Annotated in this window: 112 protein-coding genes (1 of these 112 cut by a window edge); 78 read left to right on the top strand and 34 right to left on the bottom strand. The window is 67.9% G+C overall.

The genetic code is table 11. The features are described 5' to 3' along the window. The 6 genes from WD026_RS08980 to nudB all read left to right on the top strand — a co-directional run. Nucleotides 1-259, top strand: partial view of a hypothetical protein gene (locus WD026_RS08980; RefSeq protein WP_425723330.1) — the end only. The gene continues 311 nt to the left of window position 1, outside the view; 259 of the gene's 570 nt are visible here — the last part of the coding sequence; its start codon lies off the left edge, out of view; it ends in the stop codon at nucleotides 257-259. Next, nucleotides 256-1,821: a ubiquinone biosynthesis regulatory protein kinase UbiB gene (ubiB, locus tag WD026_RS08975; RefSeq protein WP_425723329.1), complete on the top strand. Its 1,566-nt coding sequence runs from the start codon at nucleotides 256-258 to the stop codon at nucleotides 1,819-1,821. The genes WD026_RS08980 and ubiB overlap by 4 nt, the downstream gene beginning before the upstream one ends. Before the next feature lie 90 nt (nucleotides 1,822-1,911). Then, nucleotides 1,912-2,226, top strand: a complete 315-nt coding sequence (locus tag WD026_RS08970; protein WP_425723328.1) for an FmdB family zinc ribbon protein — start codon at nucleotides 1,912-1,914, stop codon at nucleotides 2,224-2,226. 9 nt (nucleotides 2,227-2,235) lie between these two features. Then, a complete protein-coding gene (locus WD026_RS08965) occupies nucleotides 2,236-2,910 on the top strand; it encodes a DUF502 domain-containing protein (protein WP_425723327.1) in 675 nt (224 codons plus the stop codon). A 47-nt stretch (nucleotides 2,911-2,957) separates the two neighbouring features. Continuing rightward, the gene (gene aspS, locus WD026_RS08960; protein ID WP_425723326.1) at nucleotides 2,958-4,760 is read left to right on the top strand and encodes an aspartate--tRNA ligase; all 1,803 of its coding nucleotides are present in this window, start codon (nucleotides 2,958-2,960) and stop codon (nucleotides 4,758-4,760) included. Nucleotides 4,761-4,775: 15 nt separating this feature from the next. After that, on the top strand, nucleotides 4,776-5,249 hold the full coding sequence (nudB, locus tag WD026_RS08955) for a dihydroneopterin triphosphate diphosphatase (RefSeq protein WP_425723325.1): 474 nt from the start codon (nucleotides 4,776-4,778) through the stop codon (nucleotides 5,247-5,249). Here nudB and WD026_RS08950 read toward each other — a convergent pair. Then, nucleotides 5,214-5,654, bottom strand: coding sequence for a hypothetical protein (locus tag WD026_RS08950; RefSeq protein WP_425723324.1), 441 nt, complete (start codon nucleotides 5,652-5,654; stop codon nucleotides 5,214-5,216). The two genes, nudB and WD026_RS08950, sit on opposite strands and share 36 nt — an antisense overlap. Nucleotides 5,655-5,747: 93 nt before the next feature. Between WD026_RS08950 and WD026_RS08945 the strand changes: the two genes are divergently transcribed. The 13 genes from WD026_RS08945 (at nucleotide 5,748) to WD026_RS08885 (ending at nucleotide 18,319) form a co-directional block, all read left to right on the top strand. Continuing rightward, nucleotides 5,748-6,476, top strand: a complete 729-nt coding sequence (locus WD026_RS08945) for an endonuclease/exonuclease/phosphatase family protein (RefSeq protein WP_425723323.1) — start codon at nucleotides 5,748-5,750, stop codon at nucleotides 6,474-6,476. After that, nucleotides 6,473-7,744: a cardiolipin synthase ClsB gene (gene clsB / locus WD026_RS08940; RefSeq protein ID WP_425723322.1), complete on the top strand. Its 1,272-nt coding sequence runs from the start codon at nucleotides 6,473-6,475 to the stop codon at nucleotides 7,742-7,744. The genes WD026_RS08945 and clsB overlap by 4 nt, the downstream gene beginning before the upstream one ends. Then, entirely contained in the window at nucleotides 7,744-8,811 is a 1,068-nt protein-coding gene (locus tag WD026_RS08935; RefSeq protein WP_425723321.1) for a ligase-associated DNA damage response exonuclease, read from the top strand. The genes clsB and WD026_RS08935 overlap by 1 nt, the downstream gene beginning before the upstream one ends. After that, nucleotides 8,808-10,559: an ATP-dependent DNA ligase gene (locus tag WD026_RS08930; RefSeq protein ID WP_425723320.1), complete on the top strand. Its 1,752-nt coding sequence runs from the start codon at nucleotides 8,808-8,810 to the stop codon at nucleotides 10,557-10,559. The genes WD026_RS08935 and WD026_RS08930 overlap by 4 nt, the downstream gene beginning before the upstream one ends. Before the next feature lie 53 nt (nucleotides 10,560-10,612). Then, entirely contained in the window at nucleotides 10,613-11,338 is a 726-nt protein-coding gene (folE, locus tag WD026_RS08925; RefSeq protein ID WP_425723319.1) for a GTP cyclohydrolase I, read from the top strand. 26 nt (nucleotides 11,339-11,364) lie between these two features. Beyond that, a complete protein-coding gene (locus tag WD026_RS08920; RefSeq protein WP_425723318.1) occupies nucleotides 11,365-11,790 on the top strand; it encodes a BLUF domain-containing protein in 426 nt (141 codons plus the stop codon). Next, nucleotides 11,787-12,668, top strand: coding sequence for an EamA family transporter (locus tag WD026_RS08915; RefSeq protein ID WP_425723317.1), 882 nt, complete (start codon nucleotides 11,787-11,789; stop codon nucleotides 12,666-12,668). Before WD026_RS08920 ends, WD026_RS08915 begins: the two co-directional genes overlap by 4 nt. A 7-nt stretch (nucleotides 12,669-12,675) precedes the next feature. Further along, a complete protein-coding gene (locus tag WD026_RS08910) occupies nucleotides 12,676-13,530 on the top strand; it encodes a DUF429 domain-containing protein (protein WP_425723316.1) in 855 nt (284 codons plus the stop codon). A 9-nt stretch (nucleotides 13,531-13,539) separates the two neighbouring features. After that, the gene (locus WD026_RS08905) at nucleotides 13,540-14,043 is read left to right on the top strand and encodes a 6,7-dimethyl-8-ribityllumazine synthase (protein ID WP_425723315.1); all 504 of its coding nucleotides are present in this window, start codon (nucleotides 13,540-13,542) and stop codon (nucleotides 14,041-14,043) included. Between the two features lie 52 nt (nucleotides 14,044-14,095). Continuing rightward, nucleotides 14,096-14,566 (top strand): DM13 domain-containing protein, encoded by a 471-nt coding sequence (locus WD026_RS08900; protein WP_425723314.1) that lies wholly within the window; start codon nucleotides 14,096-14,098, stop codon nucleotides 14,564-14,566. Further along, a complete protein-coding gene (locus WD026_RS08895; protein ID WP_425723313.1) occupies nucleotides 14,563-15,159 on the top strand; it encodes a uracil-DNA glycosylase family protein in 597 nt (198 codons plus the stop codon). The genes WD026_RS08900 and WD026_RS08895 overlap by 4 nt, the downstream gene beginning before the upstream one ends. Before the next feature lie 185 nt (nucleotides 15,160-15,344). Then, entirely contained in the window at nucleotides 15,345-17,822 is a 2,478-nt protein-coding gene (locus WD026_RS08890) for a ligase-associated DNA damage response DEXH box helicase (protein WP_425723312.1), read from the top strand. After that, nucleotides 17,819-18,319, top strand: a complete 501-nt coding sequence (locus WD026_RS08885; RefSeq protein ID WP_425723311.1) for a thermonuclease family protein — start codon at nucleotides 17,819-17,821, stop codon at nucleotides 18,317-18,319. Before WD026_RS08890 ends, WD026_RS08885 begins: the two co-directional genes overlap by 4 nt. A gap of 13 nt (nucleotides 18,320-18,332) precedes the next feature. Here the strand turns inward: WD026_RS08885 and WD026_RS08880 are convergent, their stop codons facing one another. From WD026_RS08880 to gpmA, 3 genes are all read right to left on the bottom strand, one after another. Beyond that, the gene (locus WD026_RS08880; protein WP_425723310.1) at nucleotides 18,333-19,085 is read right to left on the bottom strand and encodes a HesA/MoeB/ThiF family protein; all 753 of its coding nucleotides are present in this window, start codon (nucleotides 19,083-19,085) and stop codon (nucleotides 18,333-18,335) included. A gap of 15 nt (nucleotides 19,086-19,100) precedes the next feature. Then, nucleotides 19,101-20,579 (bottom strand): S41 family peptidase, encoded by a 1,479-nt coding sequence (locus tag WD026_RS08875; RefSeq protein WP_425723742.1) that lies wholly within the window; start codon nucleotides 20,577-20,579, stop codon nucleotides 19,101-19,103. A 150-nt stretch (nucleotides 20,580-20,729) separates the two neighbouring features. After that, nucleotides 20,730-21,473 carry a 2,3-diphosphoglycerate-dependent phosphoglycerate mutase gene (gene gpmA / locus WD026_RS08870; protein ID WP_425723309.1) on the bottom strand — a complete coding sequence of 248 codons (744 nt, stop codon included), beginning with the start codon at nucleotides 21,471-21,473 and terminating at the stop codon, nucleotides 20,730-20,732. 105 nt (nucleotides 21,474-21,578) lie between these two features. Here gpmA and WD026_RS08865 point away from each other — a divergent pair, with 105 nt between their 5' ends. From WD026_RS08865 to WD026_RS08850, 4 genes are all read left to right on the top strand, one after another. After that, the gene (locus WD026_RS08865; protein WP_425723308.1) at nucleotides 21,579-21,989 is read left to right on the top strand and encodes a rhodanese-like domain-containing protein; all 411 of its coding nucleotides are present in this window, start codon (nucleotides 21,579-21,581) and stop codon (nucleotides 21,987-21,989) included. A 10-nt stretch (nucleotides 21,990-21,999) separates the two neighbouring features. Beyond that, nucleotides 22,000-22,257 carry a glutaredoxin 3 gene (gene grxC, locus WD026_RS08860; RefSeq protein WP_425723307.1) on the top strand — a complete coding sequence of 86 codons (258 nt, stop codon included), beginning with the start codon at nucleotides 22,000-22,002 and terminating at the stop codon, nucleotides 22,255-22,257. Between the two features lie 109 nt (nucleotides 22,258-22,366). Beyond that, entirely contained in the window at nucleotides 22,367-22,828 is a 462-nt protein-coding gene (gene secB, locus WD026_RS08855; protein WP_425723306.1) for a protein-export chaperone SecB, read from the top strand. A gap of 10 nt (nucleotides 22,829-22,838) precedes the next feature. After that, complete coding sequence (locus tag WD026_RS08850; RefSeq protein WP_425723305.1) at nucleotides 22,839-23,831, top strand: NAD(P)H-dependent glycerol-3-phosphate dehydrogenase; 993 nt, start codon at nucleotides 22,839-22,841, stop codon at nucleotides 23,829-23,831. Between the two features lie 11 nt (nucleotides 23,832-23,842). Here WD026_RS08850 and panC read toward each other — a convergent pair whose 3' ends face one another. Beyond that, nucleotides 23,843-24,694 carry a pantoate--beta-alanine ligase gene (panC, locus tag WD026_RS08845; RefSeq protein ID WP_425723304.1) on the bottom strand — a complete coding sequence of 284 codons (852 nt, stop codon included), beginning with the start codon at nucleotides 24,692-24,694 and terminating at the stop codon, nucleotides 23,843-23,845. A 1-nt stretch (nucleotide 24,695) separates the two neighbouring features. After that, entirely contained in the window at nucleotides 24,696-25,583 is an 888-nt protein-coding gene (panB, locus tag WD026_RS08840; protein ID WP_425723303.1) for a 3-methyl-2-oxobutanoate hydroxymethyltransferase, read from the bottom strand. 125 nt (nucleotides 25,584-25,708) lie between these two features. On the opposite strand from panB, the gene nadC reads away from it, so the two are divergent. The 3 genes from nadC to WD026_RS08825 are packed head-to-tail and all read left to right on the top strand — an operon-like array spanning nucleotide 25,709 to nucleotide 29,501. Next, nucleotides 25,709-26,566, top strand: a complete 858-nt coding sequence (gene nadC / locus WD026_RS08835) for a carboxylating nicotinate-nucleotide diphosphorylase (RefSeq protein ID WP_425723302.1) — start codon at nucleotides 25,709-25,711, stop codon at nucleotides 26,564-26,566. Nucleotides 26,567-26,580: 14 nt separating this feature from the next. Beyond that, entirely contained in the window at nucleotides 26,581-27,684 is a 1,104-nt protein-coding gene (nadA, locus tag WD026_RS08830) for a quinolinate synthase NadA (protein WP_425723301.1), read from the top strand. Next, nucleotides 27,681-29,501, top strand: coding sequence for a chorismate-binding protein (locus tag WD026_RS08825; protein WP_425723300.1), 1,821 nt, complete (start codon nucleotides 27,681-27,683; stop codon nucleotides 29,499-29,501). Before nadA ends, WD026_RS08825 begins: the two co-directional genes overlap by 4 nt. Here the strand turns inward: WD026_RS08825 and nadB are convergent. Genes nadB through WD026_RS08810 form a run of 3 tightly spaced genes read right to left on the bottom strand, consistent with a single transcriptional unit; the run spans nucleotide 29,444 to nucleotide 32,140 of the window. Next, on the bottom strand, nucleotides 29,444-31,048 hold the full coding sequence (gene nadB, locus WD026_RS08820; protein ID WP_425723299.1) for an L-aspartate oxidase: 1,605 nt from the start codon (nucleotides 31,046-31,048) through the stop codon (nucleotides 29,444-29,446). The two genes, WD026_RS08825 and nadB, sit on opposite strands and share 58 nt — an antisense overlap. A 14-nt stretch (nucleotides 31,049-31,062) precedes the next feature. Continuing rightward, nucleotides 31,063-31,917, bottom strand: coding sequence for a segregation and condensation protein A (locus WD026_RS08815; protein WP_425723298.1), 855 nt, complete (start codon nucleotides 31,915-31,917; stop codon nucleotides 31,063-31,065). 10 nt (nucleotides 31,918-31,927) lie between these two features. Continuing rightward, the gene (locus tag WD026_RS08810) at nucleotides 31,928-32,140 is read right to left on the bottom strand and encodes a DUF3460 family protein (protein WP_425723741.1); all 213 of its coding nucleotides are present in this window, start codon (nucleotides 32,138-32,140) and stop codon (nucleotides 31,928-31,930) included. A gap of 119 nt (nucleotides 32,141-32,259) precedes the next feature. On the opposite strand from WD026_RS08810, the gene bamE reads away from it, so the two are divergent. After that, on the top strand, nucleotides 32,260-32,790 hold the full coding sequence (bamE, locus tag WD026_RS08805) for an outer membrane protein assembly factor BamE domain-containing protein (protein ID WP_425723297.1): 531 nt from the start codon (nucleotides 32,260-32,262) through the stop codon (nucleotides 32,788-32,790). Nucleotide 32,791: 1 nt separating this feature from the next. On the opposite strand, the gene metG is transcribed toward bamE, so the two are convergent. Further along, nucleotides 32,792-34,837, bottom strand: coding sequence for a methionine--tRNA ligase (gene metG / locus WD026_RS08800; RefSeq protein WP_425723296.1), 2,046 nt, complete (start codon nucleotides 34,835-34,837; stop codon nucleotides 32,792-32,794). A gap of 166 nt (nucleotides 34,838-35,003) precedes the next feature. Between metG and apbC the strand changes: the two genes are divergently transcribed. Beyond that, complete coding sequence (gene apbC / locus WD026_RS08795; RefSeq protein ID WP_425723295.1) at nucleotides 35,004-36,095, top strand: iron-sulfur cluster carrier protein ApbC; 1,092 nt, start codon at nucleotides 35,004-35,006, stop codon at nucleotides 36,093-36,095. Between the two features lie 33 nt (nucleotides 36,096-36,128). Here apbC and WD026_RS08790 read toward each other — a convergent pair whose 3' ends face one another. Both WD026_RS08790 and WD026_RS08785 read right to left on the bottom strand, forming a co-directional pair. Then, nucleotides 36,129-37,700, bottom strand: coding sequence for a benzoate-CoA ligase family protein (locus WD026_RS08790; RefSeq protein ID WP_425723294.1), 1,572 nt, complete (start codon nucleotides 37,698-37,700; stop codon nucleotides 36,129-36,131). 13 nt (nucleotides 37,701-37,713) lie between these two features. Next, a complete protein-coding gene (locus tag WD026_RS08785; RefSeq protein WP_425723293.1) occupies nucleotides 37,714-39,303 on the bottom strand; it encodes a 3,4-dehydroadipyl-CoA semialdehyde dehydrogenase in 1,590 nt (529 codons plus the stop codon). Between the two features lie 163 nt (nucleotides 39,304-39,466). Between WD026_RS08785 and WD026_RS08780 the strand changes: the two genes are divergently transcribed. From WD026_RS08780 to WD026_RS08745, 8 genes are all read left to right on the top strand, one after another. Further along, entirely contained in the window at nucleotides 39,467-40,384 is a 918-nt protein-coding gene (locus WD026_RS08780; protein ID WP_425723292.1) for a helix-turn-helix transcriptional regulator, read from the top strand. 133 nt (nucleotides 40,385-40,517) lie between these two features. Beyond that, nucleotides 40,518-42,185, top strand: coding sequence for a 2,3-epoxybenzoyl-CoA dihydrolase (boxC, locus tag WD026_RS08775; RefSeq protein ID WP_425723291.1), 1,668 nt, complete (start codon nucleotides 40,518-40,520; stop codon nucleotides 42,183-42,185). Nucleotides 42,186-42,284: 99 nt separating this feature from the next. Further along, the gene (gene boxB, locus WD026_RS08770; RefSeq protein ID WP_425723290.1) at nucleotides 42,285-43,712 is read left to right on the top strand and encodes a benzoyl-CoA 2,3-epoxidase subunit BoxB; all 1,428 of its coding nucleotides are present in this window, start codon (nucleotides 42,285-42,287) and stop codon (nucleotides 43,710-43,712) included. A gap of 5 nt (nucleotides 43,713-43,717) precedes the next feature. Next, nucleotides 43,718-45,010, top strand: coding sequence for a benzoyl-CoA 2,3-epoxidase subunit BoxA (gene boxA / locus WD026_RS08765; RefSeq protein ID WP_425723289.1), 1,293 nt, complete (start codon nucleotides 43,718-43,720; stop codon nucleotides 45,008-45,010). A 68-nt stretch (nucleotides 45,011-45,078) separates the two neighbouring features. Further along, a complete protein-coding gene (locus WD026_RS08760; RefSeq protein ID WP_425723288.1) occupies nucleotides 45,079-45,711 on the top strand; it encodes a DUF3305 domain-containing protein in 633 nt (210 codons plus the stop codon). Between the two features lies 1 nt (nucleotide 45,712). Next, nucleotides 45,713-46,363 (top strand): DUF3306 domain-containing protein, encoded by a 651-nt coding sequence (locus tag WD026_RS08755; RefSeq protein WP_425723287.1) that lies wholly within the window; start codon nucleotides 45,713-45,715, stop codon nucleotides 46,361-46,363. Then, nucleotides 46,290-48,392: a 4Fe-4S binding protein gene (locus tag WD026_RS08750; protein ID WP_425723286.1), complete on the top strand. Its 2,103-nt coding sequence runs from the start codon at nucleotides 46,290-46,292 to the stop codon at nucleotides 48,390-48,392. Before WD026_RS08755 ends, WD026_RS08750 begins: the two co-directional genes overlap by 74 nt. Nucleotides 48,393-48,402: 10 nt before the next feature. After that, nucleotides 48,403-49,020: a TorD/DmsD family molecular chaperone gene (locus WD026_RS08745; RefSeq protein WP_425723285.1), complete on the top strand. Its 618-nt coding sequence runs from the start codon at nucleotides 48,403-48,405 to the stop codon at nucleotides 49,018-49,020. 5 nt (nucleotides 49,021-49,025) lie between these two features. Here the strand turns inward: WD026_RS08745 and WD026_RS08740 are convergent, their stop codons facing one another. Further along, nucleotides 49,026-51,128, bottom strand: a complete 2,103-nt coding sequence (locus tag WD026_RS08740; protein WP_425723284.1) for a sensor histidine kinase — start codon at nucleotides 51,126-51,128, stop codon at nucleotides 49,026-49,028. 22 nt (nucleotides 51,129-51,150) lie between these two features. Beyond that, on the bottom strand, nucleotides 51,151-52,521 hold the full coding sequence (locus tag WD026_RS08735) for a sigma-54-dependent transcriptional regulator (RefSeq protein ID WP_425723283.1): 1,371 nt from the start codon (nucleotides 52,519-52,521) through the stop codon (nucleotides 51,151-51,153). 424 nt (nucleotides 52,522-52,945) lie between these two features. Between WD026_RS08735 and WD026_RS08730 the strand changes: the two genes are divergently transcribed. From WD026_RS08730 to WD026_RS08680, 11 genes are all read left to right on the top strand, one after another. Then, the gene (locus WD026_RS08730; RefSeq protein ID WP_425723282.1) at nucleotides 52,946-53,173 is read left to right on the top strand and encodes a formate dehydrogenase; all 228 of its coding nucleotides are present in this window, start codon (nucleotides 52,946-52,948) and stop codon (nucleotides 53,171-53,173) included. Between the two features lie 94 nt (nucleotides 53,174-53,267). Continuing rightward, nucleotides 53,268-56,237, top strand: coding sequence for a formate dehydrogenase subunit alpha (locus WD026_RS08725; protein WP_425723281.1), 2,970 nt, complete (start codon nucleotides 53,268-53,270; stop codon nucleotides 56,235-56,237). Nucleotides 56,238-56,267: 30 nt separating this feature from the next. Continuing rightward, nucleotides 56,268-56,870, top strand: a complete 603-nt coding sequence (gene fdh3B, locus WD026_RS08720) for a formate dehydrogenase FDH3 subunit beta (protein WP_086122147.1) — start codon at nucleotides 56,268-56,270, stop codon at nucleotides 56,868-56,870. Next, on the top strand, nucleotides 56,867-57,121 hold the full coding sequence (locus WD026_RS08715) for a hypothetical protein (protein ID WP_425723280.1): 255 nt from the start codon (nucleotides 56,867-56,869) through the stop codon (nucleotides 57,119-57,121). Before fdh3B ends, WD026_RS08715 begins: the two co-directional genes overlap by 4 nt. 9 nt (nucleotides 57,122-57,130) lie before the next feature. Then, a complete protein-coding gene (locus tag WD026_RS08710; RefSeq protein ID WP_425723279.1) occupies nucleotides 57,131-58,321 on the top strand; it encodes a formate dehydrogenase subunit gamma in 1,191 nt (396 codons plus the stop codon). Between the two features lie 17 nt (nucleotides 58,322-58,338). Then, on the top strand, nucleotides 58,339-58,686 hold the full coding sequence (locus WD026_RS08705) for a hypothetical protein (protein ID WP_425723278.1): 348 nt from the start codon (nucleotides 58,339-58,341) through the stop codon (nucleotides 58,684-58,686). A gap of 72 nt (nucleotides 58,687-58,758) precedes the next feature. Continuing rightward, a complete protein-coding gene (locus WD026_RS08700; protein WP_425723277.1) occupies nucleotides 58,759-59,667 on the top strand; it encodes a formate dehydrogenase accessory sulfurtransferase FdhD in 909 nt (302 codons plus the stop codon). Then, nucleotides 59,664-60,296 (top strand): uracil phosphoribosyltransferase, encoded by a 633-nt coding sequence (gene upp, locus WD026_RS08695; RefSeq protein ID WP_425723276.1) that lies wholly within the window; start codon nucleotides 59,664-59,666, stop codon nucleotides 60,294-60,296. Before WD026_RS08700 ends, upp begins: the two co-directional genes overlap by 4 nt. 31 nt (nucleotides 60,297-60,327) lie before the next feature. Beyond that, complete coding sequence (locus WD026_RS08690; RefSeq protein WP_425723275.1) at nucleotides 60,328-62,868, top strand: ABC transporter permease; 2,541 nt, start codon at nucleotides 60,328-60,330, stop codon at nucleotides 62,866-62,868. 1 nt (nucleotide 62,869) lies between these two features. Continuing rightward, complete coding sequence (locus WD026_RS08685) at nucleotides 62,870-63,283, top strand: group II truncated hemoglobin (RefSeq protein ID WP_425723274.1); 414 nt, start codon at nucleotides 62,870-62,872, stop codon at nucleotides 63,281-63,283. 14 nt (nucleotides 63,284-63,297) lie between these two features. Next, complete coding sequence (locus WD026_RS08680) at nucleotides 63,298-64,716, top strand: multicopper oxidase family protein (protein ID WP_425723273.1); 1,419 nt, start codon at nucleotides 63,298-63,300, stop codon at nucleotides 64,714-64,716. Here the strand turns inward: WD026_RS08680 and WD026_RS08675 are convergent. Continuing rightward, nucleotides 64,713-65,387, bottom strand: a complete 675-nt coding sequence (locus tag WD026_RS08675) for a Smr/MutS family protein (RefSeq protein ID WP_425723272.1) — start codon at nucleotides 65,385-65,387, stop codon at nucleotides 64,713-64,715. The two genes, WD026_RS08680 and WD026_RS08675, sit on opposite strands and share 4 nt — an antisense overlap. A 55-nt stretch (nucleotides 65,388-65,442) precedes the next feature. Then, complete coding sequence (gene radC, locus WD026_RS08670) at nucleotides 65,443-66,135, bottom strand: RadC family protein (protein ID WP_425723271.1); 693 nt, start codon at nucleotides 66,133-66,135, stop codon at nucleotides 65,443-65,445. A gap of 86 nt (nucleotides 66,136-66,221) precedes the next feature. Between radC and WD026_RS08665 the strand changes: the two genes are divergently transcribed. From WD026_RS08665 to serS, 3 genes are read left to right on the top strand one after another with little or no spacing between them, the layout of a single operon-like run. Then, a complete protein-coding gene (locus tag WD026_RS08665; protein ID WP_425723270.1) occupies nucleotides 66,222-66,668 on the top strand; it encodes an FKBP-type peptidyl-prolyl cis-trans isomerase in 447 nt (148 codons plus the stop codon). Continuing rightward, entirely contained in the window at nucleotides 66,668-67,618 is a 951-nt protein-coding gene (gene ispH, locus WD026_RS08660) for a 4-hydroxy-3-methylbut-2-enyl diphosphate reductase (RefSeq protein ID WP_425723269.1), read from the top strand. Before WD026_RS08665 ends, ispH begins: the two co-directional genes overlap by 1 nt. 26 nt (nucleotides 67,619-67,644) lie before the next feature. Continuing rightward, nucleotides 67,645-68,961, top strand: a complete 1,317-nt coding sequence (serS, locus tag WD026_RS08655; protein ID WP_425723268.1) for a serine--tRNA ligase — start codon at nucleotides 67,645-67,647, stop codon at nucleotides 68,959-68,961. Nucleotides 68,962-68,973: 12 nt separating this feature from the next. On the opposite strand, the gene WD026_RS08650 is transcribed toward serS, so the two are convergent. Next, nucleotides 68,974-69,261, bottom strand: coding sequence for an HNH endonuclease (locus WD026_RS08650; protein ID WP_425723267.1), 288 nt, complete (start codon nucleotides 69,259-69,261; stop codon nucleotides 68,974-68,976). Further along, the gene (locus WD026_RS08645; RefSeq protein ID WP_425723266.1) at nucleotides 69,258-70,394 is read right to left on the bottom strand and encodes a PQQ-dependent sugar dehydrogenase; all 1,137 of its coding nucleotides are present in this window, start codon (nucleotides 70,392-70,394) and stop codon (nucleotides 69,258-69,260) included. Before WD026_RS08645 ends, WD026_RS08650 begins: the two co-directional genes overlap by 4 nt. Before the next feature lie 35 nt (nucleotides 70,395-70,429). Between WD026_RS08645 and WD026_RS08640 the strand changes: the two genes are divergently transcribed. Continuing rightward, nucleotides 70,430-70,888 (top strand): hypothetical protein, encoded by a 459-nt coding sequence (locus tag WD026_RS08640; RefSeq protein ID WP_425723265.1) that lies wholly within the window; start codon nucleotides 70,430-70,432, stop codon nucleotides 70,886-70,888. A gap of 19 nt (nucleotides 70,889-70,907) precedes the next feature. Here the strand turns inward: WD026_RS08640 and WD026_RS08635 are convergent, their stop codons facing one another. Continuing rightward, nucleotides 70,908-71,873: a Bug family tripartite tricarboxylate transporter substrate binding protein gene (locus WD026_RS08635; protein WP_425723264.1), complete on the bottom strand. Its 966-nt coding sequence runs from the start codon at nucleotides 71,871-71,873 to the stop codon at nucleotides 70,908-70,910. A 53-nt stretch (nucleotides 71,874-71,926) separates the two neighbouring features. Then, on the bottom strand, nucleotides 71,927-72,451 hold the full coding sequence (locus tag WD026_RS08630; protein WP_425723263.1) for a carboxymuconolactone decarboxylase family protein: 525 nt from the start codon (nucleotides 72,449-72,451) through the stop codon (nucleotides 71,927-71,929). 97 nt (nucleotides 72,452-72,548) lie between these two features. On the opposite strand from WD026_RS08630, the gene WD026_RS08625 reads away from it, so the two are divergent. Then, on the top strand, nucleotides 72,549-73,490 hold the full coding sequence (locus WD026_RS08625) for a LysR family transcriptional regulator (protein WP_425723262.1): 942 nt from the start codon (nucleotides 72,549-72,551) through the stop codon (nucleotides 73,488-73,490). A gap of 18 nt (nucleotides 73,491-73,508) precedes the next feature. Here WD026_RS08625 and WD026_RS08620 read toward each other — a convergent pair whose 3' ends face one another. Beyond that, nucleotides 73,509-74,561 carry an alpha/beta fold hydrolase gene (locus WD026_RS08620; protein WP_425723261.1) on the bottom strand — a complete coding sequence of 351 codons (1,053 nt, stop codon included), beginning with the start codon at nucleotides 74,559-74,561 and terminating at the stop codon, nucleotides 73,509-73,511. Between the two features lie 91 nt (nucleotides 74,562-74,652). On the opposite strand from WD026_RS08620, the gene WD026_RS08615 reads away from it, so the two are divergent. Genes WD026_RS08615 through WD026_RS08605 form a run of 3 tightly spaced genes read left to right on the top strand, consistent with a single transcriptional unit; the run spans nucleotide 74,653 to nucleotide 76,432 of the window. Further along, nucleotides 74,653-75,153, top strand: coding sequence for a hypothetical protein (locus WD026_RS08615; protein WP_425723260.1), 501 nt, complete (start codon nucleotides 74,653-74,655; stop codon nucleotides 75,151-75,153). Further along, complete coding sequence (locus WD026_RS08610) at nucleotides 75,150-75,449, top strand: hypothetical protein (protein WP_425723259.1); 300 nt, start codon at nucleotides 75,150-75,152, stop codon at nucleotides 75,447-75,449. The genes WD026_RS08615 and WD026_RS08610 overlap by 4 nt, the downstream gene beginning before the upstream one ends. Continuing rightward, entirely contained in the window at nucleotides 75,425-76,432 is a 1,008-nt protein-coding gene (locus tag WD026_RS08605) for an esterase/lipase family protein (RefSeq protein ID WP_425723258.1), read from the top strand. The genes WD026_RS08610 and WD026_RS08605 overlap by 25 nt, the downstream gene beginning before the upstream one ends. Here the strand turns inward: WD026_RS08605 and WD026_RS08600 are convergent. After that, complete coding sequence (locus WD026_RS08600) at nucleotides 76,422-77,945, bottom strand: methyl-accepting chemotaxis protein (RefSeq protein WP_425723257.1); 1,524 nt, start codon at nucleotides 77,943-77,945, stop codon at nucleotides 76,422-76,424. The two genes, WD026_RS08605 and WD026_RS08600, sit on opposite strands and share 11 nt — an antisense overlap. Before the next feature lie 296 nt (nucleotides 77,946-78,241). Between WD026_RS08600 and WD026_RS08595 the strand changes: the two genes are divergently transcribed. From WD026_RS08595 to WD026_RS08540, 12 genes are all read left to right on the top strand, one after another. After that, the gene (locus tag WD026_RS08595; protein WP_425723256.1) at nucleotides 78,242-80,218 is read left to right on the top strand and encodes an AAA domain-containing protein; all 1,977 of its coding nucleotides are present in this window, start codon (nucleotides 78,242-78,244) and stop codon (nucleotides 80,216-80,218) included. A 315-nt stretch (nucleotides 80,219-80,533) separates the two neighbouring features. Further along, nucleotides 80,534-81,718: an urea ABC transporter substrate-binding protein gene (urtA, locus tag WD026_RS08590; RefSeq protein ID WP_425723255.1), complete on the top strand. Its 1,185-nt coding sequence runs from the start codon at nucleotides 80,534-80,536 to the stop codon at nucleotides 81,716-81,718. 67 nt (nucleotides 81,719-81,785) lie between these two features. Beyond that, nucleotides 81,786-82,688 (top strand): urea ABC transporter permease subunit UrtB, encoded by a 903-nt coding sequence (gene urtB, locus WD026_RS08585; RefSeq protein WP_425723254.1) that lies wholly within the window; start codon nucleotides 81,786-81,788, stop codon nucleotides 82,686-82,688. 2 nt (nucleotides 82,689-82,690) lie between these two features. After that, a complete protein-coding gene (urtC, locus tag WD026_RS08580; RefSeq protein WP_425723253.1) occupies nucleotides 82,691-83,734 on the top strand; it encodes an urea ABC transporter permease subunit UrtC in 1,044 nt (347 codons plus the stop codon). Nucleotides 83,735-83,778: 44 nt separating this feature from the next. Further along, complete coding sequence (urtD, locus tag WD026_RS08575) at nucleotides 83,779-84,531, top strand: urea ABC transporter ATP-binding protein UrtD (protein ID WP_425723740.1); 753 nt, start codon at nucleotides 83,779-83,781, stop codon at nucleotides 84,529-84,531. A gap of 11 nt (nucleotides 84,532-84,542) precedes the next feature. Then, on the top strand, nucleotides 84,543-85,232 hold the full coding sequence (gene urtE, locus WD026_RS08570) for an urea ABC transporter ATP-binding subunit UrtE (protein WP_425723252.1): 690 nt from the start codon (nucleotides 84,543-84,545) through the stop codon (nucleotides 85,230-85,232). 23 nt (nucleotides 85,233-85,255) lie between these two features. Further along, complete coding sequence (locus WD026_RS08565) at nucleotides 85,256-86,293, top strand: aliphatic amidase (protein WP_425723251.1); 1,038 nt, start codon at nucleotides 85,256-85,258, stop codon at nucleotides 86,291-86,293. 43 nt (nucleotides 86,294-86,336) lie between these two features. Beyond that, nucleotides 86,337-87,143 (top strand): CbbQ/NirQ/NorQ/GpvN family protein, encoded by an 807-nt coding sequence (locus WD026_RS08560; RefSeq protein ID WP_425723250.1) that lies wholly within the window; start codon nucleotides 86,337-86,339, stop codon nucleotides 87,141-87,143. Further along, the gene (locus tag WD026_RS08555) at nucleotides 87,140-88,822 is read left to right on the top strand and encodes a nitric oxide reductase activation protein NorD (RefSeq protein ID WP_425723249.1); all 1,683 of its coding nucleotides are present in this window, start codon (nucleotides 87,140-87,142) and stop codon (nucleotides 88,820-88,822) included. The genes WD026_RS08560 and WD026_RS08555 overlap by 4 nt, the downstream gene beginning before the upstream one ends. 117 nt (nucleotides 88,823-88,939) lie before the next feature. Next, entirely contained in the window at nucleotides 88,940-90,094 is a 1,155-nt protein-coding gene (locus WD026_RS08550; RefSeq protein ID WP_425723248.1) for a transporter substrate-binding domain-containing protein, read from the top strand. Beyond that, nucleotides 90,094-90,747, top strand: coding sequence for an ANTAR domain-containing response regulator (locus tag WD026_RS08545; RefSeq protein ID WP_425723247.1), 654 nt, complete (start codon nucleotides 90,094-90,096; stop codon nucleotides 90,745-90,747). The genes WD026_RS08550 and WD026_RS08545 overlap by 1 nt, the downstream gene beginning before the upstream one ends. A gap of 71 nt (nucleotides 90,748-90,818) precedes the next feature. Next, a complete protein-coding gene (locus WD026_RS08540; RefSeq protein ID WP_425723246.1) occupies nucleotides 90,819-91,340 on the top strand; it encodes a DUF962 domain-containing protein in 522 nt (173 codons plus the stop codon). A gap of 61 nt (nucleotides 91,341-91,401) precedes the next feature. Here the strand turns inward: WD026_RS08540 and WD026_RS08535 are convergent, their stop codons facing one another. Genes WD026_RS08535 through WD026_RS08520 form a run of 4 tightly spaced genes read right to left on the bottom strand, consistent with a single transcriptional unit; the run spans nucleotide 91,402 to nucleotide 94,905 of the window. Then, nucleotides 91,402-91,770, bottom strand: coding sequence for a DUF5329 family protein (locus WD026_RS08535; protein ID WP_425723245.1), 369 nt, complete (start codon nucleotides 91,768-91,770; stop codon nucleotides 91,402-91,404). Next, entirely contained in the window at nucleotides 91,767-92,861 is a 1,095-nt protein-coding gene (locus WD026_RS08530) for an MBL fold metallo-hydrolase (RefSeq protein ID WP_425723244.1), read from the bottom strand. Before WD026_RS08530 ends, WD026_RS08535 begins: the two co-directional genes overlap by 4 nt. After that, nucleotides 92,861-94,228: a heavy metal sensor histidine kinase gene (locus tag WD026_RS08525; protein WP_425723243.1), complete on the bottom strand. Its 1,368-nt coding sequence runs from the start codon at nucleotides 94,226-94,228 to the stop codon at nucleotides 92,861-92,863. Before WD026_RS08525 ends, WD026_RS08530 begins: the two co-directional genes overlap by 1 nt. Further along, nucleotides 94,225-94,905, bottom strand: a complete 681-nt coding sequence (locus tag WD026_RS08520) for a heavy metal response regulator transcription factor (protein WP_425723242.1) — start codon at nucleotides 94,903-94,905, stop codon at nucleotides 94,225-94,227. The genes WD026_RS08525 and WD026_RS08520 overlap by 4 nt, the downstream gene beginning before the upstream one ends. Before the next feature lie 172 nt (nucleotides 94,906-95,077). Between WD026_RS08520 and WD026_RS08515 the strand changes: the two genes are divergently transcribed. Next, a complete protein-coding gene (locus WD026_RS08515; RefSeq protein ID WP_425723241.1) occupies nucleotides 95,078-95,335 on the top strand; it encodes a DUF4148 domain-containing protein in 258 nt (85 codons plus the stop codon). Between the two features lie 195 nt (nucleotides 95,336-95,530). Beyond that, a complete protein-coding gene (locus WD026_RS08510) occupies nucleotides 95,531-95,926 on the top strand; it encodes a RidA family protein (RefSeq protein WP_425723240.1) in 396 nt (131 codons plus the stop codon). Here WD026_RS08510 and map read toward each other — a convergent pair whose 3' ends face one another. After that, nucleotides 95,927-96,703, bottom strand: coding sequence for a type I methionyl aminopeptidase (gene map / locus WD026_RS08505; RefSeq protein WP_425723239.1), 777 nt, complete (start codon nucleotides 96,701-96,703; stop codon nucleotides 95,927-95,929). After that, on the bottom strand, nucleotides 96,700-96,912 hold the full coding sequence (locus tag WD026_RS08500) for a ParD-like family protein (protein WP_425723739.1): 213 nt from the start codon (nucleotides 96,910-96,912) through the stop codon (nucleotides 96,700-96,702). The genes map and WD026_RS08500 overlap by 4 nt, the downstream gene beginning before the upstream one ends. A gap of 22 nt (nucleotides 96,913-96,934) precedes the next feature. Here WD026_RS08500 and WD026_RS08495 point away from each other — a divergent pair, with 22 nt between their 5' ends. The 3 genes from WD026_RS08495 (at nucleotide 96,935) to WD026_RS08485 (ending at nucleotide 99,636) form a co-directional block, all read left to right on the top strand. Further along, complete coding sequence (locus WD026_RS08495; protein WP_425723238.1) at nucleotides 96,935-97,702, top strand: CPBP family glutamic-type intramembrane protease; 768 nt, start codon at nucleotides 96,935-96,937, stop codon at nucleotides 97,700-97,702. A gap of 44 nt (nucleotides 97,703-97,746) precedes the next feature. Further along, on the top strand, nucleotides 97,747-98,676 hold the full coding sequence (locus WD026_RS08490) for an AraC family transcriptional regulator (RefSeq protein WP_425723237.1): 930 nt from the start codon (nucleotides 97,747-97,749) through the stop codon (nucleotides 98,674-98,676). A 120-nt stretch (nucleotides 98,677-98,796) separates the two neighbouring features. After that, entirely contained in the window at nucleotides 98,797-99,636 is an 840-nt protein-coding gene (locus tag WD026_RS08485; protein WP_425723236.1) for an SDR family NAD(P)-dependent oxidoreductase, read from the top strand. 28 nt (nucleotides 99,637-99,664) lie between these two features. On the opposite strand, the gene WD026_RS08480 is transcribed toward WD026_RS08485, so the two are convergent. Continuing rightward, a complete protein-coding gene (locus WD026_RS08480; RefSeq protein WP_425723235.1) occupies nucleotides 99,665-100,618 on the bottom strand; it encodes an alpha/beta fold hydrolase in 954 nt (317 codons plus the stop codon). Between the two features lie 39 nt (nucleotides 100,619-100,657). Further along, nucleotides 100,658-101,086, bottom strand: a complete 429-nt coding sequence (locus tag WD026_RS08475; protein WP_425723234.1) for an organic hydroperoxide resistance protein — start codon at nucleotides 101,084-101,086, stop codon at nucleotides 100,658-100,660. Nucleotides 101,087-101,209: 123 nt separating this feature from the next. Between WD026_RS08475 and WD026_RS08470 the strand changes: the two genes are divergently transcribed. Then, on the top strand, nucleotides 101,210-102,073 hold the full coding sequence (locus tag WD026_RS08470; RefSeq protein ID WP_425723233.1) for an AraC family transcriptional regulator: 864 nt from the start codon (nucleotides 101,210-101,212) through the stop codon (nucleotides 102,071-102,073). A gap of 3 nt (nucleotides 102,074-102,076) precedes the next feature. Here WD026_RS08470 and WD026_RS08465 read toward each other — a convergent pair whose 3' ends face one another. Next, on the bottom strand, nucleotides 102,077-102,988 hold the full coding sequence (locus tag WD026_RS08465) for a LysR family transcriptional regulator (RefSeq protein ID WP_425723232.1): 912 nt from the start codon (nucleotides 102,986-102,988) through the stop codon (nucleotides 102,077-102,079). Between the two features lie 86 nt (nucleotides 102,989-103,074). Here WD026_RS08465 and WD026_RS08460 point away from each other — a divergent pair, with 86 nt between their 5' ends. Both WD026_RS08460 and WD026_RS08455 read left to right on the top strand, forming a co-directional pair. Beyond that, complete coding sequence (locus WD026_RS08460; RefSeq protein ID WP_425723231.1) at nucleotides 103,075-103,500, top strand: VOC family protein; 426 nt, start codon at nucleotides 103,075-103,077, stop codon at nucleotides 103,498-103,500. A 7-nt stretch (nucleotides 103,501-103,507) separates the two neighbouring features. Continuing rightward, entirely contained in the window at nucleotides 103,508-104,104 is a 597-nt protein-coding gene (locus WD026_RS08455; protein WP_425723230.1) for a glutathione S-transferase family protein, read from the top strand. On the opposite strand, the gene WD026_RS08450 is transcribed toward WD026_RS08455, so the two are convergent. From WD026_RS08450 to WD026_RS08440, 3 genes are all read right to left on the bottom strand, one after another. After that, a complete protein-coding gene (locus tag WD026_RS08450; RefSeq protein ID WP_425723229.1) occupies nucleotides 104,085-105,029 on the bottom strand; it encodes a LysR substrate-binding domain-containing protein in 945 nt (314 codons plus the stop codon). The two genes, WD026_RS08455 and WD026_RS08450, sit on opposite strands and share 20 nt — an antisense overlap. Nucleotides 105,030-105,071: 42 nt before the next feature. Beyond that, nucleotides 105,072-105,515, bottom strand: a complete 444-nt coding sequence (locus WD026_RS08445) for a carboxymuconolactone decarboxylase family protein (protein ID WP_425723228.1) — start codon at nucleotides 105,513-105,515, stop codon at nucleotides 105,072-105,074. A gap of 551 nt (nucleotides 105,516-106,066) precedes the next feature. Then, on the bottom strand, nucleotides 106,067-107,083 hold the full coding sequence (locus WD026_RS08440) for a hypothetical protein (protein ID WP_425723227.1): 1,017 nt from the start codon (nucleotides 107,081-107,083) through the stop codon (nucleotides 106,067-106,069). 297 nt (nucleotides 107,084-107,380) lie between these two features. Here WD026_RS08440 and WD026_RS08435 point away from each other — a divergent pair, with 297 nt between their 5' ends. From WD026_RS08435 to WD026_RS08425, 3 genes are all read left to right on the top strand, one after another. After that, nucleotides 107,381-107,866, top strand: a complete 486-nt coding sequence (locus tag WD026_RS08435; protein ID WP_425723226.1) for a hypothetical protein — start codon at nucleotides 107,381-107,383, stop codon at nucleotides 107,864-107,866. Between the two features lie 99 nt (nucleotides 107,867-107,965). After that, complete coding sequence (locus WD026_RS08430) at nucleotides 107,966-109,519, top strand: recombinase family protein (protein WP_425723225.1); 1,554 nt, start codon at nucleotides 107,966-107,968, stop codon at nucleotides 109,517-109,519. Beyond that, nucleotides 109,516-110,424 (top strand): ParB/RepB/Spo0J family partition protein, encoded by a 909-nt coding sequence (locus tag WD026_RS08425; RefSeq protein WP_425723224.1) that lies wholly within the window; start codon nucleotides 109,516-109,518, stop codon nucleotides 110,422-110,424. The genes WD026_RS08430 and WD026_RS08425 overlap by 4 nt, the downstream gene beginning before the upstream one ends. The last annotated feature ends 85 nt before the right edge of the window (nucleotides 110,425-110,509 follow it).

Here is a 110,509-nt window from a genome sequence, read left to right as displayed (position 1 = left end):
GGCCTCGCCGCTGGCGGTGGCGCAGTCGCTCATGGCCGGCCAGAAGCCGGCGGTGGACATCCAGGGCGACGTGCAGCTGGCGGCCGAGGTGGCCTGGCTGGTGGACAACGTGCGCTGGGACGTGGAAGAAGACCTGGCCCGGCTGATCGGTGACGCCCCGGCCCACACCCTGGGCCGTTTTGCAGCCGGTGCGGTGACGGCCCTGCGGGCCTTCGTGGAGCGCCTGCCGCGCCCGCCCGGCGGCGGGACCGCCCCATGACGCGCTACCTGCGCGGCGCCTTCATTGTCTGGATCGTGCTGCGGCACGGGCTGGACGAGCTGGTGCTCTCCAGCTTCCGCCACCCCTGGATCCGGGTGCTCGCCCGGGTCGTCACCCTGGGCCGCAAGCTCGACGCCCCGCGCGGGCAGCGCCTGCGCGAGGCGCTGGAGCGGCTGGGGCCCATCTTCGTCAAGCTCGGGCAGGTGCTGTCCACCCGGCGAGACCTGCTGCCGCCCGACATCGCCGATGAACTGGCCCGGCTGCAGGATCGCGTGCCGCCGTTCCCCAGTGCGGTGGCGGTGGCCACCATCGAGCGCGCCTTCGGGCGCCCGCTGGACCAGGTGTTCAGCCATTTCGAGCAGGTGCCGGTGGCCAGCGCGTCCATCGCCCAGGTGCACTTCGGCACCCTGCGCGACGGTCGCCATGCCGGCCGCGAGGTGGCGGTGAAGGTGCTGCGCCCCAACATGCTGCCGGTGATCGAGAAGGACCTGAGCCTCATGCGGCTCATGGCCGGCTGGATCGAGCGCCTCTCGGCCGACGGCAAGCGCCTCAAGCCGCGCGAGGTGGTGGCCGAGTTCGACAAGTACCTGCACGACGAGCTCGACCTGCTGCGCGAGGCGTCGAATGCGGCCCAGCTGCGCCGCAACATGGCCGGCCTCGACCTGGTCATGATCCCCGAGATGCTCTGGGACTATTGCCACACCGAGGTGATGGTGATGGAGCGCATGCACGGCATCCCGATCAACCGGGTGGACGAGCTGCGCCAGCGCGGTGTCGACATCCCGAAGCTGGCGCGTGATGGCGTGACCATCTTCTTCACCCAGGTGTTCCGCGACGGCTTCTTCCATGCCGACATGCACCCCGGCAACATCCAGGTCAGCCTGAATCCGGCCACCTTCGGGCGCTACATCTCGCTCGATTTCGGCATCGTCGGCACGCTGACCGAGTACGACAAGGAATACCTGGCGCAGAACTTCACCGCCTTCTTCCGGCGCGACTACCGCCGGGTGGCCGAGCTGCACATCGAGTCGGGCTGGGTGCCGCCCCAGACCCGGGTGGACGAGCTGGAAGCCGCCATCCGCGGCGTCTGCGAGCCGTATTTCGACCGGCCACTGAAGGAAATCTCGCTGGGCATGGTGCTGATGCGGCTGTTCCAGACCTCGCGCCGCTTCCAGGTGGAGATCCAGCCCCAGCTGGTGCTGCTGCAGAAGACCCTGCTCAACATCGAGGGCCTGGGCCGCGACCTGGACCCCGAACTGGACCTCTGGAGCACCGCCAAGCCCTTCCTGGAGCAGTGGATGCTGGAGCAGGTCGGCCCGCAGCGCCTGCTGGCCCAGCTCAAGGCCGAGGCGCCGCAGTACGCCAAGCTGCTGCCGGCCATTCCCCGGCTGCTGCACGACTACCTCAAGCACCGGCCGGACGAGCTGCGGCGCGACATCGACGCGCTGGTGACCGAATCGCGCCGCACCCACCGCCTGCTGCAGACGCTGATCTATGGCGGGGTCGGTTTCGTGCTGGGACTCATCGTCACCCAGATCGTCCTGCGCATCCGCCTCTTCTGAGGGGCCTCGAATTTATAATGGCAGGTTTTGGTCCGCACGCACCCCTGCGCGGGTGCGTGAGGTTGTTCCACAGGTACTTTCTGTTCTGCCATGCCGATCTATGCCTACAAGTGCGAGTCCTGCGGCCATGCCAAGGACGTCCTGCAGAAAATCTCCGATCAGCCGCTCAACGACTGCCCGTCCTGCGGCCAGCCCACCTTCCGCAAGCAGCTCACGGCGGCCGGCTTCCAGCTCAAGGGCTCGGGCTGGTACGTGACCGATTTCCGGGGCGGCAACAACGGCGCCACCGGCGCGCCGGCACCGGCCTCGGCCTCCGATGGCGCGGCTGCTCCCGCCGCCTCGCCTGCGCCGGCGGCGGCACCCGCGGCCGCCAGCCCGGCTCCGGCCCCCACCCCGTCCACCTGAGCGAGCGGCATGCCCTCCCTGCGCAAGTGGCTGTTCTCGGGACTGCTGGTCCTGGTGCCCCTGATCATCACCCTGTGGGTGCTGGACTGGGTGGTCGGCACGCTCGACCAGACACTGCGCATCCTGCCCACCCACTGGCACCCCGACCAGGTGCTGGGCGTGCACATTCCCGGCCTGGGCGTGGTGTTCGCCCTGGCCGTGGTGCTGACCATCGGCGCGCTGGCGTCCAACATCATCGGCAACCGGCTGGTGAACTGGTGGCACGCCCTGCTGCACCGCATTCCGGTGGTCCGCTCCATCTATTCCGGCGTCAAGCAGGTATCGGACACGCTGTTTTCCGAAAAGGGCAATGCCTTCCGCAAGGCGGTGCTGGTGCGCTGGCCGCACGAAGGCATGTGGACCATTGCCTTCCTCACCGGCACGCCGGCGGGCCAGGTGCTGGCCACGCTGCGCGAGCAGCCCGGCGCGCGGGCCGACGACGAGGCCTTCATCAGCGTCTTCGTGCCCACCACACCCAACCCCACCGGCGGCTACTTCGTCATGGTGCGCCAGCGCGACTGCGTCGAGCTGGCCATGACGGTGGATGAAGCCCTGACCTACATCGTCTCCATGGGCGTCATCGTCCCGGGCAGCGGCCGCGACGGCGCGGCGCCCCCCGTGCTGCCCGCCATCCCGAAACCCTGAAAACACCGGGCGACCGTCGCCCGATCTCTCTGCGAAAGAAGCTCCTCATGGCCATGCGCTCCATCTACTGCGGTCTGGTGACCGAAGCCCAACTCGGCCAGACCGTCACGCTGGCGGGCTGGGTGAACCGCCGCCGCGACCACGGCGGTGTGATCTTCATCGACCTGCGCGACCGTGAAGGCACGGTGCAGGTGGTGTGCGACCCCGACCGCGCCGAGATGTTCAAGACCGCCGAGGACGTGCGCAACGAGTTCTGCGTGCAGGTGATCGGCCTGGTGCGCGCCCGCCCCGAGGGCACCACCAACGACAACATCAAGAGCGGCAGGATCGAGGTGCTGTGCCACGAGCTCAAGGTGCTCAACCCGTCGGTCACGCCCCCGTTCCAGCTCGACGACGACAACCTGTCCGAGACCACCCGCCTGACCCACCGCGTGCTCGACCTGCGCCGCCCCTACATGCAGCGCAACCTGATGCTGCGCTACAAGGTGGCCATGGAGGTGCGCAAGTTCCTGGATGCCAACGGCTTCGTCGACATCGAGACGCCCATGCTCACCAAGAGCACGCCCGAAGGTGCGCGCGACTACCTGGTGCCCAGCCGCGTGCACGACGGCCAGTTCTTCGCGCTGCCGCAGTCGCCCCAGCTGTTCAAGCAGCTGCTCATGGTGGCCGGCTTCGACCGCTATTACCAGATCACCAAGTGCTTCCGCGACGAGGACCTGCGCGCCGACCGCCAGCCCGAGTTCACCCAGATCGATATCGAGACGTCCTTCCTGACCGAGCAGGACATCCGCGACATGTTCCAGGGCATGATCAAGACGGTGTTCCAGAACACCCTGGGTGTGGACCTGGGCGAGTTCCCGGTCATGGCCTACAGCGAAGCCATGCACCGCTTCGGCTCCGACAAGCCCGACCTGCGCGTCAAGCTCGAGTTCACCGAGCTCACCGACGTGATGGCCGACGTGGACTTCAAGGTGTTCAGCGCCCCGGCCCAGATGAAGAACGGCCGCGTGGTGGCCCTGCGCGTGCCGGGCGGTGGCGAGATGAGCCGCAGCGAGATCGACGCCTACACCGAGTTCGTCAAGATCTACGGCGCCAAGGGCCTGGCCTGGATCAAGGTCAACGAGGTGGCCAAGGGCCGCGACGGCCTGCAGAGCCCGATCGTGAAGAACCTGCACGACCAGGCCGTGGCCCAGATCCTGTCGCGCACCGGCGCGCAGGACGGCGACATCATCTTCTTCGGTGCCGACAAGGCCAAGATCGTCAACGACGCCATCGGTGCCCTGCGCCTGAAGATCGGCCACAGCGAGCTGGGCAAGAAGAACGGCCTGTTCGAGGACCGCTGGGCCCCGATGTGGGTGGTCGATTTCCCGATGTTCGAACACGACGAGGAAGCCGACCGCTGGACGGCGGTGCACCACCCCTTCACCGCGCCGAAAGACGGCCACGAGGACTGGATGGTGACCGCGCCCGAGAAGTGCATTGCCAAGGGCTACGACATGGTGCTCAACGGCTGGGAGATCGGTGGCGGCTCGGTCCGCATCCACACCGCAGCCGTGCAGCAGAAGGTGTTCGACGCGCTCAAGATCACCCCGGAAGAAGCCCAGCTCAAGTTCGGCTTCCTGCTGGACGCGCTGCAGTACGGCGCCCCGCCGCACGGTGGCCTGGCCTTCGGCCTGGACCGCATCGTCACCCTCATGACCGGTGCCGAGTCGATCCGCGACGTGATCGCCTTCCCCAAGACCCAGCGCGCCCAGTGCCTGCTGACCCAGGCCCCCAGCCCGGTGGACGAGAAGCAGCTGCGCGAGCTGCACATCAAGCTGCGCAACCCGGACGCGGTGCGCCCGGCCTGATGCGGCGGCGGTGCCATGAACGAGCCTGACCGCCCGTTCAAGGTGCCGCAGTCCGTGCTGGTGGTGATCCACACCCCGGCACTCGAGGTGCTGCTGATCGAGCGGGCCGACGTGCCGGGTTTCTGGCAGTCGGTCACCGGCGCCAAGGACCACCCCGACGAGTCCTGGGCCGACACCGCCGCCCGCGAGGTGCTGGAAGAAACCGGCATCGACGTGGCGGCCCCCGGTCATGTCTTGACCGACTGGGCCCTGGAGAACATCTACGAGATCTACCCGCGCTGGCGCCACCGCTACGCGCCGGGCGTGACCCACAACACCGAACGGCTGTTCGGCCTGTGCGTGCCGCAGGCCAGTCCGGTGGTGCTCAGCCCGCGCGAGCACCGCGACCAGGTCTGGCTGCCCTGGACCGAGGCGGCCGACCGGTGCTTCTCGCCCTCCAATGCCGAGGCGGTGCTACAGCTGGCGCGACGCCGGGCGGCTGGTGGCTGAGCGCAGCCGGCGCTGCAGGTTGCGCAGCCGTTGCCACTGACGGCGGCGGGTGGATTCGGGCGCATCGGGCTGGTTGAGCACCATGTCCAGCAGGCGCTGGTAGAGGTTGACCATCCACCGCAGGCCGGAGATGTCGTCGCGCGGGGCGTCGGCCAGCCGGGCTTCGATGTCGTCGAGCATGAGGCTGGAACTGGGCGACGGGCTGTCCGGGTCCGGCTCGGCCGGGCGGGGCGGTGGCGCCAGCCCATGGCCGCGGGAGCGGGCATGGCCTGCCCGTGGCGCCTGCCGGCTCTCGTGGCAGAGCCCGGTGTCGGCTTGCGGGCGGTGCCGCTCCGCCGCCGGGGCAAAGACCAGCGGGCGGCGGCGGTCCGGATCGACCGGATGCAGGACGGGATCGAGGGGCATGGCGTGCTCCTGAAGCTGTGGTGCCATTGAGTGCACCGGCGAGCCGGCGCATGTCATGAGGTTTCTGTGACGTTTGGGTGGCATCATCCGCGCATGACCGTGCTGCGTGTGGCCACCTACAACATCCACAAGGGCGTCCAGGGCCTGGGGCCGGCACGCCGGCTGGAGATCCACAACCTGGCGCACGCGGTGGAGCAGTTCGATGCCGACATCGTCTGCCTGCAGGAGGTGCGCAGCCACCACCGCAAGCTGGAGAAACAGTTCACCCGCTGGCCCGATCTCGACCAGGCGGGCTACCTCTCTCCCGAAGGTTACGAGTCGGTCTACTGCACCAACGCCGTCACGCGCCACGGCGAGCATGGCAATGCGCTGCTCTCGCGCTGGCCGGTGGTGTCCAGCGGCCATGCCGACGTGTCCGACCACCGCTTCGAGCAGCGCGGCCTGCTGCACGTGAGCGTGCTGGTGGAACGTACCGAGGTGCATGTGGTGGTGGTGCACCTGGGGCTGATCCATGCCAGCCGCGAACGCCAGGTGGCCCGGCTGGGGGCCTTCATCGAACGTGAGGTGCCGGCCGACGTGCCGCTGGTGGTGGCCGGTGACTTCAATGACTGGGGCGCCCGGCTGCTGCGGCCCATGGATGCGCTGGGCCTCAAGACCTTCGAGGGCATACGCCTGCCCACCTTCCCGGCCCGGCTGCCGCTGCTGCACCTGGACCGCATCTACGCGCGGGGGCTGCGTCCCCTGTCGGCCCATGTGCCGCACGGCAAGGCCTGGGCCCGCATGTCCGATCACCTGCCGCTGATCGCCGAGCTGGCGCTGTGAGCCGACCGCCCGTTCCGCTGCGATCCGGTCACCAGTTGCTGCTGCTGCAGAACGGGGCCGAATTCTTCCCGGCGCTGGTCGAGGCCATGGATGCGGCCCGGCAGGTGGTGCACCTGGAAACCTACATCTTCGAGTTCGCCGGCGAGGCGCTGCGGGTGGCCGAGGCGCTGGAGCGCGCCGCCCGCCGGGGCGTGGCGGTGCGGCTGGTGATCGACGGCGTGGGCACGCCGCAGGTGCCTGCGGAATGGCAGCAACGCCTGGCCCAGGCCGGCGTGGTGCTGCGCATCTATGCCCCGCTGGGCCGGCTGGGGCTGCTCATTCCCAGCCGCTGGCGGCGGCTGCACCGCAAGCTGTGCGTGGTGGACGGCACGGTGGGGTTCTGTGGCGGCATCAACCTGATCGACGACCGCGACGACGTGGCCCTGGGCCGCCTGCAGGCGCCGCGTCTGGACTTCAGCCTGCGGGTGGCCGGCCCGCTGGTGGCCGACATGGTGGACACCATGGAGACGCTCTGGTGGCGCCTGCAGGCCGCCCGCAGCGCACGCCAGCGCGAGTTCAAGGCCGCCTGGGAGGCGCTGCGCGAATCGCGCCCGGTGGGCGACTTCACACGACTGCTGCAGAAGATCGAACGCCACGCCGACCCGGGCGAGCAGCTGTTCGACGACACCCAGACCCCGCCGGTGGCTGCGCACGGCGCCCGCGCCGCGCTGCTGCTGCGCGACAACGTGAGCCACCGGCACGACATCGAACGCGCCTACCTCAAGGCCATCGGCGAGGCGCGCCACGAGATCATCCTGGCCAATGCCTATTTCATCCCGGGGCGGCGTGTGCGCAAGGCACTGCTGATGGCCGCGCAACGGGGCGTGCGGGTGCGCCTGCTGCTGCAGGGCAAGTACGAACACTTCCTGCAGTACCGGGCCGCGCGGCCGGTGTACGCGCGGCTGGTGGCGGCCGGCATCGAGATCCACGAATACGCACCGAGCGCGTTGCATGCCAAGGTGGCGGTGGTGGACAGCCGCTGGGCCACGGTGGGGTCGACCAACCTCGATCCGCTGTCGCTGCTGCTGGCGCGCGAGGCCAACGTCATGACCACCGACCGGGTGTTTTCGGCCCGCCTGCGCGACTGCCTGCACACCATCCTCACCACCTCGGGTCAGGCCATCGATGCGGCCAGCCTGGCCCACCGCCCCTGGACCCAGCGGGTGCTGGACCGCATGGCCTTCGGCATCATGCGCGCCGTGCTCTTCATCACCGGGCACCGCTACTGATGGAGGGCGACCTGATCGTGCAGCGGCCCGAGGGCCTGTACTGCCCGCCCGGCGATTTCTACATCGACCCCTGGCGGCGGGTGGAGCGCGCCGTCATCACCCATGCCCATGCCGACCACGCCCGGCCCGGCCATGCGCATTACCTGGCCATGGCGGTGTCCGAAGGCCTGCTGCGGGCGCGGCTGGGGCAGGGCATCACGCTGCAGGGGCTGGGCTACGGCGAGGTGGTGGAGCACAACGGGGTGCGCATCTCGCTGCACCCGGCCGGCCATGTGCTGGGCTCGGCCCAGGTGCGCGTGGAGCACGGTGGCCAGGTGTGGGTGGCCAGCGGCGACTACCGCACCACGCCGGCCGGCGCCACGCCCGACCGCACCTGCACGCCCTTCGAGCCGGTGCGCTGCGACGTGTTCATCACCGAGTCCACCTTCGGCCTGCCCATCTACCGCTGGCGGCCGGACGCCGAGATCTTTGCCGGCATCAACCAGTGGTGGGCCGCCAATGCCGATGCCGGCCGGGCCAGCGTGCTGGTCTGCTACAGCCTGGGCAAGGCCCAGCGCCTGCTGGCGAACCTGGATGCCACCACCGGCCCCATCGTCTGCCACGGCGCGGTGGAGCCCATCAACCGGGGCTACCGTGCCGCCGGCATCGCATTGCCCGACACCCTGATGGTGAGCGAGGTGCCCGACAAGGCGATTCTGCGCCGCGCGCTGGTGCTGTGCCCGGGCAGCGCACTGGGCTCGCCCTGGATCCGCCGCTTCGGCGATTTCAGCGATGCCTTTGCCAGCGGCTGGATGCAGGTGCGCGGCCAGCGCCGCCGCGGTGGCCACGACCGCGGCTTCGTGCTCAGCGACCATGCCGACTGGCCCGGGCTGTTGCAGGCCATCGGTGGCACCGGGGCCGAGCGCGTCATCGTCACCCACGGCCAGGTGCCGGTGCTGGTGCGTTACCTGCAGGAGCAGGGCCTGCAGGCCGAGGCCTTCGAGACCGAGTACGGCGACGAGCACGAGACGCGTGCCGAGACCCGGGCAGAAACCGGCGCCGGGACCACGGCCGAGGGGGCGCCGTGAAGGACTTCGCCGATCTGTATGCCGAGCTCGATGGCACCACCTCCACCCAGGCCAAGGTGGCCGCGCTGGTGCGGCACTTCGGCCGCGTGGCGCCGGCCGATGCGGCCTGGGCAGCCTACTTCCTGTCGGGGGGCAAGCCGCGCCAGCTGATCCGCACCGCGCAGCTCAAGGCCCTGGCCACCGATGCCGCCGGCCTGCCGGAATGGCTGTTCGAGGCGTCCTACCAGGCGGTGGGCGATCTGGCCGAGACCATTGCGCTGGTGCTGCCGCCCTCCGCGAGCACCGAAGGTGAAACCCTGGGTCTGGCCGACTGGATGGCACAGCGCCTGCTGCCCTTGCGAGGGCAGGACGAGGCCGTGGTGGCCACGCAATTGCGCGCCTGGTGGCGCGAGCTGGGGCCGTTGTCGCGCTTTCTGCTCATCAAGCTGGTGGGTGGTGGTTTCCGGGTCGGCGTGAGCAAGCTGCTGGTGCAGCGGGCCGTGGCCGAACACGCCGGGCTGGACCCCAAGCGGGTGGCGGCCCGCATGATGGGCTACACCGACGGGCGCCGCCTGCCCCAGGCCGAGGACTGGCAGCGCATCACTGCACCCGCCGACGCCGAAGGCCCCGCCGGACAGGCCGACGCCGCGCCCAGCCAGCCCTATCCGTTCTTTCTGGCGCAGCCGCTGCAGGACGACCCGGCCACCGTGCTCGGCACCGCGGCCGACTGGCAGGCCGAATGGAAGTTCGACGGCATCCGTGGCCAGATCGTGCGGCGCGCCGGCCAGGTGTGGGTGTGGTCGCGCGGCGAAGAACTGATGACCGACCGTTTCCCCGAACTGCAGGCCCTGGCGGCCGGCTGGCCCGAGGGCACGGTGGTGGACGGCGAGATCGTGGTGTGGGACGAGACCCTGCCGCCGCTGCCCGGCATCGACCGGCCGGGTCGGCCCGCCGGCTTCGCCCCGCTGCAGCAACGCATCGGCCGGCAGAAGCTCACCGCAGCGGTGCTGGCCAAGGCCCCGGTGGGCTTCGTCGCCTACGACCTGCTGGAGCAGGGCGGTGTGGACCTGCGTGACCAGGCCCTGGCGCAGCGCCGCGCGGCCCTGGAGGCCTTGGCGGCCACGGCATCGCCCCGGCTGTGGCTGTCGCCGCTGCAGGACGCAGCCGACTGGACCACCCTGGCACGGCGCCGCGAACAATCGCGCGACCTGGGCGTGGAAGGGCTGATGCTCAAGCACCGCGACAGCACCTACGGCGTGGGCCGCCACAAGCAGGTCGATGGCGACCAGGCGCTGGGCTGGTGGAAATGGAAGATCGATCCCCTCACGGTGGACGGCGTGCTCATCTACGCGCAGGCCGGCCACGGGCGGCGCGCCTCGGTCTACACCGACTACACCTTCGCGGTATGGAACCGCCCGCCCCGCGATGCGGCCGAAGCGCAGGCGGTGGTGGAGGCCATCGCGGCGCGCCAGCCGCCCGACCCGCAGGGCCTGCAGCTGGTGGCCTTCACCAAGGCGTATTCGGGCCTGACCGACGAGGTCTTCAAGGCGGTCGATGCGGTGATCCGCAAGACCACGCTGGAGAAGTTCGGGCCGGTGCGCAGCGTGCGGCCCACGCTGGTGTTCGAGCTGGCCTTCGAGGGCATTGCGCGCAGCAGCCGCCACAAGAGCGGTGTGGCGCTGCGCTTTCCGCGCATGCTGCGCCTGCGCACCGACAAGCCGCTGCACGAGGCCGGCACGCTGCCCGAACTCGAATCCCTGTTGCGCTGAGGGCATGCGGACGCTGTCAAGGTCCGGTACAGGGGGCGGTGTTAGCATGGGCCATGCTCATGAAAACCGGTGAAGCCATGAACCCAGCTCCCCCCGAGGACGACCAGGGCGTGCCCGTGTCGGTCCGCATCCGCGAGCGCCTGAAGGCCGCCCGCCACCGTTTCCACTCCAACGACAACATCGCCGACTTCATCGAACCCGGCGAGCTCGAGAAGCTGCTCGACGAAGTCACCGTCAAGATGCAGGGCGTGCTGGAGTCGATGGTCATCGACACCGAGAACGACCACAACACCGGCGACACCGCCCGCCGCGTGGCCAAGATGTACCTCAAGGAGGTGTTCAACGGCCGCTACGTCAAGGGTCCCACCGTCACCGAGTTTCCGAATGCCGAGCACCTCAACGAGCTGATGATCGTCGGCCCGATCACGGTGCGCAGCGCCTGCAGCCACCACTTCTGCCCGGTGATCGGCCGCATCTGGATCGGCGTCATGCCCAACGAGCACACCAACGTGATCGGCCTGTCCAAGTACGCCCGCCTGGCCGAGTGGATCATGGGCCGGCCCCAGATCCAGGAAGAGGCCGTGGTGCAGCTGGCCGACCTGATCCAGGAAAAGACCCAGCCCGACGGCCTGGCCATCGTCATGGAGGCCAGCCACTACTGCATGGCCTGGCGCGGTGTGAAGGACATGGACAGCAAGATGATCAACTCGGTCATGCGCGGCGTGTTCCTCAAGGACCCCAACCTGCGCCGCGAATTCCTCTCGCTCATTCCGCGCTGAAGGCGCCTCTCTTCCGGAAGACACCCATGCTGGTCCGCCTGCTGTATGTGAGCCGCGCTGTCGAGAAGGACAGCACCAAGGCCATCGAATCCATCCTTGAATCGTCCCGCCAGCACAACCTGGGCAACGGCATCACCGGCGTGCTGTGCTACGGCGGCGGCGTGTTCCTGCAGGCCATCGAAGGCGGCCGTGCGGCCGTCAACGAGCTGTATAGCCACATCGTGGCCGACAAGCGCCACACCGACGTGGTGCTGCTGCACTACGAGGAAATCACCGAGCGCCGCTTCGGTGGCTGGACCATGGGCACGGTGAACCTGAGCAAGCTCAACACCTCCATCGTGCTGAAGTACTCCGAGAAGCCGGAGTTCGATCCTTATGCGGTCTCGGGCCGTGTCTCGCTGGCCCTGCTCGAAGAGCTGATGGCCACCGCCAGCATCATCGGCCGCGCGTGAGCACCACCGCCTTCCTGCTGATCATCCTGGCCGGCCTGATCCACGCCGGCTGGAACATAGTCGCCAAGAAAGCGGGCGGCGACTCACGCTTCGCCTTCTTCACCGCCGTCATCATGATGGTGATCTGGGCGCCCCTGGGCTGGTGGCTGGGCCGCGAGGAACTGCCGCGCTGGGGCCCCACCGAATGGGTCTTCGTGGCCATCAGCGGCGTGCTGCACGTGGTCTATTACGTCACCCTGCTGCGCGGCTACCGGCGTGCCGACCTCACCGTGGTCTACCCGGTGGCGCGGGGCAGCGGCCCGCTGCTGTCGTCGCTCGCGGCCATCGTGCTGCTGGGCGAGCAGATCTCGGCGCTGGGTGCCTTGGGCATCGCCGGTGTGGTGGGCGGCGTGTTCCTGATCGCGGGCGGCCCTGGCCTGATCCGTGCGGCGCACGACCCGGCGGCGCGTGCCCGCATCCACAAGGGCCTGTACTACGGCGCGCTCACCGGCGTGTTCATTGCGTCCTACACACTGGTGGACGGCTACGCGGTCAAGGTGCTGCTGATGTCGCCCATCCTGGTGGACTACATGGGCAACTTCTTCCGGGTGGCGCTGCTGGCGCCGGTGGTGCTGCGCGACCGCGCAGCGGCCTGGCGTTTGTGGACCACGCAATGGAAGGCCGCGCTGGCCGTGGCCGCCATCAGCCCGGTGGCCTATGTGCTGGTGCTCTATGCCATGCGGGACGCGCCCATCTCGCACGTGGCGCCGGCGCGCGAGGTGTCCATGCTGTTTGCCGCCCTCATCGGTGGCCACCTGCTGGGCGAGGGCGACCGCATCGCACGGCTGTGCGGGGCCATCTGCATTGCCGCCGGCGTGACCGCACTCGGGCTGGGATGATCGGGGCATGACCCCGATGGATTCGCCGCAGCTGCTGGGCTGCGATTTCACCAGCGCGCCCTCGCGCCGCAAACCCGTCACCCTGGCCACCGGCCGGCTCGACCGGGGCCGCCTGCGGCTGGACGGGCTGGAACGCTTTGAAACCCTGGATGCCTGGGCCGAACGCCTGCAACAGCCCGGCCCCTGGGTGGGCGGTTTCGATCTGCCCTTCGGCCTGCCGCGCGAGCTGGTGCAGACCCTGGGCTGGCCCACCACCTGGGGCGCCTGCATGGACCACTACGCCGCGCTCTCGCGCGAGGCCATCCGCGATGCCTTCGCCGGCTTCTGCAACGCCCGCCCGGTGGGCGGCAAGTTCGCCCACCGCGCCACCGACGGACCGGCCGGATCCAGCCCCAGCATGAAGTGGATCAACCCGCCGGTGGCCTTCATGCTGCACGCCGGCGTGCCGCGCCTGCGCCAGGCCGGCGTGACGCTGCTCGGGGTGGACGCCCCCGGCGACCCGGCCCGCCTGGCGCTGGAGGCCTACCCGGGCCTGCTGGCCCGCAGCGTGCTGGGCACCACCTCCTACAAGGCCGACGACCGCGCCCGTCAGACGCCCGAGCGCCTGATCGCCCGCCGCACCCTGGTGGATGCCCTGGAAAACGGCACGCCACCCCTGCTGCAGCAGGCCGGCCTGCGCCTCAAGCTCAGCCACGCGCAGCGCGATGCGCTGGCCGACGACGCCACCGGCGACACGCTGGACGCTGTGCTCTGCCTGCTGCAGGCGGCCTGGGCCTGGCAGCGCCGGCAGGCCGGCGACGCGCGCTGGGGCCTGCCCGACTGCGACCCGCTGGAAGGCTGGATCGTGACCGCCGCTGCCTAGAATGACCGCATGACTGCTGCAACCCCACCCGTATCCCTGCCCGACCTGCCCGGCGATCTCCGTTTTGCCTTCGTCGAGGCCAGCTGGCATGCCGACATCGTGCAGCGCTCGCGCGATGCCTTCTTCGCCGAGATGGCGAGGGGCGGCGTGGCGGCCGAGCGCATCGATGTGTTCGATGTGCCCGGCGCCTTCGAGATCCCGCTGCATGTGCAGCGCCTGGCCGCCTCCGGCCGTTATGCCGCCGTGGTGGGCAGTGCGCTGGTGGTCGATGGCGGCGTCTACCGCCACGACTTCGTGGCCGCCAGCGTGGTGCAGGCCCTGATGGACGTGCAGCTGCGCACCGGCGTGCCGGTGATCTCGGCCGTGCAGGCGCCGCACCACTTCCACGAGCATGTGGAGCACCGGCGTTTCCTGCAGCAGCACTTTGCGCTCAAGGGCCAGGAAGCCGCGCAGGCCTGCCTGCTGACCGTGGCCGGGCTGCGGGCGGTGGACGCGCGGCTGGCCGCGCTGTAAGAAGCGGCCTCGCGGCGCGACCCACGGACACCTCCCCACCGATGTGCCCGCCATGAAACGCCGACTGCTGCTGCTCTGCACCCACCTGTTCACCCTGATCGCCGGCTTTGCGCTGGGCGTGTACTGGCTGCCCATCCTCACCGCGCCGGACGCTCCGTCGGCCGACGTGTTGCAGCAGGCCGAACGCACGGCGGTGTTCCAGGGCGAGTTCCGCCGCGACCTGACCGACAGCGATGCCCTGCACTGGGGTGAAGGCCGCGTGCTGGTCGGTCCGGCGCAGGTGGTGCTGCAGGGGCGGCTGGCGCCCGGACCGGACTACAAGCTCTACCTCTCGCCCACCTTCGTCGAGACCGAGGCGGACTTCAAGCGCCTGAAGTCCGGCATGCGGCGCGTGGGCGACATCAAGACCTTCGAGAACTTCGCCGTGCCGCTGCCGGCCGGCACCGACGTGACTGCCTACAACACGGTGGTGGTGTGGTGCGAGACCTTCAACGAGTTCATCACCGCGGCCCGCTACCGATGAGCGAGAACCCGCTCGATGACCTGCTGCGCCAGGTGCGTGCCTGCACCCGGTGCACCGACCTGCCCGAAGGGCCGCGGCCGGTGCTGCAGGTCGATGCGCGTGCCCGCATCCTGATCGCGGGTCAGGCCCCGGGGCGCCGGGTGCATGCCAGCGGCATCCCCTTCGACGATCCCAGCGGCGAACGCCTGCGCGACTGGCTGGGGATGGGCCGCGAGACCTTCTACGACGCCACCCGCGTGGCCCTGCTGCCCATGGGCTTCTGCTACCCCGGCACCGGACCGCATGGCGACCTGCCGCCGCGTCCGCTGTGCGCCAGCAGCTGGCGCCAGCCCCTGCTCGACCAGCTCGGCGACATCCGGCTCACCCTGCTGCTGGGCCAGCATGCCCTGGCCTGGCACTGGCCCGATGCGCCCGGCTCGCTGGCCGACGCGGTGCGGGCCAGCCACCAGCGACTGCTCGCCGGCGGGCCGCCGCTGCTGGCCTTGCCGCACCCCAGCCCACGCAACAACCGCTGGCTGGCGCAGCATCCGTGGTTCGCGGCCGAGGTGCTGCCCACCTTGCGCCAGCGCGTGACTACGGCCCTGGGCGGCTGAACCCTTCGACATCGCGCGCCCCGCCGGGCTGTTGCATCATCGGCGGTTTCGTATCCGGGAGATCTTCGTGAATCTGGCCAAAGTCATCGGCATCGCGCCCATCTCGGCGGGCGCCATCGACCTGAACGTGCAGCTGCCCATGGGTGGCCGCAAGGGCTGACGCGCCGGCGCATCGGTCGATTCCCATGCCGCACGCCCTGGCCAGCCGTGCCACCGCCTGGATGCAGGCCCGTGGCTGGCAGCCGTTCGAGTTCCAGCAATCGGTCTGGTCGGCCCAGGCCCGGGGCTGCAGCGGCCTGCTGCACGCCACCACGGGTGCCGGCAAGACCTATGCGGTCTGGCTCGGCCTGCTCGACCGTCTGCTGAACGACCCGGACCCCGCGGGCGCCGCACGCACTCCGCCGCTCACCGTGCTGTGGATCACCCCCATGCGGGCGCTGGCGGCCGACAGCACCACCGCCTTGCGGGCCCCGCTGGCCGATCTGGCGCCGGCCTGGACGCTGGGCCTGCGCACCGGCGACACGCCCTCGGCCGAACGCGCCCGGCAGGACCGGCGCATGCCCACCGTGCTGGTGACCACACCGGAGTCGCTGTCGCTGCTGCTGGCGCGCGACAAGGCGCCGCAGGAGCTGGCCGGCGTGCGCGCCGTGGTGGTGGACGAATGGCACGAGCTGATCGGCAGCAAGCGGGGCGTGCAGGTGCAGCTGGCGCTGGCCCGGCTGCGCCGCTGGCAACCCGGCCTCATCACCTGGGGCATGAGCGCCACGCTGGGCAACCTCGACGAGGCACGACAGGTGCTGTGCGGCCCCGACGGTCTTCCCGACGCACAGCCCTCGGTGCTGGTGCAGGGCCGGGTCGACAAGACGCTGCGCATCGACACCCTGATCCCGCCCGATCCAGGCCGGTATTCGTGGTCGGGCCACCTGGGTTCGCGCATGCAGGAGCCGGTGGTGCGCGAGCTGGATGGCGCCGGCACGGCGCTGGTGTTCACCAACACCCGCAGCCAGGCCGAGATCTGGTACCAGCTGCTGCTGCAGCACCGCCCCGACTGGGCCGGCCAGGTGGCTCTGCACCACGGCAGCCTGGACAAGGCGGTGCGCGAGTGGGTGGAGGCCGGCCTGAAGGACGGGCAGCTCAAGGCGGTGGTGGCCACCTCGTCGCTGGACCTGGGCGTGGACTTCCTGCCGGTGGAGCGGGTGCTGCAGATCGGATCGGCCAAGGGCGTGGCCCGCTTGCTGCAGCGCGCCGGGCGCAGCGGGCATGCGCCCGGGCGACCCAGCCGCATCACCCTGGTGCCCACCAACACGCTCGAACTCATCGAAGCCGCCGCCGTGCGGGAGGCGGCGCAGGCCGGTCGCATCGAGCCGCGCCACAGCCCGCACCAGCCGCTGGACGTGCTGGTGCAGCACCTGGTCACGGTGGCACTGGGGGGCGGTTTCCAGGCCGATGCGCTGTTCGACGAGGTCCGCACTGCCTGGGCCTACCGCGATCTCTCGCGCGAGGCCTTCGACTGGGCGCTGGCCTTCTGCGAACGCGGCGGCGACAGCCTCACCGCCTACCCCGATTACCACCGCCTGGCCCGTGACGAGCAGGGCCTCTGGCGCGTGCCCGACACGCCGCAGGGCCGCGCCACCGCACGCCGCCACCGCTGGGGCGTGGGCACCATCGTGAGCGACGCCTCGCTGAGGGTGAAGTACCTCAACGGCGGGTCCATCGGCAGCATCGAGGAAGGCTTCATCTCGCGGCTGAACAAGGGCGACTGCTTCGTGTTTGCCGGGCGTCTGCTGGAGTTCGTGCGGGTGCACGACATGACCGCCTGGGTGAAGAAGGCCACCCGGAACAAGGGCGCGGTGCCCACCTGGCAGGGCGGCAAGATGCCCTTGTCCACCGAACTGGCCGATGCGGTGCTGGAGCAGATGGCCCTGGCCGAGGCCGGCCGCTTCGATTCGCCCGAGCTGCAGGCCGCGCGGCCCATGCTGCAGACGCAGGCACAACGCTCGCGCCTGCCCCGGCCCGGTGTGCTGCTGGCCGAACGCTTCCGCTCGAAGGAGGGCCACCACCTGTGCCTGTTCCCGTTTGCCGGCCGGCATGTGCACCTGGGTCTGGCCAGCCTGCTGGCCTGGCGGCTGGCCCGGGAGCAGCCCAACACCTTCAGCCTGTCGGTCAACGACTACGGCTTCGAGCTGCTGGCGGCCGACGAGCCTGATCTGACCCGGCTGCTCGATGGCTCGGTGCTGTCCACCGACGATCTGCTGGACCATGTGCTGGCTTCGCTCAACGCGGGTGAACTGGCGCAGCGGCGCTTCCGCGAGATCGCCCGCGTCTCCGGGCTGGTGTTCAGCGGCCAGCCCGGTGCGCCGCGCAGCCTGCGCCAGCTGCAGGCCAGCAGCGGCCTGTTCTTCGAGGTGTTCCGCAAGTACGACCCGGGCAACCTGCTGCTGCGCCAGGCCGAGAGCGAGGTGCTGTCGCAGGAACTGGAGATCGGCCGGCTGCAGCAGTGCCTGCAGCGCATGGCCGGCCAGCGGCTGGAGCTGGTGGACCTCACCCAGCCCAGCCCCATGAGCCTGCCGCTGATGGTGGAGCGCCTGCGCGAACGCCTGAGCACCGAGCAGCTCTCGGCCCGGCTGGAGCGCATGCTGCGCGACCTGGAGGCGGCGCCATGAGGGTCTGGGCGTGGCTGCTGGGTGCCGTGCTGGCGGTGCCGTCGATGCAGGCGGCTGCCGCTGGCGTGGAGCGCTACACCGCCCGCGTGACCCGGGTGTCCGATGGCGACACCGTGTGGGTGCAGCCGGTGAGCGGCGGTCCGTACCGCAAGCTGCGGCTGGTGGGCATCGACGCGCCCGAGATCTGCCAGTCGGGTGGACAGGCCGCCCGCGCTGCCCTGGCCGAGCGCGTGCTGCAGCAGCGGGTGCGTGTGGAAGAGCGGGGCAGCGACACCTACGGCCGTGGCCTGGCGCGCATCGAGCAGGACGGCGAAGACCTCAACGCCTGGCTGGTGCGCAGCGGGCTGGCCTGGGCCTCGGGCGGCGGCCGCCACGGGTACAAAGACCAGCAACAGCAGGCCCGGCGCGAGCGCCGCGGGGTGTTTGCCGAAGCGCGCCCGGAGCCACCGCGCGATTTCCGGCGGCGGCACGGGCCATGTCCTCTGCCGGCCCGCTGAGCCGAGCGCTGTTTCAGTGCCGGTGGCCGCACACCGGGCAGGCCGGGTTGGCCGGGATGCCGATGCGGGTGAAGGCCAGATCGCGGCCGTCGATCATGAGCAGCTGGCCCGCCATGCGCGAGCCCAGGCCGGCCAGCAGCTTGAGCGCCTCGGCCGCCTGCAGCGTGCCCACGATGCCCACCAGCGGCGCGAACACGCCCATGGTGGCGCAGCGCGTTTCCTCCACGCCGCTGTCTTCCGGGAACACGCAGGCGTAGCAGGGATTGGCCGCCTCGCGCGTGTCGTACACGCTGAGCTGGCCGTCCATGCGGATGGCCGCACCCGACACCAGCGGCTTGCCGTGCTGCACGCAGGCGCGGTTGATGGCGTGGCGGGTGGCGAAGTTGTCGGTGCAGTCCAGCACCACATCGGCCTGGGCCACCAGGGTGTCGAGCAGGGCGGCATCGGCCCGCTCGGTGACGGGGGTGACCACCGGGTCGGGGTTGATGGCGGCAATCGCCTCGCGCACCGATTCGGCCTTGGGCTGGCCCACGCGGGCCAGGTTGTGGGCGATCTGCCGCTGCAGGTTGGTCTCGTCCACCTCGTCGTGGTCGACCACGGTGATGCGGCCCACGCCGGCGCTGCCCAGGTACAGCGCGGCCGGAGAGCCCAGGCCCCCCGCACCCACGATCAGGGCATGCGAGGCCAGCAGCCGTTCCTGGCCCTCGACCCCGAGTTCATTGAGCAGGATGTGCCGCGAATACCGCAGCAGCTGAGCGTCGTCCAACCCCGGGCCTGTGCGTCAGTTGGCCTTCTTGTCGTCGGTGCTGCGCACCTGCAGCGTCTTGCTCACCAGCACCGGCTTGCCCTTGAGCTGGTTGAGCGCCTGCTGCAGCTGGAAGTCCTTGTCGCTGCCGAACTCCGGCACCAGGCGCTGGCTCGGGTTCTTCCTGGCTTCTTCTTCCAGGCGCTTGCGGGCGGCTTCGCGTTCCTGATCGCGCTGCTGTTCGGCGGCACGCTGGGCATCGGTCATGGGCGCCGGCTTGGCCTCGGTGCCGTTCATGAGGTGCTTCTGCAGGTCGGCCTCGCGGGTGCGCAGGGCGGCGAACACATTGCCTTCGGGCGTTTCGTCCACCATCACGTCGGGCACGATGCCCTTGGCCTGGATGGTGCTGCCCGACGGCGTGTAGTAGCGGGCGGTGGTGAGCTTCAGGCCGGTGTCGGGGCCGAGCGGGCGCACCGTCTGCACCGAGCCCTTGCCGAAGGTCTGGCTGCCCATGATGGTGGCGCGCTTGTGGTCCTGAAGGGCGCCGGCCACGATCTCGCTGGCCGAGGCCGAGCCTTCGTTGACCAGCACCACCAGCGGCACCTTCTTGTAGAAGTTGCGGGTGGCCTGGGCCAGACGGGCCACGTGGTCCGGGCCGCCCCGGGTGAGGTAGTGCTGCGGCACGGCCTTGTAGACCATCTTGCTGTCGGCGGTCTGGCCGTTGGTGGACACCACGGTGACGTCTTCGGGCAGGAAGATGGCCGAGATGGCCACCGCCGCCGGCAGCAGGCCGCCCGGGTCGTTGCGCAGATCGAGCACCAGGCCCTTCATGTTGGGGTCGGCCTTGTACAGCTCCTCGAGCTTGCGGGCCACGTCCTCGGTGGTGCGCTCCTGGAACTGCGATACGCGGATCCAGCCGAAGCCCGGCTCCACGTTGCGCGCCTTCACGCTCTGGGTCTTGATCTCCTCGCGGACGATGGTCACCGGGAAGGTGCGGTCCTCGTCCTTGCGGAAGATGGTCAGCAGCACCTTGGTGCGGGGCTCGCCACGCATCATCTTGACCGCGTCGTTGATGGTCAGGCCCTTGACCGGGGTGTCGTCGATCTTGGTGATCAGGTCGCCGCTTTTCAGGCCGGCGCGGAAAGCGGGCGAATCCTCGATGGGGGACACCACCTTGACCAGGCCGTCCTCCATGCCGATCTCGATGCCCACGCCCACGAAGCGGCCGCTGGTGCCTTCGCGGAATTCCTTGAAGGACTTCTTGTCGAAGTACTGCGAGTGCGGATCGAGGCTGCTGACCATGCCCGAGATGGCCTCGGAGATCAGCTTCTTCTCGTCCACCGGCTCCACGTAGTCGCTCTTGACCATGCCGAACACGGCGGCGAGCTGCTGCAGCTCTTCCAGCGGCAGCGGCGCCAGGCTGCTGCGCGCCGTGGCCTGGAGTTGAACCGTGGTCAGGGCGCCGGCCACCGCACCGACGGCCACCCAACCTGCAATCTTGAGCTTCTGGCCCACCTGTTTCGACATGTCTCGTGTCCTCTGTGACGCTTCAGCGCGGCCGCATGGCCCGCTGGTCGGGCCAATATACACCTACGACCCCCGTGGGACCGCCCGGTTCCCGGGTGTTTCCGGCGGGTTTGTCGCAGGGCGTGCCGGGTGGCCGGTTCAGGCCTTGCCCTGGGCCGCCACGGCGGCCGCAGCACGGGCGGCGGCTTCGGCGTCACCCAGGTAGTAGTGGCGCAGGGGGCGCAGGTTGGCGTCGAGCTCGTACACCAGCGGGATGCCGTTGGGGATGTTGAGGTTGACGATGTCGCTGTCCGAAATGCCGTCCAGGTACTTCACCAGGGCACGGATGCTGTTGCCGTGCGCCGCCACCACCACCCGGCGGCCGGACTGGATGGCTGGCGCCAGCGACTCGTTCCAGAACGGGATGACCCGGGCCACGGTGTCCTTGAGGCATTCGGTCAGCGGCACTTCGTCGGCCTTGAGCAGGGCGTAGCGGCGGTCGCTGCGTTCGCAGCGGGGGTCGGTGGCCTCGAGCGCCGGCGGCGGGGTGTCGTAGCTGCGGCGCCAGATCAGCACCTGCTCGTCGCCGTACTTCGCAGCCATGTCGGCCTTGTTCAGGCCCTGCAGCGCGCCGTAGTGGCGCTCGTTCAGGCGCCAGCTCTTCACCACCGGCAGCCAGGTGCGGTCCATGGCGTCCAGCGTGTACCACAGGGTGTGGATGGCCCGCTTGAGCACGCTGGTGTAGGCGATGTCGAAATCGAAGCCCTCGGCCTTGAGCAGCTGGCCGGCCGACATGGCCTGGGACACGCCGGTGGGGGTGAGGTCCACGTCGGTCCAGCCGGTGAAGCGGTTTTCGAGGTTCCAGGTGGATTCGCCGTGGCGGATCAGGACGAGCTTGTACATGGCAGGCAGGGCAGGTTGGGGCGGAGGAAGGGAAAGCAGGCCGGGGTGCCGCAGGGGCACAGCCCGCCATTCTAAAATCCCGCGCTTGACTACAAAGGTGACCACGTGAGCTTCTTCATCGAGAACTGGGTACTGATCGCAGCCGCATTCGTGTCCGGCGCATTTCTGGTGTGGCCGGCGGTGCGTTCCGGCCAGCGCGCCGGCACCCTGGCCCCCAACGACGCCGTGATGCTGATGAACCGCGAGAAGGCGGTGGTGGTGGACGTGTCGACCGAGGCCGAATTCGCCGCCGGCCACATCATCGGCTCGCGCCATGTGCCGGTGGACGAGGTGGCCGCCAAGCTGGCCGGCACCGTCAAGAACAAGAACCTGCCGGTGATCTTCGTCTGCCCCACCGGCGCCCGCGCCAACCGCGCCGTGGCCGAGGCCCGCAAGCTGGGCTACGAGAAGGCGCATTCCCTCTCGGGCGGCATGGGTGCCTGGCGCGGCGCCGGCCTGCCGGTGGAAAAGGCCTGATCATTCCGCCATGGCCAAAGTCACCATCTACTCCAGCGATTTCTGTCCCTACTGCGCCCGCGCCAAGGCGCTGCTGCAGGCCCGAGGCGTCACCGACTACGAGGAAATCGTGGTCGACGGCAAGCCCGACGTGCGCGCCCGCATGACCGAGATCACCGGCCGCACCAGCGTGCCGCAGATCTTCATCGGCCAGACCCATGTGGGCGGCTGCGACGACCTCCATGCCCTGGACGGCAAAGGGGGCCTGGTGCCCCTGCTGCAGGGCTGACACCCGTGGCCGGACGCCCGGCTGCCGGCTGACATAATCCACGCCGTGCCCGCTGCGGGAACACCTCCCCGGCGGGCCTTTCCTTTTTCTGAACCAGCGAGACACCACCATGGCCGAGAACCTCGACCCCGTTTTCCAGATCCAGCGCGTCTACCTCAAGGAAGCGTCTCTGGAACAGCCCAATTCCCCGGCCATCCTGCTGGAACAGGAGCAGCCCTCGGTCGACATCCAGCTGGGCGTGGAAGCCACCCCGCTGGCCGAAGGCGTGTACGAAGTGGCCGTGACCGCCACCGTGCAGACCAAGATCAAGGACAAGACCGTGTTCCTGGTGGAAGCCAAGCAGGCCGGCATCTTCGAGGTGCGCAACCTGCCCGAGGAACAGATGGGCCCCATCATGGGCATTGCCTGCCCGCAGATCGTCTACCCCTACCTGCGCAGCAACGTGGCCGACATCGTGCAGCGCGCCGGCTTCCCGCCGGTGCACCTGGCCGAGATCAACTTCCAGGCCATGTACGAGCAGCAGCAGGCGCAGCAGGCCCAGCAGGAAGGCTCGCGCATCATCACCAACTGAGCGAACGGCGATGGACATCGCCGTCGTGGGCGCCGGTGCCTGGGGCACCGCACTGGCCATCAGCGCAGCGCGCCATGGCAGGGCGGTCACGCTCTGGGCGCGCGACGCGGCCCAGGCCCAGGCGCTGAGCGCCGACCGCCAGAACCGCCGCTACCTGCCCGGCATCGAGTTGCCGCCCGGCCTGCGCGTGGCCAGCGGTGATCTGCCGCCAGCCGACCTGTACGTGGTGGCTTCGCCCATGGCCGGCCTGCGCGGCTGGCTGACCCGGCTGGCCGACCAGCAGGCCCCGGTGGCCTGGCTGTGCAAGGGTTTCGAGCAGCCCCGCTCCGGCAGCGCTGCGCATGGCCTGCTGGGTCACGAGATCGCTGCCGAGGTGGCCCCTGGCCTGGCCTGCGGCGTGCTCAGCGGCCCCAGCTTTGCCCAGGAAGTGGCGCGCGGCCAGCCCACGGCCGTGGTGGCGGCCAGCGAACACGCTGCCGTGCGCGACGCCCTGGTGGCGGCTTTTCATGGCAGCACCCTGCGGGTGTATGCCAACGACGATGTGGCCGGTGTCGAGGTGGGCGGTGCGGTCAAGAACGTGCTGGCCATTGCCACCGGTCTGTGCGACGGCCTGGGTCTGGGCCTGAACGCGCGGGCCGCCCTCATCACCCGCGGTCTGGCCGAGATGACCCGCCTGGGCATGGCGCTGGGTGCCCGCACCGACACCTTCATGGGCCTCTCCGGCCTGGGCGATCTGGTGCTCACCGCCACCGGCGATCTTTCCCGCAACCGCCAGGTGGGTCGGCTGCTGGCCGAAGGTCGCACGCTGGACCAGGCGGTGGAGTCGCTGGGCCATGTGGCCGAGGGTGTCTACAGTGCCCGCACCGTGGTGCAGCGGGCTGCTGCGCTGGATGTGGACATGCCCATCAGCGCGGCGGTGGTGGCCCTGCTGGAAGGCCGCCTGCAGCCCGCTCAGGCCGTTGCCGAGCTGATGGGCCGCGACCCGAAGCCGGAATCGGCCTGACCCGGGCCGGGTCAGATCTCCAGGTTGTCGATCAGCCGCGTGCGGCCCAGCCGGGCGGCGCCCAGCACCACGAGCGCATCGCCGGGTTGGGGCGGCTGCAGGTCGACCCGCCGGCGCACCGTCAGGTAATCGGGCTGCCAGCCGCGTGCGGCCAGGCCTTCCATGGCGCGGGCTTCCAGCGCGGGCAGGTGTCGCACCAGGCCGTCGGCGGCCGCCAGCGCATCGCGGCCCAGGGCGCGCAGCGCCAGCGACAGCTGCACCGCCTCCAGCCGCTCGGCCTCGCTCAGGTAGCCGTTGCGCGAACTCAGTGCCAGTCCGTCGGCCGCGCGCCGGGTGGGCGCCACCACGATGTCGATGGGCAGCGCGAGCTGCTGCACCATGCGGCGGATGACCATCTGTTGCTGGTAGTCCTTCTGACCGAACACGGCCGTGCGCCGGCCCTTGGCCTCGGCAAAGGCGCACTGGAACAGCTTCATGACCACGGTGCACACGCCGGTGAAGAAACCGGGGCGGAAGTGACCTTCGAGGATGTCGGCCAGCTCGGGTGGCGGCACCACCTTGAAGCCTTGCGGCTCGGGGTAGAGGTCTTTTTCGGACGGGGCAAACACCACGTCGCAGCCGGCCTCGGCCAGACGTGTGCAGTCGGCTTCCAGGGTGCGGGGGTAGGTGTCGAAGTCTTCGTGCGGCGCGAACTGCAGCCGGTTCACGAAGATGCTGGCCACGGTCACGTCGCCCAGGGGCCGGGCGGTGCGCACCAGGTCGATGTGGCCGTCGTGCAGATTGCCCATGGTGGGCACCAGGGCCGGAGCGTCGAAGGGACGCAGCGCCGCCCGCAGGTCGGCGATGGTGTGGACGACTTTCATGTCACCAGGCGTGCAGGGCGTCGTCGGGGAAGCTGCCGTCCTTGACCGCCTTCACATAGGCGGCCATGGCATCGCGCACCGAGGCCGCGCCTTCCATGAAGTTGCGCACGAACTTGGGGTTCTTGCCCAGGTTGATGCCCAGCATGTCGTGCATCACCAGCACCTGGCCGGCGGTGGCCTTGCCGGCCCCGATGCCGATGGTGTGGCAGGTGCGCAGCTGCTGCGTGATCTCGGCGGACAGCGCGGCGGGCACCATCTCCAGCACCAGCATGGTGGCACCGGCGTCCTGCAGTTCCAGGGCATGGCGCTTGAGCTGCAGGGCGGCCGCATCGTCACGGCCCTGCACCCGGTAGCCGCCCAGGGCATGCACCGTCTGGGGCGTGAGGCCCAGGTGGGCGCAGACCGGAATGCCGCGTTCGACCAGGAAGCGCACCGTGTCGGCGGTCCAGCCGCCGCCTTCGAGCTTGATCATGTGGGCACCGGCGCGCACCAGTTCGGCCGCGCTGCGCAGGGCCTGTTCCTTCGATTCGTGGTAGCTGCCGAAGGGCAGGTCGCCGATGACCCAGGCGGTGCCCTGCACCCGGCGCAGGCCGCGCACCACGCTCTCGGTGTGGTAACGCATGGTCTCCAGCGTGACGCCGGCGGTGCTGGACAGACCCTGGCACACCATGCCCAGCGAATCGCCGATGAGGATGCATTCCACGCCGGCTGCGTCGGCCACGGCCGCGAAGGTGGCGTCGTAGGCGGTGAGCATGGTGATCTTCTCGCCGCGCTCGCGCATTTCGTTCAGGCGCGGCAGGCTGACCGGCTTGCGCTGCGGCAGCGGAGAGGCCGCAGGCAGCGTGCCGTACGGCGTGGCCGTGGGAGCGGAGGCTGTGGGGTTGCTCATGGGGTCGACCCTCTGGGGGGTGGGGGTGTCCGAGAATGCGGGACTATAGTCCATCCGCCCCGCAGCTTTCTGCCCGGCTTTTCACTCTGAATTCCCCCCTGTTTTCTTCCCCGTTCGCGGCCTTCATGAAACACCTCTCCGAATACACCCGCGAGGACCTCGACGCCCTGGCCCGCCAGGACGTGGCGCGCGCCCTCGCCGAAGACGTGGGCAGCGGCGACCTGACCGCCGCCCTGGTCGATCCGGCCCGCCGCGCCAGCGCCCGCATCCTGGCCCGCGAATCGGCCGTCATCTGCGGCGCACCCTGGGTCGAGGCGGCCCTGCGCGCGCTCGACCCCACCGCCACCTGGCAGTGGCAGGTGGGCGAGGGCCAGCGCTGCCAGCCCGACCAGGTGGTGCTGACCATCGAAGGCCAGGCCCGCGCCCTGCTGAGCGCCGAGCGCACCGCACTCAATTTCCTGCAGCTGCTCAGCGGCGTGGCCACCGAGACCGCCCGCTATGTGGACGCCGTGGCCGGCACCCGAGCGGCCATCGTCGACACCCGCAAGACCGTGCCCGGCCTGAGGCTGGCGCAGAAGTACGCCGTGACCTGCGGCGGCGGCGTGAACCACCGCATCGGCCTGTTCGACGCGGTGCTGATCAAGGAAAACCACATTGCGGCCGCCGGCGGCGTGGCCCCGGTGCTGCAGCGGGTGCGCGAGACCGCACCGGCCGCCCGCTTCGTGGAAATCGAGGTCGAGACGCTGGCGCAGCTGGACGAAGCCCTGGCCTGCGGCGCCACCATGGTGCTGCTGGACAACATGGACCTGCCCACCCTGATTGATGCGGTGCGCCGCAACGCGGGCCGCGCCATCCTCGAGATCTCGGGCGGCGTGAACTTCGCCACCGTGCGGGCCCTGGCCGAAACCGGCGTGGACCGCATCTCCATCGGGGCCCTCACCAAGGATGTGCGGGCCATCGACTTTTCCATGCGAATGCAATGAGCGAGGGCACACCCATGACCACCGCATCCATCATCGACGTCGAATACGAACAGCCGGCCTGCCCCACGCAGCACGCCTGGGCCCGCGTGCCGGTGGAGCCCGGCCCGGCCCAGCGCGCCGAACTCAAGGACCGCATCCGCCGCCTGCTGCGCGAGCGCAATGCGGTCATGGTGTCGCACTACTACGTGCACCCCGACCTGCAGGACCTGGCCATCGAGACCGGCGGCATCGTCAGCGATTCGCTGGAGATGGCCCGTTTCGGCCGCGACCATGCCGCCACCACGCTGGTGGTCTCGGGCGTGCGCTTCATGGGCGAGACGGCCAAGATCCTGTCGCCGGAAAAGACGGTGCTCATGCCCGATCTGGACGCCAACTGCTCGCTCGACCTGGGCTGCCCCATCGACCAGTTCAGCGCCTTCTGCGACCAGCATCCCGACCGCACCGTGGTGGTGTACGCCAACACCAGCGCGGCGGTGAAGGCCCGTTCCGACTGGCTGGTGACCAGCAGCTGCGCCCTGGACATCGTGCGGGCCCTCAAGGACAAGGGCCACAAGATCCTGTGGGCACCCGACAAGCACCTGGGCGGCTACATCCAGCGCGAGACCGGCGCCGACATGCTGATGTGGAACGGCTCGTGCATCGTGCACGACGAGTTCAAGGCCATCGAGCTGGAGCTGCTCAAGAAGGAGCACCCCGAGGCCAGGGTGCTGGTGCACCCCGAAAGCCCGGCCGATGTGGTGGCCCTGGCCGATGCGGTGGGGTCCACCTCGGCCATCCTCAAGGCCGCGCGCGATCTGGACGCCCCCAGCTACATCGTGGCCACCGACAAGGGCATGCTGCACATGCTGCGCCAGCAGAACCCGGACAAGTTGTTCATCGAGGCACCCACGGCGGGCAACAGCGCCACCTGCAAGAGCTGCGCGCATTGCCCCTGGATGGCCATGAACGGCCTGGCCGGCGTGGCCCGCGTGCTGGAGACCGGCGCCAACGCCATCGAGGTCGATCCGGCGCTCATCCCGCGCGCCCGCCAGCCCATCGACCGCATGCTGGCCTTCACGGCGGCCCACAAGGCCGGCCGCGACGCGGGCGCCCTGGTGCCCGACATCGGCGCGGCGTGATCCCAGCCGTACCGTCCGCCTGCGTCGACTTCGTTGCCACCGGACTGCCGAACCAGCCCGGTCTGCGGCTGGCGTTCGGTGCACCGATGCAGGTGCTGCAGGCCGTCACCCTGGACCAGGTGCGTGGCGTGATCGAGGCGGCCGAAGCCGCGTCGCTGGCGGGCTGCTGGTGCGTGGGGTTCGTGGCCTACGAAGCAGCCGCTGCCTTCGATGCAGCGCTGCCCACCCACCCACCGCAATCTGGGCTTCCCCTGGCCTGGTTTGCGGTGTACTTGCCTTCGACGGTGGCCGAGGACGGGGCTGCAGGCGAACCCGACGCGGTCGGTGCCACCTGGACTGCAGGCGTGTCCCGCGACGGTTTCGACACCGATCTCGCGGCCTTGCACCGCGCCATCGCCGATGGCGAGGTCTACCAGGTCAACCACACCACGCTGCTGAAGGGTCGGCTGCAGACCGGCCGACCCTGGGATTTGTGGGCTGCGCTGCGCCGCGAACAACCGGGCGGCTTCGGTGCCTGGATCGATGGTGGCGACTGGCAGGTGCTCAGCGCCTCGCCCGAGCTGTTCTTCGACTGGAACCGCCGGCAGCTGCTGATGCGCCCCATGAAGGGCACCGCACCGCGCGGCCCGGATCCGGCGAGTGATGCGGCGTGTGCCGCCGCCCTGCGCGCGTCGGCCAAAGAGCGCGCCGAGAACGTGATGATCGTCGACCTGGTGCGCCACGATGTCTCGCGCCTGGCCGAGCCGCATTCGGTGAGCGTGCCCCGGCTGTTCCACCTGGAGCCGCTGCCCACGGTCTGGCAGATGACCTCCGACGTGCAGGCCATCACGCGGCCCGGCATCGGTCTGTGGCAGGTGATGCAGGCGCTGTTTCCCTGTGGTTCCATCACCGGTGCACCCAAGGCGCGGGCCATGCACCACATCCGCCAGCGCGAGCCGGGCCCGCGTGGCGTGTACTGCGGTGCGGTGGGTGTGTTGCGTCCAGGTGGCGGTGCCACCTTCAATGTGGCCATCCGCACCGTTCTGGCCCGCACCACACCGACCGGTGTGGCCCTGCAAGCCGGCGTGGGCAGCGGCATCACCTGGGATGCGCAGCCCGCCAGCGAGTGGCGCGAATGGCAGCACAAGCGCACTTTCATCGAGCGCGCCAGCGCACCGTTCGAGCTGCTCGAAACCCTGGCCTTGCAGGACGGTGTGCTGCGCCACCGCGAACGCCACATGGCCCGCCTTCAGCGCACGGCGGCGCATTTCGGCTTTGCCGCGCAACCTGCCGATGTGCAGGCCTGCCTGGACGCGCTGGCCGCCACTCACCCTCAGGGCCTGTGGCGGGTGCGGCTCACGCTGGACCGCCAGGGCCGGCCGCAGGCCACCGCGGTGGCCATGCCCGACACGCCGGCTGAGGTGCTGCTGGTGCTGGACGACCGGCCCCTGGCCGAGGCGCACCGCGAGTTTGTTCGCTACAAGACCACGCGGCGCGACCACTACGACGCGGCCGCCGCGCGCCACCCCGATGCCTTCGATGTGCTGCTCTGGAACGAGGCCGGTGAACTCACCGAATGCACCCGGGCCAACATCGCCCTGTGCATCGACGGGCAGTGGCTCACGCCGCCTCTGGGTAGCGGCCTGCTGGACGGCGTGGGCAGGGCTGTGGCCCTGGCCGAAGGCCGGGTGCGTGAAGCCGTGCTGACGCTGGACGACCTGGACCGCGCCAGCGCGGTGGCCTGCTTCAACAGCCTGCGCGGCTGGATGCTGGCGCGGCTTCAGCGGCCGGGGGGCACCAGGATGGTGGGTCTGGCCTCGGGCAGCAGGTCCGGGTAGTCCAGGCTGTAGTGCAGGCCGCGGCTCTCGCGGCGCAGCAGGGCCGACATGACGATCAGGTCGGCCACCTGCACCAGGTTGCGCAGCTCCAGCAGGTCGCGGGTGACGTGGAAGCTGGCGTAGAACTCGTGGATTTCGCGCTGCAGCAGGGTGATGCGGTGGGCGGCGCGCTCCAGCCGCTTGTTGGTGCGCACGATGCCCACGTAGTCCCACATGAAGCGGCGCAGCTCGTCCCAGTTGTGCGAGATGACGACCATCTCGTCGGCATCGGTCACGCGGCTGTCGTCCCACAGCGGCAGGGCCGGGGGCTGCGGCGCGGGCGCCTGGCGGATGGCCGACACGGCGGCCTGGGCGAACACCATGCACTCCACCAGCGAGTTGCTGGCCAGCCGGTTGGCGCCGTGCAGGCCGGTGCAGGTGGTCTCGCCCACGGCGTACAGGCCGGCCACCTCGGTACGGCCGTTGAGGTCGGTGACCACGCCACCGCAGGTGTAGTGGGCCGCCGGCACCACCGGGATGGGTTCGCGGGTGATGTCGATGCCCAGCTCGGCGCAGCGTGCCAGGATGTTGGGGAAGTGTTCGCGCAGGAACTCGGGGCTCTGGTGCGAGATGTCCAGGTGCACGCAGTCCAGGCCGTGCTTCTTCATCTCGTAATCGATGGCCCGGGCCACCACGTCGCGCGGGGCCAGTTCGGCGCGCGGGTCGTGGTCGGGCATGAAGCGGTGGCCGCCCAGGTGCGGCGGCAGCTTGAGCAGGCCGCCCTCGCCGCGCACCGCCTCGGTGATCAGGAAGCTCTTGGCGTGCGGGTGGTACAGGCAGGTCGGGTGGAACTGGATGAACTCCATGTTGCCGACCTGGCACCCCGCGCGCCAGGCCGCGGCAATGCCGTCGCCGGTGGCGGTGTCGGGGTTGGTGGTGTAGAGGTAGACCTTGCCGGCGCCGCCGGTGGCCAGCACGGTGTGGCCGGCTTCGAAGGTCATGACCTCGTCTTTTTCGGTGTCCAGCACATAGGCGCCGAAGCAGCGGCGCTCGCCCGGGGCACCGGACGAACCCGGCAGCTGCCGGTCGGTGATCAGGTCCACCAGCATGTGGTGCTCGAACACGGTCACGTTGGGTGTGCGGCGCACCCGCTCCACCAGGGTGGCCTGCACGGCTGCGCCGGTGGCATCGGCCGCGTGCACGATGCGCCGGTGGCTGTGGCCGCCCTCGCGGGTGAGGTGCAGCTCGCCGTGCTCGGTGGTGAAGGGCACGCCCAGTTCCTGCAGCCAGCTGATGGCGGCCGGGGCGTTCTCCACCGTGAACTGGGTGGCTTCCAGGTCGCACAGGCCGGCGCCGGCCACCAGGGTGTCGTCCACGTGCGAGGCATAGCTGTCGCCCTCGGCCAGCACGGCGGCAATGCCGCCCTGGGCCCAGTTGCTGGAGCCGTCCAGCAGGGCGCGCTTGGTGATCACCGCCACGCGGTGGGTGGGGGCCAGGTTCAGCGCGGCGGTGAGGCCTGCCAGCCCGCTGCCGATGATGAGGACGTCGAAGCGGTGGATGTCGGTCATGGATGTGGGGGTGGCTAGCTGGGCGAGTACGCCAGCCGCACGTAAATGGGGGCGAAGGCCTCGGCCTGGGTGAGCTCGATCAGGGTTTCCTTGGCCAGCTCCAGCATGGCGATGAAGGTCACCACCAGCACCGGCGTGCCCCGGCTCACGTCGAACAGTTCGCCGAACTCGACGAAGCGCCGGCCCTGCAGCTGGCGCAGCACGATGCTCATGTGTTCACGCACCGACAGCTCCTCGCGGCTGATGCGGTGGTGCTGCACCAGCTTCGCGCGGCGCAGGATGTCGCGCCAGGCCGACTGCAGGTCCACCACGTGCACGTCCGGGAAACGCGGCACCAGGGCCTGCTCCACGTACACGGCGGCGCGCAGGAAGTCGCGACCGTACTGCGGCACCTCGGCCAGCCGGTGGGCGGCCAGCTTCATCTGTTCGTACTCCAGCAGGCGGCGCACCAGCTCGGCCCGGGGGTCTTCGGCTTCCTCGCCCTCGGCCACCTTCTTGGGCGGCAGCAGCATGCGGCTCTTGATCTCGATCAGCATGGCCGCCATCAGCAGGTACTCGGCGGCCAGCTCCAGGTTGCCGGCGCGGATCTCGTCGACGTAGGCCAGGTACTGGCGGGTGACCGCCGCCATGGGGATGTCGAGGATGTTGAAGTTCTGCTTGCGGATCAGGTAGAGCAGCAGGTCCAGCGGGCCTTCGAAGGCTTCCAGGAACACCTGCAGCGCATCGGGCGGTATGTAGAGGTCCTGCGGCAGCTTGAACAGCGGCTCGCCGTACAGGCGGGCCAGCGCCACGTGGTCCACCACCGAGGGCATCACCTGGTCGATGCCGGGTGGCGCCTCGTCCAGCGAGGGGACCTCGGGGCTGCTCATGGGCGGGTGATCACTTCAGACCGGATTCGGTCTGGTAGACGTAGGGTTTCTGCGCCACGCGGGCGGCCTGCGCCTGAGCCTGGAATTCGGCGTCCACCGGGCGGTCCCAGAGCAGGGCACGGCCCTGGCGCTGCTCCTGTTCCAGCGTGGGCTTGGCGGCCTTGAGCTGGTCGATGAACTGGGTGGCATCGGACTGGTAGTCGGGGCGGCGGAAGAACGGCATGGTGGGCTGGGGCAAGGCGTAAAGGAAGCGATTTTAAGCCGGGGGGTCTGTACGTCCGGTCACAGCGCCGGGTACACCCCACCGTACACTGGAACAACTTTCCAAAGGGGGATTTCGCGATGAACCAACAGACCGGCTGGCCGGGCGCCGTGGCACGGCTGGCCCGCAATGCACTGGCGGTGCTGGGGGCGGTGGGACTGGTGGGCGCCTGCGACCTCAAGAACATCGCCGAGCTGGAGCCCGGCGTGTCCACCGAGGCCGACGTCAAGGAGCGGTTCGGCCCGCCCGAAGCGGTGTGGGACGGCGAGGACGGTGCCCAGATCTACGAATACAACCGCCAGCCCGAGGGCGTGGTGAACTACATGATCACCATCGGCCCGGACGGCAAGCTCGCCCGCATCGAGCAGGTGCTGACCGAAGCCAACTTCGACCGGGTGCAGCCCGGCATGCCCATGGAGCAGGTGCGCCGCATGCTGGGCAAGCCGCGCAAGGTGACCACCTATGCGCTCAAGCAGGAAACCCACTACGACTGGCGTTACCAGCCGCAGAGCTCGACCGAGATGTGGATCTTCAGCGCGGTGTTCAACACCGACATGCGGGTGGTGAACACCCTGCGCACGCCGGACCCGGACATCCAGAACCGGCGCTGAGTCAGTTCACCCGCATGCCGGGCTGGGCGCCCGGCCAGGGCTTGAGCACGAAGATGCCGGGCTGGGCCTTCTCGTCGGCATGGCTGGCGGCCAGCACCATGCCTTCGCTCACGCCGAACTTCATCTTGCGCGGCGCCAGGTTGGCCACCATGACGGTCATCTGGCCGATCAGGTCTTCCGGCTGGTACATGCTGGCGATGCCGCTGAACACGTTGCGGTGGCGGCCTTCGCCCACATCCAGCGTGAGGCGCAGCAGCTTGGTCGAGCCTTCCACCGCTTCGCAGTTGACGATCTGCGCGATGCGCAGGTCGACCTTGGTGAAGTCGTCGATGGTGATGGTGTCGGCCACGGCTTCGCCGCCGGGCAGCGGGGCGGCTTCCACCGGCGCTGCGGGTGGCTCGAAGAGGGCGTCGAGCTGCTTCGGGTCGACCCGCTGCATCAGGTGCTGGTAGGGCTGGATGCTGGCCACCAGCGAGGCGTTGTGCCAGTTGCCCAGGTCGGCGCCGGTCAGGGCCTGCACGCGGCTGGCGATGTCGGGCAGCACCGGCGCCAGGTAGCGGGCCAGCGTGGTGAAGGCGTTCACCAGCACCGAACACACCTGCTGCAGGCGCGGGTCGTTGGCCGGGTCCTTGGCCAGGTCCCAGGGCTTGTGCTGGTCCACATAGGCATTGACCCGGTCGGCCAGCGCCATGATCTCGCGCATGGCGCGGCCGTATTCGCGCCCGTCGTAGTGCGCGGCGATGCCGGCGCTCGCGGTGCGGATGTCGGCCAGCAGGGCCGTGCCCTGGTCGTCGAAAGTCTGGGTGAGCTGGCCGCCGAATCGCTTGGTCAGGAAGCCGGCCGAGCGCGAGACGATGTTGACGAACTTGCCGATCAGGTCGCTGTTGACCCGCAGCATGAAGTCTTCGCGGTTGAAGTCCACGTCCTCGTTGCGGGCCGAGAGCTTGGCCGCCAGGTAGTAGCGCAGCCACTCGGGGTTCATGCCGAGCTGCAGGTACTTGAGCGGGTCCAGGCCGGTGCCCCGGCTCTTGCTCATCTTCTCGCCGTTGTTGATGGTGAGGAAGCCGTGCACGAACACCGCATTGGGCACCTTGCGGCCGCTGAAATGCAGCATGGCCGGCCAGAACAGGGTGTGGAAGGTGATGATGTCCTTGCCGATGAAGTGGTACTGCTCGGTGAACGGGTCGGCCATGAAGGCGTCGAAGTCGCGGCCGGTCTTGCCGAACAGGTTCTTCAGCGAGGCGAGATACCCGATGGGCGCGTCCAGCCACACATAGAAGTACTTGCCCGGCGCGTCCGGGATCTCGATGCCGAAGTAGGGCGCGTCGCGGCTGATGTCCCAGTCGCCCATCCTGGGCTTGCCGTCTTCACCCGGCGCGATCCACTCGGTGATCTTGTTGAGCACCTCGGGCTGCACCGCGCCGTTGTTCGTCCAGCCGGCCAGGAATTCGAGGCAGCGCGGGTCGGACAGCTTGAAGAAGAAGTGGTCCGAGGTTTTCAGCACCGGCGTGGCGCCCGAGAGCGCCGAGTACGGGTTCCTGAGTTCGGTGGGGGCGTACACCGCACCGCACACCTCGCAGTTGTCGCCGTACTGGTCCTTGGCGCCGCACTTGGGGCATTCGCCCTTGATGAAGCGGTCGGGCAGGAACATGGCCTTTTCCGGATCGAAGAACTGCTCGATGGTGCGGGTCTCGATCAGGCCGGCGGCCTTGAGGTCGCGGTACACCGCCTGGGCCAGTTCGTGGTTCTCGGGGCCGTCGGTGCTGTGCCAGTTGTCGAAGCCGATGTGGAAGCCGTTCAGGTACTGGGGCCGGCCGGCGGCGATGTCGGCCACGAACTGCTGCGGCGTCTTGCCGGCCTTTTCGGCCGCGATCATGATCGGCGCGCCGTGCGCATCGTCGGCGCACACGAAGTTCACCTCGTGGCCCTGCATGCGCTGGAAACGCACCCAGATGTCGGCCTGGATGTATTCCATGATGTGGCCGATGTGGAAGTGGCCGTTGGCGTAGGGCAGGGCGGTGGTGACGAACAGTCGGCGCTGGCTCATGGCGGGTGCGATCCAAAAGGGGAACCCGTGATTTTAGGCCGGGGGATGTCCGCACGAGGACTGTGTGAATCCCGCCGCCCGGGCCGGGGCGGTAGACTCTCGGCCGCATTCGATACCCTGCCCCCTTCCCGGGCACCCATCCTCATTCCCCCGGAGACTCTCCCCCATGGCCGTCGATCAACAGGCGCTGCTGTCCGCATTGCAAGCTGTCCAGGACCCGAACACCGGGCGCGATTTCGTCTCGACCAAGGCGCTGAAGAACCTGCAGCTGCAGGACGGCGACGTGTCCTTCGACATCGAGCTGGGCTACCCGGCCAAGAGCCAGATGCCGGCCCTGCGCAAGGCCCTGATCGCCGCCGCCAAGGGCGTGGCCGGCGTGGAGAACGTGTCGGTCAACCTCACCACCAAGGTGATCGCGCACGCGGTGCAGCGCGGCGTGCAGCTCATGCCCAACGTGAAGAACATCGTGGCCGTGGCGTCCGGCAAGGGCGGCGTGGGCAAGAGCACCACCGCGGTCAACCTGGCCCTGGCCCTGGCCGCCGAGGGTGCCAAGGTCGGCATCCTGGACGCCGACATCTACGGCCCCAGCCAGCCCATGATGCTGGGCGTGGAAGGCCGGCCCGAGAGCAGCGACGGCAAGACCATGGAGCCGCTGGAGAACTACGGCATCCAGGTGATTTCCATCGGTTTCCTGATCGACCGCGACGAAGCCATGATCTGGCGCGGCCCCATGGCCACCCAGGCGCTGGAGCAGCTGCTGCGCCAGACCAACTGGAAAGACCTCGACTACCTGATCGTCGACATGCCCCCGGGCACCGGCGACATCCAGCTCACCCTGTCGCAGCGCGTGCCGCTGACCGGCGCGGTGATCGTGACCACCCCGCAGGACATCGCCCTGCTGGATGCCCGCAAGGGCATCAAGATGTTCGAGAAGGTGGGCGTGCCCATCCTGGGCATCGTGGAGAACATGGCGGTGCACGTGTGCGAGAAGTGCGGCCATGTGGAGCACATCTTCGGGGCTGATGGCGGCAAGAACATGGCGGCCGAGTACGGCATGGACTACCTGGGCGCCCTGCCGCTGAACATGAGCATCCGGGTGCAGGCCGACAGCGGCATGCCCACCGTGGTGGCCGACCCCGAGGGCGAGATCGCCGGCCTGTACAAGGGTGTGGCGCGTCAGGTGGCCATCAAGATCGCGGCCAAGGCCAAGGACTTCTCGTCCAAGTTCCCCAGCATCAAGATCTCCAAGGACACCTGATGCGGTGCGGGGCCTTCGGCCCCGCGGTTCCGCTCAGGCCGCCTGCTCGCGTTCCCGCAGGCGGAAGCGCTGGATCTTGCCGGTGGCCGTCTTGGGCAGGTCCGGCAGGAACTCGATGAAGCGCGGGTACTTGTAGGGCGCCAGCTTCTCCTTCACGAAGGCCTGCAGCTCGGCCTCGCTGGCCTGCTGGCCGGGCTTGAGCACGACGAACGCCTTGGTCTTGGTCAGGCCGTCGGCGTCCACCTTGCCGATCACGGCGGCCTCCAGCACGGCCGGGTGCTGCACCAGCGTGCCCTCCACCTCGAACGGGCTCACATAGATGCCGCTGACCTTGAGCATGTCGTCGTTGCGGCCGGCGTAGGTGTAGCTGCCGTCGGCGTTGCGCACGTACTTGTCGCCGCTCTTGGTCCAGCCGCCCTGGAAGGTGTCGCGCGACTTGGCGCGGTTGTTCCAGTACATCAGCGCCGCGCTGGGTCCGTGGATGTAGAGGTCGCCGATCTCGCTGGAACCGTCGGCGTTCTGACCGACCGGCTGGCCGTCTTCGCCGCGCAGCTCCAGTTCGTAGCCGGGCACCGGAAAGCCGGTGGTGCCGTAGCGCACCTGGCCCGGGATGTTGGAGAGGAAGATGTGCAGCATCTCGGTGGAGCCGATGCCGTCGATGATTTCCACGCCGAAGTGGCGGGTCCAGCGTTCGCCGATGTCCTGCGGCAGGGCCTCGCCGGCCGACGAGCACAGCCGCAGTGCCACCGCCGAGCGCGGCGGCAGGTCGGGGCTGGCCAGCATGCCGCCATAGCCGGTGGGGGCACCGCAGAAGATGGTGGGTTTGAGCTCGGTGAAGCGCTTGAAGACCGCCTGCGGCGTGGCCCGCTCGGCCATCAGCACCACGCTGGCGCCCACGCTCAACGGGAAGGTCAGGGCGTTGCCCAGGCCATAGGCAAAGAACAGCTTGGCGGCCGAGAACACCACGTCGGACTCGTTCATGCCCAGCACCGCGCGGCCATACAGCTCGGCGGTCCAGTACAGGTTGGCCTGGGTGTGCACCGTGCCCTTGGGTGCACCGGTGGAGCCGCTGGAGTAGAGCCAGAAAGCCGGTTCCTCGCCGTGGGTGTCGGCGGCTTCGGCCGGCGTGCTGCGGGCCACCAGGGCGGCAAAGTCGTGCGCGCCGGCGGGCAGCTCGGTGCCGCGCGAGACGATGAGGTGGGCCAGCGGGTGCCCCTCGGCCAGGGCGGTCTGCAGCGTGGGCAGCAGCGCACCCGAGACGATGGCGGCCTGCGCGCGGCTGTCGGCCAGCATGTAGGCGTAGTCCTTGGCGGTGAGCAGCGTGTTCACGGCGACCGGCACCACGCCGGCGTGCAGGCAGCCCAGGAAGGCCACCACCCAGTCGCTGCTGTCGTGGGCCAGCAGCAGCACACGTTCCTCGCGCCGCAGGCCCAGGTCGGCCAGGCCGCCGGCGAAGCGCCGCACCTGGTCGGCCAGTTCGCCGTAGGTGGTGCGGCCCTGGTCGTCGATCAGCGCGGTCTTGCCGGCGCGGCCGGCATTGAGTTCGATCAGGTGCCGGGCGAAGTTGAAGCGGGCGGGCGGCGCGGTGACGGGGGTGGCGCTCATGGTGGGTGTCTCCTCAGGGCTGGAAAGCGTGGCCGCTGGCGGCCAGGTCGTCAAGCGCGGCGGTGCTGGCCTGCACCGCGCTGCGGCGGTGGTAGAAGCCCAGCGCCCGCAGGCCGCCGAGTTCTTCACCACCCCCCGCGCGGCCCGGACCGCCGTGCAGGGATTGCGGCATGACGTTGCCGTGGCCGGTGTGCAGGCTGGCCACATCGGGGCTGATGGCGTGCACCCGACCGTGCATCGGGGCGAGTGCCAGCGAAGCGCGAGCGATGAAGGCCGGGTCGGCGCTGTAGACCGAGCACACCAGCGAACCTTCGCCACGGGCGATGAGTTCCAGGGCCTGGGCTTCGTCGTCACAGGCCATGAGCGTGGCCACCGGGCCGAACACCTCCACCCGGTGCAGCACGTCGGCCCGGGCCGGCTCGGTGCAGCCCAGCAGGGTGGGCGCCACGCAGGCGGCAACTTTCGGGTCGGCGTCCACCAGCGGAATGGCGCTGCCGTCGAACAGCACGGTGGCCTCGGCCTTGAGCTGGGCCAGGCCGGCGCGCACGTTGTCGGCCTGCTCGCGGCTGACCAGCGAGCCCATGCGCACGGCTTCATTCCGCGGGTTGCCCACCGTCACCTTGGCCAGTTTGGCGGCGATGGCCTGGGCGGTGGCGTCGAACAACGCACGCGGCACAAAGATGCGGCGGATGGCGGTGCACTTCTGGCCGCTCTTGACCGTCATTTCGCGCACCACTTCGCTCACCAGCAGGTTGAAGGCTTCGCTGCCCTCAGCGGCCGCGGGGTCGAGCAGGGCGCTGTTGAGGCTGTCGGCCTCGATGTTGCAGCGCACCGAGTGTTCGGCCACGGCCGGGTGGCTGCGGATGATGCGGGCGGTGTCGGCCGAACCGGTGAAGGACACCACGTCGAAGGGCTGCAGGCAGTCCATGAGGCCGGCGGACGAGCCACACACCACCGACAGCGCGCCGGGTGGCAGAACGCCGGCGTCCACCACGTCCTGCACCATGCGCTGGGTCAGCCAGGCGGTGGCGGTGGCGGGCTTGATGATCACCGGCACGCCCGAGAGCAGGGCGGGCGCGGCCTTCTCCCACAGGCCCCACGAGGGGAAGTTGAAGGCGTTGATGAACAGCGCCACGCCCGGCGTGGGCGTGAGGATGTGCTGGCTCTGGAACAGCGGGTCCTTGCCCAGGCGGATGCGCTCGCCATCGAGCAGGCAGCGCGCCTCCCCCAGGCGCTCGCCCATGCGGGCGTAGGTGGACAGCGTGAAGATGCCGCCGTCGATGTCGACCGCCGAGTCGCGGGTCACGGTGCCCGAGTTGGCGGTGGCAATGGCGTAGTAAGCGTCCTTGTTAGCCTGCAGCACGTTCACCATGGCGCTCAGCAGGGCGGCGCGTTCGCGGTAGCTCAGGGCCCGCAGGGCGCGGCCGCCCTGTTCGCGGGCAAAGGCAAAGGCGGCCGGCAGGTTCAGGCCGGCGCTGCTCACCCGGGCCAGCTCGGTGCCCAGCACCGGGTCGAACAGCGGCAGGCCTGGGCCGGTGCCGGTCTGCCAGCGGCCCTCCACGAAGTTGGGCAGCAGGGGTGCGGGGGTGGTCGTGGAGGTCATGGATCGGCTCGAAAAAGCAGCGGTGTGGAACGGCGGGGTGGCCGCGAGGACAGGAATGGCGCTATAACTGCACTATCTTGCAGCTCGGCTAATGTGCATTAAAGTGCATGTCTTGTCGAGCACTCCCACCCACAGGGTTTTCCCGAGGCACCCGTCCCCATCCATGGACACCGCACCCGTCGTCAATCCCTCCCCCGCTGCGGCCGGCGCCGAGGAGCCCCGCCACCCGTTCCTGGTGGCCCTGGGCGAGCGGGTGCGCACCCTGCGTTCCCGGCGCGGCATGACCCGCAAGGCAGTGGCCGTGGCGGCCGATGTCTCCGAACGCCACCTGGCCAACCTGGAGTACGGCACCGGCAATGCCTCCATCCTGGTGCTGCTGCAGGTGGCCGATGCCCTGCAATGCCCGCTGGCCGAATTGCTGGGTGATGTGAGCACCAGCTCGCCGGAATGGCTGCTGATCCGCGAAATGCTGTCCGGCCAGGACGAGGCCGCCCTGCGCCGTGCCCGGGTGGCCATCGCCGGTGCCCTGGGCGGCGCCGACAGCACCGAGGCCGGCCGCCGCACCCGCATTGCGCTCATCGGTCTGCGCGGCGCCGGCAAGTCCACGCTGGGCCAGCGGCTGGCCGACGACCTGGGTTTTGCCTTCATCGAACTCAGCCGCGAGATCGAGAAGTTCGCCGGCTGCAGCATCGAGGAAATCCACGCGCTGTACGGCACGCCGGCCTACCGCCGCTACGAGCGGCGTGCGCTGGAAGAAGCCATCCAGATCTACCCCGAGGTGGTGATCGCCACGCCTGGCGGCCTGGTGTCGGACGCGGCCAACTTCAACCTGCTGCTGTCGCACTGCACCACCGTGTGGCTGCAGGCCGATCCGTCCGACCACATGGGGCGGGTGGCCGCGCAGGGCGACATGCGGCCCATGGCGGCCAGCCGGGAAGCCATGGAAGACCTCAAGCGCATCCTGGCCGGCCGTTCGGCCTTCTATTCCAAGGCGGAGCTGCACTTCAACACCAGCGACTACAGCCTGCCGCAGGCCCATGAAGCCCTGGCCGCGCAGGTGAAGGCGCTGATCGGGCGCTGACCGGCGTTCTATTTCCAGATATGCACAAAAGTGCATTGACGTTCAAAAATAGCTGCACTATTATTCAGGTCATGCGCTGCCCCGTGACCTGAACCGGTCCATCGGGCGGCTTCATCCGCCCGAGGAGACCTCCATGAACGCACCCGACAGCATCGCACCGGTGGACTACCGCACCGACCCGTCCCAGTACCGCCACTGGAAGCTCAGCTTCGACGGTGCGATCGCCACGCTGGCGGCCGACTTTGCCGAAGACGGCGGCATCCGCCCCGGCTACAAGCTCAAGCTCAACAGCTACGACCTGGGCGTGGACATCGAGCTGCACGACGCGCTCAACCGCATCCGCTTCGAGCACCCCGAGGTGCGCACCGTGGTGGTCACCAGCCTGAAGGACCGCGTGTTCTGCTCGGGCGCCAACATCTTCATGCTGGGCCTGTCCAGCCACGCCTGGAAGGTGAACTTCTGCAAGTTCACCAACGAGACGCGCAACGGCATCGAGGATTCGTCGAAGCACAACGGCCTGAAGTTCGTGGCGGCCCTGAACGGCGCCTGCGCCGGCGGCGGTTACGAGCTGGCCCTCGCCTGCGACGAGATCATCCTGGTGGACGACCGCAGCAGCGCCGTCAGCCTGCCCGAGGTGCCGCTGCTGGGCGTGCTGCCCGGCACCGGCGGCCTGACACGCGTGACCGACAAGCGCCATGTGCGCCACGACCTGGCCGACATCTTCTGCACCACCAGCGAAGGCGTGCGCGGCAAGAAGGCCGTGGACTGGCGCCTGGTGGATTCGATTGCCAAGCCGCAGCAGTTCGCGGCCCATGTGCGTGAACGCGCCGAAGCCCTGGCCGCCCAGAGCAACCGCCCGGCCGGCGCCAAGGGCGTGAGCCTGCCCCGCGTGGAGCGCACCCTGTCTGCCGACGGCATCGCCTACCAGTGGGTCAACGTGGCCATCGACCGCAGCAAGCGCACCGCCACGCTCACCATCAAGGCCCCCAACGGTGCCCAGCCGACCGACGTGGCTGGCATCGAGGCCCAAGGCGCCGCCTGGTGGCCGCTGCAGATGACCCGTGAGCTGGACGATGCCATCCTGAACCTGCGCACCAACGAGCTCGACATCGGCACCTGGCTGCTCAAGACCGAAGGCGATGCCGCCGCCGTACTGGCCGCCGACGCCCTGCTGCTGGCCCACCAGGACCACTGGCTGGCCCGCGAGGTGCTGGGCCTGATGCGCCGCACCTTCGCCCGCCTGGACGTGTCCTCGCGCAGCCTGTTCGCGCTGGTGGAAGAAGGCTCCTGCTTCGCCGGCAGCCTGGCCGAACTGGCCTTCTGCGCCGACCGCGCCTACATGCTGGCCCTGCCCGACAGCCCGGAAGCGGCCCCCCGCATCACCCTGGGCGAGATGAGCTTCGGTCACCTGCCCATGGTCAACGGCCAGTCGCGCCTGCAACGCCGTTTCTACGAAGAGACCGAGCCGATGGAAGCCGTGCGCCGCGCCGTGGGCCAGCCGCTGGACGCCGACGCTGCCCTGGCCCTGGGCCTGGTCACCTCGGCCCCGGACGACATCGACTGGGCCGACGAGGTGCGCATCGCCATCGAAGAGCGCGCCGCCATGTCGCCCGACGCCCTGACCGGTCTGGAGGCCAACCTGCGCTTTGCCCAGAAGGAGAACATGCTCACCCGCATCTTCGGCCGCCTGACCGCGTGGCAGAACTGGATCTTCATCCGCCCGAACGCCGTGGGCGAGAAGGGCGCGCTCAAGGTCTACGGCAAAGGCGACAAGGCCGCTTTTGATTTCAACCGCGTGTAAGGTCGTTTCAGTTTCAGCACGTTGTGCGGTGGGTTTCCCGGTGGAGCCAGCCGCAACCTCAAGACAGTCCACCGAGAGATCGTTCCGCAGGAGACCGTGATGTCCGCCATCGATTACAGCGACAAGATCCCCAACAACGTCAATCTGTCCGAAGACCGCACGCTGCAGCGCGCGCTGGAGCACTGGCAGCCCAACTACCTGGAGTGGTGGAAGGACATGGGCCCCGAGGGCTCGCACGGTTTCGATGTGTACCTGCGCACCGCGGTCAGCGTGGACCCGCAGGGCTGGGCCCAGTTCGGCCATGTGAAGATGCCCGACTACCGCTGGGGCATCTTCATGAACCCGGCCGAGAAGGACCGCAAGATCCATTTCGGTGACCACATGGGCGAGGACGTGTGGCAGGACGTGCCTGGCGAACACCGCGCCAACCTGCGCCGCATCATCGTGACCCAGGGCGACACCGAGCCGGCCTCGGTCGAGCAGCAGCGCCACCTGGGCCTGACCGCCCCGAGCCAGTACGACCTGCGCAACCTGTTCCAGATCAACGTGGAAGAAGGCCGCCACCTGTGGGCCATGGTCTACCTGCTGCACAAGCACTTCGGCCGTGACGGCCGCGAGGAAGCCGACGCCCTGCTGCAGCGCAACAGCGGCAGCCAGGACAACCCGCGCATCCTGGAAGCCTTCAACGAAGAGACGCCCGACTGGCTGTCCTTCTTCATGTTCACCTACTTCACCGACCGCGACGGCAAGTTCCAGCTGTGCGCGCTGGCCGAGAGCGCCTTCGACCCGCTGGCCCGCACCACCAAGTTCATGCTGACCGAGGAAGCGCACCACATGTTCGTGGGCGAGTCCGGCGTGGGCCGCGTCATCAACCGCACCTGCCAGGTGATGAACGAGCTCAAGACCGACGACCCGGCCAAGCTGCGCGCTGCCGGCGTGATCGACCTGCCGACCATCCAGCGCTACCTGAACTTCCACTTCAGCGTGACCATCGACCTGTTCGGTGCCGACCAGTCGAGCAACGCCGCCACCTTCTACAGCACCGGCCTCAAGGGCCGCTATGAAGAAGGCAAGCGCCAGGACGACCACGTGCTCAAGGGCCACACCTACAAGATCCTGGAAGTGCAGGGCGGCCAGCTGGTCGAGCGCGAAGTGCCCATGCTCAACGCCCTGAACGAGGTGCTGCGCGACGACTACATCAAGGACAGCGTGGGCGGCGTGGAGCGCTGGAACAAGCTGATCGAGAAGGCCGGTCTGCCGCATCGCCTGTCGGTGCCGCACAAGGCCTTCCACCGCAACATCGGCTCGCTCGCGGGCGTGAAGGTCTCGCCGGACGGCCGCGTGGTGAGCGAGGCCGAATGGCAGGCCAAGGTCGGCGAGTGGCTGCCCACCCCCGAAGACCGCGCCTATGTGGCCAGCCTGATGGGCCGCGTGGTCGAGCCGGGCCAGTTCGCCAACTGGATCGCCCCGCCGGTCATGGGCATCAACCGCCAGCCGGTCAATTTCGAGTACGTCCGCTTCAACTGAAGACCATGAACGCACCCGCCGAACTCGCTGTCATCCAGCAGCACCTGATCGATCCCGAGATCTGCATCCGGTGCAACACCTGCGAGGCCACCTGTCCGGTGGGTGCCATCACGCACGACTCGCGCAACTATGTGGTGGACGCCGACAAGTGCAACCTCTGCATGGCCTGCGTGCCGCCGTGCCCCACCGGCTCCATCGACAACTGGCGGCAGATGCCGCGGGTGCGGGCCTACAGCGTCGAAGAACAGCTGACCTGGGACGAACTCCCGGCCGAGCTGCCGCCGGAAGAACTGGCCAGTGCGGCCGCCGACGCGGGTGATGCCGCTGCGGCTGCCGAGCCTGCGCCGGTGGTCCAGGCACCCGCCGCCACCGACACCTTCAAGGCCGCCAGCTACGGCGCCACGGTGCCGCCGTGGTCGGCTGCGCACGCCTACACCAACCTGTACGGCCCGAAGGCGGCGCAGAAGTCGGTCAAGGCCACGGTGGTGGGCAACCTGCGCGTCACCGAGGTCGGCAAGACCGCCGGCAGCGACTACGACACCCACCACATCGTGCTGGACTTCGGCGCCATGCCGTTTCCGGTGCTGGAAGGCCAGAGCATCGGCATCATCCCGCCGGGCACCGATGCCGCAGGCCGGCCGCACCATGCGCGCCAGTACAGCATTGCCAGCCCGCGCAACGGCGAGCGCCCGGGCCACAACAACCTGTCGCTCACCATCAAGCGGGTGCTGCAGGACCACCAGGGCCACCCGGTGCGAGGCGTGGGCAGCAACTACATGTGCGACCTGCAGGTGGGCGACACGGTGGAGGTGATCGGGCCGTTCGGTGCCAGCTTCCTGATGCCCAACCACCCGAAGAGCCACATCGTCATGATCTGCACCGGCACCGGCAGTGCGCCCATGCGGGCCATGACCGAATGGCGCCGCCGGCTGCGCCAGACCGGCAAGTTCGAGGGCGGCAAGCTCATGCTGTTCTTCGGTGCCCGCACCCAGGAAGAGCTGCCGTACTTCGGTCCGCTGCAGAGCCTGCCCAAGGACTTCATCGACACCAGCTTCGCCTTCAGCCGCACCCCGGGCCAGCCCCGCAAGTACGTGCAGGACGCCATGCGCGAGCGCGCCGCCGACCTGGCCGCCCTGCTCAAGGACCCGGACAGCCACTTCTATGTGTGTGGCCTCAAGAGCATGGAAGAGGGCGTGGTGCTGGCCCTGCGCGACATCGCCACCGGTGCCGGTCTGGACTGGGAGACGGTGGGCGCCGCGCTCAAGCGCGAAGGCCGCCTGCACCTGGAAACCTACTGACCCGTGCAGGGTCAAGCCCGGGCCCGGGTGCGGGCCGGGGGGCAGATGCCGTACAGTGTCGCCCTCGTATGTCCGACACCCATACCCCCACCCGCACGCCACCGCGTCCCGCCATCGAGGTGGACGTGGTCATGCGCCGCGAGCCGGTGCAAGGCCCCATGGCCCGCTGGCAGCCCTGGCGCTGGGTGCTGGCCGACGTGATGCTGCACAGCAGCCCCTCGGAAACTGCCCTGCTGGAAGCCCAGGAGCAGCACGAACCCGAGGCGGTGGAGCCCATCGACCCGGCGCAGGCCGTCGAAGGCGCCAGCCACTGGCTGTTTCCGCGCCACCGGGTCACGCTCTACCGCGATGACGCCGAGGGTTACTACCTCAACCTGCATTCGCCCAACCCCTGCTTCTGGGTGTTCTGGCGTGCCGACGAAGAGCGGCTGCTCGATGGCGAGCCCATGGCGGTGCCGCAGATCGTCACCCTGAGCTACCACGAGGCCGGTCGCTGGCTCGACGCCCAGGAGCGGGTCGACCAGGTGCCGGCGCCGGAGGAGGTGGTGGACTGGTTGCGCAGCTTCGTGGATGCCACCTACCAGCCCGAGCCCAAGAAACGCAAGCGCCCGGACAGCTTCCGTCCGCTGACCGACCGTTTCGGCCAGCCGGTGCGGGTGAGCACCGAGAAGATCCGCGGCGGCGGCCACCCCGGAGCCTGACATGGCCGACGACGACAGCTTCTTCTCGCGCTGGTCGCGGCGCAAGCAGCAGGTGCGCACCGGCCAGCCGCTGCCGGCCGACCCGCCGCCACCCGCACCCGGGGTGGAGCCGCCTGCGGTGGCCCGGCCGGCGCCGGCCGCCGTGCCCGCCGCCGCTGCCGCCACGGCTGCGCCGGCCACCCACCCGGCACCTGCCCCGGCCGAGGACCGCCCGCCGCCGCCCACGCTGGACGACGTGGCCGGCCTGACGCCCGAATCCGACTTCAGCCGCTTCGTGGCCCGCGACGTCTCGCCCGACGTGCGCAATGCCGCGGTCAAGAAGCTGTTCGCCGACCCGCACTTCAACGTGATGGACGGCCTGGACATCTACATCGACGACTACTCCCAGCCCAGCCCGCTGTCCAAGGCCGACATGGCCCGCATGGTGGGCGCCCAGTTCCTCAAGCTGGTGGAGGACCCGGCCGAAAAGAAAGCGGCTGCCGAGCACGCGGCTGCGGAAACGAACAACCCCCCCGACAGCGGAACCACCGCTGCGCCCACCGGCGAGCCGCCCGCCGCCGAACTGCCCCCACCCCACGATGACCACGCTGATCTGCAACTGCAACCAGACCATGCCCCTGAACCCGAGCGTTCTGGGCCAGGCGCTGGATGAAGACCTGACCGTCCACACCACGCTGTGCCGGCGCGACGCGCCGGCCTTCCAGCGTGCCTGCCGCAGCAACGACGAGCTGGTGGTGGCCTGCACCCAGGAAAGCCGGCTGTTCACCGAGCTGTCCGAGCAGACCGAGGGCGCGGTGCCGCTGGATGTGCGGCCGATCCGCTTCGTGAACATCCGCGAGACCGGCGGCTGGGGCCGCGAGGCGAAGGACGCCACGCCCAAGATGGCCGCGTTGCTGGCGGCCGCCCGCCTGCCCGACCCCGAGCCGGTGCCCACCGTCACCTACCGCAGCAGCGGCCGGCTGCTGATCGTCGGCCCGCTGGACGAGGCCGAACGCATCGGCGCCGTGGTGGGCGACGTGCTGGACGTGACCATCCTGGCCACCGGTGGCCGTGGCCAGCAGGAGCGCCGCTTCCCGGTGCTGGGCGGCGAGCTCTCGGCCATCCAGGGCTGGCTGGGGGCCTTCCAGGTGGAATGGACCACCGGCAACCCCATCGACCTCGACCTGTGCACCCGCTGCAATGCCTGCGTGGCCGCCTGCCCCGAAGGCGCCATCGGCCTGGACTACCAGATCGACCTCTCCCGCTGCAGCTCGCACCGCGCCTGCGTGAAGGCCTGCGAGGCCGTGGGCGCCATCGACTTCCAGCGCGAGCCGGTGGCCCACAAGGACACCTTCGACATCGTGCTGGACCTGCGCGACGCGCCGGCCTTCAGCCAGCACGCCCACCCGCAGGGCTACTTCCACCGCCCCGGCGGCCTGAGCGGCGAACAGGGGCTGCAGACCATCGCCCGCCTGCGCGACCTGGTGGGCGAGTTCGAAAAGCCCAAGTTCTTCACCTACAAGCAGAAGATCTGCGCCCACGGCCGCAACGAGACCGTGGGCTGCGACGCCTGCGTGCAGGTGTGCTCGGCCCTGGCCATCAGCAGCCAGGTGGACCGCCAGCAGATCGTGGTCAACCCCAACCTGTGTGTGGGCTGCGGCGCCTGCACCACCGTGTGCCCCACCGGGGCGCTCACCTATGCCTACCCCCGCGCCAGCGAGGTGGGCGTGCGCCTGCGCACCGTGCTGGCCACCTATGCCAAGGCCGGCGGCACCGACGCTGCCCTGTTGCTGCACAGCCGCGAAGGCGGGGCTGCCCTCATCGACGAACTCGGCCGTGCCGCCCAGCTCAACCCGAAACAGGTGCGTGGCGTGCCGGCGCGCGTGATCCCGCTGCCGCTGTGGCACACCGCATCGGCCGGTCTGGACCTGTGGCTGACCGCCTTTGCCTACGGCGCGCCGCAGGTCTGGGTGCTGATGACCGACGAGGAAGCGCCGCAGTACCGCCAGGCCCTGCAGGAACAGATGGCGCTGGCCCAGGCCATCGTCAACGGACTGGGTTACACCGGCACCCACTTCCGCCTGATCGAGGCCCGCACCGCGGCCGAGCTGGACAGCCAGCTCGCCGTGCCCAAGGCCCAGGGCGTCAAGCGCCGCGCCAGCTACGCGGTGCAGGCCGAAAAACGAGCCACCATCGAACTGGCGCTGGACCACCTGCTGCAGGACAGCGCCACCCACGGCCAGCGGGCCGAGGCCATTGCCCTGCCGGCACCCTCGCTGTTCGGTGCGGTGGCGGTGGACCGCGACCGCTGCACCCTGTGCCTGAGCTGCGTGAGCGCCTGCCCGGCCAGCGCCTTGCAGGACAACGCCGAACGCCCGCAGCTGCGCTTCATCGAGAAGAACTGCGTGCAGTGCGGCCTGTGCGCCACCACCTGCCCGGAAGACGCCATCACGCTGCAGCCGCGCCTGCTGCTCACCGAGCAGCGCAAGCAGCTGCGTGTGGTCAACGAGGCCGAACCGTTCCGCTGCATCCGCTGCAGCAAGCCCTTCGGCACGCTCAAGGGCATCGAGAACATGCTGGAGAAACTCTCCGGCCATGCCATGTTCCAGGGTGAGGCCGCCGAGCGCCTGAAGATGTGCAGCGACTGCCGCGTGGTCGACCTCTACACCAACCCGGGCGAGACCCGCATCACCGATCTCTGAGACTGACGCCATGATGGAACGCATCCCCGTGTCCTCCTCGCTGGACGAGGAAACCGCCCGCGCCGAGGTCTATGGCCTGCTGGCCGCCTTGTACTACGCCCCGCCCACACCCGAGCTGCTGGCCCAGCTGCGCGTGGCCGTGACCGAGGCCCCGGCCGCCGGCGGTTTTCTGGAAGAGCCGTGGCGCGGCGTGGTGGCCGCAGCCCGCGACCTGAGCGACGCCCAGGTGGCCGACGAGTTCGACCGCCTCTTCGGCGGTGTGGGCAAGCCCGAGATCTTCCTGTTCGCCTCGCACCACATCGCCGGCTTCCTGAACGAGAAGCCGCTGGCCCAGCTGCGCTCCGACCTGGCCACCCTGGGCCTGGCGCGCGACGAGACCATGCCCGAGACCGAGGACCATGTGTCCTACATCTTCGAGGTCATGCGTTACCTGATCGCCGGTGACGACGTCGAGGTGGCCAACCTGACGCAGCAGCAGAAGTTCTTTGCCGGCCATGTGCAGCCCTGGCTGCCGGCCATGTGCGAGGCCATCACCGCCCACCCGGCGGCCCGCTTCTACGCGGCCGTGGCGGCCTTCACCCAGGCCTTCATCGGCGTGGAGGCCCAGGGCTTCGACATGATGGCCTGAGGCCTTCAGTTCCCCAGCAGACCCGGCCGGCCGTTGCCGGTGTCGGCCGGTGCCGTGGCCACCGGCTCGGTGAGCAGGTGCACGCAGAACCAGGCGCCCGGCCCGTCGTCGCGGTTGCCGGCCTCGATGTGGCCACCGTAGCGTTCCACCAGTCCCTGGCTGATCCACAGGCCCAGGCCGTTGCCGTCGTTCTTGGTGGTGAAGAACGGGCGGAACAGGCGCTCGCGTGTGGCGGCGCTCAGCCCGGCGCCCTGGTCCTTGACCCACAGGCTGGCGCCCGAACCGTCCTCGTGGTCGCGTGTCACCAGCGTGAGCGTGCCGCCCTCGGGCATGGCCTGGATGGCATTGATCAGCAGGTTGATGACCACCTGCTGCAGCTCCTGCCGGTTCATGCCCACCGGCCGTGTGGCCTGCAGGTCGCGCTCCACCACGATGCGCGTCTGTGACAGCAGGTGCGCCACCAGCACCAGCGAGTCGGCCACGGTGCGGTTGAGGTCCAGCGCCGTCACATAGCCGCCGAACTCGGTGGGCCGCGCGTACTGCAGCAGCTGGGTCACGATGATGCGCATGCGTTCGACCTGCTGGTCCAGCAGGAGCAGCTCGTCCTTGACGTGGCCGGCCTGCGGCCCCAGGGTCTCGCGCATCAGGTCCAGGTTGCCCTGCATCACCGCGATCGGGTTGTTGATCTCGTGGGCGATGCTGGCGGTGAGCTGGCCGATGGCGGCCAGCTTCTCGCTCTTGACCAGCTGGGCCTGGGCCATCTGCAGCGACGCGTTGCTGGCCTGCAGCTCCTGGGTGCGTTCGGCCACCTTGCGGTCGAGTTCGTCGGCCCAGCGCTGCAGGGCTTCGGTCTTGTCTTCGATGGCGTCCAGCAGCTCGTCCAGGTGGCCGGCCAGGGCGCCCAGTTCGTCGCGCGCGCCCAGCGGTCCCACCCGGGCGCCGGCATGGCCGTCCTCGATGCGCTGCATGGTGCGGTTCATCTGCTCCACCGGCTGGAAGATGCTGCGCGCCCAGCGCAGCGAGGCCCAGGCCGACAGGGCCATCACGCCCAGGAAGATCAGCCCGATCACGCCCAGCATGAGGTAACGCAGCAGGATGAAGGGCGCTTCGGTGAAGCCCACATACAGCATGCCGATGCGCCGCCCCTGGGCATCGGTGAGCGGGTCGTAGGCCGACACGTACCAGTCGTTCACCACGAAGGCCCGGTCCAGCCAGGTGGTGCCTTCGGTCAGCACGGTGTCGCGCACTGTCTGCGAGACCCGTGTGCCGATGGCCCGCTGGTCCTGGAACAGGCGCACATTGGTGGTGATGCGCACATCGTCCAGGAACAGCGTGGCCGTGCCCCGGCTGCCGAAGGGCAGGGCGTCGTCCGGGTAGACGATGCGGTTGATGTGGTCGATGAAGCCCAGGTTCTGGTTGAGCAGCAGGCCACCGGCCAGCAGCGCCACGGTGCGGCCCTGGGCGTCGCGCACCGGCAGGGCCGAGAGCACCACCATGGCGCGGGTCTCGGTGTCGCGCTCGGTGGGCGAGGCATTGCGGGTGGGCACCAGCGGGATGTTGATCTGCCGCATCAGGTGCGGAGCCAGGGCCTGCAGCTCCAGCGCTTCCAGCAGCATGAGCTGGGCCTGCCGGTGGATGCCGGTGCGGTCCACCGCCGCGAGCACCGGTGCGGGCATGGGCGCCTGGGCATGGCCGGCGTCGCCGCTGCTCAGGCCGGCCGGCAGGGCGCGGGCCAGGGGCCGGCCGTCGGGGTCGTACAGGGCCAGGAAGTCGAGCTGCAGCAGCTCGCGGTCCACTGCCAGCTGCTGCTCCAGCGTGTCGCGCGCCGTGCTGCCGGGGCTGCGCAGCACGTCGGCCAGGGCCCGGGAGCGGGCCACGCCCCGGGTGCCCGAACCCACTTCGGCCAGCACCTGGGCAAAGTAGCCGTTGGCCACTGCCAGGTCGCTGCGCACCTTGGTGATGAGCAGCCGGTCGTAGGCGGTGCTGCTCCAGGCCAGCAGCACCAGCACCAGCAGCGGAAACGCCACCAGCAGGGGCAGCAGGGCCATGGCCAGCAGCTTGTTGCGCACCGAGCCGGCCAGCCAGCCGGGCGTCCGCAGCGGGTTCATGCGGCTGCCGCGCGGTGGCGCTTCATGCCGATCCCCATTCGGCCACGCGGCGCTCCAGCGTGCGGCGCGACACGCCCAGCAGCTCGGCGGCGCGGGTCTTGTCGCCCTGCACCGAATCGAGCACCGCCTGGATGTGCAGCTTCTCCAGCGTGTGCAGGTCGGTCACCTGCGGCGTGGCTGGGGCCTTGCCCGGGTAGAGCGCCGACACATTGAGCGAGCCCAGGATCAGCGAACGCTCGATCAGGTTGCGCAGCTCGCGCACATTGCCCGGCCAGTCGTACTGCTGCAGGAAGGCCATTTCCTCGGCGCTCACCTGCAGCGGCTCCACGCCCAGCGTGGGCGCCAGCAGCGCATTGAAGTGGGCCACCAGGGCGGGGATGTCGTCCTTGTGTTCGCGCAGCGGCGGCAGGGCCAGATCGACCACCTGCAGGCGGAAGTACAGGTCCTTGCGGAAGCGGCCGGCCGCCACCTCGTCCTGAAGGCGCCGGTTGGTGGCGGCCACCACCCGCAGGTTCAGCGGCACCAGCTGCTCGCTGCCCACCGGGCGGATCTTGAGGTCTTCGATGGCGCGCAGCAGCGTGGCCTGGATGGACAGCGGCAGCTCGGCCACCTCGTCGAGGAACAGCGTGCCGCCCTGGGCGTAATGGAAGAGGCCGTCGCGCGCGCGGGCCGCACCGGTGAAGGCGCCCTTGGCATGGCCGAAGAGCTCGCTCTCGATCAGGTCGGGCGACACGCTGGCGCAGTTCACCGGCACGAAGGGGCCGGTGGCCCGGGTGCTGCGGGCATGCAGCTCGCGCGCCACCAGCTCCTTGCCGGTGCCGGATTCGCCCTGCAGCAGCACGGTGCTGTCCACCGTGGCCACCCGGTCGATCCAGCTGCGCAGGTGCTGCATGGCCGCCGACGGGCCGATGAGGCCCGGCACCTGGCCCGGTGCGTGGGCCACGGCCCGGCGCAGCACGAAGTTCTCGCGCTTGAGTCGGGCCCGTTCGTAGCACTGCTTGACCGCATTCAGTATCTGCGGCACCCGGAAGGGCTTGAGGATGAAGTCGGACGCGCCGGCCCGCAGCGCCTCGATGGCGGTGTCCAGGTCGGCGAAGGCGGTGATGAGGATCACCTCGCCGGTGTAGCCCTGTTCGCGCAGCTCCTTGAGCCAGGTCACGCCGTTCTTGCCCGGCAGGGAGATGTCCAGAATGATCAGGTCGACATGGTGTCCCTTGAGCCACTGGGCGCCGTCCTCGGCGGTGCTGGCGTTCATCACGAAGTGGCAGCGCGGGGCGAGCGTCTTGACCAGGAAGCTGAGCATGCCCGGTTCGTCGTCGACCACCAGAATGGACCAGTCGGGCCAGCCGTCGAGCTGACGGTCGTTCGGAGGGGGCAGCAGGGTGTCGTTCACGGGGCGCGATTCTACGAACGAGACCCAGAAAATCGCTCGGGAATTGGCGCAAATCCGACGGTGCCACAGGCCCTTCGCGACAAGTTGTCGCGCGACAAGTTGTCGCACCGTGCATGACAACTTGTCCCTTCGCTGAGGGATTTAGAGGGAACGTGATCGGCCAAAGCACGGTTTGCAAAGCAGTCCTGAAGCTTTTGTGACCAGTCGTCACACGATCGTGTTCTGGCACGGATCTCGCTTTGCTGTGGGTTGGAATATGCAGTCTTCAGCACAGGGGGCGGTCCGGGGCTGTGGTCCCCATGGCGACAGGTGCCGGAGGGGGTTTCACGCGGTTGCACGGTGTTCAGGCGGGCGGTAGAGTCGCGCCCTATGCAAAGTACCCGCATGTGGTTCGCGGGTGCCCGAGTTCAACCTGGAGACATGCATGACCAAGTCCCCCCGCGCTGAAGGTGAAGGCCAGTCCCGCCTGAGCCGTCGTACCCTGTTTGCCGGTGCCTCCACCGTCGGTGCACTGGCTGCTGCAGCCACCGTGCTGCCCCGCGTGAGCGCTGAGGCGCCCGCCGCTGCCGAGGCCAAGCCCGCGCCCACCAAGGGCGGCGGCTACAGCCTCTCGGCCCACGTCAAGCAGTACTACCAGACCACCCGTCTGTAAGCCGGCTCCCGTTTTTTCCGTCCCCCACGAACCGTTCCGCCGCCGTGACTTCTGCCCGCGCAGGGGTCGCACAGGCTCATCAGGAGGCATGCAAATGCTGCTGACCAAAAAGAATTCCTCTGCGGGTGGTCATGTTGCCCACGGGCACTCCACCTTCGTGCACAACCTCAAGCGTGGCCTGTCGGCCGCGCTGCCCACCATGGACCGCCGCGCCTTCCTGCGCCGCTCGGGCCTGGGCGTGGGTGTCGGCCTGGCGGCAACCCAGCTCTCGCTGGTGAAGAAGTCGCACGCGGCCAGCGGCAAGTCGATCGACGGCACCGGCAAGATCGAAGTGCGCCGTACCGTCTGCACCCACTGCTCGGTGGGCTGCGCCACCGACGCCATCGTCGAGAACGGCGTGTGGGTCCGTCAGGAAGCGGTGTTCGATTCCCCGATCAACCTGGGCGCCCACTGCGCCAAGGGCGCTGCCCTGCGTGAGCACGGTCACGGCGAGTACCGCCTGCGCTACCCGATGAAGCTGGTCAACGGCAAGTACCAGCGCATCAGCTGGGACGAGGCCTACAACGGCATCGTGGCCAAGATGAAGGCCCTGCGCGAAGCCAGCGGTCCGGACTCGGTCTACTTCATCGGTTCGTCCAAGCACAACAACGAGCAGGCCTACCTGCTGCGCAAGTTCGTCAGCTTCTGGGGCACCAACAACTGCGACCACCAGGCCCGCATCTGCCACTCCACCACGGTGGCCGGTGTTGCCAACACCTGGGGTTATGGCGCCATGACCAACTCGTACAACGACATGCAGAACAGCAAGTGCGCGTTGTACATCGGCTCCAACGCCGCCGAAGCCCATCCGGTGTCCATGCTGCACATGCTGCACGCCAAGGAAAACGGCTGCAAGATGATCGTGGTCGATCCGCGCTTCACCCGCACCGCCGCCAAGGCCGACGAGTACGTGCGCATCCGCTCCGGCACCGATATCCCGTTCCTGTTCGGTCTGCTGTACCACGTGTTCAAGAACGGCTGGGAAGACAAGAAGTACATCAATGACCGTGTCTACGGCATGGATGACATCAAGAAGGAAGTCCTGGCCAAGTGGACCCCGGCCGCCGTGGAAGAAGCCTGCGGCGTGAAGGAAGAGCAGATGTTCAAGGTGGCCAAGATGCTGGCGGAAGCCAAGCCGGCCACCATCGTGTGGTGCATGGGCCAGACCCAGCACACCATCGGCAACGCCATGGTGCGTGCCTCGTGCATCCTGCAGCTGGCGCTGGGCAACATCGGCGTGAGCGGCGGCGGCACCAACATCTTCCGTGGCCACGACAACGTGCAGGGCGCCACCGACGTCGGCCCGAACCCCGATTCGCTGCCGGGCTACTACGGCCTGGCCGCCGGCTCGTGGAAGCACTTCGCTGCCACCTGGGGCGTGGACTACGAGTGGATCAAGAAGCAGTACGCCGAAGGCACGATGGAGAAGCCCGGCATCACCGTCTCCCGCTGGATCGACGGCGTGCTGGAGAACAACGAACTCATCGACCAGGGCCCGAACCTGCGCGGCGTGTTCTTCTGGGGCCACGCACCCAACTCCCAGACCCGTGGTCTGGAGATGAAGCGCGCGATGGACAAGCTCGACCTGCTGGTCGTGATCGATCCGTACCCGTCGGCCACCGCGTCCATGGCCGCCATGCCCGGCAAGCCGGAAGACCTGAACCCGAACCGCGAGGTGTACCTGCTGCCCGCAGCCACCCAGTTCGAGACCAGCGGTTCGTGCACCGCCTCCAACCGCTCCATCCAGTGGCGCGAGCAGGTGATCGAGCCCCTGTGGGAGAGCCGCACCGACCACATGATCATGTACCAGCTGGCCCAGAAGCTCGGCTTCGACCAGGAACTGGTCAAGAACGTGAAGCTGGTCAAGGGCAAGGGCGGCATGGACGAGCCGCAGGTGGAAGACATCCTGCGCGAGATCAACAAGTCGGTCTGGACCATCGGCTACACCGGCCAGAGCCCGGAGCGCCTGAAGGCCCACATGCGCAACATGGGCGCCTTCGACGTGAAGACGCTCAAGGCCAAGGGCAAGGTGGTGGACAAGGAGACCGGCTACGACATGACCGGCGACTACTTCGGTCTGCCCTGGCCCTGCTACGGCACCCCGGAGCTCAAGCACCCCGGTTCGCCGAACCTGTACGACACCTCCAAGCACGTCATGGAAGGCGGTGGCAACTTCCGCGCCAACTTCGGTGTGGAGCGCAACGGCGCCACCCTGCTGGCTGAAGACGGTTCCCACTCGGTGGGTGCCGAGATCACCACCGGCTACCCCGAGTTCGACCATGTGCTGCTCAAGAAGCTGGGCTGGTGGGGCGACCTGTCGGAAGCCGAGCAGAAGGCCGCCGAAGGCAAGAACTGGAAGACCGACCCGACCGGCGCGATCATCCGTGTGGCCATGAAGCACGGCTGCCACCCGTTCGGCAACGCCAAGGCCCGCGCCGTGGTGTGGAACTTCCCGGACGCCATCCCGCAGCACCGCGAGCCGGTCTATGGCACCCGCCCGGACCTGATCGCCAAGTACCCCAGCCACGACGACCAGAAGACCCGCTGGCGTCTGCCCATCCTCTACAAGTCGCTGCAGGCGAAGAACGTCGAGGAGAAGATGCACGAGAAATTCCCGCTCATCATGACCTCGGGCCGTCTGGTCGAGTACGAGGGTGGTGGCGAGGAAACCCGCTCCAACCCGTGGCTGGCCGAGCTGCAGCAGGAGATGTTCGTCGAGATCAACCCGGCCACCGCCACCGCCCGCGGCATCCGCAACGGCGAGCGCGTGTGGGTGACCACGCCGACCGGCGCCCGCATCAATGTGCAGGCCCTGGTGACCGAGCGTGTGGGTGCCGACACCGTGTTCCTGCCGTTCCACTTCTCGGGCCGCTGGCAGGGTCAGGACATGAAGCCGTACTACCCGGATGGCGCCTTCCCGGTGGTGCGTGGTGAAGCCGTCAACACGGCCACCACCTATGGCTACGACATCGTGACGATGATGCAGGAAACCAAGACCACGATCTGCAATGTGGAGCGCGCGTAAGCGGCCGGCCCACTGCAACAGGAGAACAACATGGCACGTATGAAATTCATCTGTGACGCCGAGCGCTGCATCGAGTGCAACGGCTGCGTCACCGCCTGCAAGAACGAGCACGAAGTGCCCTGGGGCGTGAACCGCCGCCGGGTGATCACCCTCAACGACGGTGTGCCTGGCGAGAAGTCCATCTCGGTGGCCTGCATGCACTGCAGCGACGCACCCTGCATGGCCGTCTGCCCGGTGAACTGCTTCTACCGCACCGACGAAGGTGTGGTGCTGCACGACAAGGATGTGTGCATCGGCTGCGGCTACTGCTCGTATGCCTGCCCGTTCGGCGCACCCCAGTTCCCGTCGCAAGGCACCTTCGGTGTGCGCGGCAAGATGGACAAGTGCACCTTCTGCGCCGGCGGCCCCGAGGCCCACGGCAGCCAGACCGAGTTCGAGAAGTACGGTCGCAACCGCCTGGCCGAGGGCAAGCTGCCCGCCTGCGCCGAGATGTGCTCGACCAAGGCCCTGCTCGCCGGTGACGGCGACGTGGTCGCCGACATCTTCCGCACCCGTGTCCTGACCCGCGGCAAGGGTGCCGAGGTCTGGGGCTGGGGCACCGCCTACGGCACCGCACAAGGACAGAAATCGTGATCAAGCGCCTGACCCTCACCTCTGCAGCGCTGGCCGCGCTGCTGGCCCTGGCTGCCTGCGGCGACAAGCCGCAGGAAATCTCCGGTTCCGGCGTCAAGCAGGACGGCGCACCCTACACCGGCGTCGGCAAGAGCCAGTACGCCCAGGGCGGCTGGACCACCGGCGACAAGACCAGCTGGGAACAGCAGCTCAAGGCCCGCGCCCAGTACGGCCAGAACGACTACGCGCGTGTCGGCGCCCAGCCCAAGTAAGGTGGTTCCATGACCATTTCCCTGACCTCCCTCTGGCGGTCCGTGCTGGTGGCCTCTGCGCTGTTGATCGGCGCGGGTGCCTCGGCCCAGACGCTGAAGGTGGACCCGGCCGACGCTGCCCCGGCAGCGGCACCGGCCCCCTCCAGCCAAGGCGGCATCAAGGGCGCGAACATCTTCGAGATCGCGCCCGATGCCGACAAGGACCCCAACTACGCCAACCAGACCAATGCCGAACGCAAGCAGGTCCAGCCCGGCAACAACGCGCCCATGTGGCGTGACGTGGGCCAGGGCGGCGTGACCGGCACCACCAGCCTGCCCTACCTGGAGTACGGCAACCTGGTGCAGGGCTTCGTGAAGTACCCCGGCTCCAACTTCACCACCGCCGGTGAAGCCTGGCGCCAGGTGCGCAACAACTGGATCATCCCCTACGGCGGCTCGCTGCTGGTGATTGCAGGTGTGGCGCTGGCCCTGTTCTACTTCGGCAAGGGCACCATCCAGCTGCACGGCCAGGAAACCGGCCGGGTGATCGAGCGCTTCACCTATGTCGAGCGCGCTGCCCACTGGGTGAATGCCATCGCCTTCGTGGTGCTGGCCATCTCCGGCATCGTCATGGCCTTCGGCAAGTTCTTCCTGCTGCCCGTCATCGGCTCGACCCTGTTCGGCTGGCTGACCTACGCGCTGAAGAACGTGCACAACTTCGTGGGTCCGCTGTTCGCCGTGTCGCTGATCGTGGTGTTCTTCACCTTCCTCAAGGACAACTGGCCGAGCAAGGAAGACTTCCAGTGGCTGATCAAGGCCGGCGGCCTGTTCGGCAGCGAGGAAGTGCCTTCGCACCGGTTCAACGCCGGCGAGAAGCTGGTGTTCTGGGGCGGCGTGTTCTTCCTGGGCATCATCGTGGTGGCCTCCGGCGTGTTCCTGGACAAGATCGTCCCGGGCGTCGAGTACACCCGCGCCAACATGCAGATCGCCCACATGTTCCACGGTGTGGCCACCGTGCTGATGATGGCCATGTTCATGGGCCACATCTACATGGGCACGGTCGGCATGTCGGGTGCCTACAAGGCCATGAAGACCGGCTACGTGGACGAGACCTGGGCCAAGGAGCACCACGAGCTCTGGTACAACGACATCAAGGCCGGCAAGATCCCCGCGCAGCGCACCGCCAAGGCGGCTGCCGATGCCGAGCCGGCCAAAGCCTGATCCCCGGAGACACACACATGAAACGCAGCATCCTTCTGCTCTCCCTGCTGGTGTCCGGCGCGGCATTCGCCAAGCTGCCGGCCCCGGTGCTGACCGACGAGGCCAAGGCCAAGGCGGCCGAAGCCGCCGCCAAGACGGCCCACGGCAACAAGGTCGCCGCCTACCAGCTGTGCAAGTCCATGGACAAGGCCGCCGCCAACCACTTCAAGACCACCGCCGGCCAGGGCAAGTCGCCCACCCCCGGCGCACCGGCCTGCGTGGACCCCGGCCCGTTCGTGTACACCCCGGCTCCGGCCGCGCCCGCTGCTGCTGCCGCACCGGCGGCTCCGGCTGCCCCCGCCGCAGCGCCCGCCAAGAAGAGCTGATCCCCTTGGCTCCCTGCAGAAGAGGCCCTCCGGGGCCTTTTTTGCTGTCCGCTCCGCGATACTCTCCACCCCATGACCACCACCACGGCCCCGGCGGCGCTGCCGCAACTCTCGAACGCCCAGGCACCGCTCACCCGCACGGTGGAGGTGGTCAACGAGTTCGGCGTGCGCAGCGAGGTGTCCATACCGGCCGAGCGCGATCTCACGGTCTATGTGGACAAGCGTGAGCTGGTCACCCTCATGACCCTGGGCGCTCACCCCGAATGGCTGGTGCTGGGTTACCTGCTCAACCAGCGGCTGGTGCAGTCGGTGGACGAGATCGCCGCCATCCAGGTCGACTGGGACGTGTCGGCAGCGGTGGTCACCACCCGTCAGGGCATTGCCCGCATCGAGGAGCGCACCGCGAAGAAGGTGGTCACCACCGGCTGCGGGCAGGGCAGCGTGTTCGGCGGCCTCATGGACGAGGTCGACCGCATACGCCTGCCTGAAGGCGTTCTGCGCCAGTCGCAGCTCTATGCCATCGTCAATGCCATCCGCCTGAAGGAAAGCACCTACAAGTCCGCCGGATCGGTGCACGCCTGTGCCCTGTTCCGGGGTGACGAGCTGCAGCTGTTCGTGGAGGACGTGGGCCGCCACAACGCGGTCGACACCATCGCCGGCTGGCTGGCGCTGCAGGATCCCTCGGTCGGCGCGTCGGCCGCAGCGGCGACCACCGCCCTGCAGCCGCCGGGCCTGGACAAGGTCTTCTACACCACCGGGCGCCTCACCAGCGAGATGGTCATCAAGAGCGCGCAGATGGGTGTGGCCGCCGTCGTCTCGCGCAGCGGCATCACCCAGATGGGCCTGGAGGTGGCGCAGCGGGTGGGCCTGTGCGCGGTGGGCCGCGCCACCAACCGGCACTTCTTCTGTTACGCCAACCCGCAGCGCCTGCTGCTCGATGCGGTACCTTCTGCCCCTCCGACTTTCGAAAAGACGACATGAGCCGCGACGTTCACATCATTGACCACCCCCTGGTGCAGCACAAGCTCACGCTGATGCGCCGCAAGGACACCAGCACCAAGAGCTTCCGCGAGCTGGTGCACGAGCTCTCCGCCCTGCTGGCCTACGAGCTCACGCGCGACATGCCCATGCAGGAGATCGAGATCGAGACCCCGCTGGAGAAGATGACCTCGCGCGTGATCGACGGCAAGAAGATCGTGCTGGCCTCCATCCTGCGGGCCGGCAACGGTTTCCTGGACGGCATGCTGCAGGTGCTGCCGGGCGCCCGCGTGGGCCACATCGGCCTGTACCGCGATCCGGCCACGCTCAAGGCGGTGGAGTACTACTTCAAGATGCCGCAGGACATGCACGAGCGCGACGTCATCGTGCTCGACCCCATGCTGGCCACCGGCAACTCGGCGGTGGCCGCGGTGGACCGCCTCAAGCAGACGAACCCGCGTTCCATCCGCTTCGTGTGCCTGGTGACCTGCCCGGAAGGCATCCGCACCTTCCACGACCACCACCCCGACGTGCCCGTCTACACCCCGGCCGTGGACCGCGGTCTGAACGAGCACGGCTACATCGTCCCCGGTCTGGGTGACGCCGGCGACCGGATCTTCGGCACGAAATGACGGGGTTTTCCCGATGCGATAAGGTCGGCCCATGCCTCCCACCTCCGCATCGCTGCCCATCCGTTTCTGGACCCTGGGCTGGTCTTCCCTGATCCGTGACTGGCGCGCCGGCGAGCTGCGCCTGCTGGTGCTGGCGGTCACGCTGGCCGTGGCCGCGCTCACGGCGGTGTCCTTCTTCGCCGACCGGCTGCAGGGCGGCCTGGCGCGTGATGCCCGTGCCCTCATCGGCGGCGATGCCGTGCTGGCCAGCGACAACGCCCCGCCCCCCGAGTTCGAGGCCCGTGCCCGCGAGCTGGGCCTGAGCACCGCCCGCACCCTGGGCTTTCCCACCATGGGGCGGGCCAGCGACGAGGACGGTGGTGCAGCGCGTCTGGTGGCGCTGAAGGCCGTGTCCGAGGGCTACCCCCTGCGGGGCACGCTGCGTGTGGCCAGCGGCCCGGACGCACCGGACGAAGCCGTGCAGGCCATTCCCCGCCCCAGCACCGTGTGGGTCGACGCCGCCTTGCTGGTGGCCCTGGACCTGCGCATGGGCCAGAGCCTGCTGCTGGGCGACTCCCGCTTCACCATCGACCGCGTGCTGGTGGTCGAACCCGATCGCGGCGCCGGCTTCATGAGCTTCGCGCCGCGCGTCATGCTCAACGAGGCCGACCTGCCGGCCACCGGCCTGGTGCAGCCCGCCAGCCGCCTGACCTACCGCCTGGCCGTGGCCGGGCCGGATGCCGCTGTGGCCACTTTCAGCCGCTGGGCGCAGGAGCGCATCGACGCCACCGGCGTGCGCGGCACCCGGCTGGAGTCGCTGGAGGGTGGCCGGCCCGAGATGGAGCGCACCCTGGAGCGCGCCGAGAAATTCCTGAACCTGGTCGCCCTGCTGGCCGCACTGCTGTGCGCCGTGGCCGTGGCCATTGCCGCACGCGGCTTTGCCCAGCGCCACCTGGACGACTGCGCCATGCTGCGCGTGCTGGGCCTGTCGCAGGGCACCATGGCCCGGGCCTACACGCTCGAGTTTGCGCTGGTCGGCCTGTTCGCCAGTGCACTGGGCGTGCTGCTGGGCTTCGTGGTGCACCACGTCTTCGTGCTGCTGCTGGCCGGGCTGGTGGAAGCCAGCCTGCCGGCCCCCGGCATCACGCCGGTGCTGCTGGGCCTGGGCATGGGTCTGACGCTGATGCTGGCCTTCGGCCTACCGCCGGTGCTGCAGCTGGCCCAGGTGCCGCCGCTGCGGGTGATCCGCCGTGACGTGGGTCAGCTCAAGCCGGCCACGCTGGGCGTGCTGGGTCTGGGCGTGGCCGGTTTTGCGGCTCTGCTGCTGGCGGCCAGTCGCGATCTGCTGCTGGGTGCCATTGCGGTGGGGGGCTTTGCGGCAGCGATTGCCGTGTTTGCGGTGGTGAGCTGGCTGGCGGTTCGGCTGCTGCGGGCCAGCGTCAACGAGGCCACCGCGCCACGCGCGCTGGTCATGGCCACGCGCCAGCTCTCGGCCCGCCCGGTGTTTGCGGTGGTGCAGGTCAGCGCCTTGTCGGTGGGCCTGCTGGCCCTGGTGCTGCTGGTGCTGCTGCGCACCGACCTGATTGCCAGCTGGCGCAACGCCACACCGCCCGATGCGCCCGACCGCTTCGTCATCAATGTGCAGCCCGAACAGGCCGAGCCGTTCCAGCAGGCGCTGCGCAGTGCCGGTGTGAAGGACTTCGACTGGTACCCCATGATCCGGGGCCGGCTGGTCACCATCAATGGCCGCAGCGTGGTGCCGTCCGACTTTGCCACCGACCGGGCGCAGCGCCTGGTGGAGCGCGAGTTCAACCTCTCCAACACGCCGGTGCAGCCCGACCACAATCCGGTGGTGGCCGGCCGCTGGACCGAAAACGAGGCGGGTGCCATCAGCGTGGAAGAAGGTCTGGCCGAGGAGCTGGGCCTGAAGCTGGGGGACACCGTGGGCTTCGACATGGCCGGCATCGTGACCGAGGCCCGGATCACCAGCCTGCGCAAGGTGGACTGGGGTTCGCTGCGGGTGAACTTCTTCGTCATCTTCCCCGTGGCCACCGTGCCCGATGTGCCGGTGACCTACATCAGCGCCTTCCGGGCACCCGCCACGCGCGGTTTCGACAACACCCTGGTGCGGCAGTTTCCGAACATCACCAACGTGGACATGAGCCAGACCATTGCCCAGGTGCAGCGGGTGTTGGGGCAGGTGATTGCGGCGGTGGAATTCCTGTTTGCCTTCACCCTGGCGGCCGGTCTGGTGGTGCTGCTGGCAGCGGTGACCGCCACCCGGGGCGAGCGCGAACGCGAGTTCGCCATCCTGCGTGCGGTGGGCGCCGGCTCGGCGCTGCTGCGCCAGGTGCAGCGGGTCGAGCTGCTGGGTGTGGGCCTGCTGGCCGGCTTCCTGGCCTCGGTGGTGGCGGTGGCGGTGGGCTGGGCGCTGGCGAAATACGCTTTCCAGTTCAGCTGGACCGCCTCGCCCTGGGTGCCGCTGGCCGGTGCCCTGGCCGGCGCGGTGCTGGCCCTGCTGGCCGGCTGGTGGGGCCTGCGCAGCGTGCTGCGCACCCCGGTGGTGGAAACCCTGCGCAAGGCCGCAACCTGACATGACCGATCTGCACATCCCCCAGGAAAAACCGCCCTTCGACACGCCGTTCGAATGGATCGGCGGCGAAGAGCGCGTGCGCCTGCTCGTCGACCGCTTCTACGACCTCATGGACATCGAGCCCGGCTATGCCGAGCTGCGGCATGCCCACGGCAACACGCTGGACGGCGCCCGCGACAAGCTGTTCTGGTTCCTGTGCGGCTGGCTGGGCGGCCCGCAGCACTACACCGGGCGCTTCGGCCATCCGCGCCTGCGCATGCGGCACATGCCGTTTGCCATCGGCATCCAGGAGCGCGACCAATGGCTGGCGTGCATGGACCAGGCCATGGGCGAGACCGGTGTCGACCCCGCGCTGCGCCAGCGCCTGAACCAGAGCTTCTTCCAGACCGCCGACTGGATGCGCAACACCCCCTGAAACCTCTGTCTCCGATGAACCCGACCCGACGCCAGTGGCTGCAAGCCGCCGCCGCCGTGCCGTTGCTCAGTGCCTGCGGTGCGCTCCCCCTTCACGACACGGCCGCTCCCCGCCGGCTGAACGCTGCACCGGCCCGTCTGCCGGTGGCCGGGCAGGGCGGGCTGGACGTGTGGGCCTATGACGGCGCCGTGCCCGGCCCGGTGCTGCGCTACCGCCGCGGCGACTGGCTCGACATCGAGCTGCACAACCGCCTGCCCGATGCCACCACCATCCATTGGCACGGCATCCGCCTGCCCAACGCCATGGACGGCGTGCCCCACCTCACCCAGTCGCCCATCGAGCCGGGCGAGCGCTTCCGCTACCGATTCCAGCTGCCGGACGCCGGCACCTTCTGGTACCACCCCCACCTGGGCACGGCCGAGCAGGTGGAGCGCGGTCTGGCCGCAGCCCTGATCGTCGACGAAGACCGCCCCTACCCGGTGGACCAGGACATCGTCTGGCTGCTGGACGACTGGCGGCTGGACGAGCAGGGCCGCATCGCCGACGACTTCTACCGCTTCCACGACGTGGCCCATGCCGGCCGACTGGGCCAGAAGATCACGGTCAACGGTACCGAGCAGCCCACCCACATGCTGCAGACCGGGCAACGCATCCGCCTGCGCCTGATCAATGCATCGAACGCGCGCATCTACCAGCTCGCGCTGGACGGCCTGCCGGGCTGGCTGATCGCCCGCGACGGCGTGCCGGCTGCCTCCGCCATCGCCTGGGAAGGCCCGATGCTGCTGGGCCCCGGCATGCGTGCCGACATGGTGATCGACGCCCGGCGCCCCGGCCTGTTCGAGCTCAAGGACGAGCAGTCGCGCGGCGCGGTGGTGCTGGCCCGGCTGGCGGTGCAGGGGCAGCCCGTGACCACACCACGGCCCGCCCCGGTGCCGCCCCCCATCGAAGGTCTGCCCCCGCCGGTGCTGGCCGGGGCGTTCGAGCAGACCATCGTCATCGGTGGTGGAGCCCGCAGCCGCGACGGCTGGCCGCAGCAGACCGAGGCCGAGCGGGCTGCCCGCCGCCAGCGCCGCGAGGCCGGATCGCGCGAGGCCGACCCCGCCTGGACCCTCAATGGCGTGGCCCACACCGACCACCATCACCACCACGCGCCCCTGTTCGCGGTGGACCGTGGCCGCACCGTGCGCCTGAGCTTCGACAACCGCACCGCCTGGTGGCACCCCATGCACCTGCACGGCCACCACTTTCAGGTGCTCTCACGCAATGGCCAGCCGTTGCCCGACCAGCCCTGGCGCGACACCGTGCTGGCCGCCCCGGGCGACCGGCTGGAAGTGGCCTTCGTGGCCGACAACCCCGGCAAGTGGCTCATCCACTGCCATGTGCTGGAGCACCATGCGGGCGGCATGGGCACGGTGTTCGAGGTGCGGGGCTAGTTCTGCCGGTTGGCCGGATCGATCCGCCGCTCGCGGTCGGCCGGCTGCAGCAGCACCACCAGCGCACCGGCGCCGCCCTCGGCCGGGCGGGCCTGCACGAAGGCCAGCACCTCGCGCTTCTGCACCAGCCAGCGCAGCACCCGGGTCTTGAGCACCGGGGTGCGGCCGGGTGAGCCCAGACCCTTGCCGTGCACCACGCGCACGCAGCGCAGGCCGTGGCGGTGGCATTCGCGGATGAACTGTCCCAGGGCCTCGCGGGCTTCGTCGATGCGCAGCCCGTGCAGGTCGATGTGGCGCTGGATGCTCCATCGGCCTTCGCGCAGCTTGCGCACCACGTCCGGCCCCAGACCGGGGCGGCGGTAGCTCAGCAGGTCGTCGGTGTGCAGCAGGGTCTCCACGTCGAACTCGTCCGACAGGGCTTCGTGCATGACCCGTGCCTCATCGAGCTGGCGCTGCACCGGCAGGGTGGACGGCGCCAGCGGGCGGTGTTCGACCCGTCCATGGGCCGGCAGCCGCACCACCGGTCCCACCGCCATCTCGAACAGCCGCTGCTCGCGCTCGCGCCGGCGCTCGGCCTCGCGGCGTGCAGCCTCCTCGGCCGCCAGCCGGGCGGTGTGCTCGGCCATGGCGCGGCGGATCTGCTTGAGCTCGGCCAGCGACTGGATCTTCATGCCGTCGATTGTCGTGCCGCCCCGCCGGATCGGGTGGCAGGACCGGGCATGTCCCTCAGACCAGACCCATCTCGGCCATGGAGGCCACCCGGTGGCGCGTCACGATGAAATGGTCCAGCACCCGCACGTCCACCAGCGCCAGCGCATTGCGCAGCATGGCGGTGAGCGATTCGTCGGCCCGCGACGGCATGCACTGGCCGCTGGGGTGGTTGTGGGCCAGCACCACCGAGGCCGCCTGGTGGTGCAGGGCGCGCACCACCACCTCGCGCGGGTACACGCTGGTCTGGTTCAGCGTCCCCCGGAACATCTCCTCGCAGGCCAGCAGGCGCAGGCTGCTGTCGAGGAAGACCACCGAAAACACCTCGTGCGGCAACGAGCCCATGCGCAGCTGCAGGTAGTCGCGCACCGCCATGGCGTTGTCCATCACGGGCGCCTGCCGCATCTCCTCGTGCAGCGATCGCCGCACCAGCTCCAGCACCGCCAGCAGCTCGGCCCGCTTGGCCGGGCCCAGCCCGCGCACGGTGGCCAGTTCGCCCGGTGTCGCCTGGAGCAGGCCACGGATGCCGCCGAAGCGGTCCAGCAGGTCCTGGGCCATGTGCAGCACATGCCGCCCGGGCAGCCCCGTGCGCAGCAGGAGGGCCAGCAGCTCGGCGTCGGCCAGGGACTGGGGGCCATGGCTCAGCAGCTTTTCGCGGGGGCGGGCCTGGGCGGGAAGGCCCTTGAGGCCGGGAATGGCGATCTCCTGCATGGCGGCTCCGGGAAGAAGGGGGCGGTCTTTTTACAATACGGGTTTTGTCGGTACACCCCGACGTGTCCTCCTTCAGCCCTCCCGCCATGTCCCAGGTCCAAGACGGTTCCTTCCTCACCCTGCACTACCGCATGTCCGATCTGCAGGGCCGGGCCTACATCGACACCTTCTCGGGGGCGCCGGCCACGCTCAGCCTGGGGTCCGGTCAGCTCTCGCCCGCCATCGAGCAGCGGCTGATCGGCCTGGAAGAAGGCACCCGCACCGTGATCGAGCTGGCCGCCGGCGAAGCCTTCGGCGAGCGCCAGCCCGAGATGCTGCAGTGGGTGGCCCGCAAGCTGCTGAACGAGCTGGGCGACCCGCACGAGCGCTATGCACCCGGCGACGTGGTGCAGTTCCCCACGCCCGACGGGCAGGGCACCTATGCCGGCGCGGTGCGCGAGGTGCGCGAGGATGGCGCCGTGCTGTTCGACTTCAACCACCCGCTGGCCGGCCAACCGGTCCGGTTCGAGGTGCAACTCATCGGGGTGCTGTGATGCCGCTGCAGGACATTGTGCTGGCCGAACCGCGCGGCTTCTGCGCCGGGGTGGACCGTGCCATCGAGATCGTGGAGCGCGCCCTGGCCAAGTTCGGCGCCCCCATCTATGTGCGCCACGAGATCGTGCACAACACCTACGTGGTGAACGACCTCAAGGCCAAGGGGGCGATCTTCATCGAGGAACTGTCCGAGGTGCCGCCCGGTGCCACGCTGGTGTTCTCGGCCCACGGCGTGAGCAAGGCCATCCAGCAGGAGGCGCAGCGCCGCGGCTTTCATGTGTTCGACGCCACCTGCCCGCTGGTCACCAAGGTGCATGTGGAGGTGGCCAAGCTGCACCGCGAGGGTTTCGAGTTCATCATGATCGGCCACAAGGGCCACCCCGAGGTCGAGGGCACCATGGGCCAGCTGGAGAGCGGCATCCACCTGGTGGAAGACGTGGCCGACGTGGCCCGGGTGCAGCCCGCCCAGACCGAGAAGCTGGCGGTGGTCACGCAGACCACGCTGTCGGTGGACGACGCGGCCGAGATCGCCGCCGCGGTGAAGGCCCGCTTCCCGAACGTGCGCGAACCCAAGCAGCAGGACATCTGCTACGCCACCCAGAACCGGCAGGACGCGGTCAAGCTGCTGAGCCCGCAGGTGGACGTGGTCATCGTGGTGGGCAGCCCCACCAGCTCCAACAGCAACCGCCTGCGCGAGGTGGCCCTGAAGCTCGGCACCCGCAGCCACATGGTCGACAGCGCCGACGAACTGCGCGCCGAATGGTTCGACGGCGCGGTGCGTGTGGGCCTGACCGCCGGCGCATCGGCCCCGGAGATCCTGGTGCAGCAGGTCATCGAACGCATCAAGGCGCTGGGCGCCATCTCGGTGCGCTCCATGGACGGTCTGGTGGAGACCACCAAGTTCCCGCTGCCCAAGGGCCTGCGTCTCGACGGCGCTCCGGACGCCTGAATCCATTCCCTCATCCGATCGCTTTCATGCTCGACATCGTCCAACTCCGCAAAGACCTGCCCGCCGTCATCGAACGGCTGGAGCGCCGCAAGAACCCGCAGCCCTACCTGGATGTGGACGCCTACCAGGCGCTGGAATCCGAGCGCAAGACCCTGCAGACCCGCACCGAGGAACTGCAGAGCCAGCGCAACAGCCTGTCCAGGCAGATCGGCATGCTCAAGGGCAAGGGCCAGCACGCCGAGGCCGATGCCGCCATGGCGCAGGTGGGCGCCATCAAGGCCGAACTGGACGCCGGTGCAGCCCGCCTCGACGTGATCCAGACCGAACTGCAGACCCTGTTGCTGGCCGTACCCAACCTGCCGCACGACAGCGTGCCGGTGGGCAGCGACGAATCGGGCAACGTGGAGCTACGCCGTTGGGGCAGCCCGCGTGCCTTCGACTTCCCCGTCCGTGACCATGTGGACATCGGCGAGAAGCTGGGCCTGGACTTCGAGACCGGCGCCAAGCTGGCCGGTTCGCGCTTCACCTTCATGCGCGGCCCCATCGCCCGCCTGCACCGCGCGCTCGCCCAGTTCATGCTGGACGTGCAGACCCAGCAGCACGGCTACACCGAGTGCTACACGCCCTACATCGTCAACGCCGACACCCTGCGTGGCACCGGCCAGCTGCCCAAGTTCGAGGGCGACCTGTTCGCCGCGAAGAAGGGCGGTCAGGAAGGTGGCGACGACGAGCAGGCGCTCTACCTCATCCCCACCAGCGAGGTCACCCTGACCAACGTGGTGCGCGACACCGTGCTGGCCGAGGCCGAGCTGCCCATCAAGCTGACCGCGCACACGCCGTGCTTCCGTTCCGAAGCCGGCAGCGCCGGCCGCGACACGCGCGGCATGATCCGCCAGCACCAGTTCGACAAGGTCGAGATGGTGCAGATCGTGCACCCCGACCAGAGCTACGCGGCACTGGAAGAAATGACCGGCCATGCCGAGGCCGTGCTGCAGCAGCTGGGGTTGCCCTACCGCGTGCTGGCCCTGTGCACCGGCGACATGGGCTTTGGCGCCACGCGCACCCACGACCTGGAGGTGTGGGTGCCGGCGCAGGGCACCTACCGCGAGATCAGCTCGGTCTCCAACTGCGAGGCCTTCCAGGCCCGCCGCCTGCAGGCCCGCTTCAAGAATGCCCAGGGCAAGAACGAACTGGTGCACACCCTGAACGGCTCGGGCCTGGCCGTGGGCCGCGCCCTGGTGGCCGTGCTGGAGAACTACCAGAACGCCGACGGCAGCGTCACCGTGCCCGAGGTGCTGCGCCCCTACATGGGCGGGCTGGAGCGGCTGGCTCCGGCCATCTGATCGTTCATGCGCTCAGCGCCGCCGCACCCGCCCGCTCTTGCGGGTGCGCACGAAGAAGTCGTCGGGCTTGGTGCGGACCCACTCCACGAACGCGCGCAGGGCGGGGTGGGCCAGAAGCTGCTCCACGCTGCGGTACTGGCGCGCCAGCTCGGTCCCGGTGAGCACCGCGTGGATCTGGCGGTGGCAGATGCGGTGCAGGTCCACCGTGTCGCGCCCGCCCTTGCTCTTGGGCACCAGATGGTGCGCATCGCGCTGCCCCGCCGGGATGGGGCGGCCGCACAGGGGGCAGACGGGGGTCATCGTGCCGGCACCACCCGCAGCACCCGGCCCTGTGGGCTGTCGGTCAGCAGCCAGAGTGCGCCGTCCGGGCCGGCCCGCACATCGCGGATGCGTTCGCCCAGCTCCTGGAACAGCAGCTCCTGTTCGCCCGACGGACCGCGCGCCGCATCGGCCAGCGGCACGCGGCGCACGCTGCGTTCCTTCAGCGCCGCCACCATCAGGCTGCCCCGCCAGGCCGGGAACAGGGTGCCGTCGTACCAGGCCATTCCGGCCGGTGCGATGGAGGGCGTCCACTGCAGCAGTGGCGGCTCCATGCCGGGCAGGCTCTGGAACGGCGTCACCCGGGCGTAGGTGTAGTCGATGCCGCCGGTGACCGCCGGCCAGCCATGGTTGTTGCCCGGGCGCAGGCGGTTGAGCTCGTCGCCGCCGCGCGCGCCGTGTTCATGCGCATAGACCACGCCGTCGACCACCACCACGCCCTGCGGGTTGCGGTGGCCCACCGTCCAGATCTCGGGCAGCGCGCCCGGCCGGCCGGCAAACGGGTTGTCGGCAGGCACCGAGCCATCGGCCCGGATGCGCATGAACTTGCCCAGGTGGGTGTGCAGGCGCTGGGCGTCGGTGCGTTCCAGGTTGCCGTCGCCCATGCCCAGCACCAGCGTGCCGTCGGGCAGCCACGCCATGCGGCCGCCGAAGTGCTGGGTCTCGGTCTTGGCCGGTTGCGAGGTGAAGATGGGCTTCACGTCTTCCAGGCGGGCGCCTTCCAGCCGGGCGCTGGCCACCCGCAGGTGGTTGGCCTGGGGCTGCCCATGGGCATACGACAGCAGGATGCGCCGGTTGCGGGCAAAGTCGGGGTCGGGCAATACCTCGAACAGGCCCGACTGCCCGCGTGCGAGCACCGGGGGAACGCCGGCCACCGGTTCGGGTCGGAGCTGCAGGCGGCCGTCCGTGCCAGGCTCGATGAGCCGCAGCCGGCCGGCCCGCTCGGTCACCAGCAGTCGGCCATCGGGCAGGAAGGCCAGGGACCAGGGATGGTCCAGGCCGCTGGCCACGGTCTCGATCCGGTACGGCGTGGGCCCGGCAGCCACCGCAGTGGCCAGAGCCAGAACCAGCGAGCCGCACAGACCCTTCAGAAGCAATCGCAGAACAGATGACATCGACCCGCATCATGAAAGAAACACAAAGTCCCGGTGTGACCCGGCCCCTTGTCCGCCGGTTCCGTGCCCGGTCGCTCGCCGTGCTGGCGCTGGCCTGGCTGTTTGCTTCGGCCTGGGGTTCGGTGGTGCAGACCCAGTGGAACCTGCAGGGCCTGGTCGGGTTGGGGCTGGACATTCCCCTGGCGCTGCGCCTGCAGACCACGGCGCAGGACCTGCTGGGCTTTGGCCCGGTGCTGGCCGGCATCGTGGCGGCGGGCTGGCTGCCGGCGCTGCTGGTGGCGCACGGGCTGGCGCGGCGCTGGCCTCAGTGGCGCACCCTGCTGCTGTCGGTGGCGGCCGGCGCGGGCATGGTGGCGGCCATCCGTGCGGTGGATGCCGTGGCCCCCATGCCGGTCTTCATCGACGCCACCCGCCACGGGCCGGGCTTGCTGGCCATGGCGGCGGGCGGGGTGCTGGCGGGCGCCTTCTACGCGTGGCTCAGTCGGCGGCTCTGAGCTCAGCGGGCTGACCCTGTCAATCCAGCTGGATGTTCAGCCCCTTGATGAGCGTCTGCATCTTGCCGGCCTCGGTCTTGATCAGGGCCTCGAACTGTTCCGGCGTGCCCGCCACCACCTCGGAGCCGATCTCCAGCCACTTTTCCTTGAAGGCCGGCTCGGCAAAGATGGCCTGGATCTCGGTGTTCAGGCGGGTGACGATGGGCTTGGGCGTGCCGGCGGTGGTGGAGATGCCGTGCCAGGCGTAGTACTCGAAGTCGGGGTAGCCCAGCTCGCTGATGGAGGGCACATCGGGCAGCTGCGGCGAACGGGTCCTGGTGGTCACGGCCAGCGGGCGCAGCTTGCCCGACTTGATGTGCGGCAGCGAGCTGCCCAGGATGTCGAACATGCTGGTGATCTGGCCGCCCATGAGGTCGACGATGGCCGGGCCGGCACCCTTGTAGGGGATGTGGTCGATCTCCACCTTGGCCTTGGACTTGAACAGTTCACCGCCCAGGTGCTGTGGCGTGCCGTTGCTGGCCGAGCCGAAGGTCACGCGGTTGGCCGGGTTGCGTGCGGCCTCCACATAGTCCTTGAAGCTGCGGATCTTGCTGTTGGTCTCCGACACCTCCAGCACCAGCGGGAACTTGGAGATCTGGATGATGGGGGTCAGGTCCTTGACCGGGTCGAAGCCCAGCTTGGGGTAGAGGTACTGGTTGGCCGAGAGGTTGCCGCTGGCGGCCAGCAGGATGGTGTAGCCGTCGGGCTTGGCGCGCACCACCTGGCCGGTACCGATGTTGCCGCTGGCGCCGGCCCGGTTCTCCACCACCACCGGCACGTTCAGCCGTTTGGACAGGGCCGGCCCGATCAGGCGGGCCATCAGGTCGGTGGGGCCACCCGGCGGGAACGGCACCACGAAGGTGATGGGGCGGCTGGGCCAGGCGTCCTGGGCCAGGGCGGCCAGGGGCAGGAGCAGGGCGGCGATCAGGCTGGCTTTGAGTTTCATGGCGTTGTCTCCGGGTGTGTTGTGGGGGAAAAGGGGTCAGCGGGCGTCGTGGGTCAGCGGGCGTCGTGCGAGTGGATCTGCAGCGCCTCCAGGAAGCGCGAGACCATGTTGTAGGCGGCCACGGTGGCGGTGATCTCCACCACCTCCTGCGGGGAATGCAGCGCGGCCACGCGCGCGAACACCGCATCGGGCACCTGGACGTGGCGCGTCATGGCGTCGGTGTAGGCCAGCACGGCCTGCTGGCGCTCGTCGAACAGCGGGCTATGGTCCCACTGGTCCAGCGCATCGAGCTGCGCCTGCGAAATGCCTTCGCGCAGGGCGATGGGGGCGTGCTGATCGGCCTCGTAGGGCGCGTGGTTGAGCAGCGCCACCCGCATGATGATGAGTTCGCGCAGGCCGCCCGGCAGCGAGTTCTTCTGGCGGATGGCGGTGAGGTAGCCCAGCCAGCCCTCGGCGATGGGGCCGCTGTGCATGAGCATCTGGTAGAGGTGCAGCAGGTTGCCGCGCTCGGCGACGATGCGCTCGGCCAGGGGGCGAACTTCGTCGCGGGTGCAGTCGGCGTAGGGGATGCGGGCCACGGGATCAATGCCTGGAGAGTGGATGTGGGGGCCGATTCTGTGGCGATGCCATCTATATGAGAAATTCATTTTTCAGATCGATTTATCATCGATATCTATGAATATTGCCCCCAGGCAGCTGCGCATGTTCCTGACGCTGTCGGACACGCTGAACTTCAGCAAGGCCGCCGAACAGCTGTTCATCTCGCAGCCCGCACTCACCAAGGCCATCCAGGATCTGGAGGAGGAACTGGGGCTGACCCTGTTCGAGCGCACCACCCGCAGCGTGCGCCTGACCCCCGGCGGCGCGCGCATGGCGGTGGTGGCCCGCTCGGTGCTGGGCGAGTACGAGGCCGGGCTGCAGCGTTTTCAGTCGTCGGCCGAACGCGAGGCCGCGCAGCTGGCCATCGCGGCCTGGCCGTCGCTGGCCCACGTGGTGCTGCCGTCGGTGTGCGCCACGCTGGAACGACAGCGGCCCGGTGCCCGGATCACGCTGATCGACGCGGCCAACAGCACCTGCCTGCAGCGCCTGCTCAACCACCAGGCCGACTTTGCGCTGGCCTCGGTGGCGCCCACCCACCCCGAACTGCGCTACGAGGAACTGCTGCGCGACCGCTTCGTGCTGCTCTCCTGCGGCAAGTGGCGCAAGCGGGTGCGCCCGCAGATGCACATGGACGACCTGCTGGAGCTGCCGCTCATCACGCTGACCGATGCCAGCACCGCCATGCGCTACATGAGCGCGGCCTTCCTGCAGCGCGGCATCGAATACCGGCCGCACATGCAGGTCGATCAGGTGACCACCGTGGCCGGGCTGATCCGCAGCGAAGTGGGTGTGGCGGTGCTGCCCTGGCTGGGCGTGATGCCGCTGCTGCCCATGTCGGGCGTGCAGCTGTCGGAGATCGTGGACGGGCCGCTGCGCTCGGTGGGCATCGTCACTCGCCGCCAAGGCCATCCGGCCCCGCTGGTGCAGGCGGCCATGGAGGAGGTGAGGGCGGTGAGCCGGGCGCTGATCGCCCGGCATCCCGGCTGGATGGCCCCGCCGTCTGCGCGGCGGCGCTGATCGGTCAGCCTGGGCGCGTCAACGCTTGTCGGCCAGGAACTCGAGCACGGCGGCGTGGAAGCGCTCCGGTGCCTCCAGGTGCGGCACATGGCCCACCTTGTCGAACTCCACCAGCTTCGCGCCGGGGATGCGCTTCTGGGCGTCCTTGCCCAGCTGCGGGTAGTTGCCCAGGTTCTTCACCGCCTCGGGCGGTGCGAAGCGGCGGCCGAACACGGTGCGGTCGAGCTGGCCGATGGCCAGCAGCACCGGCACCTTGAGCTGCGGCAGCTCGTTGTAGGTGGGGCCCTCGTAGATCATCTGGTAGGTCAGCGCCGACACGTGCGCGTAGCGCGGGTACTCGGGGCTGCGCTGCACGCGCGAGAACTGCTCCACGAAGCGCTCGAACTCGGGCCGGTAGTTGTCCTTGAAGTAGCTCTTGATGAAGGCGCGGTAGCTGGTGGTGGTCTGCGCCATCTCCAGGCGGGTCAGGTTGGCGGTCTGCTGCGGCGGGATGGCCGGCACATAGTCTTCCAGGCCCAGCGGGTTCTCCAGCACCAGCGCGGCCACGCGGTCCGGGTGGCGGCGGGCAAAGTGAACGCCCAGCATGCCGCCCATGCTGTTGGCCACGATGGACACGCGGCCCACCTTGAGGTGGTCCAGCACCTTGACCGTGTTGTCGGCCAGCATGGCAAAGGTGTAGCGGATCTCCGGCTTGGACGACTTGCCGAAGCCGATCTGGTCCACCGCCACCACCCGGTAGCCGCGCGCCGGCAAGGCCTGCAGGGTGTTGGCCCAGTAGTCCGATCCGAAGTTCTTGCCATGGAACAGCACCACGGTCTGGCCGTTGGCCGGCGCGGTGGGCTTCACGTCCATGTAGGCCATGCGCACCAGCTTGCCTTCCAGCTCGAACTGCAGGTGTTGCACCGGGTGGGGATAGACCCAGCCCTCCATGCCGGCCCCCAGGGGTTCGGTCTGGTCGTAGCTGGGTTCGGCAGCGGGCGCTGCCGCAGTAGCAGCAGGCTTCTGGGTGGCGCAGCCGGCCAGCAGGGCGGCGGACAGCAGCAGGGCAGCGTGGGTGGGTCGAAGGGTCATGTCTCGTCTCTTGTTGTCGGGATGGGCTGCAAACTGTAACCGGCACGGGCATGCCGCTGCCCGGCCGCGCATTCATGGCACAGTCAGTCGCATGAACATCCGCATGTGGGCCGTGGCTGTCTGCTTCATGGGTTCGGTACAGGCCGCGCCCCCCTGGGTATTGACCACCGGCGGCTACGGGGCAGTGACACCGGGCCTCTCCGTTTCCCAGGCACAGCGCCTGATGGGGACTGCGCTGCGCACATTCGAGAACCAGCCCCTGGACCCTGACTGCGATCACGTCTACCCCGCGAGCGGTCATCCGGGCATCAGCCTCATGGTCCAGAACGGCCGGGTCACCCGCATCGCGGCCGACACCGCCGACACGGCCACCCGATCCGGTGCGCGTGTGGGCGATACCGCCGAGTCGGTGCGGCGCCTGTTCGGCGAGGCGTTGACGATCGAGCGTCACAAGTACGACGACACCGGGCAGTACTTCTACCTCTGGGACCGATCCGGCCAGCGCGGCATCAAGTTCGAACTGATCGGGGGTCGGGTGGTCGCCATCTATGCCGGCGATGCCAGCATCCGGCTCGTCGAGGGTTGCGCATGAAGCGTGCCGGTACGCCAGCCGATCGCCGCGCTGCGGCGGCCCTGGCCCAGCTGCGCCCCAGCGACCTGCGTGGGACGGCCCGTCTGGCTGTCCAGGCCACGGCCGGCGTGACCCGCATCGTTGAGGGTGTGCACCAGTCGGTGCTGACCCGCCTGGGCCTGCCCGGAGGGGCCGGACCGGGACAGTCGCGCGGGTTGACCGGCATGGTCTACCGCGGCATTCATGGGGTGACCCATCTGGTCGACCAGGGGCTTCAGGCCACCCTGCTGCGGTGGAGCCCTGGCTGGACCGCGTGATGCCCGGGCAGGACGCCGATGGTCCGTCGGCCGAGCGCGATGCCGTGCTGTCGGCGCTCAACGGTGTGATGGGCGATCGGCTGGCCGCAGACGCCAACCCCCTGGCCCTCGACATGGAACTGCGTCAGGACGGCCAGTCGCTGGACCTTGACGCGCTGCGCGCCTCGTCCGCTGCCACCGGCAAGTTGCTCCTGCTGGTGCACGGGCTTTGCATGAACGACCGGCAGTGGCTTCGGGCCGGTCACGATCATGGCCTGCACCTGGCCCGATCCCTGGGCTACACCCCGGTGCACGTGCGCTACAACACGGGCCTTCACACATCGGTGAATGGCCGCCAGCTGGCCAACCTGATCGAACGCCTGGTGGCTGCCTGGCCGGTGCCGCTGGAGGCCTTCAGCGTGCTGGCGCACAGCATGGGGGGGCTGGTGGTGCGCGCCGCCTGCCACAGCGGCAACAACGCGGGCCACTCATGGCCCTGGCAGCTGCAGCGCATCGTGTTCCTGGGCACGCCGCACCACGGCGCACCACTGGAGCGCGCCGGCCACTGGGTCGATGGGCTGCTGGGCAGTTCGTCCTTCAGCCGGCCCTTCAGCCGGCTGGCCCGGCTGCGCAGCGCGGGCATCACCGATCTGCGCTACGGCCATGTGCTCGATGAAGACTGGCAGGGGCACGACCGTTTCCGCCGCCGGCCGGATCGGCGTGCCGTGCTGCCCTTGCCTTCCGGGGTGGCATGTTTCACGGTGGCGGCCACGCTGGCCGCCCGGCGCAGCCGCGTGGCCGATCGCCTGTTGGGCGATGGTCTGGTACCGCTGCACAGTGCCCTGGGCATGCACGACGATCCTGCGCGCTGCCTGGCGTTTCCGCCGGCGCACCAGTACCTGGCCTTCCGCACCGGTCACATGGACCTGCTCAGCGACGCCGGCGTGGCCGACCGGCTGGTGCAATGGATGGCAGATCCGCCGGAGGCCGGACTCAGCCCCTGACCGGCGCAGTGCGGAAGAAGCCGATGACTTCCGTCAGGCGGCGCGCCTGGTCCTTCAGGCTCTCGGCCGCGGCCGCGCTCTCTTCCACCAGCGCCGCGTTCTGCTGCGTCATCTGGTCGAGCTGGGCCACCGCCGTGTTCACCTGGCCGATGCCGTCGCTCTGCTCGCCTGCGGCTGCCGTGATCTCGCCGATGATGTCGCTCACCCGCTGCACCGAGCCCACGATCTCGCTCATGGTGTTGCCCGCATCGGCCACCAGCTTGCTGCCCGCCTCCACACGGTCCACGCTCGCGCCGATCAGGCCCTTGATCTCCTTGGCCGCCTGCGCGCTGCGCTGCGCCAGGTTGCGCACCTCGCCGGCCACCACCGCAAAGCCACGGCCCTGCTCACCGGCGCGGGCGGCTTCCACCGCCGCGTTGAGCGCCAGGATGTTGGTCTGGAAGGCGATGCCGTCGATGACACCGATGATGTCGTTGATCTTCTTGCTGCTGTGGTTGATCTCGTCCATGGTCGTGACCACCTGGGCCACCACCTCGCCACCGCGGGCGGCGATCTCGGCCGCGCTGGCGGCGAGCTGGTTGGCCTGGCGGGCCGCATCGGCGCTCTGGCGCACGGTGCTGGTGAGCTCCTCCATCGAGGCCGCGGTTTCTTCCAGGTTGCTCGCGGTCTGCTCGGTGCGGCTGGAGAGGTCCTGGTTGCCGGTGGCAATCTCCACCGACGCCGTGCCGATGCTGTCGCTGGCCTGGCGGACCTGGGTCACGGTCTGGATGAGCGAGGACTTCATGGTGCCCAGGGCGCGCAGCAGATCGCCGAGCTCATCGGTTCGATGGCTGCTCACGTTGCGGGTCAGGTCCCCTGCGGCCACCGCGTTGGCCACGGTCACGGCCTCCCGGATCGGCTCGGTGACGGACCGGGTCATGCGCCACGACAGGCCGATGCAGACGGCCAGCGCGGCCGCCGACAGCAGCCCCAGCCACAGGTACAGGGAGCGGAACTCTGCCTGGATCCGCGTCTGCAGGTCGTTCATGGCGGCCAGCTGACCGTCCACCAGCGCCTGCGTCACCTCCACATAGCGGTTGGTGACCGGCACGAACTTGCTGGCCACGAGCTCACGGGCGCGGGCGTCATCGCCTGACGCCTTCACCGTGTTGATCTCGTCGCGCGCGGCCAGCCATTCCTTGCGCACCTCGCCCACCAGCGCAGCGCGCTTCATGGATTCCGGGTTGCCGGCGGCGATTTCCAGAAAGGTCTTCTGGGTTTCGGTGGTGCCCCGGGAGGTGGCGGCCATCGCTTCCTTGAAGAAAGCCAGCATGTCGCTGCCCGGGGCCATGGCCACCGCCAGCGAGCGGGCCGAGTTCTGGCGCACGTCGGCCAGCCATTTGTCCGCCAGTTCCAGCTTGCGGGCTTCGAGGGTGGTCTGCGCAGACAGCCCCTGCACGGCCTCGACTTTCCATACCGTGATGGCCAGTACGCCGGAGAAGATCAGCAGAACGGTCGTGAAGGCAGCAGCCATTCGCCGACCCAGGGTGGACAGGATTCCACGAGAGGAGGGTTGGATGGGGGTGTTCATCAGGGTGTTCCGTGGTGACTGAGGGCTTTGTGACTATCGGCACGAACCGCCGCGACTGAAGCCCCTCGGTTCCAACGGGTGCGCGGCGGCGGGCGACCTCGAACGGCTGAGGCAAACTCGGCCGTTTCATCGCCACTTTGCTGGCTTCTTCACCCAACGGACGGTTCATCCGTATCCCTTTGGCGGACCCTGACTTCATCCCCCTCGACCCCGCTGTCATCGAACACGGGTTGCGTCGCGTGCAGGCCCTGCTGCAGCTCGAGCAGAGGGAGGACCAGGCGCAGTTCAAGCTCAAGAGCGCCAAGGCCGGCATTGCGGAACGCAAGCGGCGCGGCATCACCTGGCATCCGGTGGCCATCACCCGCGAGGACATCGGCTTTGGCGGCAAGGTGGTGCTGGAACTGCAACGCCCCGCCAGCCAGGAGGGCCTGCACCTGTTCCAGGTGGGCAGGAATGCGGCCCTGTTCGGCCAGGTGCCCGGGCTTGCGGCGGCCGACCAGCCCACGCTGGGTGGCGTCATCACCCACGTGGGTCGCAACCAGCTGCAGCTCACCACCACCCGCGAAGACCTGCCCGACTGGGTGTCGGAGGGCGGCCAGCTGGGTATCGACCTCAGTTTCGACGAGGTGAGCTACCGCGAAATGAACCAGGTCATGAGCGAGGTGGTGCGCGCCCGCGGCAACCGGCTGGCCGAGCTGCGGGACGTGCTGCTGGGAGCCCGCCAGGCCCGCTTCGATCCGCTGCAGACCGACGACCTGTTCTATCCCGGCCCGCTCAACGACCCCCAGCGGGATGCCGTGCGCCATGTCCTGTCGGCCCGCGACGTGGCCATCATCCATGGCCCGCCAGGCACCGGAAAAACCACCACGCTGGTGCAGGCCATCCGCGAAACCATCCGGCGTGAGCGGCGCGTGCTGGTGAGTGCGCCATCCAACACCGCGGTGGACCTGCTGACCGAGAAGCTGGCCGCGCACGGCGTCAAGGTGATCCGGCTGGGCAACCCCAGCCGGGTGTCGGACCTGTTGCTGGCACACACGCTCGATGCCCGGGTGATGGCCCATGCCAGCCACAGCCGGATGCGCGCCCTGCGCCAGACGGCCGACCAGCTCCGCCAGACTGCCCAGCAGCATGTGCGCCACTTTGGCCCCGAGGAACGCCAGCAGCGCCAGATGCTCAAGGAGGAGGCCCGGCAGCTGTTCCTGCAGGCCGACGATCTGGAGCGCTTCATCACCCACGATGTGCTGGACTCGGTACAGGTGATCACCTGCACCCTGGTGGGAGCCGGCCACCGCAGCATCCGCGACCTGGACTTCGAAACCGTCTTCATCGACGAAGCCGCCCAGGCGCTGGAGCCCGGCTGCTGGATCGCGATCGCCCGGGCCCAGCGCGTGGTGCTGGCCGGCGACCACCACCAGCTGCCTCCCACCGTCAAGAGCGAGCAGGCGGCCCGCGAAGGCCTGCGCGAAACGCTGTTCGAGAAGTGCATCCAGCGCCAGCCGGCCACTGCCCGCATGCTCACCGTGCAGTACCGCATGCACGAGCAGATCATGGCGTTCAGCTCCAGGCGGTTCTATGGCGGACAGCTGCAGGCGCATCCCCGGGTGCGTCATGCCGATCTCGCTGCCTACGACCCGGTGTTCGCGTCAGACCGGCCGGTGGAGTTTCTCGACACGGCAGGTTTCGGCTTTCTGGAGGTGACCGTTCCCGAGAGCCGTTCCACTGCCAACCCGGAAGAGGCCGCCATGCTGCTCAGGCGGCTGAACCAGCTGCTGGCAACCCATGACCCCGCCGACCACGAGGATCATCCGCTCACACTGGGCGTGATCGCGCCGTACCGCGCGCAGATCAACTGCCTGAAGGACGCCATCGAACAGGACCCGGTGCTGGGCGCCCTGGTGCAGCAGCGCCTGCTCAGCGTGGGCACGGTCGACGCGTTCCAGGGCCAGGAGCGCGACATCATCGCCATCTCGCTCACCCGCAGCAATCGGCAAGGCGAGATCGGATTCCTCTCCGACATCCGCCGCATGAACGTGGGCATGACGCGCGCCCGCCGCAAGCTGCTGATGGTGGGCGATTCGTCCACCCTGGGTTCGCACCCGTTCTTCCAGGAGCTGCTGGCGCATGTGCAGCAGATCGGCGGTTACCGCACGGCCTGGGATACGGACCTTTGCGTCGCGCCCGCGAATATCACCGCCAGCCCGCGATTGTCTAGCTAGTGCATCACCTATGGCACGGCGGTTCGGCGCGATCGAATATCGGCGTCGACAAGAAGTTGTCACCCATCATTCGACATCGACTGCCAGTGCTGCCAGTCAGATGTCGGGCAAGAAAGCCCGAATCGGTCCATGACCGGTTCGGGCTTTTTTGTTTTCCGGCTCCATAACGACGCTCAGGCGAGCTGCTGTGCCCGCCTGCTGGCGGAGCCATGTCCGAATCAGCTTCGGGAGGTGATGTGGTCGGCTGCTTGTTGGTCGATCTCCCCATGGAGATCGCCGGTAGTCCATCCGTAAACCACCGCTAGGAGCTTGACCATGACAGAGATGAATCGGCGCGACGTCATCAAATCCACAGGATCCATGCTGATCCTGGGTGCCACCTCAGGCGTGCACGGCCTCGCCAGTGCCCAGGAGACCGTGAAGCTGGGCCTGCTGCACTCGCTCTCCGGAACCATCGCGATCGCCGAGGCGTCGCTGGTCGACGCAGAAAAGATGGCCATTGACGAGATCAACGCCGCCGGCGGCGTGATGGGCCGAAAGATCGAAGCCGTGATCGAGGACGGTGCCAGCGACAACGCCGTGTTCGCCGAGAAGGCCCGCAAGCTGCTGGAGCGCGACAAGGTGGCCGCCATCGTTGGCTGCTACACCTCGGCCTCGCGCAAGGCCGTGCTGCCGGCACTCGGACGTGCCAAGGGTCTGCTGTACTACCCGACCTACTACGAGGGCCAGGAGCAGGACAAGCAGGTGTTCTATCCCTCCCAGGAGGCTACCCAGTCGGTCATCGCCGCGGTGGAATGGCTGGCCAAGGAGAAGGGCAAGACCTTCTTCCTGGTGGGTTCCGATTACATCTATCCACGCACCTGCAACAAGATCGCCAAACCGACCATCGTGAAGGCCGGTGGCAAGGTGCTCGGCGAAGAGTACGCCCCGCTGGGTCACACCGAGTTTTCCTCCATCATCAACAAGATCAAGGCAGCCAAGCCGGACTGCATCTACAGCACGGTGGTGGGCGGCTCCAACGTGGCTTTCTACAAGCAGTTGCGCGCAGCCGGCCTGGATGGCTCCAAGCAGGTTCTGCTGTCGACCGTCGTTTCCGAGAACGAGGTCGAGGGCATCGGGAAGGACAACGCAGCCGGGTACTACGCCTGCATGGGCTACTTCCAGAGCATCAAGTCCCCGGTCAACGAGAAGTTCGTCAAGGCGTTCAAGGCGAAGTACGGCCAGGACCGTGTCATCGGCGACCCGATGCAGGTGGCCTACAACAGCGTCTACCTCTGGAAGATGGCCGTGGAGAAGGCCAAGTCCTTCGATGTCGACAAGGTGATTGCCGCATCCGGTGGCCTGGAGCTGCAGGCGCCGGAAGGCACGGTGCGCATGCACGCAACCAACCATCACGTGTGGAAGAAGGTCCGCATCGGGCGTGCGCGCCCCGATGGTCAGTTCGACATCGTCTGGGAAGCACCTTCCCTGATCGAGCCCAACCCGTTCCCCAAGATCTGACGATCACTGTGGTCATACCGGCTGCCCTTGGGGCAGTCGGCCGAATCAACGACTCGGGAGTCTGGTGATGGGTTTCGACATTGCGGTGATGCAGGTGTTCAACGGGGTGAGCCTGTTCAGCATCCTGTTGCTGATGGCCATCGGTCTGGCCATCGTCTTTGGCCTGATGGGCGTCATCAACATGGCGCACGGCGAGCTGATGGCGCTGGGCGCCTACATGACCTACCTGGCCGCGCTGGGGTTCGAGCGCTGGGCGCCTCAATGGATGGGCGTCTACCTGTTCGTGGCGATCCCGTTCGCCTTCCTGGTCACATCTGCGTTCGGCTATGTGCTGGAGCGCGGGTTCATCCGGTTCTTCTACAACCGGCCGCTGGACACGCTGCTGGCCACCTGGGGTTTGAGCCTCATCCTGCAGCAGACCTACCGGACCGTCTTCGGTGCCCAGGAGGTCAGCGTGCCGTTGCCCACGTGGCTGGCCGGAGCCTGGGAGCCCACCGAGGGCATCCAGCTGCCGATCAACCGCATCTTCATCGTCGGGCTCACGGTGGCCGTGGCCATGGCTGTGTACCTCCTGCTGTACCGCACGCGCTGGGGTCTGAAGGTGAGGGCCGTCATGCAGAACCGCTCGATTGCCGGTGCGGTGGGCATCAATACGCACCGCGTGGACGCACTGACCTTCGCCCTGGGGTCCGGCCTGGCCGGCATTGCCGGCTGCGTGTTCACCATGATCGGATCCACCAACCCTGGAACCGGCCAGCTCTACATCGTCGACTCCTTCATCGTGGTCGTCTTCGGGGGTGTGCAGAGCCTGCTGGGCACCGCCCTGTCTGCGCTCTCGATTGCGCAGGGCCAGACCTGGCTGGAGTTCCTGATGAGCGGCTCCATGGCCAAGGCCACCATCCTGATGCTGGTCATCGTGGTCCTGTACTTCCGTCCCAACGGCCTCTTCGCCGTGCGCTCCAGGAGCTGAGCATGTCCACCCACCACCGTTCCGACCTGGTCCGCTACGCCGCCATCCTGGCCCTGCTGGCCGTGGCACTGCCGCTGCTGCTGGATCCGTTCCGCCTCAATCTGATCGGCAAGTACCTGGCGCTGGCATTCGTGGCCATCGGCATTGTCCTGACCTGGGGTTACGGCGGCATCCTCAGCCTGGGGCAGGGCGTCTTCTTCGGTCTTGGCGGCTACATGATGGCCATGTTCCTCAAGCTGGAGGCATCGGCGCCCGAGCTGCCCGATTTCATGGTGTGGAGCAGCGTCGAGTCACTGCCACTGTGGTGGCTGCCCTTCAAGTCGTTCGGGATCACCGTGCTGGCGATCCTGGTGATTCCGGCAGCGCTGGCCTACCTGTTCTCCTACGCCATCTTCCGACGGCGCGTCAGCGGGGTGTACTTCGCCATCGTGACCCTGTCCCTGGCCCTGACCCTCACGGTGGTCGTGGTCGGCCAGCAGGGCGATACCGGCGGCGCCAACGGCATCACTGATTTCCGCACGATCATGGGCATGGACATCCTGTCCGACAGCTCGCTGCGCTGGCTGTACTTCATCCAGGTGGTGTTCCTGGCAGTGGCCATGGCGCTGGCGCTGCTGGTGGTGCGAAGCCGCTTCGGAAAGATCCTGATCGCGATCCGTGACCGGGAGGACCGTGTGCGCTTCTCCGGGTATGACACCGCCCACATGAAGGCCTTCGTGTTTGCCTGCGGTGCCGTACTGGCGTCGGTGGGTGGCGCCTTCTTCACCCTGCAGACCGGGCTGATCTCTCCCAGCGTGATCGGGGTGGTCGCCTCGGTCGAGATGGTGATCTATGCGGCAGTGGGCGGGCGGCTCTCCATCCCCGGCGCGGTGGTCGGCGCGCTGCTCATCGGTTTCCTGAAGTCCTATCTGTCCGAGACCTTTCCGGAGATCTGGCTGTACTTCCTCGGTGCCATCTTCATCCTGGTCGTCTGGGTGATGCCCAACGGGCTGGCCGGCCTGAAGGCCCAGTGGCAGGCCCGCAAGGCGGTGGAGAGCGCGCCATGACCGCGAGTCTCGCCGTGTCCTCCATGAACCATCCCATGCCCACCATGCTCTCGTCCCAGCGCTCCAATCAGGTCCTTCAGGTCGAGAACCTGACGGTCTCCTTCGATGGTTTCAAGGCGGTCGACAACCTGAGCCTGCAGGTCGAACGCAACGAGTTGCGGGTCATCATCGGACCCAACGGCGCCGGCAAGACCACCTTGCTGGACATGATCTGCGGCAAGACCCGCCCCACCTCCGGCAGGGTGCTGTTCGAAGGTCAGGACCTGACACGGATGAACGAGTACCGCATCGTCCGCACCGGTGTGGGCCGCAAGTTCCAGACCCCTTCGGTCTACGAAGACCTGACTGTCTTCGAGAACCTGGAAATCTCCTTTCCCCGGATGCATGGGCTGTTCCAGTCGCTCACCTTCAAGCGCACGCCGGACATCGTCCAGCGGATCCAGGAGATGGCAGAGCAGATCTTCCTGGCCGATCGGCTGGGTCATCGGGCCGGACAGCTCAGCCACGGCCAGAAGCAATGGCTGGAGATCGGCATGCTGCTCATGCAGGAGCCCAAGCTGCTGCTGCTGGACGAGCCCGTTGCCGGCATGAGCCCCCGCGAGCGCGAGCAGACCGGCGATCTGCTGAGCCGGCTGGCCGCCGGCCGCTCGGTGGTCGTGATCGAGCACGACATGGACTTTGTGAAACGCATTGCGCACAAGGTCACGGTGCTGCACCAGGGCAAGCTGCTGAGCGAGGGCTCGGCCGCCGAGGTGCAGGCCGATCCCCGCGTCATCGACGTGTACCTGGGCCATTGAGGAGCCGGATCATGCTGCAAGTCTCCTCACTCAATGTGTCGTACGGTGAATCACGGGTGATTCACGACGTGTCGCTGACTGTGAAGCCACGCGAGTCCGTGGCGATCATGGGGCGCAACGGCATGGGAAAGACCACCTTGCTGAAGTCGCTCATCGGGCTGCTGCCGGTCCGCTCGGGGGACATACGGATGGAGGGTGCGTCCATCGCCGGCCTGCCCAGCTACCGCCGCGTCCAGCACGGACTGGCCTTCGTTCCCCAGGGGCGCATGGTGTTTCCCTTCCTGACGGTGGAACAGAACATCCTGTCGGGCGCCGAACACTCCGGGCACCGCACGGTGCCGGACTATCTGTACCAGTTCTTCCCGGTGCTCAAGGAGATGAAGCATCGCAAGGCCGGCAACCTCTCCGGCGGCCAGCAGCAGATGCTGGCCATCGCCCGGGCGCTCATCTCGGAGCCCCGATTGCTGATCCTGGATGAGCCCACCGAAGGCATCCAGCCTTCGATCATCAAGGAGATCGCCCACACCTTGAACGTGCTGCGCCACGAACGCGGGTTCTCCGTGATCGTCTCGGAGCAGGTACTGAGCTTCGCCCTCGACCTCGCTGACCGGTTCATGGTCATCGACCGCGGGCGCATCGTGCACGAAGAACTGCGTGCCCATCTTGACCAGGACAAGGTCAAGTCTTTCCTCACTGTCTGACCACCCAACCCAAGGAGTACCTCATGCGACATGGTGACATTTCCAGCAGCAACGATTGCGTCGGCGTGGCCGTCGTCAACTACAAGATGCCCCGCCTGCACACCAAGGCCGAGGTCCTGGAGAACGCCCGCAAGATCGGCGACATGCTGGTGGGCATGAAGAAGGGTCTGCCCGGCATGGACCTGGTGATCTTCCCCGAGTACTCGACCCACGGGATCATGTACGACTCCAAGGAGATGTACGAGACCGCCTCGACCGTGCCTGGCGAGGAGACGGCGATCTTTGCCGATGCCTGCCGGCGGGCGAATGTCTGGGGCGTGTTCTCGCTCACCGGCGAGCGTCACGAGGAACACCCCAACAAGGCGCCTTACAACACCCTCATCCTGATGAACAACCAGGGCGAGATCGTGCAGAAGTACCGCAAGATCATGCCGTGGGTGCCCATCGAGGGCTGGTACCCGGGCGACTGCACCTACGTGAGCGAAGGCCCCAAGGGCATGAAGATCAGCCTGATCATCTGCGATGACGGCAACTACCCCGAGATCTGGCGTGACTGCGCCATGCGCGGTGCCGAGCTGATCGTGCGTTGCCAGGGCTACATGTACCCGGCCAAGGAGCAGCAGATCATGGTGGCCAAGACCATGGCATTCATGAACAACTCGTACGTGGCTGTGGCCAATGCCACCGGGTTTGATGGCGTCTACTCCTACTTCGGCCACTCGGCGCTCATCGGTTTCGATGGCCGTACGCTGGGTGAGTGCGGTGAGGAAGAGATGGGCATCCAGTACGCCGAACTCTCCAAGAGCCTCATCCGTGATGCCCGCAAGAACGGTCAGTCCCAGAACCACCTCTTCAAGCTGGTCCACCGTGGCTACACCGGCCTGATCAATTCCGGCGACGGCGACAAGGGCGTGGCAGCCTGCCCATACAACTTCTACGCCAACTGGGTCAACGATCCCGAGGGCACCCGCGAGATGGTGGAGTCGTTCACCCGCTCGACCGTGGGCACCGCCGAGTGCCCGATGGAGGGCATCCCCAACGAAACGACCCAGCACCGCTGAGGAACGACCACACCCGATCCGACCGACCGTACCCGAGGCTTTCATGAGTCATCCACTGGACGATCACCTCATCCGGCAAGAGCCGTTCTACCAATCTGCCGGCAACGAGGTGGAGTGCTACGAGCGGGCCTACCGCCACAGGATGCCCCTGATGCTCAAGGGACCGACGGGCTGTGGCAAGACCCGGTTCGTCGAGTACATGGCCTGGAAGCTGGGCAAGCCCCTGGTGACGCTGGCCTGCAACGAAGACATGACGGCATCGGATCTGGTCGGTCGGTTCCTGCTGGACGCCGACGGGACGGCCTGGCATGACGGACCGCTCACCCTGGCGGTCCGTCATGGAGGCATCTGCTACCTCGATGAGGTGGTGGAGGCCCGACAGGACACCACGGTGGTGATCCATCCCTTGACCGATGCCCGACGCATCCTGCCGCTGGACAAGAAGGGGGAGGTCATCCAGGCCCACCCCGACTTCCAGCTGGTGGTGTCGTACAACCCGGGCTACCAGAGCAGTGCCAAGGACATGAAGGCCTCGACCCGGCAACGCTTCTCGGCACTGGAGTTCGACTACCCGCCGATGGAGACGGAGGCGCTCATCGTGGCCCGCGAGGCGGGCGTTGCCGGCGATCTGGCGCTGCAGCTGGTGAAGATCGCCCACTGCACCCGTGCGCTCAAGCAGCGCGGTCTGGACGAGGGCGCATCGACCCGGATGCTGATCTACGCAGGCACCCTGGTCCGGGATGGCCTGTCGCCCACGCAGGCGTGCGAGATGACGCTGGTGCAGGCCCTGACCGATGACCCTGACATGGCCCAGGCGATCCGGGACTTTGTTCAGGCGCAGTTCGGATGAAGCCGGACGACCGATCGTCCGGTGATGGCCTTGACGGGCTCCAACGCAGCCTCTGTGGTCTGGCCACGGGCTTGCTGGGGCGCCCGCTGGCGGTTGCTGCCGCAGACGCCAGCTCGCTCGGCCCGCGCTCCATCATCACAACGCAGCACCTGCTGCTGAGCCGGTCGTTGCCGGAGGCCGGAGAGGCACGTGGATCGGCCTGCGCAGCCGCGGTCGCCCATGCGGTCGCTCATCTGTTGTTCTCGCCGCTGGCTCAGCCAGCCAGATTGCTCAAGCCGATGGGTCAGGCGGTGGTGTCTGCCCTGGAGGACGCACGGGTCGAGCAACTGCTGGCACGGCGCTTTCCCGGTGTGCGGCGCTGGTTTGCCATCCACCGTGCGCCACTGCCCGAGCCAGGCATTTTCAGTTTTGAGGCGCTGATCACCCGACTCGACTGGGTGCTGGCCGAGCCCGACCATGAAGACGACAACCACTGGGTCAACAAGGCCCGGCGGCTGTTTCTTGAGGCCCGCGATCGGCATGGGCTGGAAGATGCGGCAGCGTTCCGAGCCTCGGCATCGATCCTGGCCAACGACCTGGGGCAGATGCGCGTGCGGTTTGACCCCCAGCACTACGTGGTGCCGTCTGCATACCGTGACGACAACAGCGTTCTCTGGACATTCGATCGGCAAGAGGAAGATCAGGAGCAGACGCTGTCGGTCTCGCAGGCGGCCAGGGCCTTGCCCAGGTCGGACCCCGTGCCACCCGGCGCGGACGGTCCGTCATCCGTCCAGGAAGAGGTCGAGCTCGGGCGCTACGTCCATCCGGAGTGGCACCACCGACTGGCCCTGTGGCGCCGGGACTGGTGCACCGTGGTGGAGAAGCTGCCCGCGACGTCGCTGGCCGGCACGGTGTCCAGTCAGCGGGCCTGGTGGTCGCGTGAAGCGCCTCTGTCGATCCAGCGGCTCAGGCGCCTGAGCCGCCGGCATCGACTCAGACGCCAGTGGGAAGGGGACGACATCGACCTCAATGCCGCCATCGATGTGATGGTCGACCGAAGGGCGCGGCTTCAGCCCGAGCCTCGGCTTTTCCTGCGGCCGGGTCGCGAGAGCACCACCTCGAGCATCCTGATCCTGCTGGACCTCTCGGAATCCACCAATGACCTCTCGACGGTGACCGGGCGATCCCTGCTGGACCTGGAGAAACAGGCGGCGTGGATGCTCGCTCAGGCCACCGGCCACTCGGCGGACCGCATCGCGATCCATGGATTCCTGTCCAACACCCGCGCGGAGGTGAGCTATTACCGGCTGCTGGACTGGGATCAGCCGGTCGACGAGCTGGCCTGCAGCCGGGTGATGTCGGTGAGTGCGCGTCACTCCACGCGCCTGGGCGCCGCGCTCCGGCAGGCCACGTCTCACCTGCAGGTCGAGTCGGGCCGATACCGGGGCATCCTCGTCGTCACCGACGGGGAGCCTGCCGATGTCGATGTCTTCGAGCCGGATTACCTGGTCGAGGACGCCCGCATGGCGGTCCAGCAAGCGCAACGCCTGGGCATTCGAACCTTCTGCCTGGCGGTCGATCCCAAGGCCGATCGTTACGTCCGGCGGATCTTCGGCTGGCGCGACTACGGCATCGCCGATGACCCGCACCAGCTTCCAGTACAGTTGCAGCGAGCCTACGTCAGGCTGGCCGCCGGGTGACGACTGCCCTCCATCAACCACCTGACGATTGACCCAGCGCATGCCATTGAATCGATCCATGCCCCTTCAGCCGGCTGTCTTCAGCTGCCTCCAGCTGCCTTTGCGTCCGAGGTCCGCATGATCGAGCGAGATCCCGTACGTGTGGGCGTGCTGTTCTCCGAGACGGGAGTCACCTCCACCATCGGTCTGTCCCAGCTGCACGGCGCCTTGCTGGCGATCGACGAGATCAACGAGGCGGGCGGCATCCACGGCCGCGAACTGGTGCCGGTCCAGTACGACCCCCAGTCCAATCCCCTTCGGTATGCACAGCTGGCCGAGCAGCTCATCCTGCACGACAAGGTCAATGTGATCTTCGGCTGCTACATGTCCAGCAGCCGCAAGGCGGTCATTCCCATCATCGAGAAGTGGAACAAGCTGCTGTTCTATCCCACCCTGTACGAGGGATTCGAGTACTCGGCCAACGTGATCTACACCGGGGCGGCTCCCAACCAGAACAGCGTGCAGCTGGCCGAGTTCATGACCGCCAACTTCGGGGCACGGGTGTACCTGATCGGGTCGGACTACATCTACCCCTACGAATCCAACCGGATCATGGGCGAGCTGGTGCTGCAGCGCCAGGGCAGCGAGAAGCTGGCCGAGCGCTATGTGGCACTGGATGCGACCGAGAAGGACTTTGCCGAGATCATGGTCGACATCCGTCAGAAGCGGCCTGACTTCATCTTCTCCACGGTGGTGGGCGACTCGACGGCAGCGCTCTACCGCGCGTACGCCGACGCTGGATTCGATCCCAAGGTGATGCCCATCGGCAGCCTCACCACGTCCGAGGCCGAGGTCTCCCAGATGGAGCGGGGCCTGGCGACAGGACACTACACATCGGCACCGTATTTCCAGTCCATCGATTCGGCGGCGAACCAGCGTTGCTTGAACAACCTGCGCCGTCGGTTCGGGGAATGCTGCGTGCCCAACCTCTGCTGGGAGGCGTCGTATTTCCAGATGCACATCTTTGCCAACGCCATGCGCCAGTCGGGCAGCGATGACATCACCGAGCTGATGCCGCATGTGCTGGGCAGCGAGTTCGACGCTCCGCAAGGCCGGGTGAAGATCGATCCGACGAATCACCACACCTGTCTGTATCCCCGGATCGGCAGGGTGAATCCGGAGGGGCAGTTCACCATCGTGCGGCAAGCCCGGCGATCGGTGTATCCCGACCCCTACCTGGTCACCCATTCGCTGGGCGACTGGGCAGCCCGGCTGGATGCTCTGGAGTACTGATGGCAGACCGTCCGGAGCACCGAGCACCGCTGCGGGCGACCCCGCAGCAGCTCAAGGAGCTTCGCACGCTGACGGTGGCGGTCATCCACCCGGACGATGCCGACGGCAAACAGCTGACCCAGCAGCTCCAGCGCATCGGTTGCAAGGTGCAGGCCTTCTGGCCGCCTGCCCAGTCGGTCGGCAAGGAGGTCGATGTCGTGTTCGTCGCGGTGCGACCCGACATCCTCAACCTCAACATGGACTGGGCCCATTCTGAAGATGCGCCCACCGTGATCGCGGTGGTGAACTACGAGAACCCCACCATCGTGGAGGTGGTGCTGGGTCTGCAGGCCAAGGCGGTCTTGCCGTCGCCGGTTCGTTCCTTCGGGCTTCTGTCCACGCTGGTCCTGGCCCGCGAAAGCCACAAGGTGGCCAGGACGCTGGCCCGTCGCCTGAAGAAGGTGGAGGCCAAGCTGCTGGGTGTCAGACACATTGCAGATGCCAAGGCCATCCTCATGAAGACGCACCAGGTGTCAGAGACAGAGGCGTATGACCTGATCCGGGATCAGGCGATGACCAAGCGCACCACCACCGAGGAAGTGGCCATGGCGATCGTCGAGGCGCACGAGCTGCTTTCCCTGGCGGTGTCGCCGAAGCCGAGGCCGGGCAGCTGACACGCCGTCCCGGCACCCCGCAAGCGATGTATGGTTCAACTTGTCCCGACCACCGCCATCCAGGAGCCCCCATGAAAACTCTCGAGGATCAGTTGTCCAGCTATGCGGCGTATCACCGTGACCCGAGGAACATCGCGACCCATTTCATCGGCATCCCGCTCATCGTGATGGCGATCACCGTGCTGCTGTCCCGCCCTTCGTTGCCATTCATGGGGCTGGCGATCTCGCCGGCGCTCATCGCGGTGTGCGCTGCCTCTGCCTACTACCTGCGGCTCAGCCGCGGACTGGGGGTCGTCATGGCACTGCTGCTGGGTCTGTGCCTGTGGTTGGGGGCGTGGGCTGCAGCACTGTCAACGCCCGCCTGGCTGTCGCTGGGGGTGGGCGGATTCGTCGTGGGTTGGGTGTTCCAGTTCGTCGGTCACTTCTGGGAGGGTCGCAAGCCCGCTTTTGTCGACGATGTCATGGGGCTGATCATCGGACCGCTGTTTGTGGTCGCCGAGGCGCTTTTCGGCTTTGGACTGCTGAAGGAACTGAAGGGCAGGATCGAGGCCCGGTCCGGGCCCGTCAGGGTCCGCCATGCAGCGGTGCACTGATCGGGCGACGGCCGGGTCTCGGCCTTGAGGCCCCGTCCTGGTGTCCTGCCCGCCGCATCCTCTAGGTGCGGCGCTCGTCCAGCTGCTGCAGCAGTCCTCGCAGCCAGGGCCCTGCCTCCGCACACGACAGGCTCTTCGGGCACACCCGGTACGGCTGCCCGCTGGTGGACGATCGGCTGGCGATGCGGTCGATGAAGGCTTCAGCGGTGTCGACCTCTGCGCCGTAGCGCTCCCATTTGGCCCGCAGAAAGCGGACAGCGTCGCGTGAGCTGGCCCGCCGGCCGTTGCGTTCGAACTGCAGGTCGGTCTGTCGTTCCATGGCCTCCAGCAGGCCCTCGATGCGCTCACGCTCCCTCGTGGGCAACGCCGCAGCAGCGGGGCGGGCCATGACGGCGAGGGCCGCGGCAGCGAGCAGGGCGCGGCGCTTCATGGCCGGCTCTGGCGAATGACCAGGGTCTGCCCCAGGACCGGCAGCACGAAGGCGTCAGGTGGCACACCCAGGCGGTCACGCGCAGCAGGCAGTCCGTCCACCGGCGAGTCGACGGGATCGTCGCAAAGCCGGAAGGTGCCCCAGTGCACGCCGATGGAGCGGCGGCTTTTCACGTCGAGGTGGATGCGCACGGCCTCTTCCTCGTTCACGTGCTGCTGCTGCATGAACCAGCGCGGCAGGTAGCAGCCGACCGGGATCATGGCCAGGTCGAAACCGCCGAAGCGCTGGCCGATCTCGACAAAGTCGGGGGCATAGCCGGTGTCGCCCGCGTAGTACAGGCTGGCCGGTTCTCCGCCCACGGTGGCCTCGACGACAAAGCCGCCCCACAGCGTGGCGCGCCGGTCCCAGGGCGTGCGGCTGGACCAGTGATGGGACGGCACGAAGTGCACAGTGACGTCACCGCCGGGCGCGCGGAGCACCTGGCGGTCCCACCAGTCCATGCGCTGCACCCGGTCGATGCCGGCCTGCGCCATCCAGGTCTCTACGCCCAGTGGGACCACGAACAACGGTGACCCGCCGGCCTGGCGGGCGAGTGCCCGCACGGTACCTTCGTCGAGATGGTCGTAATGGTTGTGGCTGATGAGCACCACGTCGATGCGGGGCAGTCGGGCCAGCGACAGCGGCGCGGGGGTGAGCCGTTTCGGGCCGGCAAAAGAGACCGGTGACGCACGCTGCCCGAGGTGGGGGTCCAGCAGGATGTTCAGTCCGGACACCTGCCACAAGGCCGTGGAATGCCCCAGCCAGGTGACCGTGATGTCCCGACCGGGCTGCTGCAGTCGTTGCAGGTCGGGGGCCTGGCGCAGCACCCGTTCGGGTCGGTCGGGTGGCAGATCTGCCTGCCAGCGTTCCCATTGCCAGCGCCAGAAACTCCCCTGCGCATCGCCATGGGGCGATGCATGGGCGTTGACGAAGCCAACCGGCCGGTGATGGGCACGGGTGGGGTCGTAGGCGGTGTTGGGTGTCGTGCACCCGGTCAGCAGCCACGACAGCAGCAGGGCCGACCACGCGCCCGATCGCAGGCATGCGCGCATCAGAGCATCTCCTGGGGGATCTGGCGCATCAGCGAGAAGCCGATGCGCGTGAGGGCCGGCGTGGACTCGGCCAGCGGCCGGCCGTCGTGCATGCGGGCGATGGCTGCCACGATGGACAAGCCCAGACCGTGGTGGGGCTTGTCCAGCTCGCAGCGTGAGGTGTCCACCCGGAAGAATCGGTCGAACAGCCGGGGCAGCAGATCCTGCGGCACCGGTTCGCCCTGGTTCTCCACCCACAGGCGCACGCCGTCATCCGGGTCCTGATCGAGGTGCACGGTGATCCGCGTGCCGCGGCTGGCATGCCGGATGGCATTGCCCAGCAGGTTGGACAGCGCCCGTTTGATGAGGGGGGCATCCACGGCCGCCTGCTGTTCTCCGACCACCTGCACCGAGAGCTCCGCCTCGCCGAGCGGGGCTTCGTGAAACTCCAGCACCTGGCGGACCAGCTCCGACAGTGCCACGGGCTCACCGCGCCGTGCCTTCACGCCCCGGTCGGCCTGCGCCAGGAACAGCATGTCGTTGACCATGCCGGCCATGCGGTTGAGCTCTTCCAGATTGGACGCCAGGGTGTCGGCCAGTTCGGCCGCCGACCGTTCGCGGCTGAGCGCCAGCTCGGTCTGACCGATCAGGTTGGCCAGGGGCGTCCGCAGCTCGTGGGCCACATCGGCATTGAAGCCTTCGAGCTGCAGGTAGGCCCGCTCCACCCGGCCCATGAGCCCGTTGAACTGGTCGATCACCGGCTGCAGTTCCTCCACCGGCTCGGCCAGGGACAGGCGCTGGTCGAGCCGGCGCACATCGATGGCCCGTGTCTGGTCGGCCACATCGATGAGGGGCCGCAAGCTGCACCTGACCCGCCAGAACGTGCCCCAGCCGGCGAGTGCACCGCCGGCGATCACGAATGCCACCAGCAGCAGCGCCATGCGCTGGCCGGTGCGGGCGTCCTGTGAACAGTCGAGCCAGACCCGGGCCTGCCAGGCTTCTCCCTGGGCCAGGACCATCGTGAAGGCCAGTGACTTGCTGGACCGGGCGGACACGTCGAAGGAGGGCGGCGGGTCCTGGTAGAGCCTGGTGCCTGCCGCGTCCCGCACCTCCACGAAGGTCCCCGGCCGGCGTTCGGCCGACCAGGCCAGCTTGGCCAGGGCTTCGGGCACGCCGCCCCTCTCTTCGCCGGCCCGGGCGATGTCCACCAGCACCTTGGCGTAGTTCTGCAGCTGCTCCTCGTGCTTGGTCTTGAACAGCATCACGTTGACGGCGTAGATGCTCGCCAGCAGCACGCCCAGTCCGACGATGGTCTGCAGCGCGAGCTGCAGCGACAGGCGCCGTCCGATGGAATAGGCGTCGGGGGTCTTCGCGGCACGGGTGTTCATGAGCGCTCCTCCAGCACATACCCCATGCCGCGCACGTTGTGCAGCAGCTTCGGCCGGAACGGGTCGTCCATCTTGGAGCGAAGCCGCCGCACGGCCACCTCCACCACGTTGGTGTCGGAGTCGAAGTTCATGTCCCAGACCTGCTCGGCCAGGGTGGTGCGCGACAGGATCTGGCCCTTGCGGCGCACCAGCAGTGCCAGCAGGGCGAACTCCTTGGCGGTGAGATCCAGCCGTTGTCCTGCGCGCCATGCCTTGCGGCTGATCAGGTCGATCTCGAGGTCGGCCAGGGCCAGCCGGGTGGCTGCCGTCTCGGCATGCTGCGGTCCGCGCCGCAGCAGGGCACCGACACGGGCCAGCAGTTCGGAGAACGCAAACGGCTTGACCAGGTAGTCGTCCGCGCCGGCCTCCAGCCCTTGCACACGGTCTTCCACCCGGTCGCGGGCAGTGAGCATCAGCACCGGTGTCTGGCGCTTCTCGCGCAGGGCGGCCAGCACGCCGAAGCCGTCCACGCCCGGCAGCATGATGTCCAGGATGACCAGCTGGTAGTCGCCCGCCGTGCCCAGGTAGCGGCCTTCGATGCCGTCACGGGCGATGTCCACCGTGTACCCGGCCTCGGACAAGCCGCGCGACACATAGTCCGCCAGCTTCGACTCATCTTCCACGACCAGGATGCGCATGACAGGGGTTTCAGGAGACCAACGACAGGCCGGATTCTCCCGAGGATCGGTGCGGGGCAGGATTACAAACATGTAATCCTGCTGTGCGCCAACTGACAAGGGCGGTTCCTACAGTTCCTCCCATGCCGCGACAACGGCATGTGTCCCCCCTCCACTCTCACAAGGAACTGTCATGAAGATCGCTGCCCGCGCATTCGCTTCCCTCGTCCTCGTCGGCATGGCCGGCGCTGCCATGGCCCAGTCGGCTCCCGCACCCGAACCCAAGACCCGCGCCCAGGTCACCGCTGAAATGCTGGAAGCACGCCGCCTGGGTCTGATGGACACCCAGGTCGAGAACTACCCCCGCCAGGCCACCGCTGCCCAGGCCGAACAGATCCGCCAGGCCGGGCTGAAGGCGGTCAAGGGCCAGACCCAGTTGTCCCTCCGCTGACCTTGTCCGGTTCTCCCAAGGTTGGTCTTGCAGGCGACCCGTTCGGGTCGCCTTTTTTTCATCACGCAGCGGGTCGCACCCGCCGACCCTGGATTGTTCGGGATCTGCAAACAGTGATTCCTGTCCGGGCGTGTTGATGCGGGTGCATGGGGCTCATACAGTGCAGCTCCCGCTCACACCCACACAGCCCTCGACATGAACAGCCCACGCGACGTCGTCACGCCCACCTCCCGCTCCGCCTTGTACGAACGCAATCGCTACTCGCCGGCGATACGCTCCAACGGCTTTCTGTTCGTGTCAGGTCAGGTGGGCAGCCGGGACGATGGCTCACCCGAGCCCGATCTCACCCAGCAGGTTCATCTGGCCTTCCGCCATCTCGACGAGATCCTGGCGGCAGCCGGCTGCAGCTTCTCCGATGTGATCGATGTCACCGTGTTCATGGTGAATCCCGAGCAGAACTTCGAGGTGGCCTGGCCGGTGGTGCAGGCGCACTGGGGCGAGGCGCCGTTCCCGACGCTCACGGGTGTCGGCGTCACCTGGCTGTACGGCTTTCAGTTCGAGATCAAGGTGATTGCCCGGCTGCGGGACTGATCATCCGTGCGCCGGCGGCGGGACTTCGCCGGGGCGCAAGGTCAGCACCTGGAAGCCATCGCGGGTGACGGCCACCGTATGTTCGAACTGCGCCGACAACAGGCCATCTGCGGTCACCACGGTCCAGCCATCGGCTTCGGTGCGGACCGTTGCCTCCCCTTGATTGAGCATCGGCTCGATGGTGAACACCATGCCCTGTCGCAGCCGCAAGCCGGTGCGGGGCTTGCCGTGGTGAAGCACCTGCGGTTCCTCGTGCATTTCCCGGCCGATGCCGTGACCACAGTACTCCCTGACCACCGAGCAACCGTTGCGCCGGGCATGTCGCTGAATCGCGTGACCCACATCACCCAGGGTGGCCCCCGGGCGGACGGCCCGGATGCCCCTCCACATCGCCTCGTATGTCGTCTCCACCAGCTTTCGGGCCGCATCGGAAACCGCGCCCACCAGGTAGGTCTTGCTGGAGTCGGCGATGAATCCGCCCTTCTCCAGGGTGATGTCGAAGTTCACGATGTCGCCGTCCTGGATCCGTTCGGTACCGGAGGGCATCCCGTGACAGACCACGTGGTTGCGCGATGCATTCAAGGCAAACGGATAACCGTACTGCCCTTTGCTGGCGGGGCGTGCACCCAGTTGGCCGACGATGAAGTCGTCGACCCGGTCGTTCACCTCCAGGGTCGACATGCCGATCAGGTTCATGCGATCCAGGTGCTGGAAAACCAGCGCGAGCAACCGGCCCGACTCCGCCATGAGCGCCAGCTCGGAGGGGCCTTTGATCATGGGCTTCTCGGCGCAGGCGCCCTGGGCGACACACCCGCGGTCTTCAGCTCGCGCGTCACCAGGTCATTGAAGCTGACTGTCGGATTCATTTCGCACAACATGCCTATCCTGATCCAGAAGGCTGCCTGAGCGTTGATCGATCGGCAGGACACCGTGGTGGCCCGGCGCAGCTGGTCGTGGAGATCTTCGTCGATGTTTACAATACCCATATACGTATCGTATACGAATCGCATGCACCTTCCCGAAACTTCGTTGGCGCGCCGTGCAGGGCCCATCGCGCTGCTGGGCCTGGCAGGCGTGGTGTCCTTGCTGATGGCTCCGGTGCCGGATGTGCTGCTGGCGCAGGCCCCGGATCTGGCCGCCTGGCCGCCGCTGGCGCAGAAGGGCCTGCTGCTCATCAATCCCGCCTTGCTGGTGCTCGTGTCGGCGCTGGTGGGCGCAGCGCTGGCGCATCGGGTGGGCCTGCACAGCGTGCTGGCGGGGACCGCATTGCCGGCCGGATTCGCCCGCACGGCAGCTCGGGCCGCCAGCCTGGGCGTGGGTCTGGGGCTGCTCCTGGCGGCAGTCGACCGTGCCGTGGCGCCCCTGCTGGGGCCTGCCTGGCAGGCATGGGCCGAGGTTTCTGCCGACGGCACGGCCACCACCCTCATGGGTGTGCTGTACGGCGGCGTGGCCGAGGAGGTGATGCTGCGCTGGTGCGTCATGAGCGCCGTGGCCTGGGCGCTGACACGGGTCTTCCCGTCGGGCGCGCGCGCAGTCTGTCTGCCCGTGGCGATCACCGCTGCCGCGCTGCTGTTTGCGGCCGGCCATCTGCCGGCCCTGGCCGCTCAGGTCGAGCTTTCCACGGCCATCGTCCTGCGAACCCTGCTGCTCAACGCGGTGGCAGGACTGGTCTACGGCGGGCTGTTCTGGCGCTACCACCTTGAGGCAGCGATGGTGGCGCACGCAGCAACGCACCTGGGCATGGCCGGGTGGCGCCTGCTCGCGGCCTGGCCATGACAACGGCCGCCGGTCCTGCCGTCACCTCGGCCACAGGTGCCCCCATGCCCCCGGACAACGCCGACCTCACGCAGCCGCTCCAGGAGCTGGTCGCGCTCCTGCTGCAATGGTCGCCCAGGGAAGGCGTGAACCCGACGCCGCTGCCCGGCGTGCAAGCCATCCGCGTGTCGCGGCCGGGTGACGAGCTGGCGCATGCCTTGCACCAGCCGGCGATCTGCCTGATCGCGCAGGGCGCCAAACGGGTCATGTTGCAGACCCGTGTCTACGACTACGACCCCAGCCGGATGCTGGTGTTCACGGTGGACATGCCGATCAGTGCGCAGGTCACGCGTGCGTCCGCTGACCAGCCCTACCTGTGCTTCCGGCTGGACATCGATCCCGTCCTGGTGGCCGACATCGTGGTTCAGAGCCGCATGAAGCTGTCGGGCACACAGCGGGACCCGTGCGGCCTGTACCTCGCGCCCACCTCGGCAGCGCTGCTCGACGCCGTGCTGCGTCTGATGCGGCTGGCAGACCAGCCCGACGACGCGGCCCTTCTGGCGCCACTGGCCATCCGCGAGATCCTGTTCCGGGTGCTGCAGGGTCCTGAAGGACACAGGCTCGTTGCGGTGGCCACCGGCGAGTCGCACGCCGGCCGGATGGCCCGGGCCATCGGAGAAATGAAGTCGGATCTCCAGGCGCCGTTGCACGTCGACCAGCTGGCCAGGCGGCTGCACATGAGCCCTTCCTCGTTCCGCCAGCGGTTCCGGGCGCTCACCACCATGAGCCCGCTGCAGTACCAGAAGCAACTCCGGCTCCAGGAGGCCAGACGCCTCATGCTGGCTGCCGGCATCGACGCCGCCACGGCATCCCATCGCGTGGGTTATCAAAGCCCGTCGCAGTTCAGCCGGGAATACAAGCGGCAGTTCGGCCGCTCTCCAGCCCGCGACATCCGGCAGCTGCAGCAGACCGGACCGGACGACACGGCCCGCTAGGCCCTGCGGCTGCGCCGTGCGGCGCGCACATTCGGGCAAGTTTTCCGGTGTTTCCGGCTACCGCCACGGGCCGCGCCCTTCCTAGACTGGGCCCATGTTCAACCATGTCGGGAAGGAAGCATGTGCAAGGTCTGGTTCATCACGGGAGCCGGTCGGGGCATCGGTGCCGCGATCGCGCGCAGCGCACTCGAGGCGGGACACCAGGTGGTCGCCACCGGCCGCCACACGGAACACCTGGAGAACACCTTTGCCCCGTATGGCGAAAGGGTCCTGTGTCTTCCGCTGGACGTGACCTGCGAGGCACAGTGCGCGGCGGCGATCGTCCAGGCCACCGACTGGTTCGGACGTATCGACGTGCTGGTCAACAACGCCGGTTACGGCCAGCTGGGCCTGTTCGAGGAGATCCCCGGCCCGGCCATCGTCGACCAGTTCCAGACCAATGTGTTCGGCCTGATGCAGGTCACGCGGGCCGCGCTGCCACAGATGCGTCGTCAGCGCAGTGGCCACATCGTCAACATCGCGTCCATCGGTGGCTTTCGCGGCTTTGAATCGTCGTCCATCTACTGCGCCGCGAAGTTCGCTGTCGAAGGGTTCTCGGAGTCGTTGGCACTGGAGGTCGCCCGTTTCGGGATCAAGGTCACGATCGTCGAGCCGGGCTTCTTCCGCACGGACTTTCTGGATGCCTCGTCCGTTCGCTACGGGGGTGCACCGATCGCTGACTACGACGACCCGCAGGGAGCGGCGCGTGTCGGCTACGAGGCCTGGAACCACCGGCAGCCTGGCGATCCTGCCAGGCTGGGACAAGCGCTGGTGAAACTGGCCGAGCTGGATGAACCTCCCCTTCACTTCCTGGCCGGCTCGGACGCCGTGACCTTCTTTCTGGATACCTTCGCCCGTCGCCAGAGCGACGTGGCGAAGAACATCCTGCTGTCGGCGTCCACCGATTTCCCGCCGGTGTGACGGGGTTCAGCGCACGCCGGCCCGGGCTTCAGTTCTGGAGGAAGTCCAGCAGATCCCGGTTGAAGCGGTCCTTGTGCGTGTCGGTCAGGCCATGCGGCGCGCCGGGGTACACGATCAGCCGGGCGCCCTGGATCCGTGCCGCAGAGGCCTTGCCCGAGATGTCCAGCGGCACGATCTGATCGTCGCTGCCATGAATCACCAGCGTCGGGACATCGAACTTCTCCAGGTCCTTGCGGAAATCGCTGGCGGAGAAGGCGGCGATGGAGTCGTAGGTGTTCTTGTGGCCCGCCTGCATGCCCTGGGCCCACCAGCTGTCGATCAGGCCTTGGGAGACCTGGGCTCCCGGGCGGTTGAAGCCGTAGAACGGGCCGGACGCCAGGTCCCGGTACAGCTGCGACCGGTTCTCGAGCGACGCCTTGCGGATGCCGTCGAACACCGCCAGCGGCAGACCACCCGGGTTGTCGCGGGTCCGCAGCATCATGGGCGGCACGGCGCTGACCAGCACGGCCTTCTTGATGCGGGCGGTGCCATGCCGACCGATGAAGCGCGCCACCTCGCCGCCGCCGGTGGAGAAGCCGACCGCGGTGACGTCCTTCAGGTCCAGCGCCAGGATGACGGCGGCCAGGTCGTCGGCATAGTGGTCCATGTCGTTGCCGGTCCACGGCTGGCTGGACCGGCCATGACCACGGCGGTCGTGTGCGACCACGCGGTAGCCCTTGTCGGCCAGGTGGATCATCTGCGACTCCCAGCTGTCCGAACTAAGGGGCCAGCCGTGGCTGAACGTGACCACAGGGCCATCCTTCGGCCCCCAGTCCTTGTAGTACAGACGGACGTTGTCACGGGTCACGATGTAGTTCCCGTCAATGGAAGCCGCAGCCGCAGTGGATGCGGCGGTCGAGGGCTGGGCAGCATGCGCGGGCAGTGCCGTGTGCATGACCATGGCGAGCATCGAGGCGGCGAGGATTCGGCGGTTGAAGTTCATGGTGGTGTTGTCCTGTGTGGTCGGGTGGAAGGGGCGGGGTCACTCGGCGATGACGAGCGTCACGTCGATGTTGTTGTTGGTGGCGTTGGAGTAGGGACACACGATGTGGGCCCTCTCCACCAGCGGCTGCAGTACGTTGCGGTCCATGCCGGGGGCGAAGATGGACAGCTCTGCTTCGATGCCGAAACCGGTGGCGATCTGTCCGATGCCGACCTTGGCCGTGATGGCCGTGTCGGGCGGCAGCGCCACCTTCTCCTTGCCGGCCACGAACTTCAATGCGCCCAGGAAGCACGCGGAGTAGCCCGCAGCGAAAAGCTGTTCGGGATTGGTGCCGGCGCCGCCAGCGCCGCCCAGTTCGCGCGGAGTGGACAGCTGGACGTCCAGGACGCTGTCGGACGAGGTGGCACGTCCCTCGCGCCCGCCTGTGGCGGTGGCGGTGGCCGTGTAGAGGATCTTTTCAATGGACATGGCAATGGCTCCTGATCGGGGTGGGGTGGTGCCGGGCGACTGCCGCCCGGTGAAGACAAATGTGCCCCGGCTGGCCGTACGATTGGTGATGTAAAGTCCTTGATAGTTGACCTGGAGTACTGAATGAGCGATCGACTGGCGGCCCTGATGACGCACTTCCCGGTGTCGGCGCAGGTCTTCAATGCCGGGCCCCTGTGCGGGATCAACACGCTGGAGAGCGACGGCACCCATGGCCAGCTGCACCTGGTGCGCAGTGGCACGATGACCGTGAGACATGGCCGGTCGGTCCTGGAGATCGACCAGCCCGCCGTGCTCCTTTTTCCGCGGCCGCTGACCCACCAGTTCATCTCCGATGCCGTGCACGGCGCGGACGTGGTCTGCGCGAACCTGCGTTTTGATGGCGGCGAGGACAACCCGATCGCCTCGGCCTTGCCCGATGTCGTGTGCCTGCCGCTGAAGGATGTCGGCGGGTCGGCGCCCGTGCTGGCCCTGCTGTTCGAAGAAGCCTTTGATCAGCGCTGCGGGCGCACCGCGCTGGTGGAGCGGCTGTTCGAAGTGGTGATGATCCAGCTGCTTCGCCAGCTGATGGAGAGTGGCGCGATCAGGGGTGGCCTCATCTCGGGTCTGGCCCATCCCCGGCTGAGGCACGCGCTCGTGGCCATGCACGAGCAGCCGGCCAGGGAATGGTCTCTGCTGGAGCTGGCTGCGGTGGCCGGCATGTCCCGCAGCGTGTTTGCCTCGACCTTTCGCGCCACCGTCGGCACCACGGCAGGACAGTACCTTCAAGGCTGGCGGATCCAGATGGCCCGCACGGCGCTGCGGCGTGGACGCCCTCTCAAGCTGATTGCTGCCGAGGTCGGATACGGCAGCGAGGCGGCACTCTCCCGGGCCTTCAAGGCCCAGACCGGCGAGTCGCCCCGTGAGTGGAAAGGCCACCGGCTCATCCAGGCCGGCCTTCAGCCGCCGACGGCTTCGCCCCGCGGGTGAAGGTCAGCCCTTCGAAGGGGTGGTGCCCAGGCTCTTGCGCAGACGGGGCACCAGCCAGTCGAGCAAGGCGCGCACGCGTGTGGGCATCAGACGGTCCGGCCGGTACAGGATGTTCACCGGCAGCGGTCCGGTCTCGTGGTCGGACAGCACGGTCTTCAGCGCGCCCGATGCCAGGCCTGCACGCGCCTGGTACTCCAGCAGCGAGGCCACCCCGACCCCGGCGATGCAGGCATCGACGGACGTCTCGATCTGGTTGGTCACGAACACCGGCCTCACCGGCACTCTGACGATGCGCCCCTCCAGGCTGAAACGCCAGTCCGGGTCGGGACCGCTGCCCTTGAAGCCGATGCATCGGTGGTCGAGCAGGTCCTGCGGCCGCCGCGGCGTTCCGTGCCGGCGCAGGTAGGCCGGGCTGGCGCAGCAAATCCGGCGGACCGATCCGGCGGGCACTGCCACGAGCGGAGAGTCCGGCAACACCCCGATCCGCACCGCCAGGTCGAGACCTTCCTCCAGCAGGTCCACCACCCGGTCCAGCAGCAGCAGCTCCACGGAAACATCGGGATGCTGCTTGAGGAACGAAGTCACCAGGGGAGCCACGTGCAGGCGGCCGAAGGTGACCGGCGCCGTCAGCGCCAGGCGTCCGCTCAGGGCGCCTTTCTGCTCGCCCAGGGCGGCGTCCGCTTCGTTGACGGCGGCCAGGATGTGGCGACAGCGCTCCGCATAGTCACGGCCTTCCGGGGTCAGTGACAGACGCCGGGTGGTGCGGTTGAGCAGTCGGGTTCCCAGCGATTGCTCCAGCGCAGCCAGCGATCGCACCACCGACGTGAGCGAGGTGCCGGCCGCGTCTGCTGCGGCCGTCAGGCTGCCGGTATCGACGATCCGGACGAACGTTGCAATGGCCTTGAGCTTGTCCATCAGCAGGTGATTGGTGCGATCGGTGGAGTTTTCATGTGCGATCCGGTCTATTTATCTCACGGACCGCCATAAAGATCATAGGGGCCATGAACACCACCCCCACCGCCCCCTTGATCTGCCCCGTCCACGCCACGGCCTACGAACACGTCGGCATACGCGTGTCGGATCCCGACCGGGCCCGACGCTTCTACGAGCGCCTGGGCTTTCGCGAGGAACTGCGCTTCGATGACTACGCCAACGAGATGGCAACGCCGGCGGGCGTGCGCATCAACCTGGTCTTCAATGCGGCCACCCGCACCGACGCCACCAACGTGCTGCAGGACGGGCCGGTGAAGCTGCCGGGCATCACGCACGTGGCCTTCGTCGTGGACGACCTCGATGCCCTGGTGACCTGGCTCCAGGCTGCCGGGATCGCCATCACCGAAGGACCCGGGCCGATCGGTCCGCGCCGCGTGGGCCTGTTCTTCCGGGACCCGGACGGCAACGTCCTTGAATTCAACCAACTTCTGTGAGGACACCATGATCCATCTGTACGACGTCGAACTCTCCGGCAACTGTTACAAGGTGCGGCTGCTGGCGGCACTCGCCGGCATCCCGCTGGCGCTGTGCCCCGTCGACCTGGCGGCCGGCGAGCAGCTGAGCGAACCGTTTCGAGCCATGAACCCCTGGCGCCAGGTGCCTCTGCTGGTCGATGACGGTCTCGTCCTGCGGGACTCGCACGCCATCCTGGTGTATCTGGCTGCGCGTCACGCCCCCGCAGGCTGGTGGCCCGCCGATGCCGCTTCCCAGGCCCGGATCGTGCAATGGCTGTCCACCTCGGCCGGCGAGATCCAGCATGGCCCGGCCTCGGCCCGTCTGGTCGAGAAGTTCGGCTACCAGCTGGACCACGCAGAGGCCGTGCGGCGCAGTGCGGTCGTCCTGCCATTGATCGATGACCACCTGGCCAGCCGCGACTGGCTGGAGCTCGACCGTCCCACCGTGGCCGACTGTGCCTTGTTCCCGTACATCGCATGGGCGCCGGAAGGCCGCATCGGGCTCGAACCGTACCCGGCCATCCGTGCCTGGATCGACCGGATCAAGGCGCTGCCGGGATTCCTCACGGCTCCCGGGATCTGACATGGATCGGCGTGCTCGCCGGCAGGCGCTCGCCCACCACCTCCACCACCCAGTCGACAAAGGCGCGCAGCTTGGCGCTGACATACCGGTTGGGTGGGTAGGCCAGGTACAGCGGCTGGGGGGTGCCGTGCCATGCTTCCAGCACGCGCACCAGTTCTCCCCGTGCGACGTGTTCGTGCGCCATGTAGGTGGGCAGCCGCAACACGCCGAGTCCGGCCAGACCCGCGGCCAGGCAGGCGTTGCCGTCATCCAGTGACACCCGATGGCGGCCTTGCACGGTCACGCCTTCACCGCTCCCGTCGTGCATCACGAAGGGCTCCACGCGGCCCGAACGGTTGCTCAGGAATCCGACGACGCGGTGCTCCGGGTTCTCCAGATCCCCGGGATGCTCGGGCATCCCGTGCCGTTCCAGGTAGCCGGGCGCTGCGTAGGCATGGAACTGCAGCTCGCCGACACGGCGTGCGATCAGCGAAGGGTCCGTGATCTCCCCGGCGCGGATGACGCAGTCCACGCTGTCGCCGATCAGATCCACCATCCGGTCGCTCACCCCCATGTCCAGCTGGATGTCGGGGTGTCGGGCATGAAAGCCCGGCAGTGCCGGCACCAGCACGAAGCGCGCGAGCGGGCTGGGCACGTCCACGCGCAGGCGTCCACGCGGCGAAGCCCGGGCCGTGGACAGGCTGGTCTCGGCGTCATCCAGCTCGGCCAGGATGCGCAGCACACGCTCGTAGTAGGCCGCGCCGTCGGCCGTCACCGCCACCTTGCGCGTCGTCCGGTTGAGCAGCTTCACGCGCAGGTGCGCCTCCAGCTGCTGGATCTGCTGCGTCACGCTGGCCTTGTTCACGCGCAGCGTCTCTGCGGCGCGGGTGAAGCTGCCCGTCTCGACCACACGCGCAAATGCCTGCATCGCATCGAATCGATCCATGGGGGTCCTCGTGTTGCAGCGACGGGCTCCAGGGTGGTGGGTTCAGCGCGCGTTGGCAAGACCCCGCTCTCGAAACAGCTCCTGGAGTGCCTGCGAGGCCTCGATGGCGCGGGGAAAGCCGGCAGGCACCGTGACCAGGTACACGATTTCCTTGAGCTCAGCGGGGTCCACCCCGGCATTGAGCGCATACGCCGCGTGCACCTTGAACTGCTGGCGCATCCCCAGAGAGGCAAACGCCGCCATGGCCGCCAGCTGTCGGGTGCGCACGTCGAGCTGGCTACGGCCCCACACCTCGCCCAGCGCATAACCGGCCGTGGCCTCGGCCAGAAAGGGGAAGTCCTGGCGCATGGCTTCGAAGATGGGTTGTGGTTGCCCGTTGTTCAGGCTGCGCAGCACCTCCTCGCCTCGGGCGACCCGGGTCTCCGTCGTCGGCGGGTCGGTCCGGGCCAGCAGGGCCGTGCAGGACAGCAGCAGGGCTGCGCCCATGCAGGCTCTGAGCTTGGCGCGTGTGGGGTACGTCCGGATCCTGAAAGATGGGGTGTGCATGCGGCCTCGCCTGAAAAAAATCAGGTGGATGATGAGCCGCGAGGCCCGGTCGGGCTTGCCTGAAACAGCACACTCCTTGCCCATTCGGATCCGGCGGTGCAACAGCAAAAAAGCCCCTGCAGTGGCCTGCAGGGGCTTGGGTGTCGCTGGCGGTGGAGGTAGACCGCCACGAACGTGTATCAATTCTGTCGAGCGAGCAGTAAATCGCGTTCGCCGTACATACATAAAAGAAAGCGTGCAAGTTTGGCCGACTGTGGTCTCCGTGGACGATGGCGGATGTCTCAAAATTCTTGTACCAGCGCTGGAACGAGCTCAGCGACCAGCTATTCAAAAAAATGCGCGCGCGTGTGCCCGCGCGCGCAAAAAAGGAAATCTGGGGCTGAGTCCAGCAAGCGGGTCTGGGAATGCCCTGCCGGTAGACGTACGCCCACGCTCAAAATTTTCGGGACATATGCTGCTGCGGTCTGTTTCAGCGCGACACGAGCCAATGCTTACTTCGTCCGGGCGTATTTCCGGAAATGCCCCGGCACCTCTCTGTAGCCGACCATCAGCAACTCCAACCCTGCGCGAGGCGCTCGTGCCAGTGCAAAGTCGATGGCATCGGTGATCCAGGCCTGGTTGTTGCCAAAGGCTCCACCACCTAGCCCAGTCAACAGGACCCTTCTGGACTTCCCTTTGGACGCGTCAGCCAAAGCGGCGAGTAGAGTCGCCTCATAGGCCGCTTCGAGCACCAGGCGAGCCAGAGGCTCCCAGTGCTCGGGTTCGATCCGGTTGTAAGCCACCGGCACCGCGGAGCAATAGACCTGACTGACCTGATGCCGTTTTTCCGGCGGCATGTCGGTGACGTCTACGTCGCGATGCCATCCCACCTTGATCAGACGGCGAAGGCGATCCCGCTGAGATTCACCGGTCCCGCGAAGGTACGAGGCGACAGCCTTTAAACCTTCGGGTTTGGCCATGGTGTAGCCGTTGCGCATGGTCCAGAAGGAGGAGGCTGGCAGCCCCAGGGTGCTCGCCAGCTCTTCCTCTAGTGCGTCCAGGGCATTGAGCTGCCGCGTCGCCGACTGGCCCAACTGCCCATCAATCGGAACCAGGTAGTTACGCCAGATGGTTCCGGCGCCTGCTGCGATGGCGCAGGCGGGCCCCTGGGTGCGGTCATGGACGTAGCGCGTTACGCCCTTCTCAGGAGAAACATCCGGCCCCACCATCTCCAGCGAGTTGAACTGCGATGCAACCTGAAACGTCGCACCTGCATTTTCAGGATCGCTGTGCAAGGCGCGTGCATCGCCCAGAACGACGCGCACGCTGTTGGGACCCATATCTGCTCCGCTCGCAACCTGCCGAAGCTCTTCCAGCGAAATCAAGGAAAAGTGACCAAAGGAGTGGCCATGACCATCCCGTTTGGAGATGATCTGGTTATCTCGAACCAGCAAACTCTGTTGAGTCCTCTCGTAGCTTTCCTCTGTGAAGCCGGTGATGTCGGCGAACCAATCTGTATGCGCGTTCATGGAGTGTTGGGGTGCCCTGAGGTCGAAGCCCTGTAGGACAGGGAAGTTGAAGGAGCGCCATAGTCAATGGACGGGCTCGATCCTCCAAGCATCGATAACCCGTACCTCAAGGTGCAGATGTAAAGAACAGGCATCAAGTGATGCAGCGCCACCGATGCAAGTGTTCAAGACGACCACTCAGATCGAGTGCCAACAGAGGGCATAACTCCCTCCAACCAGGCTGTCGTCATGCCAGTCCCGATGTACTAGAGGTCACAGCTGACCTATCTCGCCTACTTCACCGCCAGGGAGAAGCACATGAGCGAACGTTGGTGTAGCGGCTGCGGGCAAATGTTCTCACCCCGCCCTCAGAGTCCAAGGCAGGCTTATTGTTCGACCAAGAGCTGTCAGGTGGCAAGAAAGCTCCTATGGCAAAAGACCAAGCGTAAAAGTGATCATGACTACGCCGAGAACCAGAAGAAGGCTGCAGCCGCGTGGACCCAGCGCAATCCTGAGCACTGGCAGCGCGCAAGGAGTGCAAGAAAGCAGGCTCAAGATCAGGCAGGCGAATCAGCGAGTCAACTGTTCACGAGACTCATCGTCAGTCTGTTGAGGTTGTTTGAGTACGCGTCATCACAGCTCAAAGGCACTGAATCCAACCATCCAGGCGAATCTCCGATACCGCTCCATTGTGAAATCACCATCGCACAGGCCGGTGAGCCGCCTGTCAGTGTGACCATGCGCGTCGAGCTTGATTTCAAGCGGCACAAGTCTTCACCAAAAGCGCCGCAAGAGACGACTTGATAGCAGTGCCGATCCTGCGCTGATAACTTTTCAGTCGTGCTGTATGGCAATGCGAGGTGATTCCACCTGGGTTGCACAGACGGCGGTCGGAGAGGGCGTATGCCGCATCCTGGTACTCCAGACTCAACCGGACTCACCCCCGCTGCAGCCTATGTGCGCATGTCCACAGAGCATCAGCAATACTCCACGGACAACCAGCGCGACAGGATCCTGGCCTATGCCCATCAACGGGGGATGGAGGTCGTGCGCACATTCGCAGACGAGGGCAAGAGTGGGCTGAGGATCGATGGCCGTGACGCCCTCAAAGGCCTGATCAGAACGGTGGAGTCCGGTGCTGCAGACTTCAGCGTCATCCTGGTCTATGACGTCAGCCGCTGGGGCAGATTTCAGGATGCGGACGAGAGCGCCTACTACGAGTACGTTTGCAGGCGAGCCGGGATCCAAGTGATTTACTGTGCCGAGCAGTTTGAGAACGACGGCTCTCCAGTCTCGACCATCGTCAAGGGTGTGAAGCGGGCGATGGCGGGTGAGTACAGCAGAGAGCTTTCATCCAAGGTTTTCGCCGGTCAGTGTCGTCTCATCGAGATGGGCTACCGCCAAGGTGGGACTGCCGGGTATGGGCTTCGTCGGGTGCTACTCGATCAGACGGGTCAGGAGAAGGGCGCGCTCAAGCGCGGTGAACATAAGAGTCTTCAGACCGACCGGGTGATTCTTCGTCCCGGACCCACAGGCGAGACACAGATCGTTCAGAACATCTACACCTGGTTTATCGAAGCGGGCTTGGGTGAGAAAAGCATTGCAGAGCGTTTAAACGCAGCCGGTATTCCTGCAGAACGTGGAGGTCCTTGGACTCGGGGCTTAGTCCATGGCGTTCTTACCAATGAGAAGTACATCGGGAATAACCTCTTCAACCGAACCTCGTTCAAGCTCAAGAAGCTCCACGTAGTCAACGCCCCGGAGATGTGGATCCGCAAGGAAGGCGCATTCGAGCCACTGGTCGACAAGGCGACTTTCTACACAGCACAAGGGATCATCCGCAGCCGATATCGGCGCTTTTCTGACGAGGAGTTGCTGGTCAAGCTCAAGTCCTTGCTGGACCAGAAAGGATTCCTATCCGGGTTCGTGATCAACGAATCCGATGGGATGCCGCCCGCATCAGCATACGCGAGCAGGTTTGGCAGCTTGATTCGGGCCTACGGCCTGGTGGGCTTTCAACCACTGCGAGATTACCGGTACCTTCACATCAACAGGGTGCTTCGCCGCCTGTACCCCGAAATCGTCAAGACGACCATTGCGTCTATCCATGAGCTCCATGGGCATGTTCACCTGGACGAGCAATCTGATCTGCTGACCATCAACTCCGAGTTCACTGTATCCATGGTCCTTGCCAGATGCGAGAGCACAGAGGCAGGACGCAGGCACTGGAAGGTTCGCATGGACGCCGGACTCGATCCTGATGTCACGGTTGCCATCCGCCTGGATCCTGAGAACCAGGTCCCATTAGATTACTACCTGCTGCCTCGCTTGGAATCCGCCGCCAATCGTCTACGACTGAGGGAGAACAACAGTTTTGAGCTGGAGGCGTTCCGGTTCGAGAGCCTCGAGTACCTCTACCAGATGGGCGCGCAGATTCACCTGCGCAAGTTGGCATGAGCAAACCAGTGGATGGAAAAGAGGTTCGGATCATTCCGATCGGTAGGATCGCGGTGCTTAACCCGAGAGAGCGAAACGTTGAAATCTTCGCTGAGATCGTGGAGAGCATCAAAAGCGTGGGTCTCAAGAAGCCGATCACAGTCACTTCGAGCATCGGTGAGGATGGGGTCGAGAGCTTCAAGCTCGTCTGTGGCGAGGGCAGGCTCAGAGCATTCACGCAACTCGGCCAAACCCAGATTCCTGCGATCGTGGTTCAAGCATCCGAGGAAGATGCGTTCATCATGGGTCTCGCGGAGAACCTGGCCAGACGCCGGTACAGACCTCTAGAGCTGATAACCGGCATCAGGTTGCTGAACTCAAAGGGGTACTCGCCATCCGAGATTGGTCGTAAGACAGGATTGTCCAGGGAATACGTAGCCAATCTTGTTCTGTTGATCGAGAAGGGGGAGGAGCGGATCCTAGCTGCCGTAGAGGCTGGACACCTGCCCATCAAAGCAGCCATTGAAATCATCGAGGCTGGAGTAGATGACAAGGCGCTGCAGCTCACGCTGCATGAGGCCTACGTCTCTGGGGAGCTCCGCGGCCAACAGCTTCTGGAGGTTCGTAAGGTACTCCAGCAACGGGCGCAGTATGGGAAGGCTTGCGGAGGGGCTGGATCTCACAAAAGGTCACCCATAACTCCCAGCGGACTCGTGCGTGCCTACCGCCAAGAGGTCGAGCGTCAGCGATTGGTCGTGCGCCGAGGCGCCCAAGCCCAGGAGCGATTAATGGTGGTGGTCAGCGCCATGCGCACCTTGCTCGCCGACGAGAATTTTGTGACCCTGCTGCGAGCAGAGGGATTGGAAACGCTGCCCAAGTACCTCGCAGAGCGGATCTCACCAGCTTATCAAGGGGGCCGACGATGAATCCTGTCTCCCTGGGCTTTCTCCCGAAGGTGATTGAGGTGCAGCTCGATAACTTGCTGCCACTCAAGGTGTTTGCAGTCACCCT

Source organism: Hydrogenophaga sp. R2, from assembly GCF_049843595.1.
Taxonomy (GTDB): Bacteria; Pseudomonadota; Gammaproteobacteria; order Burkholderiales; family Burkholderiaceae_C; genus Hydrogenophaga.
Note: the sequence above shows the minus strand (reverse complement) of the source record. Positions and strands in the feature narration are given on the sequence as shown.

Excerpts from the sequence above, each read along its gene's own strand:
- ubiB (WP_425723329.1), top strand. The coding sequence starts at position 256 with ATGACGCGCTACCTGCGCGGCGCCTTCATTGTCTGGATCGTGCTGCGG.
- WD026_RS08970 (WP_425723328.1), top strand. The coding sequence starts at position 1,912 with ATGCCGATCTATGCCTACAAGTGCGAGTCCTGCGGCCATGCCAAGGAC.
- WD026_RS08965 (WP_425723327.1), top strand. The coding sequence starts at position 2,236 with ATGCCCTCCCTGCGCAAGTGGCTGTTCTCGGGACTGCTGGTCCTGGTG.
- aspS (WP_425723326.1), top strand. The coding sequence starts at position 2,958 with ATGGCCATGCGCTCCATCTACTGCGGTCTGGTGACCGAAGCCCAACTC.
- nudB (WP_425723325.1), top strand. The coding sequence starts at position 4,776 with ATGAACGAGCCTGACCGCCCGTTCAAGGTGCCGCAGTCCGTGCTGGTG.
- WD026_RS08950 (WP_425723324.1), bottom strand. The coding sequence starts at position 5,654 with ATGCCCCTCGATCCCGTCCTGCATCCGGTCGATCCGGACCGCCGCCGC.
- WD026_RS08945 (WP_425723323.1), top strand. The coding sequence starts at position 5,748 with ATGACCGTGCTGCGTGTGGCCACCTACAACATCCACAAGGGCGTCCAG.
- WD026_RS08935 (WP_425723321.1), top strand. The coding sequence starts at position 7,744 with ATGGAGGGCGACCTGATCGTGCAGCGGCCCGAGGGCCTGTACTGCCCG.
- folE (WP_425723319.1), top strand. The coding sequence starts at position 10,613 with ATGCTCATGAAAACCGGTGAAGCCATGAACCCAGCTCCCCCCGAGGAC.
- WD026_RS08920 (WP_425723318.1), top strand. The coding sequence starts at position 11,365 with ATGCTGGTCCGCCTGCTGTATGTGAGCCGCGCTGTCGAGAAGGACAGC.
- WD026_RS08910 (WP_425723316.1), top strand. The coding sequence starts at position 12,676 with ATGACCCCGATGGATTCGCCGCAGCTGCTGGGCTGCGATTTCACCAGC.
- WD026_RS08905 (WP_425723315.1), top strand. The coding sequence starts at position 13,540 with ATGACTGCTGCAACCCCACCCGTATCCCTGCCCGACCTGCCCGGCGAT.
- WD026_RS08900 (WP_425723314.1), top strand. The coding sequence starts at position 14,096 with ATGAAACGCCGACTGCTGCTGCTCTGCACCCACCTGTTCACCCTGATC.
- WD026_RS08895 (WP_425723313.1), top strand. The coding sequence starts at position 14,563 with ATGAGCGAGAACCCGCTCGATGACCTGCTGCGCCAGGTGCGTGCCTGC.
- WD026_RS08890 (WP_425723312.1), top strand. The coding sequence starts at position 15,345 with ATGCCGCACGCCCTGGCCAGCCGTGCCACCGCCTGGATGCAGGCCCGT.
- WD026_RS08885 (WP_425723311.1), top strand. The coding sequence starts at position 17,819 with ATGAGGGTCTGGGCGTGGCTGCTGGGTGCCGTGCTGGCGGTGCCGTCG.
- gpmA (WP_425723309.1), bottom strand. The coding sequence starts at position 21,473 with ATGTACAAGCTCGTCCTGATCCGCCACGGCGAATCCACCTGGAACCTC.
- grxC (WP_425723307.1), top strand. The coding sequence starts at position 22,000 with ATGGCCAAAGTCACCATCTACTCCAGCGATTTCTGTCCCTACTGCGCC.
- secB (WP_425723306.1), top strand. The coding sequence starts at position 22,367 with ATGGCCGAGAACCTCGACCCCGTTTTCCAGATCCAGCGCGTCTACCTC.
- WD026_RS08850 (WP_425723305.1), top strand. The coding sequence starts at position 22,839 with ATGGACATCGCCGTCGTGGGCGCCGGTGCCTGGGGCACCGCACTGGCC.
- panC (WP_425723304.1), bottom strand. The coding sequence starts at position 24,694 with ATGAAAGTCGTCCACACCATCGCCGACCTGCGGGCGGCGCTGCGTCCC.
- panB (WP_425723303.1), bottom strand. The coding sequence starts at position 25,583 with ATGAGCAACCCCACAGCCTCCGCTCCCACGGCCACGCCGTACGGCACG.
- nadC (WP_425723302.1), top strand. The coding sequence starts at position 25,709 with ATGAAACACCTCTCCGAATACACCCGCGAGGACCTCGACGCCCTGGCC.
- nadA (WP_425723301.1), top strand. The coding sequence starts at position 26,581 with ATGACCACCGCATCCATCATCGACGTCGAATACGAACAGCCGGCCTGC.
- nadB (WP_425723299.1), bottom strand. The coding sequence starts at position 31,048 with ATGACCGACATCCACCGCTTCGACGTCCTCATCATCGGCAGCGGGCTG.
- WD026_RS08815 (WP_425723298.1), bottom strand. The coding sequence starts at position 31,917 with ATGAGCAGCCCCGAGGTCCCCTCGCTGGACGAGGCGCCACCCGGCATC.
- WD026_RS08810 (WP_425723741.1), bottom strand. The coding sequence starts at position 32,140 with ATGCCGTTCTTCCGCCGCCCCGACTACCAGTCCGATGCCACCCAGTTC.
- bamE (WP_425723297.1), top strand. The coding sequence starts at position 32,260 with ATGAACCAACAGACCGGCTGGCCGGGCGCCGTGGCACGGCTGGCCCGC.
- metG (WP_425723296.1), bottom strand. The coding sequence starts at position 34,837 with ATGAGCCAGCGCCGACTGTTCGTCACCACCGCCCTGCCCTACGCCAAC.
- apbC (WP_425723295.1), top strand. The coding sequence starts at position 35,004 with ATGGCCGTCGATCAACAGGCGCTGCTGTCCGCATTGCAAGCTGTCCAG.
- WD026_RS08790 (WP_425723294.1), bottom strand. The coding sequence starts at position 37,700 with ATGAGCGCCACCCCCGTCACCGCGCCGCCCGCCCGCTTCAACTTCGCC.
- WD026_RS08785 (WP_425723293.1), bottom strand. The coding sequence starts at position 39,303 with ATGACCTCCACGACCACCCCCGCACCCCTGCTGCCCAACTTCGTGGAG.
- WD026_RS08780 (WP_425723292.1), top strand. The coding sequence starts at position 39,467 with ATGGACACCGCACCCGTCGTCAATCCCTCCCCCGCTGCGGCCGGCGCC.
- boxC (WP_425723291.1), top strand. The coding sequence starts at position 40,518 with ATGAACGCACCCGACAGCATCGCACCGGTGGACTACCGCACCGACCCG.
- boxB (WP_425723290.1), top strand. The coding sequence starts at position 42,285 with ATGTCCGCCATCGATTACAGCGACAAGATCCCCAACAACGTCAATCTG.
- boxA (WP_425723289.1), top strand. The coding sequence starts at position 43,718 with ATGAACGCACCCGCCGAACTCGCTGTCATCCAGCAGCACCTGATCGAT.
- WD026_RS08760 (WP_425723288.1), top strand. The coding sequence starts at position 45,079 with ATGTCCGACACCCATACCCCCACCCGCACGCCACCGCGTCCCGCCATC.
- WD026_RS08755 (WP_425723287.1), top strand. The coding sequence starts at position 45,713 with ATGGCCGACGACGACAGCTTCTTCTCGCGCTGGTCGCGGCGCAAGCAG.
- WD026_RS08750 (WP_425723286.1), top strand. The coding sequence starts at position 46,290 with ATGACCACGCTGATCTGCAACTGCAACCAGACCATGCCCCTGAACCCG.
- WD026_RS08745 (WP_425723285.1), top strand. The coding sequence starts at position 48,403 with ATGATGGAACGCATCCCCGTGTCCTCCTCGCTGGACGAGGAAACCGCC.
- WD026_RS08740 (WP_425723284.1), bottom strand. The coding sequence starts at position 51,128 with ATGAACCCGCTGCGGACGCCCGGCTGGCTGGCCGGCTCGGTGCGCAAC.
- WD026_RS08730 (WP_425723282.1), top strand. The coding sequence starts at position 52,946 with ATGACCAAGTCCCCCCGCGCTGAAGGTGAAGGCCAGTCCCGCCTGAGC.
- WD026_RS08725 (WP_425723281.1), top strand. The coding sequence starts at position 53,268 with ATGCTGCTGACCAAAAAGAATTCCTCTGCGGGTGGTCATGTTGCCCAC.
- fdh3B (WP_086122147.1), top strand. The coding sequence starts at position 56,268 with ATGGCACGTATGAAATTCATCTGTGACGCCGAGCGCTGCATCGAGTGC.
- WD026_RS08710 (WP_425723279.1), top strand. The coding sequence starts at position 57,131 with ATGACCATTTCCCTGACCTCCCTCTGGCGGTCCGTGCTGGTGGCCTCT.
- WD026_RS08705 (WP_425723278.1), top strand. The coding sequence starts at position 58,339 with ATGAAACGCAGCATCCTTCTGCTCTCCCTGCTGGTGTCCGGCGCGGCA.
- WD026_RS08700 (WP_425723277.1), top strand. The coding sequence starts at position 58,759 with ATGACCACCACCACGGCCCCGGCGGCGCTGCCGCAACTCTCGAACGCC.
- upp (WP_425723276.1), top strand. The coding sequence starts at position 59,664 with ATGAGCCGCGACGTTCACATCATTGACCACCCCCTGGTGCAGCACAAG.
- WD026_RS08690 (WP_425723275.1), top strand. The coding sequence starts at position 60,328 with ATGCCTCCCACCTCCGCATCGCTGCCCATCCGTTTCTGGACCCTGGGC.
- WD026_RS08685 (WP_425723274.1), top strand. The coding sequence starts at position 62,870 with ATGACCGATCTGCACATCCCCCAGGAAAAACCGCCCTTCGACACGCCG.
- WD026_RS08680 (WP_425723273.1), top strand. The coding sequence starts at position 63,298 with ATGAACCCGACCCGACGCCAGTGGCTGCAAGCCGCCGCCGCCGTGCCG.
- WD026_RS08675 (WP_425723272.1), bottom strand. The coding sequence starts at position 65,387 with ATGAAGATCCAGTCGCTGGCCGAGCTCAAGCAGATCCGCCGCGCCATG.
- radC (WP_425723271.1), bottom strand. The coding sequence starts at position 66,135 with ATGCAGGAGATCGCCATTCCCGGCCTCAAGGGCCTTCCCGCCCAGGCC.
- WD026_RS08665 (WP_425723270.1), top strand. The coding sequence starts at position 66,222 with ATGTCCCAGGTCCAAGACGGTTCCTTCCTCACCCTGCACTACCGCATG.
- ispH (WP_425723269.1), top strand. The coding sequence starts at position 66,668 with ATGCCGCTGCAGGACATTGTGCTGGCCGAACCGCGCGGCTTCTGCGCC.
- serS (WP_425723268.1), top strand. The coding sequence starts at position 67,645 with ATGCTCGACATCGTCCAACTCCGCAAAGACCTGCCCGCCGTCATCGAA.
- WD026_RS08650 (WP_425723267.1), bottom strand. The coding sequence starts at position 69,261 with ATGACCCCCGTCTGCCCCCTGTGCGGCCGCCCCATCCCGGCGGGGCAG.
- WD026_RS08645 (WP_425723266.1), bottom strand. The coding sequence starts at position 70,394 with ATGTCATCTGTTCTGCGATTGCTTCTGAAGGGTCTGTGCGGCTCGCTG.
- WD026_RS08635 (WP_425723264.1), bottom strand. The coding sequence starts at position 71,873 with ATGAAACTCAAAGCCAGCCTGATCGCCGCCCTGCTCCTGCCCCTGGCC.
- WD026_RS08625 (WP_425723262.1), top strand. The coding sequence starts at position 72,549 with ATGAATATTGCCCCCAGGCAGCTGCGCATGTTCCTGACGCTGTCGGAC.
- WD026_RS08620 (WP_425723261.1), bottom strand. The coding sequence starts at position 74,561 with ATGACCCTTCGACCCACCCACGCTGCCCTGCTGCTGTCCGCCGCCCTG.
- WD026_RS08615 (WP_425723260.1), top strand. The coding sequence starts at position 74,653 with ATGAACATCCGCATGTGGGCCGTGGCTGTCTGCTTCATGGGTTCGGTA.
- WD026_RS08610 (WP_425723259.1), top strand. The coding sequence starts at position 75,150 with ATGAAGCGTGCCGGTACGCCAGCCGATCGCCGCGCTGCGGCGGCCCTG.
- WD026_RS08600 (WP_425723257.1), bottom strand. The coding sequence starts at position 77,945 with ATGGCTGCTGCCTTCACGACCGTTCTGCTGATCTTCTCCGGCGTACTG.
- urtA (WP_425723255.1), top strand. The coding sequence starts at position 80,534 with ATGACAGAGATGAATCGGCGCGACGTCATCAAATCCACAGGATCCATG.
- urtB (WP_425723254.1), top strand. The coding sequence starts at position 81,786 with ATGGGTTTCGACATTGCGGTGATGCAGGTGTTCAACGGGGTGAGCCTG.
- urtC (WP_425723253.1), top strand. The coding sequence starts at position 82,691 with ATGTCCACCCACCACCGTTCCGACCTGGTCCGCTACGCCGCCATCCTG.
- urtD (WP_425723740.1), top strand. The coding sequence starts at position 83,779 with ATGCTCTCGTCCCAGCGCTCCAATCAGGTCCTTCAGGTCGAGAACCTG.
- urtE (WP_425723252.1), top strand. The coding sequence starts at position 84,543 with ATGCTGCAAGTCTCCTCACTCAATGTGTCGTACGGTGAATCACGGGTG.
- WD026_RS08565 (WP_425723251.1), top strand. The coding sequence starts at position 85,256 with ATGCGACATGGTGACATTTCCAGCAGCAACGATTGCGTCGGCGTGGCC.
- WD026_RS08560 (WP_425723250.1), top strand. The coding sequence starts at position 86,337 with ATGAGTCATCCACTGGACGATCACCTCATCCGGCAAGAGCCGTTCTAC.
- WD026_RS08555 (WP_425723249.1), top strand. The coding sequence starts at position 87,140 with ATGAAGCCGGACGACCGATCGTCCGGTGATGGCCTTGACGGGCTCCAA.
- WD026_RS08550 (WP_425723248.1), top strand. The coding sequence starts at position 88,940 with ATGATCGAGCGAGATCCCGTACGTGTGGGCGTGCTGTTCTCCGAGACG.
- WD026_RS08545 (WP_425723247.1), top strand. The coding sequence starts at position 90,094 with ATGGCAGACCGTCCGGAGCACCGAGCACCGCTGCGGGCGACCCCGCAG.
- WD026_RS08540 (WP_425723246.1), top strand. The coding sequence starts at position 90,819 with ATGAAAACTCTCGAGGATCAGTTGTCCAGCTATGCGGCGTATCACCGT.
- WD026_RS08535 (WP_425723245.1), bottom strand. The coding sequence starts at position 91,770 with ATGAAGCGCCGCGCCCTGCTCGCTGCCGCGGCCCTCGCCGTCATGGCC.
- WD026_RS08530 (WP_425723244.1), bottom strand. The coding sequence starts at position 92,861 with ATGCGCGCATGCCTGCGATCGGGCGCGTGGTCGGCCCTGCTGCTGTCG.
- WD026_RS08525 (WP_425723243.1), bottom strand. The coding sequence starts at position 94,228 with ATGAACACCCGTGCCGCGAAGACCCCCGACGCCTATTCCATCGGACGG.
- WD026_RS08520 (WP_425723242.1), bottom strand. The coding sequence starts at position 94,905 with ATGCGCATCCTGGTCGTGGAAGATGAGTCGAAGCTGGCGGACTATGTG.
- WD026_RS08515 (WP_425723241.1), top strand. The coding sequence starts at position 95,078 with ATGAAGATCGCTGCCCGCGCATTCGCTTCCCTCGTCCTCGTCGGCATG.
- WD026_RS08510 (WP_425723240.1), top strand. The coding sequence starts at position 95,531 with ATGAACAGCCCACGCGACGTCGTCACGCCCACCTCCCGCTCCGCCTTG.
- map (WP_425723239.1), bottom strand. The coding sequence starts at position 96,703 with ATGATCAAAGGCCCCTCCGAGCTGGCGCTCATGGCGGAGTCGGGCCGG.
- WD026_RS08500 (WP_425723739.1), bottom strand. The coding sequence starts at position 96,912 with ATGGGTATTGTAAACATCGACGAAGATCTCCACGACCAGCTGCGCCGG.
- WD026_RS08495 (WP_425723238.1), top strand. The coding sequence starts at position 96,935 with ATGCACCTTCCCGAAACTTCGTTGGCGCGCCGTGCAGGGCCCATCGCG.
- WD026_RS08490 (WP_425723237.1), top strand. The coding sequence starts at position 97,747 with ATGCCCCCGGACAACGCCGACCTCACGCAGCCGCTCCAGGAGCTGGTC.
- WD026_RS08485 (WP_425723236.1), top strand. The coding sequence starts at position 98,797 with ATGTGCAAGGTCTGGTTCATCACGGGAGCCGGTCGGGGCATCGGTGCC.
- WD026_RS08480 (WP_425723235.1), bottom strand. The coding sequence starts at position 100,618 with ATGAACTTCAACCGCCGAATCCTCGCCGCCTCGATGCTCGCCATGGTC.
- WD026_RS08475 (WP_425723234.1), bottom strand. The coding sequence starts at position 101,086 with ATGTCCATTGAAAAGATCCTCTACACGGCCACCGCCACCGCCACAGGC.
- WD026_RS08470 (WP_425723233.1), top strand. The coding sequence starts at position 101,210 with ATGAGCGATCGACTGGCGGCCCTGATGACGCACTTCCCGGTGTCGGCG.
- WD026_RS08465 (WP_425723232.1), bottom strand. The coding sequence starts at position 102,988 with ATGGACAAGCTCAAGGCCATTGCAACGTTCGTCCGGATCGTCGATACC.
- WD026_RS08460 (WP_425723231.1), top strand. The coding sequence starts at position 103,075 with ATGAACACCACCCCCACCGCCCCCTTGATCTGCCCCGTCCACGCCACG.
- WD026_RS08455 (WP_425723230.1), top strand. The coding sequence starts at position 103,508 with ATGATCCATCTGTACGACGTCGAACTCTCCGGCAACTGTTACAAGGTG.
- WD026_RS08450 (WP_425723229.1), bottom strand. The coding sequence starts at position 105,029 with ATGGATCGATTCGATGCGATGCAGGCATTTGCGCGTGTGGTCGAGACG.
- WD026_RS08445 (WP_425723228.1), bottom strand. The coding sequence starts at position 105,515 with ATGGGCGCAGCCCTGCTGCTGTCCTGCACGGCCCTGCTGGCCCGGACC.
- WD026_RS08440 (WP_425723227.1), bottom strand. The coding sequence starts at position 107,083 with ATGAACGCGCATACAGATTGGTTCGCCGACATCACCGGCTTCACAGAG.
- WD026_RS08435 (WP_425723226.1), top strand. The coding sequence starts at position 107,381 with ATGAGCGAACGTTGGTGTAGCGGCTGCGGGCAAATGTTCTCACCCCGC.
- WD026_RS08430 (WP_425723225.1), top strand. The coding sequence starts at position 107,966 with ATGCCGCATCCTGGTACTCCAGACTCAACCGGACTCACCCCCGCTGCA.
- WD026_RS08425 (WP_425723224.1), top strand. The coding sequence starts at position 109,516 with ATGAGCAAACCAGTGGATGGAAAAGAGGTTCGGATCATTCCGATCGGT.